The following is a 115,343-nucleotide window of genomic DNA, read 5'->3' on the forward strand; positions in this document are numbered from 1 at the left end:
CACCGTGACGAGCCGCGGCGATCGGCCGATTCAGGTGGGCAGCCACTATCCGTTCGCAAAGACCAACGCGGCACTGGATTTCGACCGCGTGGCCGCGGAGGGAAAGCACCTGGCCGTCCCCGCGGGCACGGCCGTGCGCTTCGAACCGGGTGAGACGCGCACCGTGACCTTGGTCGAGAATAGTGAGGGGTTAGGGGTTAGGGGTTAGGGAAGAAGACGAACGATGAAGGTCCGGGGATGAGAAAGAATTCTCTCTTCCCTAAACCCTAAACCCTATCCCCTAAACCCTATTCCGGCGCGATCCAAACTTCGACGCGGCGGTTGCGTTCGCGGCCCGTTTCGTCGGCGTTGGAGGCGACGGCCATCTCGGCGCCGAAGCCGTCGATCTGGGCGGCGTGCACGCCACGGGCGGCGAGCTCCTCGCCCACGGCCTTGGCGCGCTCGCGCGAGAGCTGGAGATTTTGCGCGGGGTTGCCGACGCCGTCGGAGAAGCCGAGAAGCAGGACGCGGGCACCGGGCTGGCCGTTCAAGAAGGCAACGACCCGGTCGAGATCGCGGGTGCCGCGGCTGTCGAGTTCTTTGGTGCCGCTGCGGAAGCGGAAGTCGAGGGAGAGGCGGCGGGCGCGCTTGATGGTGTACGCATAGCGCGCGGAGCATCGCTTCTCGCAGGCATCCGGCTCGTGCATGCGAACGCTGAGATCGACGAAGCCTGCCGCTCGGGCAGTGTTCTGGCCATCCGGGGAGAGCGCGAAGGTGACGAGCTCGCGGGTGAGCGGACTCGAAGGGCGGGCCGCCGTATAGAAATAGAGGCGGCGCGAAAGCATGTAGCCCTCGGTGGTGACCGTGAAGGGCGAAGGAAACATCGGCGGCGCGCCGCGATCGGAGACGGCCAGCGCGGTGGCCGAGCGGATGTACGCGAGCCCGATGAAGCCGATCCCACCGGGTTCGTTGGCGACGGCATCCGAGAGGGCATCGCTGTCGGCGAAGCGCTTGGCGGAGCCGACGAGCTTGTCCTTGCCGAGGATGAAATGTTTGAACGTGTCGTACGTGCCCGAAGCATCGTCGCGCGCGAACACGCTGATGGGGCCCGCGGCCGCACCGAGCTCGGACCAATCGTGCGCCGTGCCGGTGAAGATGCGACGGAGTTGGTCGGCATCGAGCGCCCGCACGGTGTTGTTCGGATGGACGACCACGGCGATGCCGTCGAGCGCGATGACGTGCTCGTTGGCGGGCGAGCGCATTTCGCCGAGGCCCTTTTGCGCGAGCAGCACGACCTCGTCATCGTGGATGGCCCGCGATGCCATGCCCACGTCGCACGTGCCGTTCGCCAGGCCGGTGAAGGCGGTCGCGCTTCCCTCCGCCTCGACGGAGATGACCTGCGGGTGCTCGTCGCCGCGCGCGGCGCGAATGTCGACGGATTGCGGCTTTTTGCCGGGCGCGCGGGACGTTTGTGCGAAGCCCTTCTTCTTGAAGTACGCCTCCACCAGCGCAGGCGCGAGCTCGGCGCCGATGGTGTTGGACCCGCACAAGCGCAGCACACGTTCTTCGTTGTCGGCAGCATCGCGCTGCGAGGCGATCTGCGCGGCAGCGGCTTTCTCGGGGTTCGGACGGAGACCGTGCGCGACCACCACACCGGTCGCGGCGGCGGCGAGCGCCAGGGTGATGCCACCCAGGACCAATCCGAGGCGGCGACGCTCGGCCGCCTCCCGATCGCGCTTCGCCTCGGCGCGCACGGTCGAATAAATGGGATGGCTCGTCGAGTGCGGAGTGACATTCGACGCCGAGGGACCGAGCACCAACGTAGGCACCGAGTCGATGTTGCGCGGCGCATCCCCATCTTGGACGCGCATGCACTCGGTGATGCGATCGCGAACGGCCGCGCGCTCCTTCTCGAAGAGCTGTGCCACCCACTCGCCCACGCGGTCGCGCGGGATGGGGTGCATGCCCGCATACTCGAAGTAGCTCTGCAGCGCCGCACGCATCTCGGCCGCCGTCTCGAAGCGGCTGTCGGGATCTTTCTGCAGCGCGCGCGCACACACGGCGTCGAGGATCGGGTGCACGTCCGGGTTGACGCTGGAGAGGAGCGGGATCTCCTCGAGCAGCAGCTTGTGCATCGCCTCCATGGGCGTGTCGGCCCGAAAGAGGCGCCGGTGAGCGAGCAGCTCCCAGAGCACGATGCCGGTGGCGAACACGTCGGCGCGGCGGTCGATGGGATCGCCACGCACCTGCTCGGGGGCCGTGTACGAGGGCTTGCCCTTGAAGGTGCCGGCCTGCGTCGCCGTGTTGCTCAAGTTGGTGCGCGCGATGCCGAAGTCGACCAGCTTGACCTCGCCATCGTAGGTGACGAACACGTTCTGCGGGCTGATGTCGCGATGGACGATGCCCAGCGGCGTGCCGTCGAAGTCGTGCAGCTCGTGGGCGTAGTGGAGCCCGCTGAGCACGTCCATGATGATCTGCACCGCCACCGGTGCGGAGACGGGTGCGCCGCTCTTGGTGGCCGCGGTGGCGAGACGCCCGAGCGGTTGCCCCTCGAGGTACTCCATCGCCATGAAGTGCTGCCCTTCGTGCACGCCCACTTCGAGCGTCTGCACGACGTTGGGGTGGCGAAGGCGCGCAGCCAGACGCGCTTCGTCGAGCAGCATCGCGCGGTACGTGTCCTCTTCGGCCACGTCCGCGCGAAGCTTCTTCACGACGACGAGTTTGCGGAATCCGACCGGACCGCTTTGCAGCGCCAGGTAGACGTCCGCCATACCCCCGCGACCAAGCGTGGCGATGAATCTGTATTTGCCAAAGCGCGCAGACGTCCCCACGTGGGCGGCTTATACCCAATCCGAGATGTCGGCCGTGTGACGCTTCCGTCACGACTCCCACTCCCCTCCGGGAGCCGTCTTCTTCTTATCTCTTCACGATGCGATCCAACGCCGGAGTCGCGAGCGGATCGTGCGCCGTGAGGTACGCCGTGAGCGCGTCGATGTCGACGATGGTGCCGTCGGGGCCGGCATTCGTCACCTCGGTGCCCTGCTTGAAGACCGTGAACCCGTCGCCCGTACCCGATGCGAGGAAGTTGTTCGTCACGACCCGGTACGATTGATCGAGCGCCATCGGCTGGCCGCCGATTTGGATCGAGGACACGTCCACCGTGGTGCCGGAGTACGTGTACTTCATGCCGGAAATCTGGAGGAAACGCGCCGGGGTCACGTTGAACTGCTGCTGCAAGAGATCGCGGATCTGCGCACCCGTCAGCGTCATGGTGACCAGGTAGTTTCCAAACGGTTGCGAGGTAAACGCTTGGGCGTACGTGACCGGACTCGGCTTGCTGGCCGAGCAGTCGTTGGACGCGCACGAGATATCCGACCGAATGCCACCCGGGTTCATGAAGGCGACCTTGGCCAGCAAGCCCGGCTTTTGCGCCGCCGCGAGCATGGCGTCGGCAATGACGTCGCCGAGGACGGACTCGCCACTCTGAACGCGCGTCAGCGGGGCGGTGATGTGCCCGATGACTTTGTTCGCGCGAGGTGCCGCGAGCTCCGTGTACTTTGCAACGATTCCCTGCACCGTCGGATCGGGCGCGATGTCGCGCGTGACCGCGTGGTTCTTCGCCGTCTTGGCGGTGACCTTGTGCTGCACCGGATCGACGGTGAGCTCGATCTGGGTGACCACCCGCCCGAAGGACGCCGCGCTGGTCACGAGCTTCCCTCCGATGCTGCAGTTGTACGGCTGGTGCGAGTGCGCGCTGAGCACGACGTCGATCGCCGGATCCAGCTTGGTGGCGATGTCCGCAATGACGCCGCTGTCGATGCCGCACCCGTCGTAGGTGGTGCCGTCGGTGGGGATGTTGCCCTGGTGGAGCAGCACCACGATGGCGCTGACGTTCTCCTTTTTGATCTCGGGCAGCAGGCCATTCACCGTCGCGACTTCGTCGTCGAAGGTGAGGCCGGCGACGGCGCTCGGGATGGTGACGGAAGGCGTATCCTTCAAGGTCATGCCGATGAAGGCCACCTTGACGCTGCCGAATGACTTGATGGCGTACGGAGAGAAGACCGTCTTGTCCTTCGCCACGTCGACGTTCGCCGCGAGGTACTGAAAGCGGGCGCCCGGGTAGTCGGCCGCGCCGTCGGCGCATTCGTCGGGGTGGCATCCGCCGTACTGGAGGCGGCGCAGTTCGGGCACGCCGTGGTCGAACTCGTGGTTGCCGACGCCGTTGAAATCGAGCCCGATGGCGTTCATCACGTGGATTGCCGGCTCGTCGTGGAACAGCGCCGAAACGAGGGGGCTCGCACCCGTGAGATCGCCCGAGGAGACGATGGCGGTGTTCGGGTTCGCCGCTTTGAGCTTGGCGATGTGCGCGGCCAGGTAGGCCGCACCGCCCGCGGGCACGTCGTTGATCGCGCCACCGTCGCGCGGCTTGGCCCCAGCATCGGGACCGATTTCCGGATCGTTCGGCGCAGCCGGGACGATGCCACCACTTCCCACCGGCGGATCGAGGTTGCCGTGGAAGTCATTGATGCCGAGGATCTGGATTTTGACGGGCGACGACGCGTCACCGTTCGCATGGTCGGTGGTCGCATCCGGACCCCCTGTGTTGTTCAACAGGGTGTCGTCGCCCGTGCAAGAAGAGATGGCGAAGGGAACGCTCGCGACGGCGAGGACAGGTAAGAGGATCAGGAGAGATCGTCGTAGACGCATGCTTGCCCCGTAACGAAAACCGGTGACGAACCCACGTCAGCCGAGCGTCCATCTCGTAGCATACTTTCGCCATCCGCCACGTTGTATGCTGGGGCCGTGCTACGAACTTTCCCGATCGCGCCCTCGCTGCTTTTGTCTGCTCTCGCTGCTCTTTCTTGGAGTTCAGGTTGCGCGGGTTTCGGCCCTGAACGCGAGAAAGTGCAAGCGCCGCCACCGGTGACGTCCACCGGTACGAGCCCGATCCAGGCCAACGCCGATCCAGATACGTCGACCGGTGAGGCGCTCGCTCGGGAGAAGGAGCTGGCCAAGAAGGCGGCGCCCATTCTGGACGCGTTCTCGAACCGCGAGCCGGTGCTGACACCCGACGGCAAGAAGGTGGTCTTCGTCTCCAACCGCGACGGCATTCCGCAGTTGTACCTGGGTGAGACCGCGCATCCCGAGACGCCCGCCACGCGCGTGCTGTCCTCGTCGGAGCGGGCGATGACGCCGCTGGTGACGCGGGATGGAAAGACGATCGTGTTCGGCTCCGACCGGGACGCCGACGAGCAGGTGACGTTCTTCCGGGCGGACCTCGATGGAAAGAACTTGGTGCAACTTACGCCGAACGATCGGCTGCAGCGCGATACCCCGCAGCTCCCGGCCAAGGCGCAAGACACGCTGTACTTCAGCGGCCGCACGGCGGTGAACTCGGCGCTGGCCGGCGTGTACACGACGTCGATGTCGCCGGCCAAGACGGGGCCCGCGCCCTCGAAGTGGGTGTACCAAGACGCCAACGGCGGGCAGCTCGTGGACGTGAGCCGCGACGGAAAGTGGGGGCTCTTCAATCGATTCCGCGAGTGGTCGGACAACCAGATCGCGCTGGTGGATCTGGAAAGGGGCACGGCCAGCACGCTGTATCCGTTGCTCGGGCAACGAAGCCGCGTGGGCGGGGCCGCGTTCTCACCGGATGGTGCGCGCGTGTTCGTGGCCACCGACGGCGGCGCGGAGCAGGCCATCGTGCTCGTGCTGGATACGAAGAGCGGCAAGGAGCTGCGCCGCTACGTCGAGACGGAGGCGCCGAAGGCCACCATCGAAGGCATCACCGTCGCGCCCGGTGGAAACGTGCTCGCGTTGACCTTGAATGCCGGCAACCATAGTGAACTGCGGCTCCTGGACACGCGCACGCTCGAGCCCAAAACCGCGATCAAGATGCCCCTCGGGCAAGGATACGCGAGCAATTTCTCCAACGACGGCTCAACCCTTTCCGCCGTGTGGTCGACACCGCAAGCGCCGCAGGATGTCTTCGCCATCGAGACGAAGACCGGCGCGTCGAAGCCACTGCGAAACGATGCGCGCGCCTCGCTGGATGGACTCCAGGCCATCGAGACGGCTTCGACCGAGGTGGAAAGCGATGGCGTGAAGGTACCCGTGCACACCTACCTTCCCGCGGGCGGCGCCAACCAGAAGCGGCCAGTCATCGTGTGGTTCCACGGCGGGCCCAGCGATTCGTCGATGGTCCGCTGGTCTCCCCTCGCCCGCTTTTTCGTGAGCCTCGGCTATGCGTGGGTGGAGCCGAACATCCGCGGCTCGGCCGGTTTCGGTCGCGCGTACGAGGCGGCGGACAATGGGCCCAAGCGACTCGACTCGTTCAGGGACGTGGAGGCCGTCGGGCGCTGGGTCCAATCGCAGCCCTGGGCCGACGGAAAGAAGATGGTCGCTTTCGGCGCGAGCTACGGCGGGTACGTGGTGTTGAGCACGCTCATCCGGCAGCCGTCGTTGTGGGCCGCCGGCGTGGACATGTTCGGCATTGCGAACTTCAACTCGTTCATGGCCTCGACCAGCGGGCCCGTGCGGGAAAACTATCGGACCGAGATTGGCGATCCAGACAAGGAGGCGGCGTTTCTGGATTCGATTTCACCGTTGCGTGATGCGGGCAAGATCTCCGCACCGCTGTTCGTCTACGCAGGCAAGAACGATCCGCGGGTGCCGAAGGCGGAATCGGATCAGATCGTCAAGGCACTGCGGCAGCACAAGTCCCCCGTCGAATACATGGTGAAAGACGACGAGGGACATGGGATTGTGCGCCGCGACAACCAAGTCGAATTCGCTTCGCGGGTCGCCCGCTTCCTCGAGACTCATTTGAATACGCGTACGAAATAGACCATGCCTCAATTGCGAATTGCCAACGTCCAGCGCCTCGGCGAAACGGACTTCGATGTTCTCGTGGTGGGTGGGGGAATCAATGGCGCCGTTTCGGCGGCGTGCCTCTCCGCGCGGGGCGCGAAGGTGGCGCTCATCGACAAAGGCGACTTTGCCGGGTTCACCAGCCAACAATCGTCGAACCTGGCGTGGGGCGGCATCAAGTACATGGAGACGATGGAGTTTGGCCTGGTGCGCAAACTCTGCATGTCGCGCAATCACTTGATTCGCAGTTATCCCTCCACGGTGCAGGAGATTCGCTTCTTCGCCGCACACCCGCGCGGGTTTCGCCACGGGTTGTGGAAGCTGTATTTGGGCGCGTGGATCTATTGGTTCATCGGAAGCCTGTTCACGAAGAAGCCGCGCCTTCTGCCCCAGGGAAAAATGGCGCGCGAGGAGCCGGTCATCAATTTGGACGTGGCCGATGGCGGGTTCGAATATTCGGACGCGTTTTTGCACGACAACGACGCACGCTTCGTCTTCAACTTCGTGCGCGGTGCGCTGAACTACGGCTGCGTGGCCGCGAATTACGTGGAGTCGCGCGGCTCCGAGTACGACAAGTCGTCGGGCATATGGCTCACGCGCGCGAAAGACGTGTCGGGCTCGCGGACGCATGGCCGCGACATCACGATTCGCTCGCGCGTGGTGATCAACGCGTGCGGACCGTACGTGGACTCGATGAACGAGCGCGCCGGCGAGGATACGTCGCACCATCACGTCTTCTCGAAGGGGATTCACCTGATCGTGGATCGCATCACGCCGCATCGCCGGGTGCTCACGATGTTCGCCGACGATGGGCGGCCGTTCTTCGTGATCCCCATGGGTCCGCGCTCGTGCATCGGCACCACGGACACGCGTGTGGATCGACCGGAAACGCACGTCACCGAGGAGGACCGGCGGTTCGTGCTGGACAACATCAACAAGCGGCTGAAGCTGAAGAAGCCGCTGACCGAGGCGGACATCATCGCGGAGCGGTGCGGTGTCCGGCCACTGGCCGTGACGTCCAAGGGCAATGGCGGCACGGATTGGACGCAGCTGTCGCGCAAGCACGCCATCGAGGTCGACCGCGAGCGGCGGCACATCAGCATTTTCGGCGGCAAGCTGACCGACTGCCTCAACGTGGGCGAGGAGATCGCCGAGGAGGTGCAGTCGCTGGGTGTCTCCTTCCCCTATCCGCAGGCACGCTGGTACGGCGAGCCGCCGGACGAGACGCATCGGGAGTTTTTGCACCAGGCGCGCCTGATGAACCTCGACGGGATGACGCCGCCGAGCTCCTCGGAGAAGCTGACATCGCGATTGTGGCGGCGTTATGGCGCGGAGGCGCTGGGGCTCTTGGAAGATATCCGCGCGGATCCGCGGATGGCCGAGCTGGTCGTGGAGGGCGCCGAGTACCTGCGATGTGAGATTGCGCAGGCTGCGCGGCGCGAGATGATCGTGAAGCTGGACGATTTTCTGCGGCGGCGTTCCAAGATCGCGCTGGTGATCCACAAGGACGTGCTGCGCGACGCCCCGGGGCTTCGCGAGGCGTGCGAGATTTTGTTCGGCGCGGATGCGGATCGGCGGTTCGAGGAGTACTTCGCCGAAGACGTCAAATATCCCGCAAGCGCGTAGCGATCGCCTCGGGCAGGACGTCCATCGTGTAGGCGTGCATGCCGGACTCGCTCGAGGCGAAGAACTTGAGCGTGTTCGGCGCGCGCTGCGGGCTGATGAGCTGCAGCGAGAGGTGGTGCAGATCGCGGCCCACGCGGACCGGTGCCTGGTGCCAGCACGACATGTACGGGATGGGCTTGTCGAAGAGCCGGAAAAAGCGCTCGAGCAGGTCCACCTGGAGGGCCATGAGCTCGTCGAGCTCGATTTCGGTGAGCGCCGGGAGATCCGGCACGTGGCGGCGCGGGTAGACGTGCACCTCGTAAGGAAAGCGCGGCGCGGCCGGGACGAAGGCGACGAAGTGCTCGGTCTCACGAACGACGCGAATGCGCTTCTGCGATTCCTCCGAGACGATGGCGCAGAAGAGGCAACCGCCGTGGGCCTTCTGCCAGCGTTCCGCCGAGGCGAGTGCGCGGGCGGTGCGCGAGGTGACGAAGGGGTACCCGTAGATCTGGCCGTGCGGATGATCCAAGGTGGCACCGATCTCGGCACCGCGGTTTTCGAAGACGAAGACCTGCTCCACGCCGGGGTACTTCGACATCTCCAAGGTGCGATCGACCCAGGCCGCGGCGAGCGTGCGCAGGCGCTCTTTGGGGAGCTTGACGAAGGAGGAGCCATGGTCGCTGGTGAAGCAGACGACCTCGCAACGGCCGACGCCGGGCTTCGTGTGAACGGTGCCCTCGATGACCTCGACGCCGCCGCTCGAACCGCCGAGCGAGGGGAAACGATTCTCGAAGGCGACGACGTGGTAGTCGTCGGCCGGGATCTCCGAGAGGTACTCGCTGCCCTGGAGCGTGGGGCACAGGGGACACTCGCTCGCCTTGGGGAGGTTCGTGCGCGTCTGGCGGTGGGCGGCGACGATGACCCAGTCCTCGAGAATCGGATCGTAACGGATCTCGGATTTGGGTTGGTGCAGTTCGAGGCCGCGGCGATCGGGTGCGGTGCGGTCGAGACCGGGGCGGTCGTCGTAGTAGACGAATTCGCGGCCGTCGGAGAGGAGGATGCGGGTCTTGTTCGTCGTCACTTCGGGTCTGCTCACGATGCAACTCGATGAACGCCGTCGGCGGCGACGGCGCGGAAGATCCAGGGGCGGGTGAAGCCGCGGGCGGAGAAGGCCGCCACCACGGCTTGTTCGAGGGCAGCTGCTTTTTCCGTGGGCACCAGGGCGATGGCCGAACCACCGAAGCCACCCCCGACCATGCGTGCACCGAGTGCGCCGGAGGCGAGCGCGGTGTCGACGGCGACGTCGAGCTCCTCGCACGAGATCTGGAAATCGTCGCGCAGCGAAACGTGCGATGCCGTGAGCAGCGGTCCGATTTCGGTCACGCGGCCGGCGTCGAGCAGCGCGGCGATGCGGTTCACGCGGTCGTTCTCGGTGACGATGTGGCGGGTGCGCTTGACCAAAATGGGATCGCCGAGGCGCTCGAGCGCGCCGGGCAGATCGTCGATGGCCACATCGCGCAGGGCGGGCACGCCCAGCTTGGCCGCGGAGCGCTCGCAGGCAGCGCGGCGATCGGCGTAGCCGCCGTCGACGAGCTCGTGGTGGGCGCGCGTGTCGATGACCAGCAGCTCGAGGTTGGCCGAGCGCACGTCGAAGGGGTACGGGACGATGTCGAGCTTGCGGCAGTCGATGAAGAGCGCATGCCCTGCCCGGCCGAACGTGGACGAGAGCTGGTCCATCAAGCCGCACGGCATGCCCACGAAGACGTTTTCCGCGCGCTGCGCGAGCTTGGCGATGTCCAGATCGGTGATGGCAACCCCGTGCAGCTCGGTGAGGGCGCGCGCGGTGCCGCATTCGAGGGCGGCGCTCGACGAAAGGCCTGCGCCCGCAGGCAAGGTGCTCCCCACGACGATGTCGGCACCGCCCACGGCGTAGCCCGCATCGCGAAGGGCCCAGGCGGTGCCGGCGACGTACGAGGCCCACGCGCCCTTCCACGTCGGGGACGGTGCAAGGGTGCGCACGTCCGGGACTTCCACGGCTTCGCCCTTCTCGACGGAGCGAACGCGCAGCACCCCGTCGGTGCGGGGCGACGCCGCGATGAGCACGTGCAGGTCGATGGCCAAGGGGAAGACGAACCCGTCGTTGTAGTCGGTGTGTTCGCCGATCAAATTGACCCGGCCGGGCGCGCGCCAGAGGCCTTCCGGCTCCCGCCCGGTCAGCGTGCGAAACTCGGCGCGCACGGTGGCAAGGAGTCCCTCACTCGAGACGAGGGCCACGGTCAGGCCCGCCCTTTCGTCATGAAGGCCCAGGCATCGGAGATGATGCTCGCCAAGTCGGAACGCTGCGGGTTCCACCCGAGCTCGCGCCGCACTTTGTCGCTGCTGGCCACGAGGCGCACCGGATCGCCCGCGCGGCGGGGGCGCTCGTTCGCGGGGATGGGCTTTTGCGTCACTTGGCGCGCGACCTCGAGCACTTGGCGCACGGAGAAGCCCTCGCCGTTGCCCAAGTTGTAGATGCGGTGCTGGCCAGGCTCTCCGCGCTCGGCCATGTCGAGCAGCGCGAGCAGGTGCGCATCGGCCAGATCGGCGACGTGGACGTAATCGCGGACGGCCGTTCCATCCGGCGTGGGATAGTCCGTGCCGTAGACGTCGAACGACTCGTCCTGCGAGGCCGCGGTGAGAATGCGCGGGATGACGTGCGTCTCGATGGTGTGGCGCTCGCCTTGATGGCCGAAGGCGCCGCCCACGTTGAAGTAGCGCAGGCTGACCGCCTTCAGTCCGTGGGCCGCCCCGGAGAAGCCGAGGAGCTGATCGATGGCCAGCTTGGAGGCCCCGTACGCATTGACCGGGCGCGGTGGCGCATCTTCGGGGATGGGCACCACGTCCGGCTCGCCGTAAACGGCGGCCGTCGAGGAGAAGACGATGCTCGGAACCTTGGCCTCGCGCATCGCATCGACGAGGTTCACCGCGCCGCCGACGTTCTCGCCGAAGTAGAGCGACGGCTTCTGGGCTGACTCGCCGACCAGCGATTTGGCCGCAAAGTGCAGCACGGCATCGAACCCCGAGCCCACGGCGGCCAGCACGGCGGCTCGATCGAGCAAGTCGCCCTGAATGAAGCGGGCCGCTTTGGGAACGAGCTCGCGATGGCCCGTGGAAAGGTTGTCGAACACGGTGACGTCGTGCCCAGCTTGAAGAAGCTTCGCGGCCACGACGCTGCCGATGTAACCGGCACCGCCCGTAACGAATAGTCGCATGTGGTTCTCTCTAACGAGGCAGGCCGACGGCGCGTTCGCCGCTGCGCTTTTGTTGGATGATGACAGCGATGGCGAGGAGCGCTCCCTTGGCGACGTTCTGCCAGAACGGGTTCACGCCGAGGACGGTCATGCCGTTGCTCAGAACACCGAGCAGCAAAATGGCAAGCAAGGTGCTCGGGATGGCTCCCTTCCCTCCGCGCAAGTCACAGCCACCGAGCGCCGCGGCGGTGATGGACTCGAGCTCGAGGCCCTCGCTACCGGAGACCGGCTGGCCCGATCCGGTGCGCGCGGTGAGGAGCACGCCGGCAATGGCGGCGATGGCCCCGGAGAGCGCGTAGGCGCCAATCACGTACTTGTTGATCGCGATACCGGCGAGGCGCGCGGCCACGTCGTTGCCGCCCACGGCGTAGATGTTGCGCCCGACGTCCGTGTACTTGAGGAGCACGTGAAGTCCGGCGCCGATGAGCACGAGCACCCAGATGAGCGTCGGAATGGCCGCGATGCTGCCGCGCGCGAGGAAGATGAAGAAGTCGTCCCCGCCGGTGTAGCCCTGGGCGCGGCCGCCCGAGACGAGCTGCGCGAGGCCCTTGAAGGTCGCCAATGTCGCCAAGGTGGCGATGACCGGGTTCACCCGGCCGTAGACGATGGTGGCGCCGTTGATCAAGCCGCAGAACAGGCCGATGCCCAGCGCCGCGACCACGCCGAGCGAGGCGCTGCCCGTGGCGGTGAACACCATCGCACAGATGACCGAGGCGAAGCCGGTCATGGACCCGACGGAAATGTCGAGCGCGCCCAAGATGACCACGACGGTCTGCACGGCGGCGAGCAACCCGGCGATGGCCACGGCGGTGCCGATGGCCAGCATGTTGCTCGGCGAGAAGAAGTTCGCGTCCTGCACGCCGATGATCGTCACCACGGCGGCGAGCGCCATGAGCAAACTCAGGTTCTGCGCGCCCACGGCGTCGAGCACGCGACGCGGCAGCGATCGTTCGTCTTGCACGTGGATGGCCTCGGCCGCGGATTGAGTCACTGTGCACCTTCCATGATCTGCTCGGTTTTCGACGCTTTGTCTGGGGCTTGCTGGAGGTAGCCCGCCATGGCGAGGGCCATGATTCGTTCCTCGGTGGCTTCGGCGCGTGTGAGTTGGCCGGTCACGTGACCGCAATGCATCACCACGATGCGATCCGAGAGGCCGATGACCTCGGGCAGGTCGGACGAGATGACCAGCACCGCAATGCCCTCGCGCGCGAGGTCCGCGATGATGGCGTAAATCTCGGCTTTGACGCCGACGTCCACGCCGCGGGTGGGCTCGTCTAAAATGAGTAGCTTGGGTCTGCGCGCAAGCCACCGGGCGAGCACCACCTTCTGCTGGTTGCCGCCGGACAAGGTGCGCACCTCCCTCTCCAGCGACGGCGTGCGCACGCGCAGCTGGCTCACGTACTTGCGCACCAGATCGCGCTCGGCATCTCCGCGGATGAAGCGGAACCGCCGCAGGTGCTCGAGCACGGCCAACGACGTATTGTCGCGCACGGAGCGGCGGAGCAAGAGCGCCTGTGTCTTTCGCTCCTCGGGCGCCAGGCCGATGCCCGCCCGGATGGCATCGCGCGGGCTGCGCAGGTGAAGCTCGCGCAGTTTGCCTTCTCCATCGCCATCCCAAAGGATGCGCCCCGATTGGATCGGCGTGTCGCCAAAGATGGCGTGCGCAAGCTCGGTGCGGCCTGCGCCCACGAGGCCCGCGAGCCCCACGATTTCACCCGCGCGCACCTCGAAGCTCACGCCGTGCACGTCTTCGTTGGTGACCTTGTCGAGTGATAGGACGACGTGCCCCGGCTCGTGCGTCTCGCGCACGTACATCGCCGAGAGATCGCGCCCGACCATCATGCGCACGACATCGTCTTCACTCAACGTGGCCGGTGCACCCGGCTTTTCGCGCACCTTGCGGTCCCCCACGTAGCGCCCATCGCGCAACACCGCGACGCGATCCGCGATGCGCATGATCTCTTGCATGCGGTGCGAGACGTAGATGATGGCCACACCGCTCTGGCGCAGCCGATCGATCAGGGCGAAGAGAACGTCCGTCTCCTCCCCCGATAACGAGGAGGTGGGCTCGTCGAAGGCGATGATGCGCACGTCGCCGACCAGCGCGCGCAGAATCTCCACGAGCTGCCGATGCGCGGCGGACAATTGATTGCCCAACATCTCCGCGTCGAGCATTCCGGTGAAGCCGAATCGATCCAGGTCCGCGCGAAAACGTTTGATGAGGCCTTTGCGATCGAACCAATGGAATCGATGCGGCAAGGCGCCCACGTAGACGTTTTCCGCGACCGATACGTGCGGAATGATCTCGGGCTCTTGGTAGATGACCCGCACACCGGCTTTGTGCGCTTCGGCCGGCGTGCGAAACACTCGAGGTGTTCCGCCGACGACGATGCGCCCGGTGTCGGGCTGGTGGTCACCACTGAGGACTTTGAGCAACGTGGATTTGCCGGCTCCGTTTTCCCCCATCAACGCGAGCACCTCGCCAGCTTGGCATTCGATGCTCACGTCCGAGAGGGCCTGTACCCCGGCAAATCCCTTGCTCACCCCCGATAGCTGCAACGCGGTGGTCATGGGCACCCACCGTCTTATCACATCGGATGTTTGACGGTCACATGCACTTTACTCCCGCTTGCTCCCAATTCGTCGAATCCACCATGTGCGTTTTGGCGATCGTCTTCGGGGGAAGCGGGGTCTTGTTTTGGATCGAGTCGGCAAGCACCTTCACGGCGGCGGCGCCAACGTCGTGGCCGTCGATGAAGAGGGCGGCCTTCATGCCCGTTGTTTTGCCGGCCTTCCAATCTTTGCATGCGAGATAGGCGCCGAGGCCCACGCCAATGATGTCCTTCTGGTCGACGTTTCCGTTCTGGAGAGCTGTGACGACGCCGCTGACGTTCTCGTCGTTGCAGCCCCAGACGACCCAGTGTTTGACGCCGCGGTTGGCCGTCATGACGCCGGCTGTCTTGTCTTGCGCATCCGTCGGCGTGTTCTGCGTGCCCAGGTCGATGACTTTGACGCCGGACTCGCCGGAGGCCTCGAGGAATGCCTTTTTCGCGCCATTGACGCGGTCTTGGCAAACGCTGAGATCTTGCTTCGATGCACTGATGATGCGCGTGTCGGATGCCTTCCAACCGGATGCCTTGTAAAGCTGACCGGCCTTGGTTCCAACTTCGGTTCCCATCGCGGTGCCGTCGAAGCCGACGAAGGGCGCGGGGTTCTTTTGCGCATCGGCGATGCCGTCGTCGGAGGCGACGAGTGGAATGCCTGCTTGCTTGGCGCGATCGATGACTTGCGGACCGATTAATTGGTCAGGAACGACGATGGCAATTCCATCCACCTTTTGGGCAATCATCGTCTCGAGGGTGCTGACAGCCAAATTGGAATCGAGCGCCACATTGGAGACTTTGAGCTCGACACCCAGCTTGGCGGCCTCCGCTTGGGCGCCCGCCGCCTGGTCGACGAAGTACTGTTGGTCTCCCTGTTTCTGAATATACGCAATGGTGCGCTTACCCGATTTGGCCGGCTGGGCCTGTGCGGCGGCCGCATTCTCCGTCGGGGTTTCCTTTCCAGACTTGCATGCAACGAGGGCAAAGCTCGCACAGCAGAGTGAGAGACACAGGGCGAAACTTCGTTTCATGAGCGACGCTCCTCCAGCTCCTCGACGTGAGAAGCAGAACATATACAAAGCAGCGCATCGTAAGAGACTTGCCCGGGTCGGGGGAGAAAAACGAATCAGGGGTATTTCTTTCTCCCCTCGTATGCGCGGTCGTGAAGCGATGCGTCATGCGCACGACGTGCTAGGCTGCGCGCTCGTGCAACACAGAACCGCGCAAACCCGATCGGCACGAAGGAGGCACCCCACACGCAAGTGGGCGGCGCTGCTCTTCTTCGCGCTCGCGCGGGTGCTCGTGTTCGCGGGGGCGCTGCCGATGTCGGGCGCGCTGCCGGTGCTAGCTGAGATCGTCTCCGGCGAAGCAAACGCCGATGCATGCGGCGATTGCGATGGGGACGAGCGCGGCGGCTGCGATTGTCCTGCCGGTTGTCCGGCGTGCCATTGCCCGCATGCGGGTGTCCCGCCTCTCCCGCGCACGGACGCGACGGCGCTGGACACCTTGCCTGACGTTAATGATGGCGTTGCGCCGCCACATGAAGCGACCGCGCCACCGGCTGCGCCAGAGCGCTCCATATACCGTCCGCCCCGGCTTTCGTGACCGTCCCGCAAAGCGGGACTGGGCCTGTCCGCGTCGTTTAGGGGCCGGCCCCGCTATTCGAATGTTGCTTGGGCGATGACTGCGCGGCAGAGCCGCGTCGACAGAGGTCACTTTAATGAAACATTGGAAACAATTCGCCGCCGCGGCGTGGGCTGCGGCGTCGCTGGTATTGGCGCGCGAGGCGCGTGCGGAGAATGTCGATTGTAGAGACGTAACGAGTGGCACGAGACTCACGAGACTGAGCCGCGATTACGTGATGCGGTGCGCGGTTGCGAGCAGCATGGCGGTGCGCGCGGAGGAGAAAGGTGCGCGCGCCGCGGATGGCCGGCGAACGGCGGCGGGCGTGGCCCTGCCCTCGAATCCCACGCTGGGGCTGACCTTGGGCATGCCGACGGATCCGGTCGCGAACGAAGCGAATACGCTTTACAGCGCCACGCTGTCGCAGGAGCTGGAGATCGCCGGCCAGCGCGGGGCGCGCATCGATGCGGCGGAGGCCGAGCAGAAGATGGCGCGAAGCCGCGTGTTGGTGGCACGGCGCGATGTGGTGGCCGCGGCGCTTGCAAATTATTTCGATGCATTGGCCGCCGCCGAAGGGCAGCGCATCGCCCGGCGGCTCACGGATCTTGCGCAGGCGCTCAAAGGCTACGCGACCGCCCGCGCCCAAATAGGTCTTTCGGCGCCGGTGGATGCGGTGCTCGCGGAATCGGAGGCGGTGCAGCTGACGACGCTCGCGCTCGAGGTCGATCAGCGGCTTGCGGAGACGCAGGCTGCGCTTGCCGTCGCGGTGGGGCTCGATCCGGTGGCGCAACGGCCGGATGCAGAGGGTACGCTCACGCCGATGGCCATCCCCGAGGCGGCTCTACGCATGCGTGGCGTGCGTGCGGATGGCGCGGTCGTGCGCACGCCGGAAATCGACGCGGCCATGGCCGAGCGCCGTGCCGAGGAGGCGCGCGCACGGGCGCTGCGACGCTCGCGCGTGCCGAATCCCACGGTGTCGATCTTCGCGCGGCGCGATTGGATCCAGGAGCGCGCGGTGGGCATCGGTTTGTCCTTTCCGATTCCGCTCGCCCGAAACAACGCCGGCGAAATAGAAGAGGCCAACGCGCTCGCTGAGCGCGCGGAGGCCGAGGCCGAGCGGCTGCGGCGTGAAACGAGGCTCCGCGTAGTGCAGGCGGCGGAAGCCTTCGCGCGACGCAAGGACGCCGTGGATCGCTTCGATCCCGAGGCGGTGCGCAAAGCCGAAGGTGCGCTGGAGGCCATCGCCGACGAGCTCGCGACGCGCAAACTCGCGCTGCGCGATGCCCTGGTGATGCAACGCTCGCTGATCGATTTGCTCTTCGGTTACGTGGAGGCTCGACGCAAGCTATGCCTCGCGTCGGTGGAGCTCGCGCGGGTCACGGGCACACTCGGCACACTCGAAGGAGGTGCGCGATGAAACGAGCCGCCATCGTTCTCGTCGCGTTGGCGCTCGCGGCCTGTTCCAAGTCGAAGCCGGGCCCCGCCCCCGAAGAAAAAGCCGCGGAAGAGCACTCCGACGAACCCGGACACCAGGAATTCCCCAAGCGGGTCAAGCTCACCGCGCGCGCCATCGCGGATGCGAAAATCGAAACCGAGCCGGCGGCGCGCAAGGTCCTCGCGAATGTTCTCGAGCTTCCCGGCGAGGTGAGCGCCGATCCCGATCGCGTCGCGAAGATTGCCTCGCCCGTGGCCGGCCGCCTCGAGCAGGTGAACTTCCGCGAGGGCAGCACCGTCAAGCGCGGCGATGTGCTGGCCGCCGTGCGCGTCCCCGACTTCGCGCGCGCGAAGGCCGATCTCGCAGCCAGCGTTGCGCGTGCCCAAGCCGCGAAGGTGAACGCGGATCGCTTGACCGAGCTCTCCTCGCGCGGGCTCGCGGCGGACCAAGAGGTGCGCTCGGCCAAGGCCGAAGCCGATGCCCTCGATGCACAGGCCAAGGCCGCCGGTGAGCTGGTGCGCGCCATGGGCTCGCCCGGCGACGCGGTCAGCTCGCGGCTCGTCCTGCGCGCGCCCATTGCGGGCATCGTCACCCGGCGCGACGCGTTCGTCGGCCAGCCCGTCAACACGGATCAAACCATCGCCACCATCGCCGATCTCTCCGAGGCGTGGTTCCTCGGCCGCGTCTTCGAAAAGGACCTCGGCCGCCTGCGCACGGGCGCGCCCACCGAGGTGCGCCTCAATGCGTTTCCCGAGCAGCCGCTGCCCGGCAAACTCGATTACATCGGCCGGGAAATCGACCCAGTAGCGCGCACGCTCACGGCGCGCGTTCGCATCGCCAACGAGGAGGACCGGCTTCGCATCGGCCTCTTTGGCATCGCGAAGGTCGAAATCATCACGTCCGCGCCGCGCAAGCCGGCCCTCGTGGTGCCCCGCTCCGCGGTCATCGACGCCTTCGAAAAGAAAATCGTCTTCGTGCGCGAAGCCGATGGCGACTTCGAGCTGCACGAGGTCGTTCTCGGCGACACCGTGCTCGGTGACGTGGAAATCATCTCCGGCCTGCGCGAGGGCGAGCCCGTGGTCGTCAAAGGCGCCTTCACCCTGAAGAGCGCCATTCTGCGCCGTACCTTGGACGAGGCCGAGTGATGCTCGCGTTCCTCTCCGCCGTCGTACGCTTTTCGCTCCGGAACCGCGCCATCGTCCTCATGGCCACGGTGCTTCTGGTCGCCGCCGGAATCCATTCCGCGTTCAACCTGCCCATCGACGCCGTGCCCGACGTCACCAATGTGCAGGTGCAAGTCATCACCTCCGCCCCTGCCCTCGCGCCCGTCGAGGTGGAGCAGTACATCAGCGTGCCCGTGGAACGCGCCATGGCCGGCATGCCGCGCACCACCGAAATTCGATCCATTTCGAAGTACGGCCTCTCCGTCGTGACCGTCGTTTTTCGCGACGGCACGGATATCTACTTTGCGCGGCAGCAAGTCGGCGAACGCCTGCGCGAGGCCCAAGATGCCGTCCCCGAGCGCTATGGAAAGCCCGAAATGGGGCCCATTACCTCGGGCCTGGGCGAGATTTACCAATTCACGGTGCGCAACGAGCGCCTCTCGCTCATGGAGCTCGAAGAGATCCTCGATTGGCAGATTGCCCCGCAGCTGCGCATCGTGCCCGGCGTCGTCGAGGTGAACAGCTTCGGCGGCGAGGATCGGCAATATCAAATCAAGCTCGACCCCAAGCGCCTCCAGGCCGCCGGCGTCTCCATTGCGCAGGTGGTGTCTGCGCTGGAGAAGTCCAACGCCAACGCGGGCGGCGGCTACATCGAACACGACCGCGAGCAATTCGTCATCGGCACCCGTGGCCTGGTGAAAAACCTCGACGACCTCGGACGCGTGGTCATCGGTTCGACGCCGCAAGGGGTGCCCATCACCATCGCCACCGTGGCCGATGTGCAATTCGGCGCGCGCTTGCGGCGGGGGGCGGCCACCATGAATGGCCAGGGCGAGGTGGTCATCGGCGTGGCCTTGATGCTCCTCGGCGAGAACTCGCGCACGGTGACCGAGGCGGTGAAGGAAAAGCTCGCCGCCATCCAGCCTTCGCTGCCCCCGGGCACGCGCATCGAGGCGTTTTACGATCGCTCCACCTTGGTCGAGCGCACCATCAAGACGGTGGGAAAGAACCTCGCCGAAGGTGCGGCGCTGGTCATCGTGGTGCTCTTCTTGATCCTCGGCGACGTGCGCTCGGGCCTGGTCGTCGCCGTCACCATCCCGCTGGCGCTGCTCTTTGCCATCATTGCGATGAATGCGCTGGGGCTCTCGGGCAATTTGATGAGCCTCGGGGCCATCGACTTTGGCCTCATCGTCGACGGCGCGGTCATCATCGTCGAAAATGCCGTGCGCCGGCTCACCGATCGCCAGCGCGACCTCGCACGCGCCCTCTCCCCGGACGAGCGGCGCGACATCGTCGAGGAGGCGACGCTCGAAGTGCGCTCGGCGAGCGTCTTCGGCGAGACCATCATCGCCATCGTCTATCTGCCGATTTTGACCCTCACCTCCATCGAGGGAAAACTCTTTCGGCCGATGGCCATCACCGTGCTGCTTGCACTGCTCGGGGCCTTCCTCTTTTCGCTCACATTGGTGCCGGTCCTGGCGAGCTTCTTCGTGCGGCCGCTGCCCCCCGAAAAGGGCGAGACCTGGATCGTGCGCAAGATCCACGAGCGCTACGTGCCCGCGCTGCAAGCGTGCATGCGGCATCGTTGGCGGACCATCGGCATCGCCGTCGTCGGGCTCGTGGCCGCCATTGGCCTGGGCACGCGCGTCGGCGCGGAGTTCGTGCCGCAGCTCGACGAGGGGGATCTGCTCGTCGAGGCACGAAGGCTCCCCGGCATCGCCCTGCGCGAGTCGAATGCAACGGCCATGCGCCTCGAACGGGTCGCCCGCGAGATCCCCGAGATCGATCACGTGGTCACGCGCACCGGTTCGCCGGAGGTGGCCACCGATCCGATGGGCATCGAGCAATCCGACGTGTACATCGGACTGAAACCGCGCGAAGCGTGGCGGCGCGGTGTCACCAAGGAGGACATCGCGCGCGAGCTCGAGGAGCGGATGACGGCCGATGTGCCCGAGATCGCCGGCGCCATCTCGCAGCCGATTCAAATGCGCACCAACGAGCTCGTCGCGGGCTTTCGCTCCGACGTGGCGCTGCTCGTGTATGGGCGCGATCTCGACGAGCTCCGCCGCCTCGCGGAACGGGCCGCGGCCGCCATTCGAAAGGTCGATGGCGCGGTGGATGTGCGCGTGGAGCAAACCGCCGGGCTCAAGTACCTGCGTATCGAGCCCGACCGCGCAAAACTCGCGCGTTACGGCCTCACGGTGGACGATATCAACCAGGCCGCCGAGACGATGGCGGTTGGGCATCACGTGGGCAACGTCCTCGAAGGCGAGCGCCGCTTTGGCATCGTGGTGAAGACGCAGCTCGCGCTCGCCGACGAAGCGAGCATCAACCTGGAAGCCTTCCGGGCGCTTCCCCTTCGATCGGTCAGTGGGCAGATCGTTCCGTTGGGCGACGTGGCCGATCTCGGCTTCGTCGACGGTCCCGCGGCCATCAACCGCGCGAATCAGTCTCGCCGCATCGGCGTGGAGTTCAATGTGCGCGGGCGCGATCTGCTCTCGGTCGTGCGCGATGCACAGCAGCGCGTCGCACGCGAGGTGACGCTTCCTACGGGCTACCGCACCGAGTGGGGCGGGCAATTCCTGCACTATCAGGAGGCAAAAGGCCGTCTCGCGGTGGTCGTGCCACTGGCCCTGGCGCTCATCCTCTTCCTTCTATGGCTCGCGTTCCGTTCGGTCAGGCTCGGCCTCGTGATCTTTCTCAACGTGCCATTTGCGGTGGTAGGCGGCGTCGTTTTGCTATGGGCACGGGACATCCCCTTCTCCATTTCCGCCGGCATCGGCTTCATCGCCCTGTTCGGGGTCGCCGTTTTGAACGGGCTGGTGCTCGTGTCCTTTGCGCAACACCTGGACACGCAAATGACCAGGGGCCCGAAACCGGCAATTCAGGAAGCGGCCGAAGAACGCCTAAGGCCGGTGCTCATGACGGCGCTGGTGGCTTCGCTGGGCTTTTTGCCCATGGCGCTGTCGACCCAACCCGGGGCCGAAGTCCAGCGCCCCTTGGCCACGGTGGTCATCGGGGGGCTCATGACGGCTACCCTCCTGACCCTGTTCGTTCTTCCGGTCATTTACACTTTTTTTGCCGCAAAGGGCCGAAAGGCACCGTACCCTGGGGAGTGATAGGCTCCCATTCGGATGGATCCCCTGGGCAACCCCATCGCCGAGCGCATCGCGGAGAAACTCTCCGCGTATCTCGGCCCGAACACTAGCCGCGTGGCCGTGAAGACGTTCACGATCAAGGCGCTAGGCCGGGGTCCGGAAACGCTCAAGCTCGAGGACGTCCCTCAGTTGCAAGCTGCGCTGCGCCCCATGCTTCGCACCTTCGTGGGGCGCGCGTACGCGGAAGTGCTCCTCGGTCAAATCGGCAAAGAACTGGGGCTATGAGCGCGCACGCCATGGGCACCTCGAAAGCCGTATCCGACGTGCGCCTTTGGCAGCTGGCAATCTTTCCGGTCGTTTGGAGCATCGTCCTGGTGCTCTTGGTGGTCGTCCTTCCGACCTCCGCGCAGCCTGCATTGTTTCGCGTGGGTCAAGAATGCGTGAAGGTGCTCGCACTGAGCGGTTGTCTCTTCGCCGCGGCGGGCTTCGAGAAGGGCGACTACCTGCGCGGCGCATGGCTGTTCAACGCCGCGTGCTTTTCATTCTTGCTGGTGCGCGACTGCACGTTCTTGCCGGGGCTCAACGAGCTGACCAACATCGATCTGGTGCGGCCGGCGTTCGCGGGGACGGCGAACTTCTTCGGTGTGCTCAGTGCATGGCGGTTCGGGCGTGCATGGAGCGTGGCCGAGCTGCCCGACACGGGGCGCAATCGCTTCCGTACCTATGTGACCATGGGAGTGCTCGCGCTGTTCATTGCGGCGGGCTCGCTCGTGGTTCACGTGCGCGATGCCATGGCGGGCAACCGCGCGGCGTTGGTGTTCATCGCCTCGGGCGTCGGCGACATCGTCTCGCTATGCATGATCGCGCCGGTGCTGCCGACGGCGATCGCGCTGCGCGGCGGGTCGCTCGCGTGGCCGTGGGCGTTGATGGCCGTGGGGTTTCTCGGATGGCTCGGCTACGACTGCGCCGACGCCATCATGAGCATGGTGACCGTGGATCCCGGGATAAAGAGGACCCTGCTCGAGGTGTGCCGCACCTACGGATGCCTTTACGTGCTCTCGTCCGGCATTGCCCAGCGGCGTGTGGCTTCGCTCTCGGGTTGACGGGTGTGAAGATAGGTTAAGCGGCCGAGCCGGCTCCTGGACAGTGTCAAGGGGCGCGCTTAAATCATGGACGTGCCGCTCTACAAGAATCTCGACGGGACGACGCCCGACAAGGGCCTGGGTGACGCTCTCAAATGGCATTTCAGCCGGCCTCGCGCGGAGCAGGGTTTCGTCCCGCCGCAGGTCGCCAACGATGGGACGCGCATTGCGAGCGCGGAGCCCACCTTGACGTGGGTCGGTCATGCGACGTGGTTGATGCGCCTCGGCGGCAAGCTGATTGCCACCGATCCAATTTGGTCACCGCGTGTGGGGCCCATCAAGCGCACGTGCCCGCCCGGTGTGGCGTTGGAAAGTGTGCCCACGCCGGACATCGTCACTGTGTCGCATTCGCACTACGACCATTTGGATATTCCGACGTTGCGAAGGATCGGGCCGTCCGCGCTCTACGTGGTGCCGAAGGACGTCGGCCCGGTGCTGCAGCGCGCAGGGCTCACGCGGATCGTGGAGCTCGATTGGTGGGAGACGCACATCGAGGGTGACGTGGCCATCACGTTGGTGCCTGCGCAACATTGGTCGATCCGCTTTCCGTGGGATCGCAACCGGCGCTTGTGGGGCGGCTTCATCTACCAAGCGCCCCAAGCCACCGCCTACCACGCGGGCGACACGGCATTCAGCGAGGAGGTCTTCTCGCGCATCGCCGCGCGCTTCCCCTCGATCGACTATGCCCTCTTGCCCATCGGCGCCTACGAGCCCGCGTGGTTCATGCAAGCGCAGCACATGGGCCCCGAAGAAGCGGGCCGCGCATGGGAAATCCTCCAAGCGCGCATCCTCGTGGCGATGCACTGGGGCACCTTCCGCCTCACCGACGAACCCATGACCGAGCCCCCCGAGCGCCTCCGCACCTATTGGAAAGACCGCGACCACGACCCAAACCGCCTCTGGATCTTCCCCATCGGCGAAACCCGCCCCCTCTAAGGACGATCACGGCTTCGAGGTACGCGCCGCCTGAGCGAGCGGATTGACCCATCGAAGCTGGGAGAATCGCCCGAAGTCTTGATCGTTCGAATGCATTTCGGCCTGATACTCGATGGCCATCGCTGCCAATTGAGTGTCCGTGGTGAGGTTACCTGAAGCCCCCGACCGCCGAAGCAGGTCGAACGCGATCTCCAGATGGCGCGGGCCAGGCAATAGGAATCGAACGTTGGGCCGAGCCAACCACCCCTCGACCGTCGTGAGCGCCAGCTCGACGGACATTGGGGGATCGAACAATTTTCGATTGGTCGCGAGACGCACGAAACCGAACAAGGTCGGTCCCGGAATTGCGACGTCCTCGTCGCCGTTGAGCAGCTCCTCCCACCAACTACGTGCGCGAACGTGATCCGGATACGCCGAGAAATTGGCATACAGCAGCAAGTTGATATCCGGAATGATCACGAGCGTCGCATCTTCGCGATGAGCGCTTCGTCCTCGAACTCGTCGGCCAATTTGTTGAGCCCCGCCGGGTCGATGCCGGGCATGAGCTTTCCCTCATGGGGAGTCACCCGATAGGGTTCGCGGCGCTTCGATCCCAACCGAGGTACCAGCCCACGACGGATGGCTTCATTGACCACGATCTTGAAGGGTTTTCTCTGGCGATGCATCTCCTCCTCGATCAGTCGGGCAACATCTGGCTCGAGCGTCAAGGTGGTGCGCATGCAAGCATCTTGATGCTTTGCGATCTGTACGTCAAGATGCTGAGCGGATTTGGGAAGCGGTGGCGACTTCGGCGACGGGCCTTGCGTTCATGGGTTGGACGAGGGTGCGTCGGCAGGCTGACGGAGCATGCCGACGGAGACCAGGAGCCATGACAAGGTCAGGAACAAGCCGGCGAAGCAGCCCGGACGCGTGCACTCCTTGAGTCCTTCGTAGAGGATCATGCGGAGCTCGTCGGCACCTTTGCCTTCCTCGATGAATCGAGCCAACGTGGCAAAGACGGCGGCGAGATCGCTCCACGTCGCATGGGCCGTGGTGGCGAGGACGGTGATGGACATCGTGATGATGAACGGCAGCGTCTTGCGGCCGGGTGAGTAGGCGAAGCGAAGCGCCGCGCCCAAAGTGACCATGCCAAATACGAGAATGGTCCACATGCCCCATCCTCCCTCGCGAAAGAAATCGATCATCGTGTTCTCCTCGAAGACGTAAACTCGGGAGACGGAGAGGCGTGACCGGCCGGGGCTGGAAAAAAAGTTGGTCACGCCCCGCCGGTGGAGGCGTTCTCGAAGAGAAACATGGCGCTCTTGCAGATGGTCCTGACCGAAACTCCGCCCGCGGATGCGGCCACGGACGTGGCGCTCGTGGCCGCGCTCCGGCGGCGCGAGGCGCATGCCTTCGATGAGCTCTACCGGCGCTACCACACGCGGCTGTGGCGCTTTCTGGTGCGGCTGGGGGGCGCGCACGTGGCCGAGGATCTCTTCCAGGACACGTGGCTCGCGGTGGCGAAGCATGCGGCGCACCTGCAAGAGGACACGGATTTTGCGGCGTGGATTTTCACCGTGGCGCGCAACCGGTACCTAAGCCACCGGCGGTGGGCCTTCGTCGATCGGATGCGGCGCGAGTGGTTCGGCAAGGAGCCGTCGACCCCCGTCGTGGGGCCCGAGCGGGCGGCGGTGACGCGTCAAGAGACAGAGCGGGTGGAACACGCGCTCGAAACGCTCGCCCCGATCCATCGCGAGGTGCTGCTTCTCGTGGTCGTCGAAGGCCTCTCCACGGAGCAGGTGGGCAAGATTCTCGATTTGCAGAGCGAAGCGGTCCGCAAGCGACTCTCCCGGGCACGCGCTGCCCTCGCGGAACGACTGGAGGAGCGAACATGAGCGAGCATGACGGTGGCGTAGACAAAGAGTTGAAGAAGCTGCCCGAGGTTCCTCTGCCGCCGATGATGTCGGCATCCGTGCGGCGGAAGGCCCGCATTGCCTTTCTCGAATCCGGCGCACCGTCGACGGAGATGCGCGACGGCGATGTGCTGGTGGCGGTGTGGACGCGCACGGTGTTGCCTCTCTTGCTGCTGCTCATGGGCGCGGCGTACGCGGCGAACTCGATTGCCAGCATGGGGCGGGTGTATCTCGGGAATTGACAATAGTTCACCACGTCGTTAACTATTTCTCATCCTGTTAACGATGAGGTGAACCATGTCCAGCGAAGTGCCTGCGGGGTGGCCCCGCATTTCGTCCGCTCTTTTCTATGACGATGCGCCCGCCGCCATCGATTGGCTCGGCCGCGCTTTTGGCTTCGTCACCCGCCTCAAGGTCGAGGGGGACGACGGCAGCATCGTGCACTCGGAGCTCGAGTACGAAGAGGGGCTCATCATGGTGGGCTCCACAGCGCGCGGGACCGACGGGCGCAAGAGCCCGCGCTCGATCGATGGCGCGAACACGCAATCGCTCTTCATCTACGTGGCCGACATCGAGGCGCATTACGCGCGCGCCAAGGCTGCGGGCGCGAAGATCGTGGCCGAACTGGAGACGAAGAACTACGGCGACGAGCACTGGGTGGATCGCGGCTATGCGGCGGTGGATTGCGAAGGCCATCACTGGTGGTTCGCGCAGCGCATGAGCACCTCGAAGAAGCAGACCGCCTGATGACCGCGGCGGCCGTCGATCTGGATCGCACGCTCGCTGCGCTGGCCGATCCCACGCGCCGCGGCGTCGTGGATCTGCTCCGCCAAAGGCCGCAGCGCGCGGGGGAGCTCGCCGCGGCGTTCGACATGAGTGCACCGGCGATGAGCCGCCACCTTCGCGTGCTCCGCAAAACGGGCCTGGTCGAAGAGGACGAGCTCCCGGACGACGCACGCGTGCGCGTCTACCGCCTTCGGCCCGAGCCGTTTGCGCGATTGCGCGATTGGCTCGACGAGGTGGAGACGTTCTGGACAGGCCAACTCGATGCCTTCAAAGCCCACGCCGAACGGAGAAAAAAGCGCTCATGAACCTTCCCGATCGCGCCCGGGTCACGACCTTCGTCGCCGTCGAGCCAACGGAGGCCTTCGCGATCTTCACCGAGGAGATCGACCAGTGGTGGAAACGCGGCCGACGATTCCGCTTCGGCGGCCAAGGCACGCTGCGCTTCGAGGGCGGCCGGCTGGTGGAAACATTGGCTTCGGGCGGCGAATTCGAGGTGGGCCGCGTCCTCGTCTGGGAGCCGGGCGCCCGCCTGGTCTTCGAGTGGCGCGGGACCAACTTCGCCGTGGATGAAATCACCGAGGTCGAGGTGCGCTTCGAGGGCATGAACGACGGCACGCAGGTGATGCTCGAGCACCGCGGCTTCAGCAAGCTGCGGCCGGATCATCCGGCGCGCCATGGCCTGCTGGATCAGGCCTTCACCGACATGATGGGCCGCTGGTGGGGTGAGCTGGCCATGGCTTATCGCAACCATGTTGCAAATAAAGCGCAGCCGCCTCTGGCCTAGGCACCGGGCCGTCTCTATCCTCTGGGCATGGCAGCCATCGATTTCGACGCGATCCGGCGTGAGTGGGACGAACATGCAGCGGGGGAAGAAGAATGGACCAAATCGCCTTCGGTGAACCGCTCGCTGCGGTGGCGTGAAATCGACCGGTGTACCGATCCCGCGCGCGGGGTGCGAACCATCCTCGACGTGGGAGGCGCCACCGGTGCGTTCTCGATTCCCCTCGCCCGCCGCGGCTTCGAGGTCACCCACGTGGACATCTCGCCGGCGATGCTGGACATCGCGCGCGGCAAGGTGGAGGCGTCGCCCATCCGGGGCAGCGGCAGCATCCGCTTCATCGAAGGAAACGCGGCAGACCTTTCCGCATTCGCGGATCGCTCGTTCGACGTGGTGCTCAACATGGATGGCCCTCTCTCGGGCTCCGGCCCCGAGGCCGACCGCGTCCTCCGTGAAAGCTGCCGCGTGACCCGCCGCACGTTGATCGTGTCGGCCGCACACAAGGCCTGGGTGGCGACATCCCGCCGGCGCGACGGGAAATCGCGCGACGGTATCCGGGCCTTCACGGCGAGCGAGCTACGACGCTTCATCGAGAACAACGGCCTCCACGTCGAGCGCGCCTCCGGCATGGGTTCCCTCGCGCACCTCTGCGGAAACGCATACGTCCAGGAGCTCGTAGCATCGGGCGACAGCGGCGCATTCGAGGCGTTCGTCGACGAGTGCGAGCACTTCGACCGGCACATCTCCCCCGACGGCCCCGGCTCCAACGACGACACAGGCCTCTTCGCCATCGCCCGCCGGATCTAAGAAAGAGAGTTCACAGGGAGGCGGGGAGTTTTTTGGGTTCCACTCGGGCCAATGGACCAAAAGGAAACCCAAAAAAGCGCCCCGCGCGCTCTGTGCCGTAAGTCCTTCCCGCCTTCCCGCCTTCATGTGAATTCTCTCTAGCGCTCAACGTTGGGAGCGGGTCTTCCAGCGGGAGGCTTGGATGACGAGGAGTCGGGTACGCCCCAGGTTTGAATGGGGGTGGGCATATCCACGGGCTCGCGTGGCTCGTGGGTCTTCATCTCGCGCTGGTTGCGCTGCCGCTCCAGGGCCGCCTTGTTGGCGGTCTCGCCGTAGGCCTTGCGGATTTCGCTCACGAGGCCGCGCGAGTGCGCGTAGTTTTTCGGCGGCTCCCACGCTTGGGCGCCGAACAGGGATGCATGGTCGATCATCGCCTGACGCTCTTCCATCTTTTTCTCGAAGATGCGAACGCGGTCCGCCTTGTCGCGCATGATGTGCGGCGTGAGCACGAGCACCAGGTTGCTCTTCTCGTTGCTTTCCACCGTGTTGCGAAAGAGGGCTCCGAGAACGGGGATGTCGCCCAGGATGGGTACCTTGTCCACCGACTTGGTCACGTTGTTCCTCATCAGCCCGGCGATGACCACCGTCTCCTCGTCCTTCACGGTGAGCGTCGTGGTGGCCGAACGCTCGACGAAAATGACGGAACCGTACGTCGTGGTCGGACGCTCGGTGATGTCGCTGATCTGCTCGTCGACATCGAGCCGTATTTCGTCCGAGTCGTTGAGGTGGGGCGTGATTTTGATGCGCGGTCCAATCTTCTGCAAATTCGCGTTCGTGCTCGTGCCTGGAAACGTCGTGCCGCCCGCGATGACCGAAGGCGGCGGCGCATTCGGATTCAACGGCGTGTTGATCTGCACCTTGAGCTCGGCCGCGGTGTTGTCGCTCGCCACGATGCTCGGCGTGGAAAGAATATCGGTTCCCTTCGTACTCGCCGCGGCCGTGATGAGCATTCCCAGGCCCGGAATGGAGTTGATGCTCGAGCCCGTACCCGTAGGAATGCTGAACGGCAGCGGAATCTCCGGGGTGCGAACGCCCAACGCAAAGGCCTGAAGCGACGACGCGTCGGGCGGCAGCGCCGATTTGCTGGCCTGAAATCCTCCGTAGAGCAAGCTGCCATTGTCGGTGATGTTGCCGCCGTGCCAGGCCACACCGAAATTGAAGCCGCTGCTGGCCGAAACCTCCATGACCACGGCCTCGATGTAGACTTGCCGCTTCGGTCGATCCAGCTTTTCGATAACCATTTTAATCGATGCGAAATCGCGCGGTGACGATGTCACGAGGATCGAATTGGTCGATTCGTCCGCACTGATTTTCACCGCCGACTCCAGCACGCTCAGCGCCGCCTTCGGCGCACCGCCCCCGCCACCACCTCCCCCCGGCGCAGGCGCACCACCGCCCGCCGGCGCCGCACCGTTCACCGCCTCGTTGAGCGACTGCACGATCTTCTTCGCATCCACGTGCTGCAGCGGCACCACATTGATCTGCCCCTCGTTGCTCAGGGGCTGATCCATGATGCGCACGATGCCCAAAAGCCGCTTGTACGACTCGGGGGTGGCCACGATGGCCAGGGCATTCGGCCGATCGATGGCAATCACCTTGGTGATGTGAAGGCCGTCGTTGGTGGGAACGTCCTTCTTCTTCAAATCGAAGATCTCGGTCAGCTTTTTCTCCACGTCGGCCGCCGATGCATAATGAATCGGCTCGAAATACAGCTTGTCCTCGGAGGCATTGGGCACGTCGATGTCCTCGAGGAGCCGCATCATGCGCCGCAGGTTCGAGCCAGTGTCGGTCATGATGAGCAGGTTGCCCGGCGCATACGGCACGATGGAACCATCGCGACTTTGGAACTTCGACAGCACTTGCTCGGCCACGTCCTCCGCGCGCACGCTCTTCAGCCGCAGCACCTGCGTCACGTACCGATCCTCGGCGGGCAGCGAATCGTTCGGCACCACCGCGGTGTTCTGCCGCTCGACATCCTTCGATTCGACGATTTGATAATAGGTCCCACGCTCCAGCACCGTGAGGCCATTGGCCTGAAGCACGGAGAGAAAGGCCTGGTAGGCCTCGGCCGCCGTAATGGGCTGGGCCGCCACAATGGTGGCTCGAATCGATTTCACCTTGTTGTTGGCAATGACGAAGCGCTTGCCGGTAAATCCCCCCACGACGCGGACGAGCTCGGAGATCTCCGCGTCCACCAGCTGAAAGTTGATCTTCTCGTTGGGACCGACCGGTTTGACCTGCAGCTCCGGTTTGAATGGTGGGTCGGCCGCGAACACCGAACGAGGAAAGGCCAACAGCGACGAGAGGCCAACACAAAGGGACGCGCCTGCGAGGAAGACCTCGCGACGTAACGTAACTTTCAATGGCTTGTCGCGGTCTAGCGAATGGGTCGCAGTCGAGCAGCGGCAGCGGGACAAGCCCGGCGGGGCCGGCGCCCTAGCCCGTGCTTCGTGCAAGGATCGCCAGGCGTAGTGGCGATCCTTTCTTCCTAAACCGCACATCGCGCCGGTCCCGCCGGTTTCGTCCCGCTGCCGCGGTTCTCGCACCACGAAGGTGCGAGACCGGTACGTGTTGTTGAAACGCGCCCTTCGTGAATCATTTTGGTCGAAGACCTCCTGGCGAGGCGCGCTATTCCAACTTGGCGGTCACTTGCCACGATGGCAGTAGACCGGGAACTACGGACTAATTTTTTGCCTTGATGGCGTGGTCCGCCTCGCGTGCGCGCTGTCCGTAGAACTGCGCTTTATCGCGGTCGCCCAATTGCTGATAAACCCGCGTCAGGCTTTCACAAACCTCTTTGACATCGGCATTTCTCTTCAACTTGTCGGCGATGCTGAGAGCTTCCTGATAATGCCGTGCGGCAGCGTCTTTGCGACTCTCGCGCTCGTCGACTTTGCCCAAGGATTTATGGGCCTCGAGGGTCACCGAATCGGAGTGCTGCTCGTGCGCCAGGTCCAGCGCGTCATTGAAATACGTGCGCGCCCGGCCGGGGTCGCCTTTTGCAAATTCGGCATCGCCCACTGCGATGTAGGCATAGGGCACGTTGAGGGTCAGCCCGGCCCGGATGCGCAGGAACAAGCAGCGGCGCTGGTGGCGCAGGGCCTCGTCCAGCTTGCCTTCCTCCGCATAGAGGAAGCCCAGGTGGCGCACCGGAAAGGACAAAGTGGCAGGATCGTCGGCGCGCTCGGCCGAGGCCGCGGAGCGCTGGTAGTAGGGGCGCGCCTCCTCCTTGCGACCTTCCTGCTCGTAGGTCAGGCCGATGTGAAAAAGGCTCATGGCCTCGCCGGAGAGATCGCCCAACGCCTGGTAGGCGGTGAGGGCTTGCTGGAACTCGTTGCGAACCTTGGCGTAGCTGCCGCCGTTGAAGAGGATGTCGCGGTAATCGTAAAACGCGGCCGCGTCGATGACGGTGGCTTGGGCGGCGCGATTTCCGCTTTCGCGTGTCACGCGCTTGGCGTCCTCGATGGTCTTGCGCGCCGCAACGGGATCGACCGCGCCATAGAAGGCGCGATCGGCCAGGAGCCAAACCTTCGCAGCGGCGATGTCGCCCAGCCCCACGCGATCGCCCGAGGCCTGCGCGGTGGCTTCGGCCGCGCTCAAGGTGCGTTCGGCGAGATCGAACTCACCGCGACCGCGTTGAGCGCGTGACAGGGCGGCGGCTACGCCCCCGCACCCCGGACCTGCTCCCGAAGGAGAAGGAACGGGGCGATCGTTGTGCGAGCACGCCGCAAGCGAGAGCGCGGACGCGAGGAGGGAGGAAAGGAGGAGCTTAGTTCTGTCCACATTGCGTCATTACAATATCGACGCGGTGGGTACCAGTGAGGTTGGCCGGGATGCGGCGATCGGCCTGTTCCACGCCGTCAACGGAGAATCTGGCCACGCGGGTGCCGTTGCCGGTCACGCTCGCGTGAAGGGTCATGCCTCGATACGGAATGTTGTCCAACGTCGACTGGTGAAAGGCCGGCGGAACCACGGGCGCGAAGCTGACCCCCGTCGGGTCGAAGGTCATGCCGAAGATGCCGTGGTAAACCATGGAGAGGTACCCGGAGGCGCTCCAGAGCTGCCGCGGCGAGCCATCGGGATTGCCGTTTTCGGGCGTGTAGAACTCTTGGAACGTCGCATTCTTCTCGGAGAGCGCGCGAATGCGGTCGAACTCGTATTGAAAGCGCGGCACGTTCTTGGACTGCGTCGCCGCCCAGCCCCAATAGCCTTGAACGAACGGCCACACCATGCCGTTGTGGTAATAATCCGCGTCACCCGCGTCGTAATTCATCCATTCCGGGTACTGCGGCCACAGGCTCGGGATGCCCCATTGCGTGACGTACGTCTTTCGCAGGATGCTCCGCGTCTTCGCCGCGTCGGCCACGCCCCAGAGGATGGCGAACGACTCACCCGTTCCCTCCATCTTTTCCTCTTTGACGCCATTCTCGTCTTCGAAATACGCGTAATAACCCTTTTCGGGCATCCAGAGGTGGTCGTTGATGGCCTTCTTCAAGGCCTCCGCTTTGGCCTCGAACTCGGCCACGTCGGCGGGCTTGTTCAGGAGCTTGGCCATTTTCGCGGCCACGACGTATCCGCGGTAGTAAAGCAGATTCGTACTGAGCGCTTTGGTCTGCGCCAAAAGCGTTTTCGTATTTTCGTATTTCTTCGGATACCCGCTGTTCGATTCCATGAAGCTCGAGCACCCGCCGAAGAGGCCCGAGTCGGGCTTGAACACGTCGCGTTCTGCGCGCCGGAGCGAATTGACCGTAATGCCATAACTCCACGCGAGAAGCGGCTGATCCCCCGTAGTGAGGTAGAGCGACCATGCGCCCTGCGCGCCCACGATGGCGTCGCTCAAGTTGGGCCATCCGCCGAAGTGGCCGGCCTTGTCCTGAATCCAGACTTTGCCCGCGGCATCGTCTTCGGTCATGCCCTCGAGCGTCTTTTTCGCCACGTCCGGGTAAAGCAGGCCGGCCCCCAGATCGATCGAGTAGGACGTGTCGCGCGTCCATACTTGATCCCAATTTTGGCCGGCGATGAAAACGCCATTCTTCACATCGGCGGTAATGACGCCGAGCGCCTTCGTGTACGCGGCATCGTAATTCGCGAGGCCCGACGAGAACGCCAATTTGCCCGACGCCACCGGCGGTCGCGGCCCGCGGCATGCTCCCGCCGCGGTATCTAGCTCGGTATCGCTCAGTTGCTGCTCCGTATCCTGCGTGGCGTCTTGCCCCGGATGGTCGGTGGAACATGCTGCCATCCAACCTGCGCCTGCGAACGAAAGCAGCGCGATCGTCGATAGATGAAGGCTTTTCATGGATCGGTTTATAAGCCCTGGTCGAACGATGATGGTCATCCTCATTGTGTACGCCGAGCTCACGTGGAATTCAACATTCAACACAAGCTGGAGCGCGCATGTTCTCGCACACCCGATTTCGAATGATAGACTCCGCGGGCAACGGAAAGGAGAGGACGACATGAAGGCTCTCATTTCGGAACTCGTAGCCAAAGCGGATCTCAGCCAGGAGCAGGCGGAGAAAGTCGCCAATGTCGTGCGCAACTTCATCGGGTCCAAGGTTCCCGACGCGGTGCGTGGGCACGTCGAATCGGCGCTCACGGGTGAAAAAGTCGAAGGCGTCATCGATGCCGCCAAGAACGCCGTCAGCAACTTTCTGAAGTAACGCCAAGGCCGTCACGTTTCCCGTTCCCACGCGGCTGGGAACGGGAGCGGCTCATCTTTCTCGGGTGCGGGAACGGGACGGTGTATCCTGCGGCGCGATGCGCTTCCGAACCCTTGTCGTGTCGCTGTCGCTTGGACTCATGACCTGCATGACCTGCATGTCGCACGTCGGATGCAATTCCACGGGCGACGGCATTCCCGAAGCACCGGGGCCTTTCGGTCACACACCGAAGATCGATCTGCGCAAACAGATCGAGCGCTTGGACGGCCCCGTCGACGTGATGCGTGACAAGAACGGCGTGGTGCACATCTACGCCACCACGGCGCCCGATGCGATGCGCGTGCAGGGATACCAACTCGCGCGCGACCGCACCGCACAGCTCGAGTTGATCCGGCGCTTGGCCGAAGGCCGCATGGCGGAGGTGCTCGGCGGTCTCAGTCCGGACTTGATCGACGCCGACATCAGCGCGCGCACCGTCGGGCTGCACCGTGTGGCCAAAAAGATGTACGACGCCCTGCCCGCCGAGAGCGAGGCGAAGAAGCTGCTCGACGCGTACGCCGACGGCATTTCGCAATTCAATGCGCGCCTGAATTCGGAGAATGCCGAGATGGCGGAGGCGCTGCCCGAATCGATGTCGCTTCTTCCTCTGGCCGCGTTCGAGCCCTGGACGGGTGCCGACGTTCTCGCGGTGGCGCGGTTCCAGTCGCAGCAGCTGTCGTTCGACGTGGAAAGCGAAATTGCGCAGTCGAGCTTCATTGCCAAATGGCGCGCCACCTTCAATGCGACCGCGACGGATGCTCGCCTAAAAGATCGCGCCAACCTTCTGGCGCAGTATGCAGCGTTCAAACCGATCGACACGGCGACGGTGTTGCCCGGCTTTCCCAACGACGGGGGACACGTGCAATCGCAGCCGATCGAGATCGTTCCGCGACCCATCGCGCAGATGCAGGTGGTGCCGCGTGCAGCGGCCCGAGCCCCAACGCCGCCGGCGGCATTCGATGCGGCCAAGGGGTTCGTATCGGGCCTGACGACGCTGAAGTCCTTCCTCGGGGAGCGCCCGTTCACCGGATCGAACAATTGGGTCGTCGCGCCCAGCCGCACCACGAGCGGGCACGCGCTGCTGGCCAGCGATCCGCACCTGACCTTGTCGGCACCCGCGGTGTTCTGGATGGTGCACCTCAATGTCATCAATGCCAGCGATCCCGCGCAGAACCTGGATGTCTCGGGGTTGGCCTTCCCGGGAATCGCGGGCGTCATTCTGGGGTACAACAAGAACGTCGGCTGGGGCGCGACCACCGCCAACTACGACGTGTCGGACGTCTACAGCGAAACGCTGAGCGGCGATGCCTCGGGCGTCATGTTCAACGGCCAGAGCGTGCCGTTCGAGAAGATTCACGAGACCATCAAAGTCCAAGGGCAAGATCCCATCGAGTACGACGTGCTGAACGTGCCCCACCACGGCCCGGTGGTTCCAACCATCGTGGAGCACAAGGTGGTGCCGCCGGATCCGGCGAAGGCGGTGCTCAGCATGCGCTGGACGGGAATGCAGCCCACCAACGAGCTCGCGGCCGTATTCGGATTCATGCGCGCCAAGAACGTCGAGGACGCGCGAACGGCCATTCGAAACTTCTCCGTGGGCGCCCAAAACTGGGTATTCGCCGATACCAATGGGGATATCTTCTACTCGTCCCAATCCCAAATACCGAAGCGCGACAAGCGCGCGTATACGTGGGACCCGAATACCTTCTCGGGGACGCTGCCGTGCTTCGTCCTTCCGGGCGACGGCACGGCGGAGTGGACGGGGGAATATCTCCCCGAAGCGTACGTGCCGCACGTGAAGAACCCTTCGTCGGGGTACATTGCCACGGCCAACAACGACCAGGTGGGCGTGACGCTCGACGGCGATCCGTCCAATGACAAATTGCCCAATGGCGAATCCTTCTACGTGGGCGGCTGCAACTACGATCCGGGCTTCCGCGAGGCGCGCATCAAGCAACGCATCGAGGCCGTGGGCAACAAGATGACCCCCGAGGAGATGGCCTCCATCCAAGCCGACGCGCGATCGCCGCTCGGTGCGGAGCTCACGCCGAAGTTGCTCGAGGCCCTCGGCCGCGCCGAGCAGGAACGCGCCACGCCGGGTTCCCATCCGGATCTCACCGCCGTGGTGAAGAACGCGGCATACGACCCCGCCCTCATCGCCGAGGTGCAAGACGTCCTGCGGCGCTGGGCGGTGGAAAAAGACTACGAGGCCGCGGCAGGACTCAACCTCGACGACAACAAGCTGTCGACGGATCCGGGCGAGGCCCTCGCCAGCAAAGCGACGCTCATCTTCAACGTGTGGCTCGTCCGGATGCTCGGGGCAACGTTCGACGATGAGCTTGGCAAACTCGACTTCAAGTCGTCGCCGTTCGATATCCGCGTGGCGCTGGTCAACATCGTGCGTTCGAACGATGCGGTGCTCTTCGACGATCTGGGCACCGATGCCGTGGAGACGCGGGACGAGCGCATGGTCACCTCGCTGCTCGACGCGCTCACCTTCTTGAAGGCCGACCCGAGGGCCGGGGCCGAACGGAACGCGTGGCGGTGGGGCGCCTTCCACACGCTGCGCTTCGAATCCTTGGTCCCGTTGTGGCCGTCACTGTCCATTCCGCAGGGCGGCGATGCGACATTCCCCAGGGGCTTCCCCCGCCATGGTGATGGGTACAACGTCGACGTTGCGACCTACAGCACCGGTACCCGAAACCTTTCTCAGGTAAATTTCAGTTACTCGCACGGCCCGACGCAGCGCTTCGTCATCGAAATGGATCCGGCGGGGCCGCGTGCCCGCAATGCCCTGCCGGGCGGCGCCGTCTGGGACGACAAGGACAAGCATTTCCGCGACGAGGCCGAGCTCTGGCGGCGCAATCAGAATCACGCGGTGCCGTTCACGCACGACGATGTGAAGGCAGAAGCGGAAACGCGAACTCTCTACTCGTCATCGCCGCCCTCCAAATGAGTCGCACACGCGCTTACCCGTTCTGCCGTTGCAGCGTTGCGTGACTGCGCAACGTGATGGCCCTTCCGCGCCGTGCGCGCTACTCTCGAATCACGCGGTCATGAAGGTACTGGCTTGCTCCTCGTTCGCGCTGGTGCTCGTTTGCGGTTGCGCATCCAGCATTCCCGAGATTGAGAGCCCCGTGGGCGAAGCGCACCACGAGACGCCCCACTTCGTGCCGAGCGAGACGGATATCTTCTCGGAGCAATACTCCGACGTCGATCCGAGCGCGCTCGATCAGTTCCGTGCGGAGCTCGAACCGCACGGCAGCTGGGAAGAAGACCGGAGGCTGGGCACCGTCTGGTATCCGTCGCGCGCGGAGGTGGGGGCGAACTTCACGCCCTACGCCACGCACGGGCGATGGACCTACGGCCAAGGCGAATACGTCTGGGTCTCCACCCTCCCGTGGGGCTGGGCCACCTTCCATTATGGCCGATGGATGTTCTCCGGCCCGCGCGGGTGGGCCTGGGTTCCCGGCCGCCGCTACGCCGGGGCATGGGTGGTCTGGCGCACCGGCTCGTCGGGCTACGTGGGTTGGGGCCCCGCACCGGCCAATTGGTACTGGCAGAACGACGTCCCCGTGCGCACGCCGAAGCCGACCACACTCGGCTTCGTCTATTGCAAGACGACGGATCTGTTCGCGCACTCCATCGCCACGAAACTGATTGGCATGCCCGACGTCGTCCGGATTGCAACCGAGACGAAACCTTATGCGTGGCAGGAAAAATCGGCTTCGCTGGCGCCCATGAGCAATGCGCCACATCCCACGGAGCTCGGGATTTCGCAGGCGAACATCGCGATCACACCCTCCGACGATCCCGCGCTGCAGCGCGCATGGCTGTTGGCCCGACCAGGTGGCGCACGCGCCGCCGGCGTCCGTCCCTTGTTGGGCAGCGATCCACCTCGGCTCAAAGAATGGGTCATCGGCCGCCCCAGGTACATTCAGTCGAGCTCCAACGAAGGCAAATAACTTCGCGGCCCGCGGTTTGGTTTCGAGTCGTCGGTAGAGATAGGCTATGGATCGGTGTACCTCATGTACATCGACCCGACCTTGAACAAAGAGGTCTTCGGCTGGCGTAGCCCGAACCTCGGCCTTGAAATGCCCATCGTGCGCTACGGGCACTATGGGCATGCGCTCCTTCTCTTCCCCACGGCCCAGAGCGATCTTTACGATGCCGAGCGCTTTTATCTGATCAAAGCGGTCGAGCACCATTTGCTCAATGGTCGCGTGAGCATTTTTGCGATCAATACGATCAACGATTTGTCGTGGATGAATCGCGATATCGGCCCGAAGGAAAAGGCACGCAGGCAGTCGCTCTATGCCAAGTACGTCGAAGAAGAGGTGGTGCCGCACATCCGCCGCTCCCTAGGTAATCCCGATGCGCGCATCGGCGTGACCGGGGCGAGCTTCGGCGCGTACCATGCGGCCAACTCGTTTTTCCGCCGCCCGGATTTGTTCGACACGCTGATTGCCATGAGCGGCTTTTACGAGCTCTGGCCCAGCTGGCTCCACGGGTACCAGGACGACAATGTCTATTTCAACAATCCCATGTGGTACGTGCGCAACATCCACGACGCGCGCACGCGGGATTTGATCCGGCATAGCCAGATTCACATTTTGACGGGCCAAGGGCAGTGGGAGCACCCGCAGCAGTCGAAGGACTTTTCGAACGTGCTCTGGGAATCGAAGATCTGGAACAACCTGGATCTGTGGGGCCATGACACGCCGCACGACTGGCCGACGTGGCGAAAGATGCTCAACTACTACTTGAGCGAGCGGCTCGGATGGTGACGAGGCGGGTCGGGCTGCTCGTCGGGAGGGAGCGCTCCTTTCCCGAGGCGCTGATGGCGGAGGTCGCCCGGCGCGACGTCGGCGTGGAGGTCGTGTATGCGAACTTCAACGCGCCCCGTGCGACCGACAAGCTCGAGTACGAGGTGATCGTCGACCGCATTTCGCACGAGGTGCCTTGCTACCAACCTTTCCTCAAGGTGGCGAAGCTCCGCGGGGCGCGCACGATCAACGACCCCTTCTTCCGCATTGCCGATGACAAGTTCTTCGACGTGGCGCTGGCGGATGCCCTGAGCGTCAGCGTCCCCAAGACGGTGCTTTTGCCATCGAAGGACTACGAGAGCAGCATCAGCGCCGAATCGCTCCAGCACAACATGGGGCTGGTCGACTGGGAGGCCATCGAGCGCGACCTCGGGTTTCCCATGTACATCAAGCCGCACTGGGGCGGTGGCTGGACGGGCGTCACGCGCGTCGCGTCGATGCAGGAACTGCACACGGCGTACGACAACAGCGGGCGCTACACGATGATCGTGCAGGAGGAGATCCGCTGGGTGCAGTACGTGCGCTGCATCGTCATCGGCCGCCGCGACGTGCTTCCTGCGCTCTGGGATCCGCGGCTGTCGCACTTCGACCGGTACCGGCATGCGCACGAATCGATGCCACCGCTCGGCGCGGAGCTGGAGGCCCGCGTGGTGCACGACGCGCTCAAGCTGACGCGCGCGCTGGGCTACGACATGAACACGGTGGAGTTCGCGATTGCCGACGGCATCCCGTACGCCATCGATTTCATGAACTCGGCGCCGGACTTCGACATCACGTCGCTCGGCGAATCCCACTTCCGATGGACCGTCGAAAAGATGGCCGACCTGGTGATCGATGCGGCAAAGACCCCGCGCGCGAGCCGCCCGCGCTGGAACGAGCTCACCTCCATTGTTTGACGTCGTTCGACCTGATTTGAGGAGTACCTGATGCCGAAGTCCCTTCTCGTCTTGGCCAGCTATTTCAAAGGGGAGCGCTTCATGCGCCAGGCCCATGCGCGCGGTGCACGCGTGTACCTTTTGACCTGGGAGAAGCTCCTCAAAGAAGCGTGGCCGCGCGAATCGCTGACGGAAGTGTTCGCGCAGCACGACAAGCCCAAGCTCGACGAGACGATTCGCACGGTGAGCTATCTTTCGCGGTCGATCAAATTCGACTCCATCGTGGCATTGGACGACTTCGACGTGGAAATCGCCGGTGCGCTGCGTGAGCACTTCCGCCATCCGGGCATGGGCGATTCGGGCGCACGCTATTTCCGCGACAAACTGGCCATGCGGCAGCGCGCCAAAGAATTCGGTGTGCCCGTGCCGGACTTCACCGGGGTGTTCAATTACGACGAGGTTCGCGCCTTCACGCAGCGCACGCCGGCGCCTTGGATGAACAAGCCGCGCTCGCAAGCCAGCGCCGCCGGCATCACCAAGGTGAAGTCGGAAGAGCAGCTCTGGCGGCTCATCGAGGAGCAGGGCGATGCGCAGTCGTTCCATCTGCTCGAGCAGTATTTGCCGGGTGACGTGTTTCACGTCGACTCGCTGGTCGTGAAGGGCAAGGTCATCTTCGAGCTGGCCCACCGCTGCGGCGATCCGCCCTTCGACGTGGCCCACGGCGGCGGGATTTTCTCCACGACGACGTTGGATCGAAATTCCGAGCAGGCGGCGCAGCTGCGGGAGATGAACGAGCGCGTCATTGCGGCGCTGGGGCTCGAGTACGGCTCGGCCCATACCGAGTTCATTCTGGGCCGGCACGACAACCGCTTTTACTTCCTCGAATCGGGCGCACGCGTCGGCGGCGCGCACATCGCCGAGTGCATCGAGGCGGCGAGCGGCATCAATCCTTGGGCGGAGTGGGCGAACATCGAGATCGATCGCGACGACTACAAGCTGCCGCCCGTGCGCAAGGACTACGCCGGCCTGCTGATGACCTTGTCCAAGGACGAGCGGCCGGATTGGTCGAGGTACACCGATCCGGAGATCGTTTACCGCGCGCCGGAGCCGAACCATGCGGGCCTGGTGGTGCAATCGAGCGATCGCAAACGGGTCGAGCACCTCCTGGACGATTACAAAGCGCGCTTCGCGCGTGATTTCACCGCCGTTCTTCCTGCCGCGAAAGAGCCGACGAACTGAGATGGATACCCCGCGCCGCACCGCCTTCAACCAGGCTTTCGACAAAGAGGATCTCTTTACGCGCTACCACCGCTGGCTGGAGAGCGCGGTGGGGCCCTTCCCATTTCGGTTGGCCGAGACGCCGCTGTTCGTCACGCCCGAGCTGAGGGAGCAATTGGTGCGGTCGGCGGAAGAAATCGTCGGCCAGCTGTCCAAGCCGGAGACGTTGGGGGAGCTGAAGAAAGCCATCCCGGCGAAGTACGACGCGCCGGGCATGGATCCCTTGCCCGATTGCGTGCAGGTCGACTTTGCGCTGGTGGAAGGCCCCGGCGGAAAGCTCGAGGGCAAGGTCGTGGAGCTGCAGGCGTTTCCCTCGCTGTACGCGCTGGAGACGGTGGAGGCCGACGCCTGGAACGAGGTTCTCGCCAAGGTGCCGGGGCTCGACGTGGAGTGGACGTGCTTCGTCGAAGGGAGCCGGAGCGAGAACATCGACTGGATCCGCCGCATGATCCTGGCCGACAACGATCCGGAGGAGGTGGTGCTGGTCGACCACGAGCCGGAAAAGCAGAAGACGGCCCCCGACTTCGTGGCGACGAAGCGGCTTTTCGACGTCAATGCGATTTGCGTCACCAAGTTGATCAAGGAGGGCCGCCGCCTTTACCGCGATTCGGGCGGGCGGCGCATTCCGGTAAAGCGCATTTACAATCGCCTCGTGTTCGACGAGCTCGCGGTGAAAGGCGTGGAGCCGCCCTTCGATTGGCGCGACGATCTGGACATCACCTGGTGCTCGCATCCCAATTGGTATTGGACCTGGTCGAAGTACGCTCTGCCCTTCGTGAAACACGCAGCGGTGCCGCCGACGCGCTTTCTGTCGGACATCGCGGACCTTCCCGAGGATCTCTCGCGTTACGTGCTGAAGCCGCTCTTTTCCTTCGCCGGCGCCGGCGTGGTGATCGACGTCACCCACGACGTGCTCGCGCGCCTGGGCGATGCCGAGCGGAAGAACTTCATTCTGCAGGAGAAGGTGGATTACGCGCCCGCCATTCGCATGCCTGACGGCAACGGCGTCAAAGCCGAGGTCCGCGTGATGCTGCTACGCCGCTCCCTCGAGGGCCCACGCCCCTTGGTGCCCCTTCTCTTCTTGGTGCGCACCTCCCGCGGCAAAATGCTGGGCGTCGACTTCAACAAGAACCTCACCTGGGTCGGCGGCACCGTCGCCATCTGGCCCCGCGAATAGCTCGGTCACGCCCCGAGAGAATTGAACAGGGAGGCGGGGAGGCGGGGAGTTTTTTTTGTTTCATTGCGCTCACTGGGCGGACTGAAAACCCAAAAATCTCCCCGCCTCCCCGCCTCCCTGTTCAATCTTCTGGGTCGTCTTCAGGGGGATTTGTAGCGGATGTTCCAGACGAGCATGTTGCCGTCGTCGACCATGAGGAGGGATCCGTCTTTGGCGACGGCGAGGCCGACGGGGCGGCCCCATACTTCGCAGCGGTCTTGACCCAGCATGAAGCCGATCGCGAAATCGTCGTAGCCGCCGATGGGGCGGCCGTGGTTCATGCGGATGCGCACCAGTTTGTAGCCGGTGCGCTTTTGGCGGTTCCAGGAGCCGTGGAGGGCCACGAAGGCGTCGTTCACGTATTCCTGCGGGAACATCGAGCCGGTGTAGAAGGCAATCGACATCGTGGCCGAGTGGGCCTGGATGAGGACATCGGGATCGAGGGTCTGACGCACCAGCGATGGGCGCATGTTCCGATGGGCCGGATCTTCGTGGCGCCCCATGTAGCCGAAGGGCCAGCCATAAAAGCCGCCGTCTTTCAGCTCGGTGGCATAGTCGGGCACGAGATCCTCGCCGCGGCCATCGCGCTCTTGAACCACCGCCCACAGCGCGTGCGTCTCCGGGTGAAACGCCAGCCCAATGGGATTGCGCGTGCCGTAGGCAAAGACCCTACGGCCGCTGCCGTCGGGGTTCATCTCCAGCACGGACGCGCGCGGCTCGGGCTCCTCGTCGGCGTTCGTCTCGGAGCCGACGGTCGCATAAAGCTTCGTGTGCTCGAGGTTGAACGCCACATTGCGCGTCCAATGCGCATTGTACCCGCCGCTGGGAAGCTCCGTAATGAGCTCGGGCTCGCCCTCCGCCGCCGTTTGCCCGGGGCGGTAACGAAAGCGCACGACGCGATCGGTATTGCCGACGTAAAGCCACGATTCGTGAAAGGCCAACCCAAAGGGCCGATTTTGCCCCGTGGCAAAGGTGAAATGCGCGTCCGAGCGACCATCACCGTCGATGTCGCGCAACACGATGATGCTGCCTGCGCCCGCATCCGCCACGAAGACATCGCCATCGGGCGCCACCGTCACCCAACGCGGGCCCTTGAATATGCCTTCCGCGAAGGGCGCGATGGTGAAGCCCTCGGGCATCACCAGGTTCGCCCCGGCGGGGCGCGCAATCACCGTCGGCCCATTCGTCGCGGTCTCACCACCGGGGTGCGGCAGATCGCCCACGCGGATCTCGTGGTGCCCGAGAACGCCGACCCCCACCACGCGAGCATCGGACGTCGCCCGCACGTCCGTCGCCTCCCCCGTGCGGCACGTCGATCCACCTTTGCATCCCGCGCACGCAACGAGCGCCGCCCCCAATGCCAAGGATGCTACCCGATGGCTCGACATGCCCGGAGAGAATTCACATGAAGGCGGGAAGGCGGGAAGTTTTTTAATGGTCGAGAGCGGCAGAAAAAAAACCTCTCTTCCTTCCCGCCTTCCTGTGAATTCTCTCTTTTTCGTTACACCTCGCGTGCAGCCTTCACCGCTGCAACGTAGCGTCGCGCGGCCTCGGTGACCGCGTTGGAGTCACCCGCGCGGAGCTTCTCGATATCGATCAGGTCGGCGCCCACACCGATGGCGCTGGCCCCTGCGCGGATGAAGTCGCCCGCGGTTTTCTCGGAGACGCCGCCCGTGGGCACCAAGTGCACGTTGGGCAATGGCGCTTTGATCGAGCGGATGTAGCTTGCCCCGCCCATGGCGCCGCACGGAAAGACTTTCACCATGTCCGCGCCGGCGCGCACGGCGCGCATGATCTCCGTCGGCGTGAGAGCGCCCGGAAGCACGGGAACGCCGTACGTGCGGCACGAGGCCACGATGGCCTCGTCCACGATGGGGCTCACCACGAACGCCGCACCCGCCAAGGTGCACGCACGCGCCGTCTCGGCGTCCAGGACCGTGCCGGCGCCGATGACCACCTTGTCGCCGTAACGGCTCACCAACGACTCGATGAGGGGAACGGCACCGGGGACCGTCATGGTCACCTCGATGACGTCGATCCCGCCGGCCCGCACCGCATCGATGGCAAGCGTCGCCAATTCCGCCGACGGCGCGCGAATGACGGGGACGATGCCTGTTTCGATGACTCTATCGACGATTCGCTTTTTCATGATTTACCTTTCGACGCGCGCGCCGAGCCCCTTCATGGCCTTTTCCACCTCGGCCAACGTCGCCATCGACGTATCGCCTGGTGTGGTCATGGCCAGTGCACCGTGCGCCGCACCGCACTCGACGGACCATTGGGGTCCTTTGTTTTGCAAAAACCCGTAGATCAAACCGGAGGCAAACGAATCGCCCCCGCCGATGCGATCGTAAATCTCCAAGTCCACCCGCTGCGGGGCCGCGTACAGCCGGCCCTCGTAGAAGCAGACCGCGCCCCAATCGTTCTTGCTCGCCGTTTTCGCCTGACGCAAGGTCGTCGCAATCATCGACATGTTGGGATACGTCGCGGAGACCTTTTGAATCATTCGCTCGAACGACTCGATCTCCAGCGAGGCGTACGTCTCGTCGGTGTGTTCGACCTCGAAGCCCAGGGCGGCGGTGAAGTCTTCCTCGTTGCCGATCATCACGTCGACGTAGCGAGCGAGCGAGCGATTGACCTTTTGCGCGCGCTCCTTGCCGCCGATGCCCTTCCACAACGATTCGCGGTAGTTCAAGTCGTACGAGACGACGACGCCGTGCTTTTTCGCCGCGACCATCGCCTCCTCGGCCAATGCGGCGCTCGTTTCGGACAGCGCCGCGAAGATGCCGCCGGTATGGAACCAGCGCGCGCCTTGCTGTCCGAAGATGCGCTCCCAATCGATCTGCCCGGGCGCAAGCTGACTTACCGCGGTGTGGCCGCGGTCCGAGCATCCAAGGCCACCGCGCAGGCCGAAGCCGCGCTCGGTGAAGTTCAAGCCATTGCGGACCGCGCGTCCCACGCCATCGTATGGCAACCAACGGACGTGGGATACGTCGACACCGCCCTGGAACATCAAGTCTTCGACCAGCCGCCCCACCGGGTTGTCCGCCAATGCGGTGACAATCGCCGTGTCCAGACGGAAACAGCGCTTGAGCCCTCGGGCGACATTGTATTCCCCTCCCCCTTCCCACGCCCGGAACGTGCGCGCCGTATGAACGCGCCCCTCGCCCGGGTCGAGGCGGAGCATGACCTCCCCCAGCGCTACGAGGTCAAAACGGCAATTCGTCTTCGGTCGAATGGTCAGACTCATGAGCTCCTCGTCAAAATAGGTAGTACATTCCGAACATGTAGCGTTGATTCTCGGCGCTGGCGCCATCGAGGAATCGCTGCCAGGTCCACTGGTACGATAGGGCGACACGTGCCGCGGGGGTGATATCGAAAAAGATGTTCGCGTCGAAGTACCGCTGCAATCGGAAGACGTTTCGCATTTGCGACGGATCGACGAGGCCGGTGATATTTCGCGACTCGCCGTGCGTGAAGTTCGACGAGATGAACACGCGCCCGGAAGGCGGCAGATAGTACTGCATCCCCACGACGAAGCTGCGCCAATCGATGGTGTGCAACGAACCACCGCGGTCGTAGATGACGAGTCCGTTATCGACGTCCGAGGTGTACGTTCCGCCGGGCGGGTTCGGAAGCGGCGGCTGCGTCGCCCCAGCCGTGATGCCCATCTGATCGGCCATCGCCGCGCCGACGACGAACGAGCCGGTGAGGGTCAACGCATTGGAGCGCTTCTCCGCATCAGGCACGGGGATGATCGGCAGCATCGCATCGACCGAAAGACCCCAACCGGCCTCCGTTTTCGTGGTGTTGGGATTGGCCGAGAATTCATTGACCCGAAAGCTTCGCACGAGCCCGGACACGGCCAGCGCCGCGCCATCCGCTGCGGTTCCGAGGGAACCCGGCGTGTGCAGTGCTTTCCAGTTGTTCGCGGTGATCTTCAGTGCGGCTTGCCCCTCGGGCAACGTCGAGTCGCGCTGCGTGGGACGGATGGCAGCGGCGCCGATGTCGACGTTGATGGGATCCGTTTTGAAAGTGTGCGAAAGACGAAGCTGCATGGAACGGTGCAGCACTTGATTGGGTATCGGGAGGTATTGCACCGACGCCGGAAAGAAGTACGGCTGCGCCCCGAAAAGGACGTAACTCTCACCACCGAGAACGTCGACGTAGTCGTTCAGCAATCGCACATATGCGTGGCGCACGCGGAACGTGGGGTTGTTGAAAAGCTGCGACTCGTTGACGTTGGGCGGCTGATTTCCCATGAAGTCACCCTCGAGCACCGCCGACGGTCGGATGCCGTGAAACTCGGGCGACTCCATGCGAAAGCCAATGCGGCTGTTACGCGCGGTGAAGGTGGTGCGACCCTTTTGCCCAGCGAGGGTGTCCTCGCGCTGGATGACGGTGGAACCGGCGGAGTCGTTGTAGCTCCGGGTCGAGTCGTGCATGATGTTGAACTCGACGAAGCCGTAGATGCTAATGCGCCACTCGTTGGCGTCGGAGCCGATTCTCACCGTATAAGGAGAACGCGCGAACTCGGAGACGGAGGCAAAGCCTCGCCTCCCCTTTCCCGTACCGAACGCGGGCCTGGTTGCAGGAGCCGGAGAAAGCGAAGGAGCAGGCGGCGGCTCGCCCGGCGGCGGAACGATCGGCGCGGGCTGTGTAGCCGGCGCGGGTTGCGCGGGCGGAGGTGCCGCCCCCGAGGGAGCCGGGGGCGGTGGCGTTGGTGTCTCCGCGGGTGGTGGGATCTGTGGCGGTGACACCGGTGTCATTTCTTGTGCAGAAGAAGAGGGTGCCGGCGGAGGCGCCGGCGCGGGTTCTTGAGCGGGCGGCGTTTGCGCAGCCGCGCTGGAAGAAACCAGCATGGCCAACACGAAGGTGGAAACGATACACGGTGTTTGGATCGAGCGATTGGTCATGTGCGTGCTCCCTTCACCACATGGCGCAACGCCGACGGTATGGATAGTACCCTCGACGCTACGAGACTGGAGGCGATACTAAACGATCTCGATCATTAATACCTATTGATTCACACCGCTCGCCAAAACACCTCCATCCACGACGAGGATTTCTCCATTGACGAAGCTGGCTGCATCTGACGCAAGGAAGACCGCGGCCCCAGCGAGCTCCTCTACCCTTCCGAATCGCTTCATGGGATTTCGTACGCCAAACTCGCGGCCTCTCTCGGTTCCATCGAGCAAGCCCGCGTTCAGATCCGTTCGAAAAACTCCGGGCGCAATGGCGTTCACCAGCACACCGCGCGAGCCCCACTCGATGGCCAGCGTCTTCGTGAGCGCCCCCACTGCCGCCTTGCTCGAGTTGTACGCTGCCGTCTCATACAGTGCGACGAATGTGGAGATTGACGCGATGTTGATGATTCGACCATAGCCGCGCTGCAGCATATGCCGTCCGAACACCTGGCAGGCGCGTAGGGTGCCCGTGAGGTTCGTGGCCAGAATATCGTTCCATTCTTCCTCGCTCACATCGAGCGTGGGGGTCCGTTTGGTCTTTCCGGCGCAGTTGATCAAAATATCCACTTTGCCAAACGCCTTCACGGCCCCCTCCAGCAGGCTCTCGAGCGATGCGCGGTTTCCCACGTCGGATGTCACGCGGAGCGTGCGGCGCCCTCGCCGCTCGATTTCTTTCGCGACCTCCTCCACGGGCTCTGGACGTCGAGCAGACGCCACGACGTCGGCCCCCGCATCCGCCAGACCCAAACTAAGGGCCCTTCCAATGCCGGTCGTTCCCCCCAGAACCACGGCCACGCGCCCGTTCAGGCGCAAACCATCGACATGACCCGACGCTGCTTGGTCCTGTGCACTCATGAACGCTCCCTCGTTGCCCGTCTCGCAATTGGTAAGGCCACTTGACAGCCTGACCATGTTTTCGTAGTATTACACCGGTTACCTTGCGGATTCTAGACAGTCAAGTCGCGCCTCACGTTCGAACGACTTCGAGAGGATTCACATGAAGGCGGGAAGGCGGGAAGGTTTTTTTGTTGGTTCAATCGGAGCCATCGGCCCAACTGAAACGACAAAAAAATCGCGACGCGACGGGCGCGTCGACACCCCTTCCCGCCTTCCCGCCTTCATGTGAATCCTCTCTAGAGTCACTGAGCTCCCATGCCGATACGAACCGTCGAAAATCAGCGTCTCTATCGGCAAATCGCAGATCAGGTCACTGCGCTGATCGAGGCTGGGGAATTCGCGCACGGTTCGCGTCTTCCCTCCGAGCGCGATCTGGCCGTGCAGCTCGGTGTGTCGCGGCCTTCGGTGCGGGAAGCGCTCATTGCCCTCGAAATCGAGGGAAAGGTCGAAGTGCGGGTGGGAGCCGGCATTTTCGTGGCCGCACCGCGGCCGGTAGCCGTTCCCGATCCTTCGACCGAAGCGGGCCCCTTCGAGCACCTGCGCGCGCGCTGGCTGATCGAAGGCGAGATTGCTGCCGAGGCAGCGAAAAATGCGCAAGCGGAGGATCTCGTTCCGATTCGCGCGAGCGTGCAGGACATGCAAAATCGCGTCCGCAAAGAGCTTCCCACGGAGGACTCCGACCGCGCCTTTCACTGTGGCATCGCCAAGGCGACGCACAACAGCGCGCTCGTTCCCGTGGTTCACGATTTATGGGGCCGCGGGCGCGGTGCCATTTGGCGGCGCATGGAGCACCACTTTCAGACGCACGATCTGCGAACGGCGACGCTCGAGGATCACCGCGCCATCTTGGACATGCTCGAGACCGCCGATGCACGTGGCGCACGCGCGGCCATGCGACACCACTTGGATCGGGTGGTGCGCGAGTTCAGCCGGCGATGGGACCTGCTGAAAGAAACCGAAACAGGCATAAATCCAGCCCTCCAAGCATTAGCCAAAAAAAGAGGGTCACAACGATGACGACCAACGGCCTCCTCTCGAACGATCGCCTCTTTCCTTCCGACCCCACGGAGCGCGCCATCGCGCGCCGCCTCTATGAGGAGGTGCGTGCGCTTCCCATCGTCAGCCCACACGGCCACACCGATCCCGCGTGGTTTGCCAACGACGAGCCCTTCCCGGATCCTGCGCAGCTGCTCATCATTCCGGATCATTATATTTTCCGCATGCTCTACAGCCAGGGCATCCCCCTCGAGTCCATTGGGGTGCCCAGCCGAAATGGGAATGCCGGAGAGAAGGACCCGCGCAAGATATGGCGACTCTTCGCGGAGAATTGGTACCTGTTCCGCGGCACCCCCTCGCGCATTTGGCTGACGCATGCCCTGAATCAGGTCTTTGGCATTACCGAGCGACTGACACCGGTGTCAGCTGATCGCATTTACGATCGCATCGCGGAGTGCCTGCGCCTTCCGGAATACCGGCCTCGCGCCCTGTTCGAGAAGTTCGGCATCGAGGTCCTGGCGACGACGGAGTCGCCGCTCGATCCCTTGACGCACCACAAGAAGATTCGCGCCTCGGGCTGGTCGGGAAAGGTCATCACGGCATACCGCCCCGATCCGGTGGTGGATCCGGAATACGATGGATTCCGCGACAACGTGGCGCAGCTCGGCCAGATCACTGGCGAGGATACGACGAACTGGAAAGGCTATTTGAATGCGCTGGCGAATCGCCGGCAGTATTTCGCCTCGTTCGGTGCCACGTCGACCGACCATGGGCACCCCACGGCCGCCACGTTCTCCCTTCCCCTTTCGGAATGCGAATCCTTGTTCGGCAAAGCCATCCAAGGGCAGCTCGCCGGCGCCGAAGCGGAACGGTTCCGTGGGCACATGCTGACGGAAATGGCGCGTATGAGCATCGAGGACGGGCTGGTGATGCAGATCCATCCCGGCTCGCACCGGGATCACAATCCGTCGCTGTACCGGGCCTTCGGGAAAGACAAGGGCGCGGACATTCCGACGCGCACCGATTATGTGCGTGCACTCAAGCCGCTGCTCGATCGATTCGGGAACGATAGGCGCTTGTCCCTCATCGTCTTCACGTTGGACGAAACGTCGTATTCGCGCGAGCTCGCGCCGCTGGCGGGACACTATCCGGCGATGAAGGTCGGCCCGGCATGGTGGTTCTTCGATAGCCCCGAGGGCATGCGGCGCTACCGCGAGAGCGTCACGGAGACGGCGGGGTTCTACAACACGGTCGGCTTCAATGACGATACGCGTGCCTTCCTCTCCATTCCGGCGCGCCACGACGTCGCACGGCGTGTCGACTGTGCCTTCCTGGCCAAGTGGGTCGCCGACCACCGACTCGATGAAGACGAAGCCGCTGAACTGGCCGTCGACCTCGCCTACAACCTGGCGAAACGCGCGTACAAGCTTTAGAATTTGCTGCGCGGGAGACCCACCGCAAATGAGTAGTTCTCCTCTATTGAAACTCCACCCGCGCGACGACGTGCTCATCGCCAAGGTTCGTCTGCCCGCCGGCACCATGGTGGAAACGGAAGAGGGTCCCGTTCCGCTGGCGCAGACCATTGGAGCCGGGCACAAGGTGGCGTACCGGGCGCGTGCAATCGGTGAGCCGGTTCATCGCTACGGCCAGGTCATCGGTCAATGCACGGCGCCCATCCATCCCGCCGAGCACGTACACGTGCACAACCTTCGTGCGGTGGCCTTTCCCCGCGGCGAGCGACCGGCCGAGCCGTCGCGAAACACAACGACGCACGCTGCGCTCGAGCCGACGCGGTTCTTCGAGGGATACCTGCGGCCCGATGGGCGCGTGGGGACGCGGAACTACGTGGCCGTCCTGTCGACGGTGAACTGTTCGGCAACGGTGAGCCATCTCGTGCGGGATCACTTTCGCGAGGTGCAACGCGACTTCCCCAACGTGGACGGCGTGATTGCGCTGACGCACAAGAGCGGGTGCGGGCTCGTCTCCGGCGGGGACGACCACGCGACACTCGAGCGGGTGCTGGCCGGCTATGCGCACCATCCCAACATTGCGGCCTACGTGGTCATCGGCCTTGGCTGCGAGGTCGCGCAGGCGAGTCCCATGGCCCAGCGACATCGCCTCTCGCTGCTCGATTCCGGGCGTGCGCCACCCATCATTGGCATTCAACAACACGGGGGAGCGCGCAAGGCCGTGGCCGCAGCCATCGAGGCCATTGCGCAATTGCTGCCCCTGGCCAACTTTGCACGCCGCACCACGCGCCCTGCCAGCGATTTGATCCTGGCCACGAATTGCGGCGGCTCCGATGGATACTCGGGTATCACGGCCAACCCAGCCCTGGGTGCCGCCGTGGACGAATTGGTGCGCCTCGGCGGGACCGGTGTTCTTTCCGAAACGACGGAGATCTTCGGCGCCGAACACCTGCTCATGGCCCGTGCCGAAAGCGAAGCCATCGCGCGCAAACTGCAAGAGCGCGTCGATTGGTGGAAAACCTATTTGGCCATGCACAACGCCGATGTGGGCAGCAATCCATCGCCGGGGAACATGGCCGGAGGTATTACCACCATCGCGGAAAAGTCATTGGGCGGAATCGCCAAAGGCGGAACGACTCCCTTGGTCGATGTCCTCGAATATGCGGAGCGAATCACCAAAAAGGGATTCGTCTACATGGACACACCCGGCTACGATCCCGTGTCCGTCACCGGCTTGGTGGCCGGCGGGGCCAACATGGTGTGCTTCACCACGGGGCGCGGATCCGTCTTTGGAAGCAAGCCGGTTCCTTCGTTGAAGCTCGCGAGCAACTCGGCATTGTACCGCCACATGGAGGACGACATGGACATCGACTGCGGCGTGGTGCTCGACGGCACACCCGTGGAGGAAGTGGGCCGGCGCATCCTCGACGAGGTCCTCGCCGTCGCCTCGGGTAAGAAGACGAAAAGCGAATTGGCCGGCATGGGAGAAGCGGAATTCGCCCCGTGGATGCGTGGCCCCACCCTCTAACCGCGGAGACACGATGGACCCTCGCACACTGTTCGCAGTCGTACGACGCCGCCCCGGCCTGTACATGCTCGATTCGTCGTTCGACGAGGCCGTCGCCTTCGTCCAAGGCGTCGATGCCGGCAATGCCGGATGCCTCCTCCACGGATTCAAGGAGTGGCTCCTGGTGACGTTCGACGGCAGCGCGAGCCTCTCCTGGGTCGCCCTGGTATTGCGCGCAGCGTTTCCGGAGACGCCGGCCGCGTGGGAAAGGTCGAAGTTGACGGCGGAGCAGCAGAAAATCGGGTTCGACTTTTTGTTTCTGCTCTTGGACGACTTCTTCGTGCTGCGGAGCCAATCGGACGGCCTTCGAGCCATCTTCGAGCGATACACGGCTTGGGTCCGCCAGCAGGCATGACGAGCCTACTTCGATTGTCGCGCAAGGGGACGGTGCCCCAAGATTCCGCACATCGTTTTCCGTTCGGCGTCCCTGCGATTCGCACGCTCACCACATTGGATCTCAGTGCGGCGGTCACCTTCTTCGTCGGCGAGAACGGGTCGGGGAAATCGACCCTCCTCGAGGCCATGGCCTGCGTGACCGAGCTACCATCCTTGGGCAGCGACGATCTCGGCTCCGACGACACACTGGCACCGCAGCGCGAGCTCGCGCGCGATCTGCGCCTCGCCTGGAACCGGCGCTCACGTCGTGGCTTTTTTCTTCGGGCCGAGGACTTTTTCGGGTACCTGCGACGACAGGCCCGCAACGATGCGCGCATCCGTCGCGAAGAGCTCGAGCGCGAGGGACTGTTCACGGATGACGATGTCGATGCCTCGATCACGCGGCACGTCGATGAGCGCTTCGCGGCACGCCACGTCAGCCGCTACGACGCGCGCTCGCACGGGGAGAGCTTCATCGAGCTCTTCGAAGAGAAGGTGCAATCGGGCGGTCTGTACTTGCTCGACGAGCCCGAGGCACCGCTGTCGCCAAAGCGTCAGCTCGAGCTCCTGAGGATCATCCGCCGCGCGACCAAGGCCGATGCCCAATTCATCATCGCGACGCACTCGCCCATTCTTCTGGCATGCCCCGGCGCGCGCATCTTCAGCTTCGACGACCCCCCTATCCGAGCCATCGCCTACGATGCATTGGAGCACGTGAGAGTCACCCGCGATTTCCTCCACGATCCGGCGAAGTACCTCGACGATCCGTAAGATTCCCGAGGCAACGTCGAAGGGGTATACTCCAAACCATGGTGGCTGTGGCGGCACTGCAATTGGAGGACGAAGACGGCGAGATGCCGGTCGAAGACCATTTCGTCCACCTGGACGGGGTCACCTGGGCCGATTACTTGCGCCTGCTAAGGATTCGCGGTGATCATTCGGCTCCTCGCATGACGTTTTGCGAGGGGTTGCTCGAGATCATGAGTCCGTCGCGCCATCACGAGTCCATCAAGTCGCTCATCGGCCGCCTGGTAGAGGCTTTCTGCCTGGAGAACGACATCGAGTTCAGCACCTACGGGTCGTGGACGATCAAAGAGAAGAAGCACGAGCGCGGCGCCGAGCCGGATGAATGCTACGTCATCGGCCGCGGGCCGGAAGGCCGGATGCCAAAGAATCCTCGGCGGCCCGATCTCGCGATCGAGGTGGTGTGGACCGCGGGCGGGATCAACAAACTCGAGGTCTATCGCAAACTCCAGGTTGCGGAAGTCTGGTATTGGCGGCGCAATCGCCTTCAGGTTTACCGACTTCGCCGCGAAAAGTATGCACTCGTCGAACGGAGCGTCGTCCTTGCCAACATCGATCTTGCGCTGCTGGTAAAGTTTCTCGACAAGCCGACCACGAGCCAGGCAATTCGCGATTACCGCAAGGCGCTTTCAAAGGCGAAATAGGCGTGGCCAGGCTCGCCGTTCTGGCCCTGGCCGGGCTGCTCTGCGTGCAATGCGCGGCGGCGCCAAGGCCCGCAGAATCACCGTCGAAATCGCAGCCTGCACCAGTGTGGGCTCCGCTATCCCACGATTCGTTCGTACCCTCGTACGACGTGCAAGTGCGACGCGGAAACACGAAAGGCCTCGACGAGGCCAAGGTTCCTTTCGCACGATACCTCGTTAGAATGCACAATCGCATTCATCCGATATTCGCCGACACCTTTCTCGCTTCGCTCGACGGACTTCCTCCGCAGGACCCGCGCAACAAACGCTCATTGGTCGTGCGGCTCGAAATCGTACTTTCCCGTGAGGGAAATGTGACGCGGGTGGGCATCGTGCGGTCGAGCGGCAATCGGGACTTCGATATGGGGGCACTCGATTCCGTCCTTCGAGCGGCGCCCTTCGGGGTGGCTCCAGATATCATTCTCTCTTACGATGGGCGTGTTTACCTCCATTGGGAATTCCATCGCGACGACTACGCGTGCATAACGATCAATGCGCGCCCGTTTCTCCTCGTGGCGGCGCCAGCACCCTAAATTGGCTTTGCGTGCCATTGGCGCTTCGTGTACGGCGCCGGGTGTGCACGCCGTGTGCAAGAGAGGGTGGCTGTGCAAGCACTGGCGGCTGTGATTGGGCGGCGTGGGCTACTTCCCATTGCGACCGGGGTACTCGTTTTTCTTGGCGTGCCGCTGTTCGTGGCGCTCGATCGGCACTTGCCGCCTCCGTGGAGGGAGCGCCCGCTCCCGTTCGAATTGGTAGCGGTGCTCGGCGCCGCCATCGCCATCGTGTATGCGCGACGCGCGCCGCGGCAGCAACAGACCATCGCGTTCGGGTGCGCCATTGCATGCAGCGTCAATGCAGGCATCGTCATTGGCTATCTCCGATTCGGTTATCACCAGCTTCCGCGTCCGCCGGCAGCATTTCCCATCGGAACGCACATGCAGCAGCCCCTCACGTTGATGGACCAAAATGGAGCGAACGTCGATGTGTCGGGGGCCAAAAGCCCCGTGCTGCTCATGGTCTTTCGTGGCGCCTGGTGCCCTTCGTGTCGCTCCGAGTTGGATCGGCTAGCGCAGCAGGTGCCACGTTTCGCCTCTACGGGCATTCGCGTTTATGGAATCAGCAGCGATCCACCGGATGCGCTCTTGCACCTGCAGCAATCCCAAAAGCTGCCATTTTCGTTGCTCTCGGATCCCGAGCAAAAGGCAACTTCCCTGTGTGGGACATCGATGCACTGTTTGCTTTTGTTCGATCGACGGGACGTACTGCGATGGGGCGGCTACAGCGAAACCTGGCGCGATCCGCCACGGTACGAGGAAGTACTCCAAGCTGCATATCACTTCCTCTAATTCGCAAATAAGGCCGGTGCGGTACTTGCTCTTATTCGATTTCGCCGAGTGGGTCGAGACTCGGCATGGAAAGGACGTGCGCATGCACCTTCACGCGCTCGCAAGGTTGACGTTGTTGGCAGGTGGAATCGGTATTGGCCTCGCATCGGGTTGCTCCAGCGCGGAAGAAGCGCAGCAGCCGCCCGAGGACGTTCAACCGAATGAGAATCCGGGGGCCGACGGGGCCAATGGGAATGGTGGGAATCAATTCATCCAGCCGGTGGCGGATCGTGCCTTCTCCACCCGGCTCGTTCTACCGCCGACCCTGACGCCAACGGACGGCGCGGATGCTTATCAGCTGACCATCAAGGCGGGTACCGCGCAAATGAAACCCGGTCGGGCGACACCCATCGTCGGATTCAATGGCATCTTCCCGGGCCCCACGATCATTGCCACCCGCGGACGTCCGATCTCCGTCACGCAAACGAATGCGTGGAACGAGAACGTGACGATTCACAATCACGGACACAAGGTCGCCGCCGACAGTGACGGACACCCCATCGATTACATCGCGCCGGGGACGTCCAAGGTCTATTCGTATCCCAACGATCAACCCGGCGGAACCTTCTGGTACCACGACCATACGATGGACGTGACCGGCCGACACGTTTACAGCGGCCTCGCGGGCTTTTACATCATTCACGATCCGGCGGAGGACGCGCTCCATCTCCCCTCGGGCGCATACGACGTACCGCTCCTGCTGCAGGACAAGCGATTTGCCGCCAACAACGACGCGATTTTCGACGAAAGGGAGATCGGTGCGGGATTCCACGGTGACACGGCCGTCGTCAACGGAGTCGTCAATCCGTTCCACGAGGTGGCCACCCGGAAATACCGTTTTCGTCTACTGAACGGCGCCAATGCGCGTATTTGGAATTTGCGCCTCAACGTCGGCGGTTCGGGAACACCACTCCCGTTCCAAGTCATCGCGTCGGACGGCGGCTTGCTCGCGGCGCCCGTGAACACGACCTCCTTGGCCATGGGCCCGGGCGAGCGATACGACATCGTGGTCGACTTCGCGAATCTCCCCCTCAATACGCGAGTCACCATGGCGAATACGGCCCGATCGCCGGGAGGCCCGGACATTCCCGCGTTGATGCAATTCGTGGTAGCGCGACAGGAGAGCGACCCGAGCACGGTGCCGGCCACGCTGGCGAACATCACGCGCTACAAGGAGGCGGATGCCAAAGCCCGAGCCAATGTTTCCCTGTCCTTCAACAATGGCGATTGGCGCATGAATGGTCGCGCTTACGATCCGGCGCGCATCGATATGGTGTCCAAGCTCGGCGCCGTGACGATTTGGACATTGACCAACGACTCGGGGCTGATGCACCCCTTCCACAAGCACCTGATCGAATTCAATGTTCTCGACATCAACGGCCAGCCGCCCCCGCCCGAGATGCGTGGCCTCAAGGACACCCTGTCCGTCCCCGGGCGGAGTACCGCGCGCATCATTTTCAAGAACGAGGGATTCTCGGGCACGTACGTGTTCCACTGCCACAAGCTGGAACACGAGGATCACCGGATGATGCTCCAGGAAGGCATCATTCCATAACCGCGCGGCGTGCGAAGGCTGCGAGGTCCCCGTTGAAGGCGTCGGCGCGCTCGTAGAACGGTGCGTGGCCCACGCCTTCGTACACCGCAAGGTGGGAGCCGGGGACCAGGGCGGCCGAGCGCTTGGCCATGCCCATCTTGACCAGTTTGTCCTCGGAGCCTTGCAGAACCAGCACGGGAACTTTGACGCGTGCGAAAGCCGCGTCCGTGCCGTCGAGCGACACGTGCGGGACGGCGGCGAACACCTCGCGCGGAACCTGTGCATTGTACGCGAGCATCGTTTCGAATTCCTCGCCGGTGGGCGGAACGGCGAAGCAATCGCGCAAGAACTGGCGATTCGCACCAATGCGCGTGGCCAGATCGGGCGATGCAAGCGGCGGCATGACACCGAGCAGCGCACGATCGAACGTGGTGACCGCCGCCACCAGCACGATACCGCCCAGACGTGCATCGCCGTGTGCGGCGAGGTAATTGGCAATCACCACGCCGCCGAGCGACCATCCCACCACGACGGGCCGCTCCGGCCCCAGCGTGTCGAGCACCGCCGCAAGCTCCTCGCCCCAACGGCGGCCTTCTTCGTAATACCGCGCATCGAGCGGCTTGTCCGAATCGCCATGCCCGCGGAGATCGTAGGTGACGAGCCGAAACTCGTCGCCGAGGGAGCTTGCAACCTGGCGCGTCCACGAAAGATGACTCTGGGCGAGGCCGTGCACGAAGACGATGGGGCGCCCCTTTGGGTTGCCCCAGGTTTGTACGGCGGTCCGAACGCCGTCGGGGGTTCGAACGAAGGAGACCTCGTGGTGTGGAGGCGTGCGTGCCTCCTGATGGCGGCACGCGACGAGCGCAAGGACGATGAGAAAGATGAATGCGAAACGAGAGAGCATGGCCTTGGGATAAGGCCGGGCCCATAATGAAACCAATCGATACTCATCATGTCCATCATCGATCATAATCATCTTGGTGGTCTCGACCTGAATCTGCTGGTCGCCTTCGATGCGCTCATCACCGAGCGACACGTCACGCGCGCGGCCAAGCGTCTCGGCATCGGGCAGTCGGCCATGAGCCACAACCTCGCCCGATTGCGCGACGTTTTCCGCGACGAGCTCTTCGTCCGTACCGAACGCGGCATGGAGGCGACGCCCCGCGCGCGCGCTCTCGCTGTCCACGTGAATGCCGCGCTCGCGGAGGTGCAAGCCTCGCTCAAGCCGGGCGGTGCGTTCGACCCGGCGACGGCGGAGCGCCAGTTTCGGATCGGCATCCGCGACGATCTCGAGGTTGCCCTCATTCCGCCGCTGCTCGCGCACATGCAACGTGCGGCACCGCGCGTGCGCGTCGAGGTGCATCAGCTCGATCCCGACCGGCTTCTCGAGATGATCGACGGCGATCGGCTCGATATGGCCATCGGCGTCTTCGCCCAAGGGCGCACCATCCACAAGCGGCGGCTGCTCTGCCGCAGCGACGGCTATCTGTGCCTCTTCTCGCGCGAGGTGCACGATCCGAGCAAACCGCTCTCCGTTGCGCGTTACGCCGCTCTTCCCCACGTGCGCGTCTCGTCGCGGGCGGAATGCGAGAATGCCATCGACGCGGCGCTGGCCAAGAAGCGCTACGAGCGCCGTGTCGTGCTCGATACGCCGCACGCGCTCGGCGTGCCGTTCGCGCTGCGGCAGCTTCACGCGATTGCCACGTTGCCGCGGCGTGCGGCATTGGTCAGCGCCGAAGCGCTCGGGCTCGGCACGGCGGAGGTGCCGCTCACGTTGAGCGGCTACGCGATCGCGATGCTGTGGCATGCCTCCTACGACCGGGACCCTGCACACCGCTGGTTGCACGACACGACGGCGCGCATCGCGGGCGAGCTCGCAGAGTGAGTGCTATGGTTCCGCTGAAAGCGATGAGTTCGACGGGGAACGAGAAGGGCATCGAAGCATTGGCCGAAGCATTGCGCGGGCGCCGCGTCGCCGTGTTGACGGGCGCCGGCGTGAGCACCGAATCGGGGATTCCCGATTACCGAAGTCCGGATTCGCTGGCGCGGGCGCGCCGCCCCATTCAAGGGCCCGAATTCGTCCGCTCCGCACCGCTGCGACGGCGCTATTGGGCGCGCGCGATGGTCGGCTGGGAGCATTTTCGATTGGCCCGGCCCGGCCGCGCGCACGTGGCGCTGGCACGGCTCGAGTCACACGGCGTCGTGAGCCGCGTCATCACGCAGAACGTGGACCGGCTGCACCGCGCCGCGGGAAGCCAGGGTGTCATCGAGCTGCACGGCGCCCTGGCCGAGGTCATTTGCCTCGACTGCGGAGGTCTCGAAGAACGCGACGCCCTGCAGGCGCGCATGCGGGCGCTCAACACCGGATGGCTCGACGGGCCCACCCCCATCGCCCCGGACGGCGATGCCGAGCTGCCGGACGAGATGGTCGCGCGCTTTCAAGTGCCCGACTGCCTCGCATGCGGCGGGGTGCTCAAGCCTCGGGTGGTGTTCTTCGGCCACAACGTGGAGCGACCCATCGTGGAACAGGCCTACGCCACCGTGGACGAGGCCGACGCCCTGCTCATCGCGGGAACCTCGCTCGCCGTGTTTTCCGGCTACCGCTTTCTCGTGCGCGCCGCAAACCGCGGCATCCCCATCGCCATCGTGAACCGCGGCCCCGTGCGCGGTGAAGAGCGCGCCATGCTGAAAATCGAGGCCAGCACGGGGGAAACTCTGGCCGCGCTCGAATCGGTGCTGGGCACCGCCGCGTAATCGATGCAAGCCGTCATCTTCGTCGGCATCCAGGCCTCGGGAAAGTCGACGTTCTTCCGCGAGCGCTTCGCCGACTCCCACGTCCGTATCAATCTGGACATGCTCCGCACGCGGCACCGCGAAGAGTTGCTCCTGCGGGCATGCATCGATGGGCAGCAGCGCTTCGTCGCCGACAACACGAACCCCACCATCGAGGAACGCAGCCGCTACATCACACCGGCCAAGCGGGCCGGCTTCCGCATCACCGGCTATTTTTTCTCCGCCCCCATCGCCGAAGCCCTTCGCCGCAACGCCACCCGCAACGCCGCCCAACGCATCCCCGATGTCGCCATCCGCGGCACCCGCAACCGCCTCGTCCTCCCCTCCTTCGCCGAAGGCTTCGACGAGTTGTTCTACGTCCTCCCTTCCCCCACCGGCGGCTTCCTCTTGGATGAAGTTCGCTAATCCCAAGAACCCCTACCATTCCAAATCTCGCCCTCGAAATTCCTGCTTCTCGTGTTCGTGACCGTTCCTCGTGTTCGTGTTCGTGTTCGTGTTCGTGACCGTTCCTCGTGTTCGTGTTCGTGTTCGTGTTCGTATTCGTGCACGCGCACGCGCTCGTGCACGAAGAGCAACCGGCCGAGTCCGCGGCGCCGATGGAGTAGCCATGAACGAGGAGACCCTCCCGCGACTCGACCGCGAGAACCTAGATGTTTACCGCCTCTGGTCGTTGGTATCGTAGCGATGTTGACGAAGATGTGCCGATGACCAGTCGCGTCTTCGTGCACGAGCGCGTGCGCGTGCACGAACACGATCACGTGCACGATCACGAGGAACGATCACGAGGAGCGGGACTTTCGAGGGCGGGATTTAGGATTTGGCCGGGTTGCAGCCGAGCAATAAGTTCAGCTTGCAATGTCTCCAGAAAGGGTTATGTAGGCGCCCCCCTTTCATTTGGAGACAGAGTAGTGAAGCTTCGTTCCATCTTGGTTGCACTCGTTCCCATGGCACTCGGTAGCGCGGCGTGTTCGGCGCCGGATGGCGCGGGGGGCGAAGAAGCACGCGTGGCGGCGGCGGCCCTTACGGAGGGATCTGCGAAGGAGTACGTGGATATCGCGCAGCATTTGACCGAGGCGGCGGATGTCGACGCGTGGTATGCGCTGGTTTCGAACCTGAAACGCAACTTCGATGATCTTTGCGGCGATACATTCTGTGAGGGCGAATTCAGCAACATTGAGTCGCTTCGCTACCGATGCTCGGTCGAAAAAGCTTCGGGAACGATGGGAACGTGCGTCTGGGTCTTTGGGGCCAGCAAGGAAGACGTCACGACATCGACAGGCAACGTGACGGTCGACACGCAGACGTGGCGCTGCAAGACACCGCTCGCCCCCAATACATCGGTGCACGATTTCCTGAGTGCGCTTTCCGGTACCCATCCGATCGATGCAAAACTGCCCGGTTCCACCCAATCGATTTACGACGGCCTGACGAATTGCCTGTAAGATCCCGCGTATGGATCTCAAGGGCACGCAGTTGGTCGGCCGGGGCTCGGCGAGTGCGATTCTCGAACCGGCGCACGTCGAAGGCATTCTCCACGAGGCGCTGACACCGCTTTCCCTCGACGGAAAACGAGTGCTCGTGGTCATCCCCGACGGCACCCGCACCGCGCCCATGCCCTTGCTGTTTCGGCTGTTGTGCGATGCCCTCACCCCGCGCACCCAGGCACTCGATTTCCTCATTGCGCTGGGCACGCACCCGCCCATGACCGAGCCGGCCATCGAGCGGCTCGTCGGTCTGTCGGCAGCCGAGCGTGCAAAGCGCTATCCGAACGTACGAATCTTCAATCATCGCTACGACGATCCCGAATCCCTACGCACGTTCGGGACCATCTCCGAGAAGGAGACGGAGGTTCTCACCGGCGGCCTTTTGAGTCGCGAGGTGCCCGTGCGCCTGAATCGGCTCATTGGCGACTACGACGACGTGATCCTCTGCGGCCCGGTGTTCCCGCACGAGGTGGCAGGCTTCTCTGGCGGGGCGAAATACCTCTTTCCCGGCGTCGCCGGGCCCGAAATCATCGACTTTTCGCATTGGCTCGGTGCCCTTTGCACCAGCATGGCCACCATCGGTGTTCGCGATACGCCGGTGCGGCGCGTGATCCATCGAGCGGCCGAGTTCATGCCGTGCGAGGTGCTCTGCCTGGCCATGGTGCTCGACGGCGATCGCTTGCACGGCGTTTGGTTCGGAGCGCACCAAGACGCATTCGTGGCGGCGTCGGAACTATCGCGCGAGCTCAATGTTCTGCGCGTGCCCAAGCCTTTCCGGCGCGTTCTCTCCATGCCCGCGGAGCGCTACGACGATTTGTGGACGGCGGCAAAAGCCGTTTACAAAACGGAGCCCGTGATCGCCGACGACGGTGAGGTCATCGTGTATGCACCGCACCTGACCGAAGTGTCCTTCACCCACGGCGAATGGATCGACCGCGTCGGATACCACGTGCGCGATTACTTCCTCGCGCAGTGGGATCGCTTTCGCGACATGCCCTGGGCCATCTTGGCGCACAGCACGCACGTGCGCGGCAGCGGCACCTACGATGCCGCGCGCAGCCTCGAGCTACCACGCATCCGTGTGACCTTGGCCACCGGCATTCCCGAAGAACGGTGCCGCCGCATCGGGCTCGGCTACCGCGATCCCAAGAGCGTCGACGTCGCCGAGTTCGCAGGTGATCCCGACGCGCTCGTCGTACGACACGCCGGCGAAAAGCTTTACCGCCTCGCGTAAAAATCCGGCGAGCGGTCGTCTCCGCGCAGCGAACGGTCACCGCTGCAGCAAGCGGCGAGCGACCTCGGCCGGTGGCGCGATCGATCCGTCGAATCGGCATCAGCCACTGCGCAAATCGCGTTATGGAGAAGTCCATGCAGAAACTGGGCATCTCGCTATTCGGTATTTCTCTCGCCATCGTCGGTTGCCAGGCGCACGACGCCACCACGCCCCCCGCGGCGACCAGCCCCACCGCCGCGCAGCCTCCGGTGCCGCAAGCCAAGCCCGCGCCGAAGGCACCGACGTTGCGCCTCGCCGAGACGATTCGCCCGACGTCCTACGACGTTGCGCTCGCGGTGGTGCCCACATCGCAACGCTTCGATGGGCACATCACCATCGCCATCGATCTGAGTGCGCCCTCCGACGTGGTCTGGCTCAATGCTGCAGGCCTCGAGGTGCGTTCGGCCACCGTCGATGGAGCGCCGGCGAACGTGCTGCCGGGCGGCGACGACTTCGTGGGCATCCAGCCGCAAAAGCCCCTCGCGGCGGGCAAAGCCACGTTGGTCCTCGACTATGCCGGCGAGATCTCGCGCAAGAGTTCCAACGGCCTTTTCTCGCAGAAGGAAGGCGAGAATTGGTACGTCTTCACGCACTTCGAGCCGCTCGATGCTCGCCGCGTTTTCCCCTGTTTCGACGAGCCCTCGTTCAAGGTGCCGTGGAAAATCCGCCTCAAGGTCAAACGCGATCACATGGCGCTGGCCAATACGCCCGCCGTGTCGGAAAAGGTCGAAGGCGATTACAAAGTCGTTCAATTCGCCGAAACCAAGCCGCTGCCCAGCTACTTGATTGCCTTGGGCGTCGGTCCTTTCGACGCGGTCGACGCCGGGCCGGCGGGAAAGAATCGCACGCCGGTGCGGGTCATCGTTCCGCACGGGCGGGGCGCCGAGGCGCGCTTCGCCAAAGAGGTATCGCCGCAGGTGCTCAACGAGCTCGAGGCCTACTTCGGTATCCCCTACCCTTACGAGAAGCTCGACGTCATCGACGTGCCGATGATCGGCGGCGCCATGGAGAACCCCGGGCTCATCACCTTCAGCCAGCGGCTCATTCTTTCGCCACCGAATCAGGAGACCACCCGCTTTCGCCGCGCATACACCGGCGTGGCGACGCACGAGTTCGCGCACCAATGGTTCGGCGACCTGGTGACCACCGCGTGGTGGGACGACATTTGGCTCAACGAGGCTTTTGCCACGTGGATGACCAGCTACATCCTCGAGAAGTGGAAGCCCGAGTGGAACGAGAAGTCCGATCGCGTACGCACCACGGCCCACGCCATGCGCGCCGACAGCTTGATCAGCGCGCGCAAGATTCGCCAGCCCATCGTCACCAAGGACGACGCGGCGAATGCCTTCGACGACATCACGTACCGCAAAGGCGCCGCGGTCATTCGCATGTTCGAAAGCTGGGTCGGGCCCGAAGTCTTCCGCACGGGCGTGAAGCGCTACCTCGCTCAGTACTCGCACAACGTGGCCACGGCCGATCAGTTCCTGGGCGCGGTGTTCCAGGGCGAGCAAGCACCGGTGGCCAAGGCGTTCGGCACCTTCCTCAATCAGCCGGGCGTGCCGCTGGTGAGCGCATCGCTGAAGTGCGACGCCGGTAGCCCGCCCAAGCTGGCCCTCTCGCAGGAGCGCTATCTGCCGCTCGGCTCCGAGGGAAGCGCGGATCAAAAGTGGCAAGTGCCGGTGTGCGCGAAGTACCCGGCTACGAAGAAGGGCGGCGGTGACGCGGTCGCGTGCACCTTGCTCACCGAATCGCGCGGGGAGCTCGCCCTTTCCGAGGCTACTTCGTGCCCGGCCTGGGCCAACGTCAATGCCGATGCGCGCGGCTATTACCAAGTGCGCTACGAGGGCGATCTGCTGCAAAAATTGCTCGCGGACGGCGCCAAGAAGAGCCTCACGGCACCGGAAAAGGTGTCGCTGCTCTACGATTTGGGCGCCCTCGTGCAGAACGGCAAGGTCTCCTACGCCGACGTGTTGGCGGCCGTTCCCAAGCTGGCCAACGATCCCTCGCGTTCCGTTGCTTTGGCAACCGTCGAGCTGGTCGCCGGCCTGCGAGACTCCGAGATGTTCCCCGCCGAGTTGCGCCCGGCGTATGCGCGCTTCATTCGCGAGACGTACGGCGTGCGCGCGGCCAAGTTGGGATTCGCCGCGCGACCTGGAGAGGACGACGAGACGCGTCTTTTGCGCCAGTCGCTGGTGAGCCTCGTGGCCGACCAAGGCGAGGATGCGACCCTGCGGGCGCAGGCGAAGAAGCTCACCGTGCGTTGGCTGGACGAGCGCAAGGGCATCGATGCGGACATGGTGGAGACGGTGCTCGGCATCGCCGCGAAGGCAGGCGATCGTGCGCTGTTCGACCGGGCATTGGCCGCCGCACGCAAGACGACCGATCGCCGCGAGCGCAATCAGATCCTCGCGGCCATCGGTCAATTCCGTGATCCGGACGTGGTGCGTGCGGCGCTGCCGCTCACTTTGTCGGAGGACTTCGATGCGCGCGAATCGTCGGCGTTGCTCTGGGGCGCGGTCGGTTCACCGGCCACGCGACAGCTCGCCTACGACTTCGTGAAGCAGAATTTCGATTCCCTGACGGCGCGGCTTCCGCGCGATGCGGGCGCGCACCTGGCGCGCATCGGCGGCGCATTCTGCGACGATGCGCACCGCGCCGACGTGGAGACCTTCTTCCGCGAGCGCTCGACACGCTACACGGGCGGGCCGCGCATTCTGGCGCAGACGGTGGAGTCGGTGAAGCTTTGCACCGCCTACCGCACCGTGCAGGCGCCGAACGTGACGAACTTCCTGCAGAAGCGAAAGCTCTGATCCATGCGGCCGTGGGGGGTTTTCACGCTGGGCACTGCCCTGCTGGGTGTGGCGGCGTGCACGACGCCGCCGCCGAGGGCCCCCTCCCGCGAGGGTGCGCTTTCGACGGAGCAATTCCGCAACTTGATGCAAACGGTGGCCGATGGATGGAACGAGGGCAACTCGCGCAAGTCGGCCAATTGTTTCTCCGAGGGCGCCATTTACATGGAGCCACCGGATGCGCAGTTCTACGAAGGGCGTGAATCGCTGTACGAGTTTTTCGGAGGCAAACAGCAACCACCTTCACCGGGACGCATGACCTGGCACCATGTGCTTTTCGACGAGGCCGCTCAAGTAGGCGCCGGCGAATATACGTACCAAGGGAATAGGCGCTACCACGGCATCGTGATGGTGCGCGTGCGCGCGGGAAAGATTGACCGCTGGCGCGAATACCAGCAACCTTCGACGTTGAACTGGACTGAATTTACCGGCAAGAGCCACTTTTAGACTCCCATGCAGCTCGTCGACCCCCCTCAATCGCCGATTCATTCCTGGAAGACCTTCGGCACCCAGTACCTCATGATCGTGGTCAGCATCCTCACGGCGCTGGGCTTCGAACAGGTGGTGATGAGCGTCCGCCGCAGCAACGGCGCCGAGGCCGCGCAGCGGGAGATCGAGGAAGAGTTACGGACGAACCTCAAGGACGTTCGGGCGAGCTTCCAGCACAATGCCGCAAGGATCAAAGCCTTGGAGGTTTGGGACGCGGAGGCACTGCGGGAGCTCACGTCCAGCGCCCCCAACCCGGCGAACCAACAGCGATTGATCGCGTCCGCCAAGGAAATCTGGTACCGCGAAGGCATTTGGACGCCCAACTTGCAGCGCGCCGCATGGGACGTCGCCATCGCCAATCAATCTGCAGGAAACATCCCCACGGCGACTCTGCGCAAATACGCGACCGCCTATACCTTTCAGCATGATGCGGCCCAGTACCTGGCGCTGAACTTCATGACGACCCTCGACGAGAGCCATGCCATCGACGTCCTCGCCGACATCGATGTGGGCAAGGCCGCGATGCAAGACGTCCTGCACATCACTCGACAGCTGAGCCACATCCTCAAGCAGACGCAGAATCAACTGCATCACATGGAGGAGGGGCTCGCAGCAGCTCTGCCGGGTGAATCCGCCTCCACCATAGCTCCGCCTCCCCCCAGCCCGGCGGCGGCTCGCTAGCAGACCTCTCCCCTAGTCGCGCACACACGCGCACGGGTCAGCACCGAACATCGCGGCCGCCTATGCAACAACTCGTTGCGTGCGCTACATTTAAGCAGAACCATATTCTAAAATGGCGCTTTTACATCCATCCCGCCCGATGGACGCCGAAGCTCAGTGAGGGGGTTCATGTCCGAATCAGTACGCCGTCGATCGCCAAGCGCCCATGCACCTGGCCGCGGCGAAACGGTGCTCACGGTCGACGTGGCGCGTTGGCCGATCGTCGTTTTGACCTATGCGGGCAAGCCATCGCTCGCGCAGCTTGCCGATCATCTTCGCGAGCTCGAGGAAAAGGTCCTCTCCCGCAAAGAGCGCTTCGTTCAAATCATCGACCAGACGCACGGTGAGGTGCCGGACGCCATGCAGCGCGCCCTCATCGCCGAGCACCAGGCCAAAATGGAGGACCTCTACGAGCAACACTGCGTCGGCGAGGTGTACGTCTGCACGCCCCGCATGCGCAGCGCCATGATCGCGGTCTTCTGGCGCGCCAAACCCCACTACTCCTACACCTTCGTGAACACCTTCGCCGAAGCCGCCCGCTGGGCACGCCAACGCTGGTACGAGGCGACCCGTCCGGCATCCGGTTGATCGCCTGAATTGGCTCGCTGTAGGGTGTCGCCATCATGGCACATGGCGTCCCGAAGACGTTCACGCTGGAAATCATCCCTGAGCGAGCCACGGACGTGCGCCGCGTGGTCGAGGTGCTCCAACACTCCACGTTGGAGGAGCTTCACATGCTCATTCAGCGCGAATTCAGGCTCGACAACGATCACCATTACAGCTTCTTCATGACCAACCGGGCATGGGACCACAAAGGTGAGTTTGGCTCCAACGCCGGAGATCCAACGCGCACTCAGTTGGCTTCGCTCAATTTGAAACCCGGGCGTCAGTTTCTCTATCTCTTCGACTTCGGTGACGAGCTTCGACACGCGATTACGGTGAAGGACACGGGCACGGTGGCATCCGATGTGGAGTATCCGCGGGTCGTCGAGTCGGCGGGCTGGCCGCCCCCTCAATACGAATCCGACGACGCTCCCGAGCTCGACGAAGATCTCGTGCCATTGGCCGAGGAGGTTGCGGAAGCAGCCAGCGAATTCGAAGGGGACGACGACGAAAACCCCGAAGACTTGGAGACCGCCGACGTTGGTCCACGAGATCTCGCCATCGTGCAGCGCGATGCCGCACTCGCGCGCCGCCTGATTGCGGCGCTCCAGGGCCGCGAGGATCAAATCATGGCCATCGCGCGCGAGTGCGAGGTCTTCGCTGACGAGTGGCTCGAGTCCGTGCCCTTCCAGCTGGCAGAACACGGCCTCATGGACGAGGCGGTGGAGCTCTCCACGATGCTCGCAGGTGTATTTCCCCAACGCGAGTATCTCCTGGGTGACCGTGCGCTCGTTCTCGCACGTGCCGGTCGGCGCGACGAAGCACGCCAACTGATGGCGGCCCTCCGCGCATCGCATCCGGACGACCTCGATGTCATGGACCAGGCCGCGGACGTGCTCGTCGCTCTCGGAGAAGATGCGGAGGCCGAAGCGCTGAGCCGGGAGGTTCGCGCGCGCGCCGAGGACACCTCCGATGGAGAGTCGATCGTCACCTCCACGGAACGGATCATCGACTTGCTCCGAAAGCGCGGCGAAGAGGGCGAAGCCCAAGAGCTCGAAGAGGAACTCGTAGAGCTCGTGGAGCACGGCATCCCGATCCGCGATGACGAAGATGACGAATTCGAAGAATCGCTCGATGCCGACGGGGGGATATTCGCCGAGCCGCCACCCCGCGAACCACTGCCGACGGGCCCCGATGGCGTCCTCCGCACGGGCCCCAAAGTCGGACGAAACGATCCGTGCCCGTGCGGAAGCGGAAAAAAGTACAAAAAGTGCTGCCTAGCTTAGTAGCGAGCTGGCGAGCTAAATCCCGTTCATCGTCTCGGCCATGAGCCAGTCGACGACGTGCTTTGCGTCCTTCGTCTTGTCGAACACTTCGATCTGGCGTTGGGCGCTGGAGCCGTTTTTGGCGATCTCCAGGATGCGCTCCATATGATCGTGCGTCTTGAAGATGTCCGTGGCCTCCGAGATCAGCTCCACCATCTCGGGGATAAGCTCGGAGAACGGACGCTCGGCCTGCTGGCCGAAGTCGATGAGCCGAGCACCGGTGCCGAAGCGCACCGCGCGCCATTTGTTCTCTTCGATCAAGCTGCGCGGGTAGCTACGCCAGGACGTGTTGCGCCGGTACATCAGGTAAAGCTTGGCCATCAGCGCCTGCACCAAGGCCGTGACGGCGATGGTGTCGCGCATGTTCGTCGGCATGTCGCAAATGCGAATCTCGACGGTGTCGTAAAGGTAGTGCGGACGAACGTCCCACCAGATCTTCTTGCCGTTGTCGATGCAACCGGTCTTGATCAAAAGATCGGTGAAGTTCTGCAGCTGCTGCGGGCTCTCGAACTCGTCCGGGATGCCCGTGCGCGGAAAGCGCCGGAAAATCTGCGACCGCGTGCTCAAAAGCCCCGTCTTGCGCCCGAGCCACAACGGCGACGAACACGTGAGGGCCAAAATGTGCGGCAGGAAATACCGCACCTGGTTGGCCAGCGCGATGGCCACCGATTTGTCCTTGATGCCGACGTGGATGTGCAGCCCGAAGATGAGGTTCTCGCGCGCCACGTCCTGCATGTCGTGCACGAGCGTGTGGTACCGATCGTTGTCGGTGATGTCTTGCACGCGCCAATCGCTGAACGGGTGCGTCGACGCCGCCACGATGCGCAGCCCGCCCTTTCGGGCCAATCGATCGAGCTCGCCGCGCATTTCGACGAGCTCGGACCGGACGGTGTTCACGTCGGGACAGACCGACGTGCCCACCTCCACCATCGATTGATGCATCTCCGTGCGTACCCGTTCGCGGAGCACGCTTTTGCCGTCTTCCAAGATGCGAGAGATGTAACTCCGGAGTTCACGCGTTTCCGGGTGAACGATTTGATATTCTTCTTCGACACCCAACGTAAACTGACCATCAATCATATGGTGCTACCCCCCGCCAATCAGGCTCGTGGGATCGGGTTTTCCAGGTACCTCTGATACGCGTGCACGGTCGGGTTCTTCCTGCCTTCGCGGGCGCATTCGATGGTGAAGCGCGCCATTTCGTCGACGACCTGGTGGAAGTACCGCGGGAGAATCGACCGAACGCACATATCGGGGGCGGGATTGGTAAAGTCGATGGCGTAAGGGACGCCATCCTTGCAGGCGAATTCCACGGAATTCATGTCGTAACCAAGCGCATTGTTGAGCGCCCAGCAGCCATCCAGGATTTTCTGCTCGAGGGCCTTGGGGAGGAAGTTCTCCGCCTCGATGTAGCAGCGGCGCCTCGGGTCGTACTTGATCGGCAAAATGAACTTTTTGCCAATGCACACACAGCGCACGTATTCGTCGAAATCGATGAACTCCTGCAGGGTCATCACGAGCTGGCCGCTCGCGTTGTAGTCGCGCAGCAATTCATCCATGTTGTTGACGCGCGACACGTTCTTCCAACCACCGCCGTCGGCCGGCTTCAAGATGGCGGGGAACTTCACGTAATCGGCGATGCTGTCCCAATCGAGGGGATATTCCAAATTGCGCAGCGACCGACTCGGGTCGATGTCGGGGATGTAGCTCTGCGAGGGCAGCATCACCGTGCGCGGGACGGTGACCCCGAGCTTGGCGGCCAACGAGTAGCCGAAGAATTTGTCATCCGCGCTCCACCAAAGTGGGTCGTTGATGACGTATGTACCTGCAAGCATCGCGGCCTTGAGGTGAAACCGATAATACGGCACCTGATGGCTCAGGCGGTCGACCAACACGGCGTACGGTGATTTGTATCGCTCGGAGGTTCCGCCGAACTTCGCATATTCCGCGCGAAATCCGGGTGTTTCGTTGACCTTTGCGATGAAGGCCGGAGGGAAAGTGTCCTCGTATCCGACGATGAGTCCAATGCGTTCTGTCACAGCTTTGCGACTTTACACCGACAGAAGCGGTGTGTGCCAGCGCGTCCATGGCGGGGAAACATCGGAAACCGATGCACATTGCTCGGCGTACCGATCCCGTGCGCACGGAAAAAAGCGGCGTGCACACATGGATCACCAAGAGACCCCTTTGCTCCCTTCTGATGAGGCACTCGCCGCCCTATCGTCTCGCGCCATGGGACTCGTACCGACCCGATTGGGGCTTTGCGTCATTCTTCCGTGGGTTGCGCTTGCGTGGACGGCGCTGGGGTGTGGCCCGTCGACATCGACCGCCGCACCTTCTTCGCCGCCCCCGAAGCCCGCCCCGGCGGAGGAGACGGCGGCGAAACCGCCCGAGGCACGCGTGGAGCGGCGTGCCGTTGTCATCTTCTCGCGCAAATCTGGCTCGAGCGTGACGACCTTCGCACCGGATGGCTCCATCGAGATGGCGTTCGAGTACCTCGACAACGGGCGTGGGCCGAAAGTGACCGGCCGGGCGCGCGTCGCGGCGGACGGAACCTTGGCGTCGCTCGATGCCAAGGGAACGCGCACTTTCGGGACGGCCATCGACGAGACGTTCGGCGTATCGGGAAAGCGTGCTCGCTGGAAGAGCACCGAGGAGCAGGGCGATACCGAGCTCGCCTCCCCCGCCTTCTACGTGCCCAACGCCGGGCTGCCGCAGATGACCGCGCTCCTCTATGCAGCGCTCCAGAAGAACGGCGGCAAGATCGCGCTTTTGCCCGACGGCGAAGCACGGCTTGCCCGCAGCGGGACATTCACGGCGCGCGCGCAGGGCAAGGAAAAGCGACTCGTGGCCTGGGAGATCACGGGACTGTATTACGCGCCCACCCGCCTTTGGACGGAGGAGGATGGCACGTACTTCGGCGAGGTCGACCCTGCGGTTTCCATCGTACCGGAGGGCTGGGAGGAGGCCATCGACCCTCTCGTCAAGGCGCAGAAGGAGTTCGAGAAGGCGCACGATCGCGATCTGGTCGCACGGCTCTCGCACAAGGGTCCGGCCGAAGGGGTCGTCTTCACGCATGCCCGGGTGCTGGACGTGGAACGAAAGCGATGGCTCGACGACCACGCGGTGACCGTGGTGGGCGGCAAGATCGTCGCCGTCGGACCGACCAAGAACACCAAGGTGCCGGAGGGCGCCGAGGTCATCGACGCCAAGGGCAAAGCGCTTCTTCCCGGGCTATGGGAAATGCACGCGCACCTCAGCGTCCATGACGGCGTGATGGGCATCGCGTCGGGGGTCACGACCGCGCGCGATCTCGGAAACGATCCGGACACGCTGGACGACTTCAAAAAGCGCTTCGACGAGGGGACCGCCATCGGGCCCCATATTCTCCGCTCCGGGTTCATCGAAGGGCGCGGCGAGAAGGCAGCGTCGTCGAAGATCACCGCGGAGACCCCGGATGAAGCGAAACGAGCCGTCGAGTTCTACGCGCAGCGCCACTACGAAGGAATCAAGATCTACAATTCGGTGAAGCCGGAGTTGGTGCCTCTTCTGGCGAAACTGGCGCACGAGAAGAAGATGCGCGTGAGCGGCCACGTGCCCGTGCACATGCGCGCGGAGGAGGTCGTGCGCGCTGGCTACGACGAGATTCAGCACATCAACATGCTGTTTCTGAACTTCTTCGTCGACAAGGATACCGACACGCGCACCCCGCTCCGTTTCATCTTGGTCGCGGAGAAGGCACCGGGACTCGACCTGCAATCGAAGCCCGTCAAAGACTTTCTAAAGCTTCTCGTCGAGAAGAAAACGGTCGTCGACCCCACGGTTTTTGCGTTCTGGGATCTGTTTACCGGCCGCCCCGGACGTGTGACCGAGGGGCTCGAGCCCATGGTGGCGCGTTTGCCGGTGCAGGTCCGGCGCGAGTTCCTCACCGGCGGCCTCGCCGTGACCGGGGAAAAGGATGCACTCTACAAGGAAGCGTACGGCAAGCTGCTTCAGATGGTGAAAGCGCTCTACGACGCGAAGATCCCCATCGTCGCGGGCACCGACAGCGATCATTTCGGGTTGGCCCTGCACCAGGAGCTCGCGCTCTACGTGCGCGCGGGCATTCCCGCAGCCGACGTGCTGCAGCTCGCGACCTTGGGCGCGGCGAAGGTCATGCACCTCGAGAAAACGAGCGGCTCCGTGGCACCGGGAAAGGACGCCGACTTTTTCCTGGTCGAGGGCGATCCTTTGGCCCGCATCGAGGACCTTCGCCATGTGAGCACCACGGTGCGAAGCGGCGTCGTTTATGCGTCGGCACCGCTCTACGAGACGGTGGGCGTCAAGCCTTGACGTCCCCCGATGCGTAGCGCCAGGCGCCGTTCTCTTTGACGAATTGGGACCGCTCGGTGAAGGAGCGGTCCTGCCCTCGCTCGAAGATGCGCGCATGGAAGAGGACCTCGCCCCGCTCGTCCGATGCCGACGTTTCGCGGATTTCGAGTCCCATGAAGCGTTGCTTCTCGCGAGCCCGCGAGAGCTCGCGGGCCAATGCTTCATGCGGCACCGCGCGATCCGGATGGTCGGCCGCCAAGGTCTCCACCAAATACGCGCCCAGGCCGAGCGCAAAGGCGGCATAGCGTGACCGCATGAGCGCCTCGGGCGTCGGCGCCTGCGACGCCCCCGTGTGAAAAGGCTCGCAGCACGCGCTGTATCGGGCACCCGAGTGGCACGGGCAATCACGGGGTCGCATCTTCGACTTCATCGGCTCATGCGGATTCATACCAGGTTGCGACGAGTGGGTTGCAAAGTCCTATATCGAACACCGTAGGCACCAACGTCGCATGAAGTGCCATTTCCCACACTGAACAGTATTTTTGGCAAATAACACAAAGACTGGTAGAGCTTGTAGCAACGGCGCCGCGGCCTCGGATACGATGATGTGATTCGGAGACGCTTCATGCTCAACGTCCGACCCCCACGAAGTAAAAAGGGGCCGCTCGTCCTTCTCGTGATGCTTCTCGCCTCGGGCTGCGCCGCCTTGGCGGGGCTCGGTGACTTTTCGGAGGGAAACGAGGACCCGGAGGATAGTGGCAGTCCGGGGTTCGTCGTGGCCGTCGAGCCTTCGACCATCGTCCTGGCGCCCAAAGAAGATATGAGCGCGACGGTCACGATTGCGGCCAATCCGCCGCTTCGGCAGGACGCGTTCGTGCGGGTCGATGGGCTCCCTCCCGGCGTGACTGCGGCGCCCGTGGCGATTGCACGACCCTCCGGCAGCACCGCCAAGGGCACCCTCGTCTTCCACGCCGATGCCGATGCGGGGCGCGCGGCCGGCGAATCGCAGGTGGTGGCATCGGCGGAGCCTTTGCACGACGAGGCCCCCATCCAGGTGCGCGTGCTCGGACCGCCCATCGTCTTCGATACGCCCAAAGCCGCACCTTTTATCGTGCCCGAGGGCATCACGGCCATCTACGTGAAAATATGGGGCGCCGGCGGCGGGGCCGGAATGAACGGTGCGACCGGGGGCGCTGGCGGCTTCGTGTTCGGGCGCATCGATGTCACCCCGGGCGAGGTGCTCACCTTGCGCATCGGCGCCGGCGGCGGCGCGGGCACTGGCAGCGAGGACGCCGGTGCGGCGAGCGGCGGCGGCGGCGCCGGGCTCACGGGCGTTTTCCGCAGCACCACCGCGTTGATGATCGCGGGCTCGGGCGGAGGCGGTGGCGCGGTCGGTTACTCCGGCGGTATCATCACCAACGGGGCCGGCGCGGGTGGCGGCGGCGGTGCGGACGGCGGCGCAGGAGGCGGTCCGACCGGGGCCGCGGGTGGCACCGGCGCCAACGGCGGCGCGGCCGGTTCGAATGGAAGCTGCGGCGACGCGGGAGCCACCGCGGGGCGTGCCCTCTTCGGCGGAACGGGCGCCGGCGGAACACCCGGCGGTCCGGGCGGCGATGCCGGCGGCGGCGACGGACGGCGTGCGGAACTCGGCGGTGGCGGCGGAGGGGGCGCGGGTGCCTTCGGCGGTGGCGGCGGAGGGTGCGGCACGAGCGTCATCGCCGTGAAATATGGCGGCGGCGGAGGGGGCGGCGGATCGAGCCTCGCCCCGGGAAAGGAAGCGCGCGTTCTCGATGGCAACGGCGTCACCCCGGGCGGCAACCGGGACGTCGATTACGACGGACGCGCCGGCAAAGGCGGCGCCGTGGGCGCGAATGGTCCCGAACCCGGTGCACCGGGCCGCATCGTGATTCGATATTAGAGAAGACTACGGTTTGAAAATCGGCAGCGGCGCCGCGGCCGTCGTGCCCTCGTTCACCACGGGCTGCACCGGCTCGGCCGGCCGCGCGATCTGCAGCTTGACGCTCTCGAGCGCCGCGCCGGGGATATTCTTCGGCACCATGTCGTGGGCGCGCAATTCATCCACGAGTCGCAATCGCAACTTGGTTGCCATATCGAGATCTTTGCCCGGCGGCACACGAGCCAGCACGCGCAGCGTGACGGTCTGCTGCCCAAGCTCGTGCACCTTCACCTCGACGACGCCGCGGTGGTTCAATTCGGCCTCGAGCACCTCCGCACTCACGCTTTGCAGCAACTCGCGCACGCGCGTGAGGTCTTCGTCGTAGGGCACGTGCACCTCGACGACCGCGTTCACGTACACCTTGGAGTGGTTCGCGACCTTGCGCACCTCGCCGTTGGGAATGGCGTGCAGAACGCCGGACTCGTCGCGGATCTTGGTGATGCGCACGCCGATTTCCTCGACCATTCCGCGCACGCCGCTCACCTCCACGTTGTCGCCGACCAGGAGCACGTTCTCGAACAGAATGAAGAAGCCCGCCACGATATCGCCCACGAAGGCTTGCGCGCCAAAGCCGACGGCCACACCGAGCACCCCGGCGCCGGCGAGCAGCGGAGTGGGGTCGATGTCCGCCTCCCGAAGGACCATCACCAGCGCGGAGAAGTAAATGCCATAACGCAACAGCCCCACGGCCACCGGAACGAGAGTCCTGCGCTGTTGAATCTCCCCGCTGGTGCGGCCCGCCGTCTTGTTGAGAAATATCTCGTTGATGAACAAGAGGCATACTTCGATGAGAACGCGGCTCGCATAAAAGATAGCGACGATTCGAATGCCCACGCGCCCCGCACGCGAAAACCATGTATCGGGGGTGAATTGGTCGGCCACCCACGTTGCGGCGGCCACATAGACGAAATAGTCGATGCACCGCTTCGTAATCCCTTTGAGGTGCGTCAAGCTGCCCAGGTACTTGAGGGGGCTTTCCAGCTTGGTGAGCTTCCCCGACATGACGAAGAGCAGATCGACGGCGAGGTGTGCCAGCACCACCAAAAAGCGGCAGCCGTAGAACGCCACGAGCACGTCCGTAGCCAGGACGACGACGCGGCGAATGGACGGCGGAAGGCCGAGGGCGAAGGTGACCCAACTGGCCGCGCCCCAAAGGATGGCCAAGCGCAGCACCGTGCGCAGGCGGGAAAGGACCTCGACGGAGAGCTCGCGGCTCGAGGAGAGAAGCGCAGACCGCTCGGCAAGCCTCGTCAGGGCGTCCACGCCATTGCGTGCGAGGCTTGCGGCAAGGGAGGCGGCCACCACGATGCCGACCGCGTAGGCCACGTGCAGGCCCACCGCTTCCATATCTTCTTGCCGCAGATTCCCGAACCACACCTTGACCAGATCGAGCGCGCGCCGGTGCAGGAAGGTCAGGACCATCGCGCCGATGAAGAGCAGCAAGCCGCCCACCGCCACCGCGATCAACGTGGCGCGCTTCATGCGCTTGCGGAAGGGCTCCGCATTGTGCGCACCGAACAGCGGCGTGTGCAAAAGGTAGCCCGCGAGGTGCAGCACCCCCGAAAGGAGAAGCTGGCCCACCACCATCAGCAGAACCAGCGCAATCCCAAACGCCACCAGGTTGTGCAAGATCAAGTCGAGCGCGGGCACCCTCATTTGGATGCTGGCGTCACATCGGACTCTATCTAAAGCGATCGCAAAAAGGTCAGGAGCGCGGTGCGCTCGTCCTCGCGCAAGCGCGTGTAGCGCTCGCGGCTTCGTTTCGCCTCCGCATCATGCCGAATGATGGCCTGCTCCAGCGTTTCGGAGAGGCCATCGTGAAAGTACGGCGCCGTTGCGCCGACGCCCCAGAGTGGGGGCGTGCGGAAGGCACGACCGGCACTCGCTTGCGGCAGCACCGCCTCGGTTGGGGCGGCCACCTCGTGCAGGAGTAGATCGCTGTAGAGGCGCACCGCGGTTCCGTTTCGCGTGCGCGACTCGGGCGTATGGCACGCCGTGCACCCGGTCTCGGTGAAGACAGCGAGGCCGCGCGCACCTTCACTCGAAGCAAGGGCGCGGGGCGGGGCGAGGTTCGCAAGGAAGAAGACGACATCGTCGAAGACGCCGCCCGCGAGTTCGCTTTTGGCCAGGCCCAGTTCGTTGGTGAAGGCATCCTCGACGAAGTCCTCCAGGCTGGCCATTTGGCCCTTCCATCCGAATCGACCTATTTTTCCGCCGGGCAGCGAGCTCACGATTCCGCGCACGCCGTCGCCGTCGCGATCGTCCGGATCGGCGCGCCCGCGGATGGCTTCTTCGGGGATGGCATCGATGAGCCCCGCTCCGAACAAGGTGGGAGTCTGCCGCCGTTCGAAGAGGTTGGCCCGGCCATCGACGAAAGGCATCTCGCGGGCGAGGCCGAAGCGATGGGCCATGGTGTCGCCGTGCGACGGCGGTTCGAACACGCCGTCGGCGCCGAGAAATCCGTGGCGCATGACATCGACGTCGGCCGGACCGGCGCCGCCGAGCACGGGCTCGAAGTGGCAGCTGCGGCAGGCATCGCCATTGAAGAAAGGGCCCAGGCCTTCGGAAGCGCGAAAATCGTGGTCGAAAAAGTCGCGTCCGCGCACGAAGCGCTCCCGCTCGGCGAGCGAAAGCTCTGCGAGGGGACCTCCGAGCGCGGACGGCGATGCCGCCGGGGCATCCTTCGGCAAGAGGCCATCGGCTCGGTAATGGCTGCCGCCCAAGGAGCCGAGAAACGCGAGCAGTGCGCGGCGCTGTCCTTCGTCGAGCAGCGTGTAATGATGCTTCGCGCGCGCCGCCTCTCCACCGTGTGCGCGAATGGCCTCGTCCACCGTATCGGCGCGTCCGTCGTGCAAATACGGGCCCGCGGCCGCCAGGCCCCACAGGGGCGCCGTGCGAAAGTCGCGACCGCTCGCCTCGCCCACGATGACGTCATCGGCGAGCTCCTCGCCCATGTCGTGGAGCAACAAATCGGTGTAGGCGGGAATCGCCCCGCGCGGTCCGCGCAGCGACGGCGCATGGCACGAGGTGCATCCACACACGTGAAATGCCTTTTCGCCGGCACGCGTTTCGCGGGTCGGCGCATCGGGGGCGGGCGGCGCGAGCAACGCCACGAAGGCCAAAAGATCGGCCAGATCGCTCTGCAAAAGCTCGGGATCGGCGGCCCCGTCGGCATCGCGCGTACGCAGCTCGACGGGCGCATCGCGCTCGGCCAATCCCACGAGACGCGCGGGCTCCACGGGCACGGTGGTCACCCCCATTTGATCGAAGAGCGCACCGCGCACGAAGCCCTGCAACGTGGCCATCTGGGCCTTGCGGCCGAAGCGACCGAGAAACCCGCGCTCGAAATTGACCTTGCCCCGAATGCCATCATGGTTCTTGTCGCTCGGATCGGCGCGCGACATGATCTCTTTCGCGGGGATTTCCGCGAGAAGCCCCACGCCGAAGAACGGCAAGGGCAGATGCGTCGCATGCGGCCGCGCGTGCGACGGGTCCATCGAGGTCGCGGTGAAATGATGCTCGAACGCCGCCGCGAACGTCTTCTTCGAGTGCGGCTCCAGAGGTACACCGCGGTAGCGCGAAGCACCGCCACCGGTGACCGGCTTCTCATGGCACGCGCGGCAGGACGCCGCATTGTACGACGGGCCAAGCCCCTCCGACGGGGCGAAGCGTCGCATGGCCACGAGCCGCCCCCGCTCGAAGCGCGCGCGCTGCTGCGCATCGATGCCGGGGATCGGCTCACCGAACGACGCGAAAAACGCACCGGCGGCGGACGACGAGGAACGAACCCCCGCCGCCGCCGCCATGGCCAGCACCAAGACGAACCCCACGATCATCCAGAGTGCAGGCGTGCGCTTCATCATGGGATCATTGCGCCCAGCTGCCGCTCGCGTTGCACTCGCGCGTTTCGGGCGCGTAGTTGGCTGCTTGCTGGCACCAAACGAGGATGGGCGCCGTCAGATTGACGCATCCGTGCCCGACCGCGAGCAGCCAGGCCTGTGCGCGCAGATCCCACTCGGCGACGTAGCAGCTCGGTTTGCCCGGGGTCATGGCGTCTTTCGCCGCGGCCTCGATAAGGCTCTCCAAGGTGGCGTGGCTATTGAACAACTCGCGCGGGAAGTCGATGTTGAACCCGACGCTCTTGTAGACCTTGCTCGCAAGCTGGGCGAAGTACGGCTCCCAATCCTGCACCGAGCAGCTCTTGGGCAGACTCAACTGCCCTTCGATGTCCACACTGCCACCCAACTCGCCACTCAGGGAAAGATCGCGTGCGCATTGCACTTGGTGCTTCCCGGTGGTGAGGCACGCCCATTGGAGCTTGTCGAATGCGGCCGCCTTGATGTCCGTATCGATCACGGCGCCAATGCTGCCGGAGCCCTTCACCGATGCTTCGTCCGGGCAACGGGCGCTCTTCTCCCCTGCCGCGCACGCGTACTGATCCAGCGTGTTGGCCGTATTTCCACCGAGGGTCTGCGCACTGGTGCACACCACGCGCGAACCGCCCTTGGCCTCGCACCCCCAGGCCCCTTCCGTCGCGTCCTTCGTCCCTCCGTTCTCGTCCCCGCTGCTGCCACAAGCCGACAGAACCACCCCAGCGATCAGCGCGCCCGACCAAGCCCACTTGCTATGCATGATTGCACCGCCCTTTCCATTGTCCGTATTGGTGTCATTCGAATCGCGCGTCCCCTCCCCATACGGCCCGCGTGCCCATTCCCCGTGCTTCGTAATTAGCAATCACAATGCCATTTACTACCCACCCTAAAACCCGCGTCGATTCACGCAATGGCATCGCCTTTTCGTCGCCGAACGAGCGAACTATTTCTTCCTCGACGAAATCTGCTTTCCTGCTTCGCGAGCTAAATCTTGGTGCGCAACATTTGAAAGTAGCGCCGGCCCACACCACTCGCCTCGGCAGCACGTCCGAGGTCTCCATCGTGGATCTCCAGCATGTGCCGGACGTACCGCCGTTCGAGCTCCGACGTGATGATCGCGCGGGCTTGCCGCAGTGGCAGTGACTGCGCCACCAGATTGTCGATCCAGTCGGCCGTGCCGCGGGCCTCGGGCGATTTCCGATCGGGCAACACCACGCTGCCCAATGCGAGTTGTCGCGCGATGGCGTTGCGCAATTCGCGAATGTTTCCTGGCCAGTCGTACTTCTCGAATCGTTGGAGCAATGGCGCGGGAAGCTGCGCCACGTCACCGCCCATTTGTTGCCAAAAGGTGCGCGTGAGAAGTTCGATGTCGCCGTGCCGGTGGCGCAGCGGGGGAAGTTCCACGCGGGCCACGGCGAGGCGGAAAAAAAGGTCGTCTCGAAAGCGGCGCTCCTGCACTTCTTCGTCGAGGTTGCGCCGCGTGGCGCAGATGACCCGAACGTCGACTTTGAGCAGACCGTTGCCGCCGATGCGGCGGACTTGCCGTCGCTCGAGCACACGAAGCAATTTGGCCTGCGAAGGCAAATCGAGATCGCCAATTTCGTCGATGAAGAGTGTGCCGCCGTTGGCCTCCTCGAAGATACCGACGCGGGTGCGATCCGCACCGGTGAATGCACCGCGCTCGTGGCCGAACAATTCCGACTCGAAGAGCGAATGTGCGACCGTGGTGCAATCGAAAACCACGAAGGGACCGCCTCGGTCACCCGCCTCGTGGATGGCCTCGGCCAATACTTCTTTTCCCGTCCCCGTCTCCCCTTCGATGAGCACGGGCACGGACGACGAAGCGAGTTTTTCGAATACGGGATAAAGCTGCCGCATGACGGGACTCGCACCGAGCACCGGACCGAATCCCGTTTCCACGGCGCCCACATGCAGTGGCGACGGCGGCGGCCGAATGCTGGTGCGCTCCTCGTCACACATCATCGACATGAGCGCCTGACTCCTTGTTGCTTGCTCCTGTCCCATAATGGTCGCATCGCGGCAAATCTCGTTAACAAAAAGTCAACTGAAGCAGATCGCTCACACTGTACTGGCCCAATACGTGGAGATCTGTGCCTACTCGCCTTGTCGCCGAACCCTCACATTGGAGGTATGAGCCTTCCATTCAAACAGGTCGACGTTTTCACCGGCCGGCCTTTCACTGGAAATCCGCTGGCAGTCATTTTCGATGCCGACGACCTCACCGATTCGCAAATGCAGCGCATTGCCAATTGGACCAACCTGTCCGAGACGACGTTTTTACTTCGGCCGCAAAATACCGCTGCGGACTATCGGCTCCGGATCTTCACGCCGCGGTCGGAACTTGTCTTTGCCGGCCACCCGACCGTTGGTAGTGCGCACGCCGCGCTGGAGGCAGGCATCATCACACCGAGGAACGGGAAGTTGGTGCAGGAGTGCAAGGTCGGACTGGTCGCGCTCACCGTGCAAGGCGACGGGCCGCAGCGATCCATTGCTTTCGAACTTCCGCAGGCACGCACCCAGCTTCTGGACGACGCCGAGGTGACCGAGCTCGAGGCCGTGCTCGGGGCCAAGGTCGAACGCGAGCAAACGCCGCGGGTCGTCGATGTGGGTCCCAAATGGACCATCGCGCGCCTCCGCGATGCGGCGCAGGTGCGAGAGTTGAATCCCGATTTGGCGCGCCTGGAGCAATTCGACAAGCGGCGCGGGACGACGGGTGTCACCATTTTCGGGGCGCATGCGGCTTCGAAGAGCGAGGGGCCGCACATCGAAGTGCGCTCGTTCGCCCCGGCGTTCGGTGCGCCGGAAGATCCGGTTTGCGGCAGCGGCAACGGGTCCGTCGCGGTCTTCTTGCGCGACACGGGCCTCGTCGAGAGCATCGGCCGGCGTTACGTGGCCTCGCAGGGCGCGCGGCTCGGTCGCGATGGGCGCGTGCGCGTCTCCATCGACGAAGATGGCACGATCCGCCTCGGTGGACAGAGTGTCACCTGCGTCGAGGGCACGATTCGGGAGGACTAAACGAAGCGCTCGACGAGGAGCTGCAGCCGCCGGCGCAAGACGCTGATCGTCGGGATATCGGAATACAGCCCCTCGACGGCCAGCATGAACACCTGCGAAAGCTCTTTCGATTCGAGAATGCTTTGGGTCGCCTTCAGCAGCAGGCGTGACTGCTTGGCCTGCACCTCGGGAAACTGGCGCTCGCACGTCTCGTAGAACTCGAGCGCCATGGGCGCTCGGCGCATGTCCGACCAGGGCTCCAAGAGCAGAATCTCGTAAAGTCGAAAGAGCTTTTCCCGCGGGCTGACGGTTCCGGCCAGCACCTTCTCCGCCTCGGGGTAGCGCGACATGAAATCGTGCTCGAGCAACGCGGAGAAGACGTCCTCCTTGTTCTTGAACTTGCGATAGATGAGCGGCCGGGAAATGTTGGCCCGCTTCGCGATATCATCCAGCGACGTTTTCGCGTAGCCGAACTGGAGGAAGCATTCGCGCGCGGCCTTCAGGATGGCGGCCCGCCGGGCAGCATCGCGCTCTTCCGATTTCGCGTCCGACATGCCGCGATGGTTACAATTGCAACGATATTTGTCAATGTTGCTACTGTGACGGATGCTACCGGCGGCTCGCCGCCAGCTTCACCGCGAGCCCCGCCAGAACGGCGCCCATGAACCATTTTTGGATGCGCACCCAGAACGGGCGCGTGGAGAACCACACGCTGACGGCGCCGGCGGTCATGATGATGGTGAAGTTCACCGCGAAGCTGATGGCGATCTGCGTTCCACCCAGTACGACGCTCTGCATGAGGACCGAGCCTCGCTCTGGGTGGAGGAACTGAGTGAAGATCGAGAGATAGAAGACCGCGATTTTGGGATTCAGGATGTTGGTGAAGAGGCCCATCAAAAAGAGCTTCGTCTTGGAATCCGGGGGCAGCTTTCGCGTTTCGAACACGGAGGGCGCGCCAGGCTTTACGGCCTGCCAGGCCAGCCAGAGCAGGTAGGCGGCACCGGCCAGCTTCAACGCGTCGTACGCAATCGGGATGGTGACGAAGACCACGGACAACCCAAAAGCGGCCAGGAGCATGTGGAAGAGGAACCCGAGCGCCACGCCGAAGAGGGAGAAAAGCGCAGCGTTCCTTCCTTGGCAGAGCGAGCGCGACACCAGGTACACCATGTTGGGACCCGGGGTGAGCACCATCATCAACGCGGCGAAGGCAAAAAGGGCGAGATCTCGCAGTTCCACCATGCTGACGCAGGAGGTAGAGCTCTGGTAAGGAAGCGTCAAGACGGCGAGCGCAGCGGGCATTACGATAGAAAGCGCATGGACAGCCTCGTGCTTTATGCGGTGGTGCTCGCCGTCCTCGCTGCGTTCCTCTGGCACGTCGCACGGCAGGACGAGTTCTTTCGCGTATCGATCCGCAAGGGGCGCGTGCTGGTCATCCGCGGGAGGATCCCCGCGGGCTACCTTGCGGATCTGCGCGACGTCGGTCGCCACGTCGAGCGCGGAACGGTGCGCGCGGTGAAAGACTCCGGGGGCGCGCTCCTGGTCCTTTCGGCGTCGATCGACGGGGTCACGGCCCAGCGCATGCGCAATAGTTTCTCGCTCTATCCCGTGGTGAAGTTGCGCGCGGCCCCGCCGCTCGCACACCCGAACATCGGGCAGGTGCTGGGCATCGAGTGGCTCGCATGGCGCCTCGCGCCGCCCATCGAGTAGACTCCGCGCCCGTGTCGCACATCGAATACGTGTTCTTCGGCTTGGCCCTCCTCGTGCCCCTGGTAGGCGGCGCGCTCCTGATTTACTTCATCGCGCGCTCGACCAAGAAGCCGCCGGGCGACGAATAGAGGGGGGCTGCTGCGGAAGGTCATCGTGGGGTGCTCTCCTCGATCATCTTGCTCCATGCTCGCGCCGGCTTACCGTGGAAGGAATTCCATGAGAACTCGATATTCCTATGGTTGCGTGTCATCGTTGATGGTGTCGGCCTGCCTCGCAGCTGGCTGTTCGTCCGGAGCGCCCGAGACTTCTACGCCATCGCAAGATGCGCTGCAGGCGGCGCCCGTCGAGGAGGACATCGTGGAGCAGTTGCGGCGCGTGCCGGGCATCGTGGAGATCCAAGAAATGGCCATCACCGTGCCCGGGCGCCGCTATTTGATGATTCGATTCGAGCAGCCCGTGGATCATCGCCACCCCGACGGGCCGAAGTTCACCGAGCGGTTCTCCATGCTCTATCGCTCGCGCGATCTGCCCATGGTGATCGAGTCGACGGGGTACGCCATCTCGCCCACGTACATACGGCAGGACGAGCCCACGCGCATGCTCGCCTCGAACGAGATCCTCTTGGAGCATCGCTTTTTCGGCGAATCCGTTCCCAATCCCGCCGACTACAGCAAGATTACCTCGTTTCAGAGTGCATCGGACGAGCACCGCATCATCACGGCCCTGCGGCCGCTGTTTCCCAAGAAGTGGCTTTCCACGGGTCTCAGCAAGGGTGGGATGACCGCCATGTCCCATCGCTATTTCTACCCCGACGATGTCTACGCGACGGTCGCTTACGTGGCACCCCTCAATTTCGATACGAGCGATCCGCGTTACGTGGCATTCCTGGAGCAGGTCGGCGATGCGACCTGCCGCAAAAAGCTGAAGGACTTTCAAGTCGAGCTTCTACGTCGCCGCACGGAGATCGAGCCCCTCATGCTGGCGGAGGCCGCTGCGGCCGGGGACGGATACGAGACCTTGGGCATTCACCGTGCACTCGATGTCACGGTGACGGAGGCGACCTTCTTCTTTTGGCAATACAAGGACGCGACCTGTGAGGATGTACCGCCGGCGAACGCGACGACGCAGCAGCTTTTCGAGTTCCTGCAGAGGATTTACTTCGGAAATATCGCGGACGGTGGATTTGGCGACCGAACCAATTGGTATCACGCCCCTGGCCTGTACCAAGCCGCCACGGAACATGGATATGCGGGTTTCCAATATGCGCACACGCGCCCATACTTGACGCCGGGGTTCATCGACGAACCCGCCATTTTTCCGCCGTTCGACGTGGAGAAGCATTACAGCCCTCTCTTGAGCGTCAAAATCGGTGCGTGGTCGTATGGGCGCGCGGAGCGCGTGATTCTCGTCTACGGGGAAAACGATCCATGGTCCGCCGGAGCGTTCCCCGTGAGCCGCGCGAATGACAGCTATCGCTATACGGCACCGCAAGCCGATCACAACGCGGACATCCATTCGCTGGTCGAGTCGGACAAGGCGGAGGTCGTCGCCACCCTAGGACGATGGATGGAGGTGCCCATTCGCGCGCCGCTCACGCGTTCTGCGAAAGCGGCCGACCTCCCGGCCCGCTTCTGAGCGCTAAATACGAAGTACGGCCGCACCCATCGTGCGGCCACTTTCCAAATCGCGCTGCGCCTGCACGACGTCGTCGAAGGCGTAGACGCGATTTGGCCGGGCATCGACGTGGCCGTTGCCCACGGCGGCGAACAGATCGCTCGCAGCGGTGAGCAGCTGGCTGCGGCTGGCCGTGTACACAGGCAAAATCGGCCATGTGACGAAGAGGGAGCGCGGTGCCAATTCGAAGGGGACGATGGGCTCCGGCTCGCCCGAGGCTTTGCCGAACACCACCAACGTGCCGCGCGGCCCAAGGGAGGCCAGCGATGCGCGGACCGTGTCGCGACCGATGGAGTCGAACGCAGCCTTGACGCCGCGTCCCTCCGTCAAGGCGTGCACGCGATCGCCGAGGCTTTCCCGGCTCCGATCGATGACCGCCACGCAGCCGGCTTCGCGCGCGAACGCCGCCTTTTCCTCGGTGGAAACGGTCCCGATGACGCGAATGCCCAGCGCGCGTGCCCAGCGCACGAAGATCGTCCCCACCCCGCCGGCGGCCGCTTGGAACAGCACCGTGTCGCCCGGCGATAGCGGCACGACCTCTTTCAGCAGGTAGCGCGCCGTCAATCCCTTGAGCACCACGCTGGCCGCTTGCTCGTCGGAGACGTTGTCCGGAATGGGCACCAGCCGATCGGCCGGATACAGACGCTCCGTCGCATAGGCGCCGTGAGGACCGTCCGCGTACGCCACGCGATCGCCAACCTTTACTTCGGTCACGTTCGCCCCGATCTCGTCCACAATCCCGGCCGCTTCGTTGCCGATCGGCCACGGAAAACCTGGCACCGGAAAGGTGCCGCGCCGGAAGTACACCTCGACGAAGTTCAACCCTATGACCGTCTGCCGGAGGCGCACCTCCCCCGGGCCAGGGCGGCCGACGGGCACTTCTTCGATGCGCAAAACCTCGGGTTTCCCATATTCATGAATGCGAACCACACGCGCCATGCTCGAACTCCTTTCACACGGACCGTAGGCGCGCACCGTGCCGGAATTCAGGCAGCAATATGTCCAGCGAGCCGTCACTTTGACGGATGTCCAGCAAGACCAGCATGAGCAAGCCAAGCAGGATGAACGAGGACGTCGACGCAACGGACCGCAACCTCATCGAGCTGCTGCGCAAAGATGGCCGCCAGCCCATTCTCGCGCTCGCCCGCGCGCTGCGCGTCTCGCGAAGTACCGTGCAAGATCGGCTCGCGCGGCTGGTGCGCGAGGGCATCATCAAGCGCTTCACCATCGAGCTCGCGAAGCCCGTCGAGCCAACCAGTGTGAGAGCGTTTCTCATGATCCGCATCGAAGGGCGCCCCTGCGCGCGCATGATTCCGTCGCTCATGGGCTTTCCGGAAGTCGAATCCTGCCATCACGTTTCCGGCCCGATGGATGTGCTGCTTTCCGTACGGGTTGCCAACCTCGCCGCCCTGAACGAGCTGCGCGAACGCATCGGTGCCTCCACCGGAATTCTCAGTGTCACGGCCGTTCCGGTGTTGCGAACCCACCTGGATGGCCCTATGTGACCCCGCTCCAGCCGTGCCCAGCCTTCCTCCCATCGAGCTCCTCTTCGTCGACGATCATGTCGTGGTGGCCAACAAACCGTCGGGCCTTCTCGTGCACCGCGGATGGGACAATGACGACGATGTTGCGCTTTTTCGGGTGCGCGATGCGATTGGCCAGCGGGTGCACCCGGTGCATCGGCTCGATCGGGGAACCAGCGGGGCGCTCATCTTTGCGCGCACGGCGGAGGCGGCCGCCGTGCTCGCACGCGCCTTCGAGGAGGGACGGGTTCGCAAGTCATACCTGGCACTGGTCCGCGGCATCACCCCCGAATCGGGCCGAATCGACTATGCCATTCCCCGCGCCGTCGATGGGCCGCGCGTCCCCGCGGTGACGAGCTTTCGACGGGTCGCCCCCTCCCCCATCGACCGCTGTTCGCTCGTGGAGGCCATGCCGGAGACGGGACGGCTGCATCAGATTCGACGCCACCTGCGGCATATCCATCATCCGCTGGTCGGGGACGTGAAATACGGTTCGGGGGAAATCAATCGCCACTACCGCGCCGTGTATGGGCTGCATCGCTTGGCGCTGCACGCGCGGCTTCTTTCCTTTCAACACCCCGCAACGGGCGAGCCCGTGACCGTCACGGCGCCGGTGCCCGATGATTTCGGCGCGGCGCTGACCGCGCTCGGACTCCCGCGCGACACCGACTTCGAAACCCATGTGGATTGACGTTCGTCCCCTTCGCCGTCGCGATTTTCGTCTGCTGTTCGCCGGACAATTCGTCTCGTTTTTCGGCACCATGCTCACGTACGTCGCGCTGCCGTATCAGGTTTTCCAACTGACCCGCTCCTCGCTGGCCGTCGGAGCCATCGGCATCGTCGAGCTCGTGGCATTGCTCTCCACCGCCTTCGCCGGCGGCGCATTCGCCGATTCGATGGACCGCCGCAAGCTCCTCTTGTGGGCCGAAAGCCTCCTCGGCTTGACCGCGTTGGTGCTGGCGGGCAATTCGCTTTTGCCGCACCCCAATGTGTGGGCGATCTACGTGCTCGCAGGGCTCATGTCGGCGCTCAATGGCTTCCACCGCCCGGCCCTCGAGGCGCTCACCCCGAGGCTCGTCCCGGCGGAGGAAATCGGAGGAACCGTCGCGCTCTCGCAGCTTCGCCACACCATCAGCATGATCGCCGGGCCCGCGCTGGCCGGATTCCTCATTGCCACCTTGGGGCTCGCATGGACCTTCGCCATCGACGTCGGGACCTATGCCATCGCCGTCACTTGCCTCGCGATCATGCGCGGCGTGCCCGCCCCGGCGGAGGCTGCGCCGCCCAGCATCGCGCGTGTCATCGAGGGCCTGCGCTACGCGGCCAGCCGGCAAGAGCTTCTGGGCACGTACATCGTGGACATCATCGCGATGACCTTCGGCATGCCCACCGCGCTCTTTCCCGCGCTCGCCGAGGCGCACGGATGGGGAGCCTCCATCGGCTGGCTCTACGCCGCACCCTCCGCAGGCGCCTTCCTGGCCACGCTCACCAGCGGGTGGACACGCAAGGTGCGCCGGCACGGCCTGGCCATCGCCATCGCGGCCTCGGTCTGGGGCGTGGCCATCGCCGCCGCGGGCATGACCGACCGCCTTCCGTTGGTCCTCTTGCTCCTGGCCCTCGCGGGCGCCGGCGACATGGTGAGCGGGCTGTTTCGCGGCCGCATTTGGAATGAAACCATTCCCGATCATCTGCGCGGACGTCTCGCCTCCATCGAGATGGTGAGCTATTCGACCGGGCCTCTTTTGGGCAATGCCGAAGCGGGATTCGCCGCAGCGCTCGTCGGCTTGCGCGGGTCGATCGTGTCCGGCGGCCTCTTGTGCGTCGGCGGGGTGGTGCTGAGCCTGTATTTCCTCCCCGGATTTTTGCGCTACAAAGCAGACAAGTAAACCGGATGGCACGCCCGCGCGAATTCGATATCGAGGTTGCGCTGCACGACGCAATCGACGTCTTCTGGACGCTCGGTTACGGCGGAGCATCCATGGAAGAGCTCATCAAGGGCATGGGGCTCACCAAGGGCAGCCTTTACAAGGCATTCGGCGACAAGCGCTCACTCTTTCTCATGGCGCTCCAGCGCTACATCGACGAGCGACTCACGCGCTACGAGGTCGGCCTCACCCGCCCCGGCTCGCCCAAGGCGGCCATCCGGGAGATCTTGCTCGACTACGTCAAACGCGCGACCGATCCTTTCGACACGCGCGGCTGCCTGGTGACCAACACCACCACGGAAATGGCCACACGCGATCCCGAGATTGCGCGCGTTCTCGCGGGCATGTTCGCGCGGCTGGAAGACCTTTTCGCGGGCGCGATCGCCCGCGCGAAGGCATCCGGCGAGGTGGACGCATCGAAGGACGAGCGCGCGCTTGCACGCTTTTTCGTGCTCACCATCCAGGGCGTGCGCGTGATGAGCCACATGCGCCCCGATCCGCGCCACCTCGCGTCCAGTGTGGAGGTGGCGCTTTCCGCGCTGTCGTCCGGGCCTATTTCGCGGACCCCAGATAATCCAGCGCCAGCCCACTGAGGGTGCGCACGCCCACGGGCATCGCGTCCTCGTCGAAGTCGAACGTGGGCGAGTGGTTTCGCGACGCCGTCTGCGGGGTTTTGCCTTTGGGCGGGGCGCCGAGCAGGAGGAACACACCGGGCGCCGCCTTTTGGTACTCGGAAAAGTCTTCCGCGACGCTCACCTTGTCCGTCAGCACCGCCTTGCCACCCGTGGCCCAGCGCAAGGTCGGGATCATGCGCTCGGTGAGCGCAGGATCGTTGTTGGTCACGCTGTAGCCGGGCTGCACGAACTCCACGACGCCCTTGGCTCCATGCGCGGTGGCGATGGACTCGGTCATCGTCTGGATGCGACGTTTGGCATCGTTCCGCATGCCGTCGTCGAAGGTGCGCAGGGTGCCGAGCATCTTCACGCTCTCGGGAATGATGTTTTCGCGATTTCCGCCATGGATCGAGCCCACGGAAATCACAGCCGGCTCTTTGCTGATGTCGAGCTGGCGGCTCACGATGGTTTGCAGGTCGACCACGACCTGTGCCGACGTCACGATGGGATCGACGCCGTTCCAGGGCAACGCACCGTGCGTGCCCTTGCCCTGGATGCGGATCTCGAAGGAATCGGAGCTGGCCAACAAGGGACCGCCGCGGTACCCGACGCTTCCCGTGGGCAGCAGCGGCATGATGTGCAGGCCGAAGACGGCATCGACCTTGGGGCGATCCATCACGCCCTGCGCGACCATCGCGCGCGCACCGGCGATCTTGCCGTCGGGAACGCCTTCCTCGGCCGGCTGGAAAATGAACTTCACCGTGCCGGGGATGCGCGCCTTCATGTGCGACAGCACCTCGGCCACGGCCATCAACATGGCCGTGTGCCCATCGTGCCCGCAGGCGTGCATCACGGCGGTGGTTTCGCCGCGGTACGATGCCGTTGCCGTCGAGGCGAAGGGCAGCCCGGTGGCTTCCTTCACCGGCAAGCCATCCATGTCCGCGCGCAACGCGACGACTTTGCCCGGGCGCCCGCCCCGCAAAAGGCCCACGACCCCATGGCCGCCCACGTCGGTCGCCACCTCCAAGCCAAGGCTGCGCAGATGCTCGGCGACCAGCTTGGAGGTGCGCACCTCCTGGCCCGACAATTCGGGATGGCTATGAATGTCGCGCCGCCAGCCGACCATTTTGGGCCGCACCGCTTCGATCTCGCGCTCCAGCGCTTGCTGCGGCGCAGCCGATTGCACCGCCATGTTTTGCGCCATGCACTGCGTGGAGGCCATCGAGACCGCGAGCACGATCGCGGACGTCATCGTTTCGCATTTCATGGTTTCATCACGTTACGCTTTCTCCGGCACTTTGCGCAGGGCTGTGAGGAGTTGCGCGATGCCGGGGTGTTCGGGCATTTCGGCGCGCCGCACCATGAAGACCGTGTTGCGCAAGGGAGGCCTGCCCCAACGCACCACCTTCACGCGCCCCGGCGCTGCACGTGTGCAGAAGCCCGGAAGGATGGCCACGCCACGACCGGCCGCGACCGTGGCGACGACCTCCTCCACCTCCTCGAAGTGGCTCACGCTCGACCAGCGCGGGGCACGGCGGCCGAAATGATGTCCGAACCACCGGCCCACGACGTAGTCGCCATCGTCGTAGGTGACGAGCGGCACGTCTTGAAAGGCCTCCATGGTGCGCAGCTTTCGCGCCCACGCGGCACCGGCAATGAGGTCCAGCGTCTCCTCGTACACCGGCTCGACGCTGAGACGCGCATCGACGGGTGCGCGGTAGACGAAACCGGCATCGACCTGCCCATCGCGCACGCGGCGCAGCACTTCGTCGAGCTCGGGGTAGCGCAAGGTGATGGGCCGCTGCGCGAACTCCTCGCCGAGCAACACGGGAAAAAGGATGTAGCGCCCGAACGCGGAAACTGACGCGAGCAAAAGGCCGGTGTCCTTTTCCCCCTCGCCCTTGCGAAGAAGCTCGACATCGCGTGTGAAGCCGCGCACCAATCGATAAAGTTGGTCGGCCAAGGGCGTGGCCACCACGCGCGCCGCGCGGCGGATGAACAGCGGCTGCCCAAGGACCTCCTCGAGGCGGCGCAGTTGGTAGCTGACCGTGGGCTGGGTGCGATGAAGCGCCGCGGCCGCACGCGTGACATTGCCGGTCTCGTAAATGCTGGTGAACGTGGCGAGAAACGGCAGATCGGTATCCATCGAGCAAATTTATCGATGATGCACCGATCAATCAATTGATTCGCTAGTGAGCCAGGCGCACGTTGCCAAGCAACGTTTTGGTGACAAAGTGGGCGAAATTTAACTCGCTGTAACCCATCCGATGTCTAATTGACCCCGAAGCCGTCGCATCATAAGGCAATCGGACTATCCCTTCGAATGAAGTGGGGATTCGAAAAAGGATGATGGGATGAAGCGCACATTGCTCCTCGGTGTCGCCGTGGTGTTGACGTCGTTCGTCGTGGTGGTTGCGGCACGCAGCAGCATCGGGAAACAAGACGACGGCCCTCGATGCGAAAGTGACGATGGAACCAAAGGGACGTGGAGCCATTCGCAAAGCGATAACCAAGGCGGGCCCAATGAATGGGGAGAACTCGCCGATGGCACGGGCAAAGTCCTTTATCCCGATTGTGCAGCCACCACGCAACAATCGCCCATTGCCATTCCCGCGAGGACGGAAGTTGCCAAAGATGCCTTTGCCCTCGACAACCAGCATCTGAAGTGGCTCCCCGCCGCCCCCGTCAAAGACGTCATCAACAACGGCCACACCTGGCAAGCGAACTTCGCGCCCGGAAGCAAGATGCTCGTCGATTCGAAGGAGTACGAGCTCGTTCAAGTGCATTTTCACTCGCCGAGCGAGCACACACTCGAGGGTCGCTCCTATCCGCTGGAGATCCATTTCGTTCATGTCGGCCCGCAGGGCGCGCGGCCTTTTGCATCGGTCGTCGCCGTGATGGCGGAAGAGGACGCGGTCGACAATCCCGAGTTCGCGAAGATCTGGAGCAGCTTCAATGCCTGTCCCCAAAAGACTCCAACCGCGGTGTCGAACGTGACCCTCGACCTGACGAAGCTCCTGCCGGAAGACCGTGGATATCACCGATACGACGGCTCGCTCACCGCGCCGCCCTGTACCGCAAGCGTGCGCTTCCACATGCTCTCGCATCCCATCAAAGTGTCGGCAGCGCAGGTCAAGGCCTTCACGCGCGCGCTGGGCCCGACGAACCGGCCGATTCAGCCCATCGTATTGGGTACCGAGATCGAATACGCCACTCAGAACTGAGTCTTCGCCGCCAAGGCCTCGTTCGCGAGTTCCTCGTAGGACATCTTGGCCGCGCGGCGGGCTTCTTCTTCCGTGTAAAAGCGGTCCATCAGCACCGCCGGTATGCCCATGATGCGGGCGGCGACGGGTCCCAAGGTTTTACGAAAGAGCGGCGAGTCGTTGTAGAGATCCTGCAGGCCCGCCATCATCTGCGTGAACCAACTCTTTCGCTCGCCCTCTTTTTGGCCGAGGAGCTGCATCCGTTTGAAGGCTTCGCGCAGGCGCTTGCCATCGGGATCGACCATTTGCATCGGCTCGAAGAACACGCCGCGGAAAAATGGTGCTGCGAAATAGAGCACGCGCAGCAGCGCCCACGAGGATCGAAGACGCGCCGCCATCGGCGGAGACGGCAGCTCCGCGGCCACCGCGGCATACTCCGCGGAGCCGTAATATTCGGCCATATGGTAATCGATGGCCAGATGGCGTGATTCGTCACGATTGATGCGATCCATCGCCGCTTGACTCATAGGGTCGGCCACGTAGTCGTTGATGGATCGCAGGAGCGCGATATCGAGGGCTATCTCACCGCCGGTGATGTAGTAATTCGCAATATCGGGAGACACGTTTTTGACCAGGTGCACGAACGGCGGTGCGAACTTCCGCAAAGCCGGGGTCACCTCGTATTTCTCGTAATGATGAACATCGTAATAAGCGGCCAGTCGCTCGGCCGCCACGGCGTGCCGCTCTTCGTCGGCGACGAAGGTGTGGAAGATCTTGCGAAGCGTGTCGTTGCAGGCGTAGGCCGCTTGCTGCACGAAGAGGGCCTTGGCCAGCCGCTCGATGGCGGCCATGTCGGTGAAGTACTGGACGATGGCGATCTCGTCCTCACGGGTCATCGGTCGCGGGGTTCCCGTCCAATCCAGGTCGGAAATCTTCCACTGATCGCGCTTGCAGCGTTCGAGCATCGCTTCCAGATTCATGACCGCCTCGCAATCTGACTACGTACGTCATCAGATTGTGAACGACCTCGCGGAGTGCGTCAAGACGCCGCTAGGATGTGGCTCGCCATGGCAGAAGGTGGACGCGTCTACGGGGGGCTACCCCAGCTCGCGCGGAGCGAGCAACGCCGGCAGCGGCTGCTCGAGGCTGCGCTCGATGCCATCGGCGAAGCCGGCATCAAAGGGATCAGCTTGCGCTCGGTGTGCGCGCGCGCCAGCCTCACGAGCCGCTACTTCTACGAGAGCTTCCCCGATCTGGATGCGCTGCTGCTGGCGCTGTTCGACAGCGTCGTCGACGAGATCACGGCGGCGTCCGTGCAGGCGGTGGCCGCTGCGCCATGGGATGCGTTGACCCGCACACGCGCCGGCCTGGAGGCCGGCATCCACGTGGTCTCGAACGACCACCGCAAGGCCAAGGTTCTGTTGGTCTCCTCTTCGGGGCACGGCCCGCTGCAGCAACGCCGACGCGAGAAGCTCGTCGAGGTGGCGGGCGTGATGAGCAAAGTCACCCGCGAGTTCTACGGCGCGGACAAGATCACGCCCACGGACGCCCGCCTCACGACGATCACCTTCGCCGCCGGCTTCATCGAACTCCTCGACGAATGGCTCTCCGGCACCCTTTCTATCCCGCTGCCTCGCTTGGTCGATCACATGGCCAAAATGTTCGTCGCCTCGGCCACTGTGCACTCCAAGTGAGCCGTCGGTTGAAGGCGAGGAAGAGCGCTTCGAGCACGAGGGGACTGCGCCCCCGGGTCGCGCAGCTCGACTTACATCCCGGTCCCGTTGTTGTAGGCGTCGTTGAAGTGGGTGTAGAAGGCGTCGTACAAATCTTTGCTCTCGAGGCGGACGAAGATCTCGTCGTTGCGGTAATTCGCCGAGTAGGTCCAATTGTGGGAACCGGTGAAGATCAGGTACCGGTTCGTCGTTGACGCGGCGAATTTCGAGTTCACCAGGATGAACTTGTCGTGCACGACGTGGTGCCGCACCGGAATTCCGGCGCCCTTCAACTTGGCCAGCGCATCGTTCTCGATACCGTCGGCGACGACCCATACTTGGCAACCCGCACGCTTGCGCGCCACCAAGAGGTCGATGAGCTTCATGCGTGAGTCGTTGATGCCTGCTTGGGCCACCCGGATGCGGCACGTGGAATCCGCGACGATGTCGTTCAATCGATTGTAAACGAGATCGCTATCCTGCTCCGGTGAGGTGTAGACGCGGGCCGTATTGCCCTCGAAGTAACCCCGCCGTGCATCGGCATCGTAATAGTCGTTCCCCGAATAGTGCTTTTGCGCAAAGAGATGACCAAAATACCCCACGAAGTAGTCGTAAAGCGCCGTATCGCCGTACACGGTGATGGCGTTGTTGAACATCTTCGACCCCGATGCATACGTCATGTTCGCAGAGGCAAACCAGCTCACGTTGGAGCGCAACACCCCCGACGGATCTTTCGTTTTGCTGAAGGTAAAGAGCTTCGTATGCATGATCCCGCTGGGATCCGTGGTGATGCAGCCGTAATTCTTGTTCACCACGCGGTTGCCGCAAAACACGTGGTTTGCGCCCAACGCCGCGTGCAGCTCCCGCGGCGACGTATCCTCGTCGAACTCGTCGGAGCCATCCTCGACGATCTTCAAAATGACCCCGCGGTTCTTCGCGGCAATGAGCGCATCGTAAATGCCATTGGCCGTAAGGCTATGAATGGCCGCGCGGACGGTCTCCCCTGCCGGCGTCTCGTTCAAAAGCCGTGTAACCTCGTTGAGAATCGTCCGATCGTCCCCCGCGAAAGCCGGCGGATTGGTGAAATGGACGTGCACCGGAAAGCCGCCAATCGTCGTTTGGGCCACGTTGATGGCATCCTGCGTCATCCCCGTAACTTCGGGTTCGGCCTCCGCCTCCGTGCTACAGCGGCACAATGCCAGAAGACAAACGAGGGACATCGCCGCGCCAACGTTGCGTAAGCTCGTCATGCTACACCTCCAAGCGCCCATCCATGATTCGTCTCACGGAATGTGCAACTGGGAAATTGGTATTCCTACGATCCAGTCGATCGTGCGTCTATTTCGCGCCGGTATGAACAATTCGATATACGGCGTTTCCCTCGTCGTCGCTGACCAGGAGGGCGCCGTCGGGCATGACCAGGACGTCGACCGGGCGTCCCCACGCTTTGCCGTTTCGGAGCCAACCCTCGGCGAAAACGCGATAGTCGCTGGCCGATGTGCCATCGACGCGGGCCGTGGTGATGCGGTAGCCAATGGGCTCGTCGCGATTCCACGAGCCGTGTTCCGCGATGAAGACGCGGTTTTGGTACTCGGTTGGAAACATCGTGCCCGTATAAAAGCGCATTCCCAATGCCGCGACGTGCGGGGCCAATTCGAGGGTCGCGGGAACGAAGTCGCTGCACGGCCGCTTCGACCCGTACTCCGTGTCCGCAACCCCTTTGCCGTGGCAGTACGGATAGCCAAAGTTCATTCCCGCACGCGGCGCGTGATCCAGTTCGTCGGGCGGCGTATCGTTTCCCATGTTGTCGCGCCCATTTTCGGTGAACCATAGTTCGCCATTGCGCGGATCCCAATCGAATCCCACGGTGTTGCGCACCCCGGAGGCATACGTCTCGAGCGCGCTGCCGTCCGACGACATGCGTTGAATCGAGGCATACGGAAGCGGGCGCTCGCACAGATTGCACGGGGCGCCCACCGGCACGTAAAGCTTGCCGTCGGGGCCGAAGGCAATCCACTTCCAGCCGTGATGCTCGTCCTTGGGCAACTTGTCGGTCACCACCACGGGCGCCGGCGGATTGGCGAGGCGCCCCTCGATGCCGTCATAACGCAGCACGCGATGCACTTCGGCGACGTACAGCGCACCATCCTTGAAGGCGACACCATTGGGTGTATCGAGATCTTTCGCGATGACGTGCGTCTCGTCCGCGCGCCCGTCCTTGTCACGATCGACGAGCGCATACACGCGCTTTCCGCGCGTTCCCACGAACACCGTTCCGGAAGGGCTCAGCGCCAGCGAACGCGCCCCCGCCACATCGCGCGCATAAAACGCGATGGAGAAGCCCGCCGGCACCTTGATGTTTCGCAGATCCGCTGGCTCGGCCGTTTTGCAGCCGGCCAACGCCAAGCCAATCCCGAGCAGCGCATGCCATCGCATCCGCCGAACTTCGGGCCACAGCGCCCATTCGGCAAGGCGTGTTTAAACCTGAGCCTAAACCGCGATATCGAATTCTTGCATATCGAATTCGGGCGGCGAGAGCGGCTTGAGCCCGCGCGCTGCGGCAATCTCGTTGAATCGGTAGGTGAGCCAGCCCGGAATGAACAACGCGAACGTGCGCGCCAAGCGATCCGGATTTGCCAGGCTCTTGACCATCTTTTCGTAGAGGATGCGGCCGTAGGCGGCCTCCACCTGCTCGGTGTGCTCGGGCTTTTGCAGCCACGTCATGACGCCGGGTTTGTCGGCCTCGGGGTGGAATTGTGTGCCCTGGATGCCCGGCGCGAAGTCGAACCCGAGAATGGCGTCCCCGGAGTTCACCTTGCTGCCCGCGTGCGATTCCACCGCGGTGACGCACCCACCGAGCTCCGCGAGCTTGCGCGCATCGAGATCAATCGCTTCCCAATTGCGGTGCTCCCACGTGAACAGACGGTAGCCAAACGGCCCGTAGTAATCGAGCGCCTGCCCTTCGTCGGTGACGTAGGCGGGCATGACGCCGAACTTCAACGTGGGGCGCAGCGACATCTTCGCCACCGCGAAGTGCAAGACCGCGACCTCGAACGAGTAGCAAACGGCCAGCACCTTCGGCGCCCGGCTCGCGTCGCGAATGTTCGCCTCGACCACTCGATCGAGCATCTTGCGGTAGCCGACGCACCACGGATCGTCGTACCCGTCGAACGGGGACCCGGGGCCACCCGACGAGAGCACGAAATCGACGTCGTCATCGGGGAGCTCGCCAAGATTTCGCGGCTGGACGTGCCGGAAATGCAGCTCCAAGCCGGGGTTTTGCTGCTTGACGCGCTTCGAAAACCCGTCGAACAACCTGCGAAAGCAGCGTGTCGCCTGATTCGCGACACCGTTGTTCATGTCCACCAGGCAAACGCGGATCGGAGTCGGAGAGCTAAGCATCTAGCTCTCATATTGTAGTAAGAAGCTCCGGTTGCGGTATGAAAAACGATCCAAGTGTTGACAAATCTTCTGGCACCGCAGCTGGTCCCGGTGCTTCCGGCGGTGATGCAGGATCCACCGGTTCCGTTGCGAAGGATGCAACAAAGCCAACACCCATTTCCGTGCAGATTCCCGCGGCGCCACTCCGCGGTGAGGCCGAGTCGCACGATCCACGCGCAAGGGCGCCACTGCCGATTGGCGAGCGCATCGGTGCTGACACGCGCTTTAGCGGGCGCGGAATCGTCGCGGCATTTCTCGACAGCGGATTTTACGCGCACCCCGATCTGGTGACGCCGCATTCGCGCATCCACGCGTACCACGATCTCATTCATGAAAAGGACGGCGTGGAGCTTTTGTCCACGGGCGATGCGTCGTCGTGGCACGGCATGATGTCCACGGTGGTGGCCGCCGGAAACGGCAGCCTCTCCAATGGAAGATTCCGTTCGGTCGCTCCGGATCTGGGCCTCGTGCTGGTCAAGGTTGGAACGTTGTCGCGCGTCCACCACGACGACATCGCGCGCGGGATCGAATGGGCGCTCGTCAATCGGGCGCGATACGACATTCGTATTCTCAATATTTCCGCTGGCGGTGATTACGAAGCGTCCCACTTGGACGACGTGATGTCGCGATTCGCCGAAGCCGCCATCCGCGCGGGCATCGTGGTGGTTGCCGCGGTGGGCAACCAAGGGCATCGCCCTGGATACGTGGTGCCTCCGGCCAGTGTTCCGGCGGTCATTTCGGTGGGCGGTATCGATGATCGCGGCAATCCCAACTTGGGCCAGGTAACCGGTTATCGATCGTCGTATGGACCGACCATCGATGGATTGCAAAAGCCCGAGGTGGTCACCGTCGCCGATTGGATTCCGGCTCCGATTCTCCCGGGAACGATGACCGCCACGCAGATCGCGTTGCTGGCCAAATTGCACAAAACGCCGGACGGGCAATTGAAGCAGACCATCGAGCGCTACCCCGGTGTGTTGCCTTCGCTCGACGAGGTGAAGGACAGTCCGGCGTATTTGATCCGGCAGATCGTCGACGCCGGCTTGCGCGACGAACTGGTGATCAACGAGCACTACAAGATGGCCGACGGAACGAGCTTCGCCGCGCCCATCGTCACGAGTGTGATTGCGCAGATGCTCGAGGCCAATCCGCGCCTGAAGCCGCTCGAGGTGAAACGCATTCTCCTGCGCACCGCGAAGCGTCTTCCCAACCTCGAGGTGGATCGCCAAGGGTGGGGCGTCGTCGACCCGCGCGCCGCGGTGGATCAGGCACTGCGCGCGAAATGAGCTCCGTTTCGTTGCCCGAGGTGCCGGACGGCGTCCTCGATGCATCGGGCGCCGTTCGCTTCGGAACGTACCGCGGCGAGCTGCGCCAGGTCACCTTGCCGCGCGGATCCTTTTTTCGCCATAAGCGCTGGATTTACACCTTCGTCGCGACCAAGGAGATCATCGCGCTGCACGCGATCGTCGATCTGGGCTATGCGGCGAACGCGTTCGTGCTCGTCGCCGATCGCGCGGCGAGATCGGTCCTTTACGACAAGGGATTCACGGGGCTGCCGCGCCCCTTCGTGCACGTGGGACCTCGCGCCGGCGATGCGCGCTTTCGGTTGCCCGGCGTGGACCTTCGCGCGGGGTTTTCCAGCGCCGATGGCAGCTACCGGCAACATGTGCGAGCCAGCGGCCTTCTCTGGCTGGGCGAGCTCGCAACGACGCAGGGCCCGCCCGCGCTGACGGTGATTGCACCCATCGCGAAGGGCGGCACCAATGTGACGCAAAAGAGCGCGGCACTCGCGGCGAGCGGCATGCTCGAGGTGGCCGGGCGCTCCTTCGATCTGCGCGGCGGCGTGGGCGGATTCGACTACACCAACGGGCTTTTGGCCCGGCACACGGCGTGGCGTTGGGCCTTCGCGTGCGGCACGCTCGGCGACGTCCGCATCGGCTTCAACCTGGTCGAGGGCTTCAACGAGGCGAACGGCGTCAGCGAAAATGCGCTCTTTTTCGGCGAAGAGCTGGTGCCCCTCGGCCGCGCGCGCTTTTCGTGGAACCGCAACGACGTGCTCGCGACTTGGCGTTGCACGACGGAGCCCGCCAACGGAGCCGCGCTGGATTTGACCTTCGAGCCCATCGGTGCACACCGCGAGGACCGCAACCTGGGCATCGTGCGCAGCCATTTTGCCCAGCCCGTCGGGCACTTCAGCGGAACCATCACCCTCCACGGGCGTAGCTACCCGGTAGAGCACCTCCCCGGCGTCACCGAGGACCAAGACGTCGTGTGGTAGATTGCGGAATTGTTGGAGCTAACAACCATGGCAAAAATCGAGAAGTCGGAAGCCGAGTGGTCCAAGCAGCTCACACCGGAACAGTTCGCCATCACCCGGCAAAAAGGCACCGAACGCGCCTTCACGGGCGAGTACTACGACTGCCACGATCCGGGCACGTACCGCTGCGTCTGCTGCGGCGAGGCCCTCTTTTCCTCGGAGACGAAGTACGACTCGGGCTCGGGCTGGCCGAGTTTCACCTCGCCCATCAACGAGGGCAACGTCGATGAACACGAGGACAAGTCGCACTTCATGACCCGCACCGAGGTCACCTGCCACGCCTGCGGGGCGCACCTGGGCCACGTCTTTCCCGACGGCCCCGCCCCCACGGGCATGCGCTACTGCATCAATTCCGCCTCGCTGAAGCTCGAGAAAAAGTAGGCCCGCGCGCGCTTCGCGAAGTATTTTGGCGGCTTGAAGCTGCGGTTCGTTCTCATCTCGTTGGTCATCCTCGGGTGCCGGAAGGAGGAGCCCCCTCCGCCTCCGGCCCCCGAATCCTCTTCTCTCCCCCCTCCCGCTGCCGCTCCCGCTCCCGATCCCTTTCAGGCAGCGGATGCTGGCACGCAGGCGGAGCCCCCGCGCCTTACCCCCAAGGACGTGCACGCCGTGTTGCACCTGGGGGACTCGATGGTCGGCTTTCGCCGTGGCCTCACCTTGGCGCTGGAGCAGCGTTTCAAAAAGGAAAGCTCCGCCAAGTTCTTTTCCAACTCGTGGACGAGCGCACAAATCAAGTCGTTCGACGAGGACGAGCGCCTCGGCAAGCTCATTCAAAAAGCCAAGCCCGACATCATCATCCTCAACCTGGGGAGCAACAACGTGCTCAATCCCAATCCCGAGGTGCTCGCGGGCAACATCCGCTCGATCGTCAAGAAAATGCAGCCCGCCGCGTGCTATTGGCTAGGCCCTCCCCTGCCCATCAAAGCCGTTCAGCGAGACAAAGGCATTCGGCGCGTGATCGCGGAAAACATCGAGCCCTGCAAATTCTTCGACACGAGCCGCCTGGTGCTGGAACGGCAGACGGACCACATTCACCCCACCGATCGCGGTGGAGAAGTCTGGGCCGACGCGGTATGGCACTTCATCTTCGACGACGAGGCCTCGCATCACGTGGACAGCACCGAAAAAGGCCCGTACGTCGACACCAAGGCAACCCATGCAAAGCGATGACATCTCCGATGAGCGCCTCGATCCGCAGGAGGACACGCGCCTAGGCCGCCGCCTTCCGCACCCGGACGACATCATCGACCGGCAAAAGCTCCTCGACTCCTTCATCGACTACACGACGGAGATTGGGCTTTCGCTCTACCCGGCGCAGGAAGAGGCGCTGCTGGAGATCTTCTCCGGCAAAAACGTCATTCTGAATACGCCCACGGGCTCGGGGAAATCGCTCGTCGCCACGGCGATGCACTTTCTCGCCACCGCCGAGGGCCGGCGCTCGTTTTACACGTGCCCCATCAAGGCCTTGGTCAGCGAGAAGTTCTTCGCTTTGTGCCGGGAATTCGGCCCCGATCGCGTGGGGATGATGACCGGTGATGCCGCCGTCAACCGCGACGCGCCCATCATCTGCTGCACCCAGGAAATTCTTGCCAACTTGGCGCTTCGCGACGGCGATCAGGCCGACGTCGATTACGTCATCATGGACGAATTTCATTATTACTCCGACAAGGATCGCGGAGTCTCTTGGCAGATCCCGCTGCTCACGTTGCCGCAGGCCACGTTTCTCCTCATGTCCGCCACCTTCGGCGACACGGCACCGTTCGAGCGCTATTTGAACGATCTGACCGGCATCGAAACCGCGGTGGTGCGCGGCACCGATCGCCCCGTGCCGCTCGACTTCGAATACCGAGAGACACCGCTGCACGAGACCGTGGCCGACATGGCCAAGGCCGGCAAAATACCTCTCTATCTGGTGCACTTCACCCAGCGGGCCTGCGCAGAGGAAGCGCAGAACCTGATGAGCGTCGACCTTTGCACGAAGGAAGAGAAGAAGGCCATTGCCGCCGCCATGGCGGGCGCCCGCTTCGACTCGCCTTACGGCAAAGACATTCAAAAGTTCCTCCGCCACGGCATTGGCGTGCACCACGCCGGGCTATTGCCCAAATACCGTCTTTTGGTGGAAACACTGGCCCAGAAAGGCCATCTCAAGGTCATCTGCGGAACGGACACGTTGGGCGTCGGGGTGAACATTCCCATTCGCACCGTGGTGTTCACCAAACTGTGCAAGTTCGATGGCGAGAGGACCGCCATTTTGAGCGTGCGCGATTTTCAGCAAGTCAGCGGGCGCGCCGGGCGGAAAGGATTCGACGATCGCGGAAGCGTGGTCGTGCAGGCGCCCGAACACGTCGTCGAGAACCTGCGCCTGGAAGCCAAAGCAGGCAACGATCCGGCCAAGCGGCGCAAGATCGTCAAGAAGAAGCCCCCGGAAAAGGGCTACGTGCACTGGGACAAGAACACGTTCACGAAGCTCATCGAATCACCGCCCGAGCCGCTCGTTTCGCGCTTCTCCGTGTCGCATGGCATGCTCATGCAAGTGCTCGAACGCGAGCACGGCGGCTGCCGCGCCATGGCGCGCCTCATTTGGCATTCGCACGAACGGCGCGCGCAAAAACGCATTCATGGCAAGACCACGGCGATGCTCTTTCGCTCGCTCGTCGACGCCGGCGTCATCGAAGTACAGGGGCGCACCGTGGTGGTGAATGCCGATTTGCAGGAAGATTTTTCCCTGCATCACGCGCTCTCGCTTTACCTACTGGACACCTTGGACCGCATCGATCCGGAAGCGGATGCGGAGACGTACGCGCTGGACGTATTGACCTTGGTGGAGTCCATCCTCGAGAATCCCGAGGTCGTGTTGATGCGGCAGCTCGATGCCATCAAGACGAAGAAGATGGCCGAAATGAAGGCCGCGGGAATGGAATACGACGACAGGATGGAGGAGCTGGCCAAGCTCGATTATCCCAAGCCCAATCGCGATTTCATTTACAACACGTTCAATGCTTTTGCCGCAAAGCACCCGTGGGTGGGGCAGGACAACATTCGTCCCAAGTCGGTGGCGCGCGATATGTACGAGACGTACATGTCATTTCGTGAATACGTGAACGAATACGGATTGGAGCGCTCCGAGGGATTGCTTCTTCGGTATCTGTCCGACGTGTACAAGGTATTGGTCGAAACCGTACCGCGTTATGCCAAAACCGACGAACTCGACGACATCGCCGTGTACTTCGGTGCCATCGTGCGGCAGGTCGACTCCAGCTTGCTCGACGAGTGGGAAAAGATGCGCGATCCCTCGCGGGTGGAGGCGCTCGCCGCGGGCAAGCCTCGCGAGGAGAGCCAGGAGCCGGAGGGGCCCAAGGACATCACGCGCGACGAGCGCGCATTCACCGTCCTTTTGCGCAACGAGATGTACCGTTTTCTGCGGGCGCTCGCCAAACGGGATTATGAGACCGCCGCGGAAATCGTGGCGCCGGTTTCGGTGCTGGAGCTCAAAGAGAAGCTGGCGCCCTATTTCGAGGAGCACGCGATCATTCGGGTCGACCCCGAGGCGCGCCGGCCGGCGCTCTACCGCATCGACCAGGGCGAGACGCGCTGGCGCATCGAGCAGACGGTGCTCGACCCCGAAGGGAACAACGATTGGCTCGTGGTGTGCACTGTCGACCTGGAGCGCGCGCGCCAGGAAGGGCGCGTGGTGCTGACCTTGGAGCACCTGGGAACGTAGCGCGATGCCCGAGATTTTCGGTCGGTACACCGTTCCGGGCCTGGAAGGGGAACGGCTCGTGCGGGTGCACTCCCCCTCCCGGAAAATCCGCGGACCGAGGCCGCTCCTGCTGCTGTTCGACGGGCAGAACGTCTTCGACGACGAACCGTCATTCTCGGGCGGGTGGCACGTGCACACGAGCGTGGACAAGCTTTCACCGGAGCGACACCACGTGCCCATCGTCGTGGCCATCGATCATGGCGGCGAGCAGCGCATCGACGAGCTCGGGCCCTTCGAGGCGCCGGCGCCCAAGGGGCTGCCTGGGGGCGGCACAACCCGCGGAGGCAAGGCCGACATCCTGCTCGACTGGATCGGCGCCACGCTTTTGCCCGACGTCCGCGGGCGCTTCCCCATCGTGGAAGGTCCCGTGGGCGTCTGCATCGGGGGCTCGTCCATGGGCGGCCTCGCGGCCATGTATGCGCACTTCCGCCGGCCGGATCTCTTCGGCGGCGTCATTTCCATGTCGCCCTCGTTCTGGTTCGGGCAGCGCGCGCTCTTCGCCTTCGTCTCGAAGCAGCCCACGCCCCACTTTTCGCGCGTCTACCTCGACGGAGGCCTGCGCGAGGGCGGCGGCAACATGGCCGCACTCGTGGCCCGCATGGCCGAGCTTTTGACCCTGCGCGGCTACGGTCCGGACAAGCTGAAACTCGTTCTCGATCCCCGCGGCGCACACGGCGAGCGCCACTGGCGTCGGCGTTTCCCTGCCGCTTTGCGGTTCATGTACCGCAAGCCGTAACCACCGCGATAGACTCCTTACGCCATGCACGATCGCGTCGGAGCTTTCCTTGCGGAGCGGACACCCCGGCGGGCGCTGACACTCTTGGCCTTTCTGCTCTTGCTCGCCGCCTTCCGGCAGCTCTTGCCGTTGCTCGTCTTCTTCGTCGCCTTCGAGCGCGGCCTCGGTGCGGCGGCCGATTTTCTCGTCGAGAAGACGCGCATGCCCCGCAAGGGTGCGGTCCTCGGTGTGGTGGCGGTGGTGGTCGCGCTGGTGGGAACGGGGCTCGCCGTAGGGGCGGGGCGCATCGTGCGGGCGGTGCGCGAAGCGCGCGATCTGCCCGAGCGCATCGGCGAGATCCGGGAGCACCCGCTGGTGAAACGCCTTCACGAGCAGGTCACCGACACCGATGCATTGGTGGAGCAAGGCAAGCATTACGCGGGCAGCGCCCTGCACTATGTCTCGCAGGTCGGGCACATCGTGGCGTACACGCTCATCGGCTTCATCTTCGCCGTCGTGTTCCACCTCGAACGCGAGAGGCTCGCGGAATTCCGCGGCTCGGTCGATCCAAAGAGCTTTCTCGGCACTTTGCTGCGCTGGTGCGCGCACGCGGCCGACGCCGTCAGCCTGACCATCCAGCTTCAACTCGTGGTGGCGGCGTGCAATACGCTTCTCACCCTGCCCTTGTTGCTCTTGTTGGGCATTCCACACGTGGCCATGCTCATGGTGCTCATCTTCGTGAGCGGCCTGGTGCCGGTCATTGGCAACTTGGTCTCGGGCGCGGTGCTCGTCTTCTTCGCGTACCAGGCGAAGCATTGGCTCGGGGTGGGGCTCATGGTGTCGCTCACCTTTTTGCTCCACAAGATCGAGTCCTATTACCTCAATCCGCACCTCACCGCCCGGCACGTGCCGCTGCCCGGCTTCGTGCTCGTGGTGAGCTTGGTCATCTTCGAGCACCTGTTTGGCTTCGCCGGGCTATTCCTCTCCTTCCCTTCGCTGTTCGTCGCGGGGAAGATTCGAGCCGAGTTCCGCGACGAGGACGAAGACGAGTTGGCCGCGGTGAGCCACCGCAGCCTCGATCCGGCACTCACCAGTCGACGAGCGCGGATCCCCAGGTAAATCCGGACCCGAACGCCACCATCGCCACCTTCATCCCGCGCTTCAAGCGGCCGCTCTGCTCGGCCTCCGCGAGCAAGATGGGAATGGTCGCCGCCGTGGTGTTTCCATAGCGCTGGATGTTGCTCACCAGCTTCTCTTTCGGAATGCCCACGTGATCGGCGATGTACTCGTTGATGCGCAGGTTGGCCTGGTGGAACACGAATAGGTCGATGTCGGTGCCCGTCACGTTGTTGGCCATGCAAAGCTCCATCAACGCACCAATCATGCGCTCGACGGCATTCTTGAAGACGACCTTGCCGTCCATCTGGGCCCACATGAGCTCGGGCTGGACCTGGCCCACGCCCTTGTCGTCGACCGGAATGAACGGGCGCTTGGAGACGTCCCAAACCTTTTGCGCAAGCACCTCGGTGTAGCGCCCGTCGGCGCCGAGGTGCCAGCTGCGCACGCCGCGGTCTTCCTCGGTCGCGCTCACCACCACGGCACCAGCGCCGTCGCCGAAGAGCGAGGCCACCGCGCGGCCGCGCGTGGACAGATCGAGCGCGGCGGAATGCGTTTCGGCGCCGACGACGAGCACGTGCTTGCATGCCCCGGACTTGACCATCGAGGTGGCGGCGCCGAGCGAATACAGAAATCCGCTGCACTGGTTGCGCACGTCCAGGGCGGGAACGAAGCGGGCCTTCGGCCCATCGCACAGCCCGAGCTTTCGCTGCAGGTAGATACCGCTGCCCGGAAAGCAGCAATCGGGCGAAAGCGTGGCGAGGATGATCATGTCCAGATCGCGTGGCTCGAGACCGGCGGCCTGGATGGCGGCACGGGAAGCGGGAAGTGCAAGATCCGACGTGCCCACCCCGTCCTCGGCAAAGCGTCGCTCCTGGATGCCGGTCCGCTGCACGATCCACTCATGGCTCGTGTCAATCCCGTATTGCGTTTTGAGGTCGTCGTTGGTCACGACCCGCGGCGGGACGTAGAAGCCGGTACCGGAGATGAATGCATTGGGCATGAAAAACAGCGTACTTTAGCCCACCCAGCTCCGGAAAGAATATTACGAGCGACGCACGCCTTACTTGCGCGGTGTAGTGGCCGCAGGTCGGGGAGGCAGCGTTGCGGCCGGTGCGCTGCTTTGCGGCAACACCGACGAGACCGACGAGGTGGACGAGGCAGACGAGAAAGGCGCCGTGACGACCTGCGCGGAAAAGGAACTTGGGTGTCGGTCCAAATGCTTCTTCCGCCGCAACCCGATGATGAAGACCACCGCCGAGATCGTGACGATCACCAGGAAGAATATCCACTTGGAGAAATACGGGTCGAACGCCGATGGCCTTATGCGCCGCGCGGTGATGCTCGATCGCGACGTCTCGGAGTTGCTTTGCATCGGCGGCCGCATCAAGCCATCCATGTCGGGCGCGGCGAACACGGGCACCGCGGAGCGCGCCATCGATGGCACGGGCAACTCGGCAATCGGCGGGGCTGCATACGGTGCCATGTACGGCGCGTTCGTCGCCGTCGAGACCGATGGAATGAGCTCCTGCGAGCTCACGAAGATGACGCTCTCGTCCAGCCGCACCTCTCTCACTTCTTGCGCATCCGGCGCGGACCCACGGTAAACCGCGGTCGTGTCGTCGTGCGACGAAGCGCCGGGCGGCCCATCGAACGACCCCACCGCTGCACGAAGCGCCGTACGCATCGCGGTGGCATCCATCCATCGCCGGTCGGGCTCGAGCATGAGCGCGCGATCAATGACCGCGATCAGGCCGCTCGGCAGATCGGGCGCAATCGACCCGAGCGACCGCGCGCGGGCCGTGGCCGTGAGCAAGAGATGCTGATGCAAGGTGACCGCGCCCGGATGCACGCGTTGCCCGGTGATGAGGCAAAATGCCGTCGCTGCGGCCGACCAGAGATCCGAACGACCATCGACGGCCTTGTTGCGGCCCCCGGCTTGCTCCGGCGACATGAAGTCCGGCGTGCCCAGGATGAAGCCCGTTTTGGTCAAGGAGGTCGCGCCTTCGCTGGACGCGCCGCGCTCCACTTCCTCCTTCATGCGCGCAAAGCCGAAGTCGAGCACCTTGATGCGCCCATCGCGGGTGAGAAACAGGTTGTCCGGCTTGATGTCGCGGTGAACGATGTTGCGCTTGTGCGCGGCGCTCAAGACGTCGAGCAAGGTGTCGAGCATCCACACCACCTCGGCCACGGGAAGCCTGCCGCCCATGCGCTCGGCGCGCCGCTCGAAGGACTCGCCCTCGAGCAGCTCCATCACGAGAAAGACCGCTCCATCCTCGGTCACGTCATCATCGACGACGCGCACCACACCCGGGTGCGAGATGGCATTGCCGACGTAGGCCTCCCGCATGAACCGCGTGCGAATCTGCGCATCGCGGAGAAATTGCGGGTGCAGCACCTTCAGGGCGACCCGATGGCCATTGCGATGGGTCGCCGCATACACCGTGGCCGTCGCCCCCTCACCAAGGCGTGCGTCGACGCGCCACTTCCCCTTGATGATTTTGCCGATGCGTCCTGCCCGGCCATATCCGCGGTTGTCTTCTGCCACCTGCTCGCCCAGGCTGGGAAGATTAGAGCAAGCCGGAGGCCGGGGCACCCCCTTCCTTTCTCTCCCCCCTCCCGATCCCGATCCCGCTCCCGAGTTTTTGCACGAAAAGACGGGAACGGGAGCGGTCCGAGGGCGGGCCCCTGGATCACTGAAGCTGGATGGACTGGATCCCCCAGTATCCGCTTGCCAAGAAAAGCCGGTCGTTCTGCCGCGAGATGTTTCCCGGCCAACCCTGTGCCCGCACGAAGCGGTCGTAGGTGGGGGCTGCGTCGGCCTGCAACCGGTAAATGTCCATACCACTCCCCCACCCCGACGTGACGATGGCGCGGTCGCCCTCGACGCCAAGGAGCCAGCCCCACCCGCGCTGGGACGGTGCACGGCGGTCGATGGGGCGGCGCGGATTCGTCAAGTCGAATTCGTGCAACGTGACCCGCGAGTCCGTTCCGGTCTGGTAATCGTACCGCTGCACCGAAGCGTACGCCTTGTTGCCGCGCACGAAAACGTTGCCCACGTAACCATCGAGCACCGTGCTGCTCTGGAGATAAGCCTTGCGTCCGACGATGCGGGCCACGGACAGATCGTCGCGGGCCTTTCCGCTCCACCATCGGTAATCGGTGAAGTAGAGGAGCGACGGATCGGTCTCCGATGCGCCCACGAGCAGCCCGGGCACGTTGATGCGCGAGCCCACCCTCGGGTGCGCGCGGTCGCTCAGATCGATCTGATCGAGGTAGTAGCGCACGGTGCCCTGGCTGGTCCGGCCCGATTGCGGATCGTACACCGGCCAGTTGATCCACTCGTAATGGGTCACGTAAAGCTTGTCGCCAACGGCCCGCATGTTCCCCCACCAGGAGCGGTAATCCGAGGAGATGGGGGTCGTCGTCAGGTTCGGGGCATCCGGGTTCGTGATGTCGACCACGTACAAAGTCTGGTTCGCATCCCAGGTGCCATCGGACTTGTACTTCGGGTAGAAGCGCCGGAAGGCCAGCGCATTGCCCTCGACCTGCACCACGTCCGAGCCACCGAACCAGTCGTACCAGTAGCAGCCGCCCCAACCCCAGTAGTAGTAATTGTTCCCGGCCTCCACGGGCAGGGCCACCTTGCCGCGCAGCGTGGCCGTGTCATTCGCGAATTCGACGACCTGCACCTGCGGCACGTACGAGTAGCACGTCGGAGCAGGCTTGCCGGGATCGGCGGCCCCGGGGCTCTGTCCATTGCCGCAGATGACCTCCTTGCGCACGTTCGTCACGACGTAACTCAAATTGCCATTGCGGAAGACGCGCGCGTTGTTCCCGTCGATCTTCACCGTCACGGCACCCGAGGCATCGGTGTGCTCGTCCACATTGTCGAGGGGCAGCATGCGGATCTCCGACTGCCGGTCGTCGTACCCCCACCAATCCGTGGAGACCTCGGCCACGGTGTTGCCGTCGGGCCGCGCATCCACGACGTTGCGCGCGAGGGTGACCTCCTTGACGACGTGCGGGCTCGCCTTGTTCGTGTAATCGACCACGCTCAGCGCCTGATCGCTCAGCGACACGAGACGGCCTTTGACGAAGATGCCGCGCTCCACCCAGCCATGCGATCGCGCCGCGCCCGCGGTGCGGATCGAATCGGGCGTGTACTCGATGAGTTGAAGCCCGTTCTGGTACTCGTACGTCTGCGAGCTCCACCCGCTGAAGGGCAGCACCACCAGGCCCTTTTCGGCATCCTTCACGAATGCCTTGAAGGTGCCCGCCGCCGGCGTCCACGCCCAGCCTTCACCAAAGGTCGAGCGCCCGATGAGCGAAGGTGCCGCGGGGTTGCTCACATTGAAGTATTGGAGCGTCACTTTGTTGGCCGACGTGCGGTAATCGCTCCCCAACGCGAAGAGCCGATCGCCCGATGGAATGAAGTTCCAAATCGTGCCCCCGACGACGGTCTGCCCGGCCAATTTGGGCGCGGAGGCGTTCGAGAGATCGTAAATTTGAACCGGCGTGTCGCTGCCTTGTGGATTGTAGTAATTGGAGCCCGGCGAAAGGTACATGCGCGTGCCGTCGAAGCGCGCGGCGACCGTCCATCCTGTCGAAGGAATGGAAAGCTCCGAAGCGCGAACCGGTACATCGGGATTCTGGAAGTCGACGGTGGAGAGGACGTATTGGCCCTGCTGCATTCCGCAGTACGTGCTGCCGCACCCGAGCAAGTGCGCATATCGCTTGTCGGCAAAGTCGAGGTTCCAGCGACCGTTGTCCGTGCCCCATCCCTGCACGGAGCCGTTCACCTCGATGCGTCCGCGCACGCCGATGGTGCCGAGCGGATCGGAAATATCGAGGTAAACGAGCTCGCTCCGCCCACTGGGCTGGCTCCACGGCTGCGAGGGATTCGCCGGGATGTCGTGCGCCAGCATGATGCTGCTGTCGGTGACGTTGAAAATCGAGCTGTAGCCGTCGAACTCGTACGAGCCCTTTTGCGCGATGGCGCCGCCGCCGAAGCCCACGCTGCTGACCACGACCTTCGGCCCCCGGCTCGTGCCGCTGCTTCCGCCGGCGGCGTCCCAACCGTAGTACCAGCCGTAGTCCTCGCTGACCGCGTAGAGCACGTCGCCGACGATGCGGGTGTCGCGCACCCAGCCGCCGAGCTTTGCCTCCCCGAGGAGCTTGATCTCCGCGGGGTTGCTCGCGTCGAGGCCGCGAACGACGGATCCGTGGAAGGGCGAGCCGTCCTCCATCGTGCCGTACCAGTCGGCCACCACGATGGTCGCGATGCCGTTGCGGATGAACATCTCGACCGGGCTTCCGTGGATGCTGCTGCGCCCGAGGAGCTTCGGCTGGTCGACGTTGCTGACGTCGAAGACCATGAGCCCGCGGTAGGCGTTGAGGTAGTAAAGGCGGTCGCCCTCGACCCGATAGAGATCGGTCTCCTCGACCTTGCGCGGGTTGGAGCTGTCACCGCCCTTTCCGCCGTTCTGCTCACTGGTGGGTGCGCCGCCATCGGCACCTTGGCCCGCCGACGCTCCCCCGAACGGGTCGCCGCCGAGGGGCGGGGCCGAGATGAAGTCGGATTGTCCCGGGTTGCGCTCCTCCTCCGGTCCCGAATCGGTGGACGAAGAGCAGGCCGGCACGGCGACGACGGCGCCCGCAAGGGCGAGCAAGGAAGCCAAAGGAAGCGAAGGACGCAAACGGGAATGGCGCATACCGATCGGAAGAGCACGGGGTGTGCCGGCTGCATCGGATCGCTATTTGCCGCTTCTTTTCGCGGCCGCGTTGTTCGTGCGGGCCAGGCAGGCGAACCCGATGTGTGCCACTTGGCACATGAGCGACGGCTCGCCCGGGCGGGGGCTGTGCGCTACAAAATCAGGCCATGAGCATGAGGATCCGGCAGTGGGCCACGGTCGTCGCATGCGTCGGGTTGGCGACGTGCTCGAACCTCGACAACATCGACGTCGACGCCCAAGGCGAAGGGACCATTCCGGCGGCCACACCGCTGGAGACGCTCCTCTCGAACTTCGACCTTGGGGCGTTCAACCGCATCGACTTCTCCCAGAGCTTCAAGAACCAAGGCGCCTCCAAGGACGACGTCGACTCGGTGCGGGTGAAGTCTTTTCAGTTGAGCATTCCGGCACCGCCCGGGCAGACGTTCGACTTTCTTCAATCGGTCGCGTTCTACGCGGAGAGCAGCGGGCAGCCGCGTGTGCGCATCGCGCACCTCGACGCGGTGCCGAGGGGCGCTTCGTCCTTGCAAGTGTCCATCGACCCGGGTGTCGAGTTGAAGCCCTACGTCGTAGCGCCCCAAATGAGCATCACCACGGAGGCCACCGGATCGCGTCCGCAGCAGGAAAGTACGGTGAAGGCCGAGGTGACCCTCGACGTCGATATCCACACGGGGTGTGAGTAGCGCTCACGGGGACGGGAGCAGCTCGCACGACTGAAGACGCGCCGCGACATGACCGCCGGCGGGGGCAATGAACCCGGTGACGGTCGCCGACTTGCCCACGATGAGATTGCCCGCCTGCTCCGGCGGAAGCGTGCACGAGACCGCGCCCGATCGGTCGTGCAGCACCACGCGAGCGCCCGCAAGCTCCCGGACGACGCCTACCACTTTGAAAAGCTGGCCGGTGTACTTGGCATTCGCTTTTCCCGGGTCGTCCGTGAAGTCCTTAATGAACTCCATGACATCGAGCTGCGGTGCCGCCGCCCGATCGATGGCCTTCCCCGCCGAGTTTGCGGCGGACGCGGCCGCCAGCGCCTGGGTCGCTCCCAAGCCCGCTTTCTTGTCTGCACGCCCGTCGCAAGCCGTCATCCAAACGAGCGACACGACGAGCATCAGCCGGGCATACCGTGGGCGCACATTCCGCGTAGCGCATAACCCCTTTGCGGGTCGCAAATCCGAGGGGTGATGGCCGGGGGTCATGGCGAATCTCACCTTGTGGCCCCCAGATCGCGCTGGGCTCCTGCTCGAAGCTGACACACCCATTCGACCCTTGGCTCGCGCGCGAGCTTATTCGAATTGGAAGCACTTGCGGTGGAGGAGTCTTCGCTCAATGTAAATTTCGACATGCTCGAGAGGACCTTTGCTGCCGTCCGTGGTCGCTCGAAGCCGCTGCCCTCCCGGTTACCACCACGCCCGACGGCCGGGCAGGTGGGGGGCCAGGTTGGCCGCAGCACGCCCGTTGGCCACGTCAGCCGCGTCTTTCGCGACGTCTACGAGGCGGAACGTTTGAGCGCCGGGGCCATTCCCCTGGCCCGCAAACAGGAGCCCCTTCGTGCGCTGGCCGACGCGGCCTTCGCGCGGCTCGGCAAAGAGGCCCGCCGCCGCGGCCTGGAGCTCCAAAACGACGTGGACGAGGCCCTCGCCGTTCCCTGCGATCCGGAGCGGATTCTCAAGGTGCTCCTTCATTTGATCGAGAACGCCATCGGCGCCTGCAAGGACCACGGGCACGTCGTGGTCGATGCCCGCCCCATCGAAAACGGGGTGCTCGTCTCGGTACACGACGAGGGCGCCGGGCTCGATCCACGAGCCTGGCCCTACCTGTTTCGCGAAGGATGGAAGGATCCGAGCCGCAAGGGAGAAGGGCTAGGTCTCACCGTCTCGAAGGCCATCGTGCACGCCCACGGCGGCAAAATCTGGTGCGAAAGCGCACTCGGTCGCGGCACGACGTTTCGGTTCACCATTCCGAACGCGCCACCGAGCCGCAAGCCGGAGGAGGCCGACGAGGCCGAGCAGCGCGAGGAGCGGGAGAAAGCCGAGCAGCCCGAGGCCGACCACGAGCCCTCACCTCAGAGCGCTTCTCCTGAATGAACGGCGGAAGAATCAACTCTCCTTCTCGTTCATCGAGATGATACCGTGATCGAGCTTTGCCCAAAGACTCGATCGCCGATCGCGTAGAACGGCTGCAAATTCCGTTTAGTGCTTACGGGACGGATCCTTACGGTGTGTCGAAGCGGCACCTGATACGCATTTTCACGGCGGCGCGCTTCTTCTACCGGCACTACTTCTCCGTCGAGACCCACGGCCTGGTGAATGTGCCGCCGCGCGGGCGGGCGATGCTCGTGGGCAATCACTCGGGCGGCATCGCCATCGATGCGGCGATGGTCTACGCCTCGATGTTCTTCGAGATGGACCCGCCGCGCCTGGCGCAGGGCATGGCCGAGAAGTTCATCAACAAGTTTCCCTTCGCCTCCCTCTGGTCGAGCAAAGTCGGCCACTTCACGGGCTTGCCCGAGCACGCCGAACGGCTCCTCGAAGAGGACCGGCTGCTCATGGTCTTTCCCGAGGGCGCGCGCGGCACGGCCAAGCTTTTTCGCGAGCGCCACTCGCTCGTCGACTTCGGCACGGGCTTTCTCCGGCTCGCGCTCAAGACGAAGACGCCCATCATTCCCTTCGGCTTCCTCGGCGGCGGCGATGCGCTCCCCACGGTGAGCAACGCGTACAAGCTCGGCAAGCGCCTCGGCGTTCCGTACATTCCCATCGTGCCGTATTGGCCACCGGTTCCCCTTCCCGTGAAGCTCGAGATCCACTACGGCGCGCCCATGGTTTTCGAGGGCACGGGAAGCGAAGACGACGAGGTCATTCAAGGCTACGTCGACGAGGTGAAGGCGAGCATCAAGCGCCTCATTCATCACGGCTTGTGTCTGCGGCGCGGAGAGCCCACCGCCTCCGTGCACTTCGGCGACGAGGATCGCGATATCCGATGAAGATCGTCATACCCGGCATTTCGGGAGGCGTGGGGCAGAAGCTCGCCCTGCACCTTCTCGGCAACGGCCACGACGTGGTCGGCATCGACGTGCGGCCGTGGGCCGATGCGCCGAAGGAAATCAGCGTGCATCGCGTGGACATCCGCAAGCGCGCCGCGGAAGACGTCTTTCGTCGTGTGCGCCCGGAGGCCGTTGTGCACATGGCCACCGTCACGTCGTTGATGATGCGCGGCGAAGAGCGCCACCGCATCAACCTCGGCGGCACGCGCGCCGTGTTCGAACACTGCCGAACGTACGGCGCCAAGCATTGCATCTTCGTAGGTCGTCACACGTTCTACGGGGCCGCCGCCGACTCACCTCTTTTTCATACAGAGGACGAGCCGCCCATGGCGCTCTCCACATTCCCCGAGCTCGCCGATCTCGTTGCGGCCGATCTTTTTGCCGCAACTGCACTCTGGCGGTTCCCCGAACTCGTCACCACGGTACTACGTGCATGTTACACACTCGGGCCGACGGGGCATGGCACGTTGGCAACGTATTTGCGCGGACGAACCGTTCCGAGTTTGCTTGGCTTCGATCCTCTATTTCAATTCATGCACGAGGATGACGTTGTGACGTCCATTGCGCTCGCGCTCGAACGTCGCATACGCGGTATTTTCAATGTTGCGGGTCCACCGCCCGTTCCCTTCTCGGTGATCGTGCGCGAGACGGGGCGCAAACGCCTTCCGCTGCCGCAATTTCTCATCGATCGCACGCTCGGACGATGGGGCTTGCCGCGTCTGCCACGCGGCGCACTTAGTCATGTCAAATATCCCGTGGTGGTGGACGCGAGTGCGTTCCGGAAGGCGACGGGATTTCGTCATCTGTATGATGAAGTAAAGACACTCGCGGCGTTTCGTTCCGCTTTCCCTCCGCCGATATCCCACGACGCGTGATACTCTAGGCCGCCTTGAGCGCCAAGAAACCCGAGAGTCTCAACGAGACCCCCGACGGCGGCCGAACCCCGGAAAAACACGGGGCAAAAGGTACTCTTGTCGTCGGTGAGATCATCGCCGGCAAGTTCCGGGTCGATCGCATCCTCGGTCAGGGAGGCATGGGCGTCGTGGTGCTCGCGACGCACTTGGTGCTGGAAGAGCAATTCGCACTGAAGCTGCTGCGCCCCGAGCTCGCCGCCGATCCCGAAATCGTCGAACGCTTCTCGCGCGAAGCGAAGGCGTGTGTGCGCATCAAAAGCGAATACGTGGCGCGCGTGCACGACGTCGGCATGCGCGGAGACGGCACGCCCTTCATGGTCATGGAGTACCTCGAGGGCATCGACCTCGGCACGGCGCTGCACGAGTCGGGGCCATTGCCCATCGCCGAGGCCGTCGAGTACGTGGTGCAGGCGTGCGAGGCACTTGCGCAAGCGCATGCCATCGGCATCGTGCATCGCGACATCAAGCCGGAAAACCTCTTCATGGTGAATCAGATGGAGGGGTGGAGCTCCATCAAGCTGCTCGACTTCGGCATTTCCAAGGCCATCCCCGCACCGCGCTCGCAGGACTTCGCCGCACGAAACAGGCCCGGAAACGTGCGCGAAACACGGATGATGGGGACGCCGCATTACATGTCGC

The 115,343-nt window shown here is 64.0% G+C and carries 105 protein-coding genes (2 of these 105 cut by a window edge); 65 read left to right on the top strand and 40 right to left on the bottom strand.

Translation table 11 applies throughout. The features are described 5' to 3' along the window. Positions 1-208: the end of an urease subunit gamma gene (ureA, locus tag LZC95_23965; GenBank protein ID WXA99859.1), read on the top strand. 461 nt of this gene lie to the left of the window's left edge; 208 of the gene's 669 nt are visible here — the last part of the coding sequence; its start codon lies off the left edge, out of view; its stop codon occupies positions 206-208. Between the two features lie 79 nt (positions 209-287). Here the strand turns inward: ureA and LZC95_23970 are convergent, their stop codons facing one another. Together LZC95_23970 and LZC95_23975 are read right to left on the bottom strand one after the other, a co-directional pair. Beyond that, the gene (locus LZC95_23970) at positions 288-2,810 is read right to left on the bottom strand and encodes a protein kinase (protein WXA99860.1); all 2,523 of its coding nucleotides are present in this window, start codon (positions 2,808-2,810) and stop codon (positions 288-290) included. Between the two features lie 85 nt (positions 2,811-2,895). Beyond that, a complete protein-coding gene (locus tag LZC95_23975) occupies positions 2,896-4,686 on the bottom strand; it encodes a bifunctional metallophosphatase/5'-nucleotidase (GenBank protein WXA99861.1) in 1,791 nt (596 codons plus the stop codon). Between the two features lie 216 nt (positions 4,687-4,902). On the opposite strand from LZC95_23975, the gene LZC95_23980 reads away from it, so the two are divergent. Next, a complete protein-coding gene (locus tag LZC95_23980; protein WXA99862.1) occupies positions 4,903-6,825 on the top strand; it encodes a prolyl oligopeptidase family serine peptidase in 1,923 nt (640 codons plus the stop codon). A 3-nt stretch (positions 6,826-6,828) separates the two neighbouring features. Beyond that, positions 6,829-8,475, top strand: coding sequence for an FAD-dependent oxidoreductase (locus LZC95_23985; protein WXA99863.1), 1,647 nt, complete (start codon positions 6,829-6,831; stop codon positions 8,473-8,475). Here LZC95_23985 and galT read toward each other — a convergent pair. From galT to LZC95_24015, 6 genes are read right to left on the bottom strand one after another with little or no spacing between them, the layout of a single operon-like run. After that, positions 8,453-9,550 (bottom strand): galactose-1-phosphate uridylyltransferase, encoded by a 1,098-nt coding sequence (gene galT, locus LZC95_23990; GenBank protein ID WXA99864.1) that lies wholly within the window; start codon positions 9,548-9,550, stop codon positions 8,453-8,455. The genes LZC95_23985 and galT overlap by 23 nt on opposite strands. Beyond that, entirely contained in the window at positions 9,547-10,728 is a 1,182-nt protein-coding gene (gene galK, locus LZC95_23995; protein WXA99865.1) for a galactokinase, read from the bottom strand. Before galK ends, galT begins: the two co-directional genes overlap by 4 nt. 2 nt (positions 10,729-10,730) lie before the next feature. Continuing rightward, positions 10,731-11,705: a UDP-glucose 4-epimerase GalE gene (gene galE, locus LZC95_24000; GenBank protein ID WXA99866.1), complete on the bottom strand. Its 975-nt coding sequence runs from the start codon at positions 11,703-11,705 to the stop codon at positions 10,731-10,733. Positions 11,706-11,715: 10 nt separating this feature from the next. Continuing rightward, positions 11,716-12,735: an ABC transporter permease gene (locus LZC95_24005; GenBank protein ID WXA99867.1), complete on the bottom strand. Its 1,020-nt coding sequence runs from the start codon at positions 12,733-12,735 to the stop codon at positions 11,716-11,718. After that, positions 12,732-14,315, bottom strand: a complete 1,584-nt coding sequence (locus LZC95_24010) for a sugar ABC transporter ATP-binding protein (GenBank protein ID WXA99868.1) — start codon at positions 14,313-14,315, stop codon at positions 12,732-12,734. The genes LZC95_24005 and LZC95_24010 overlap by 4 nt, the downstream gene beginning before the upstream one ends. Positions 14,316-14,352: 37 nt before the next feature. Continuing rightward, a complete protein-coding gene (locus LZC95_24015; protein WXA99869.1) occupies positions 14,353-15,378 on the bottom strand; it encodes a substrate-binding domain-containing protein in 1,026 nt (341 codons plus the stop codon). 175 nt (positions 15,379-15,553) lie between these two features. On the opposite strand from LZC95_24015, the gene LZC95_24020 reads away from it, so the two are divergent. The 7 genes from LZC95_24020 (at position 15,554) to LZC95_24050 (ending at position 23,744) form a co-directional block, all read left to right on the top strand. Next, a complete protein-coding gene (locus tag LZC95_24020; GenBank protein ID WXA99870.1) occupies positions 15,554-15,952 on the top strand; it encodes a hypothetical protein in 399 nt (132 codons plus the stop codon). Positions 15,953-16,067: 115 nt separating this feature from the next. Beyond that, positions 16,068-17,387 (top strand): TolC family protein, encoded by a 1,320-nt coding sequence (locus LZC95_24025; protein WXA99871.1) that lies wholly within the window; start codon positions 16,068-16,070, stop codon positions 17,385-17,387. Then, positions 17,384-18,550, top strand: coding sequence for an efflux RND transporter periplasmic adaptor subunit (locus LZC95_24030; GenBank protein ID WXA99872.1), 1,167 nt, complete (start codon positions 17,384-17,386; stop codon positions 18,548-18,550). Before LZC95_24025 ends, LZC95_24030 begins: the two co-directional genes overlap by 4 nt. After that, positions 18,550-21,687 carry a CusA/CzcA family heavy metal efflux RND transporter gene (locus tag LZC95_24035; GenBank protein WXB00217.1) on the top strand — a complete coding sequence of 1,046 codons (3,138 nt, stop codon included), beginning with the start codon at positions 18,550-18,552 and terminating at the stop codon, positions 21,685-21,687. Before LZC95_24030 ends, LZC95_24035 begins: the two co-directional genes overlap by 1 nt. A 15-nt stretch (positions 21,688-21,702) precedes the next feature. Beyond that, positions 21,703-21,951 carry a hypothetical protein gene (locus LZC95_24040; protein WXA99873.1) on the top strand — a complete coding sequence of 83 codons (249 nt, stop codon included), beginning with the start codon at positions 21,703-21,705 and terminating at the stop codon, positions 21,949-21,951. An 11-nt stretch (positions 21,952-21,962) separates the two neighbouring features. After that, a complete protein-coding gene (locus LZC95_24045) occupies positions 21,963-22,769 on the top strand; it encodes a hypothetical protein (GenBank protein ID WXA99874.1) in 807 nt (268 codons plus the stop codon). 66 nt (positions 22,770-22,835) lie between these two features. Beyond that, positions 22,836-23,744: an MBL fold metallo-hydrolase gene (locus LZC95_24050; protein ID WXA99875.1), complete on the top strand. Its 909-nt coding sequence runs from the start codon at positions 22,836-22,838 to the stop codon at positions 23,742-23,744. A 6-nt stretch (positions 23,745-23,750) separates the two neighbouring features. On the opposite strand, the gene LZC95_24055 is transcribed toward LZC95_24050, so the two are convergent. From LZC95_24055 to LZC95_24065, 3 genes are all read right to left on the bottom strand, one after another. Further along, positions 23,751-24,203 carry a type II toxin-antitoxin system VapC family toxin gene (locus LZC95_24055; GenBank protein WXA99876.1) on the bottom strand — a complete coding sequence of 151 codons (453 nt, stop codon included), beginning with the start codon at positions 24,201-24,203 and terminating at the stop codon, positions 23,751-23,753. Beyond that, the gene (locus LZC95_24060) at positions 24,200-24,463 is read right to left on the bottom strand and encodes a hypothetical protein (protein WXA99877.1); all 264 of its coding nucleotides are present in this window, start codon (positions 24,461-24,463) and stop codon (positions 24,200-24,202) included. Before LZC95_24060 ends, LZC95_24055 begins: the two co-directional genes overlap by 4 nt. An 87-nt stretch (positions 24,464-24,550) precedes the next feature. Next, positions 24,551-24,928 (bottom strand): hypothetical protein, encoded by a 378-nt coding sequence (locus tag LZC95_24065; protein WXA99878.1) that lies wholly within the window; start codon positions 24,926-24,928, stop codon positions 24,551-24,553. A 108-nt stretch (positions 24,929-25,036) separates the two neighbouring features. On the opposite strand from LZC95_24065, the gene LZC95_24070 reads away from it, so the two are divergent. Genes LZC95_24070 through LZC95_24095 form a run of 6 tightly spaced genes read left to right on the top strand, consistent with a single transcriptional unit; the run spans position 25,037 to position 28,007 of the window. Continuing rightward, complete coding sequence (locus LZC95_24070) at positions 25,037-25,618, top strand: RNA polymerase sigma factor (GenBank protein ID WXA99879.1); 582 nt, start codon at positions 25,037-25,039, stop codon at positions 25,616-25,618. Next, a complete protein-coding gene (locus tag LZC95_24075) occupies positions 25,615-25,878 on the top strand; it encodes a hypothetical protein (protein WXA99880.1) in 264 nt (87 codons plus the stop codon). Before LZC95_24070 ends, LZC95_24075 begins: the two co-directional genes overlap by 4 nt. A 55-nt stretch (positions 25,879-25,933) precedes the next feature. Further along, positions 25,934-26,383, top strand: a complete 450-nt coding sequence (locus LZC95_24080; GenBank protein WXA99881.1) for an aminotransferase — start codon at positions 25,934-25,936, stop codon at positions 26,381-26,383. Beyond that, positions 26,383-26,727 carry a metalloregulator ArsR/SmtB family transcription factor gene (locus tag LZC95_24085; protein WXA99882.1) on the top strand — a complete coding sequence of 115 codons (345 nt, stop codon included), beginning with the start codon at positions 26,383-26,385 and terminating at the stop codon, positions 26,725-26,727. The genes LZC95_24080 and LZC95_24085 overlap by 1 nt, the downstream gene beginning before the upstream one ends. Further along, entirely contained in the window at positions 26,724-27,206 is a 483-nt protein-coding gene (locus LZC95_24090) for an SRPBCC domain-containing protein (GenBank protein WXA99883.1), read from the top strand. Before LZC95_24085 ends, LZC95_24090 begins: the two co-directional genes overlap by 4 nt. 27 nt (positions 27,207-27,233) lie before the next feature. Continuing rightward, positions 27,234-28,007, top strand: coding sequence for a class I SAM-dependent methyltransferase (locus LZC95_24095; protein ID WXA99884.1), 774 nt, complete (start codon positions 27,234-27,236; stop codon positions 28,005-28,007). Positions 28,008-28,144: 137 nt separating this feature from the next. Here LZC95_24095 and gspD read toward each other — a convergent pair whose 3' ends face one another. From gspD to LZC95_24110, 3 genes are all read right to left on the bottom strand, one after another. Next, complete coding sequence (gene gspD / locus LZC95_24100) at positions 28,145-30,409, bottom strand: type II secretion system secretin GspD (GenBank protein ID WXA99885.1); 2,265 nt, start codon at positions 30,407-30,409, stop codon at positions 28,145-28,147. A gap of 319 nt (positions 30,410-30,728) precedes the next feature. Continuing rightward, on the bottom strand, positions 30,729-31,829 hold the full coding sequence (locus LZC95_24105; GenBank protein WXA99886.1) for a tetratricopeptide repeat protein: 1,101 nt from the start codon (positions 31,827-31,829) through the stop codon (positions 30,729-30,731). After that, positions 31,816-33,345 carry a hypothetical protein gene (locus tag LZC95_24110; protein ID WXA99887.1) on the bottom strand — a complete coding sequence of 510 codons (1,530 nt, stop codon included), beginning with the start codon at positions 33,343-33,345 and terminating at the stop codon, positions 31,816-31,818. Before LZC95_24110 ends, LZC95_24105 begins: the two co-directional genes overlap by 14 nt. A 160-nt stretch (positions 33,346-33,505) precedes the next feature. Between LZC95_24110 and LZC95_24115 the strand changes: the two genes are divergently transcribed. The 7 genes from LZC95_24115 (at position 33,506) to LZC95_24145 (ending at position 41,904) form a co-directional block, all read left to right on the top strand. After that, on the top strand, positions 33,506-33,709 hold the full coding sequence (locus LZC95_24115; protein ID WXA99888.1) for a hypothetical protein: 204 nt from the start codon (positions 33,506-33,508) through the stop codon (positions 33,707-33,709). A 97-nt stretch (positions 33,710-33,806) separates the two neighbouring features. Next, positions 33,807-36,704 carry a penicillin acylase family protein gene (locus tag LZC95_24120; protein ID WXA99889.1) on the top strand — a complete coding sequence of 966 codons (2,898 nt, stop codon included), beginning with the start codon at positions 33,807-33,809 and terminating at the stop codon, positions 36,702-36,704. 100 nt (positions 36,705-36,804) lie between these two features. Next, a complete protein-coding gene (locus LZC95_24125) occupies positions 36,805-37,713 on the top strand; it encodes a hypothetical protein (GenBank protein WXA99890.1) in 909 nt (302 codons plus the stop codon). A gap of 63 nt (positions 37,714-37,776) precedes the next feature. Continuing rightward, a complete protein-coding gene (locus tag LZC95_24130; protein WXA99891.1) occupies positions 37,777-38,535 on the top strand; it encodes a hypothetical protein in 759 nt (252 codons plus the stop codon). Continuing rightward, positions 38,529-39,470: a hypothetical protein gene (locus LZC95_24135; GenBank protein WXA99892.1), complete on the top strand. Its 942-nt coding sequence runs from the start codon at positions 38,529-38,531 to the stop codon at positions 39,468-39,470. The genes LZC95_24130 and LZC95_24135 overlap by 7 nt, the downstream gene beginning before the upstream one ends. A gap of 30 nt (positions 39,471-39,500) precedes the next feature. Further along, a complete protein-coding gene (locus tag LZC95_24140) occupies positions 39,501-40,688 on the top strand; it encodes a hypothetical protein (GenBank protein ID WXA99893.1) in 1,188 nt (395 codons plus the stop codon). Position 40,689: 1 nt separating this feature from the next. Beyond that, on the top strand, positions 40,690-41,904 hold the full coding sequence (locus LZC95_24145; GenBank protein WXA99894.1) for a hypothetical protein: 1,215 nt from the start codon (positions 40,690-40,692) through the stop codon (positions 41,902-41,904). Positions 41,905-42,044: 140 nt separating this feature from the next. Here LZC95_24145 and LZC95_24150 read toward each other — a convergent pair whose 3' ends face one another. The 5 genes from LZC95_24150 to LZC95_24170 form a co-directional block, all read right to left on the bottom strand. Then, positions 42,045-43,331 (bottom strand): PQQ-dependent sugar dehydrogenase, encoded by a 1,287-nt coding sequence (locus tag LZC95_24150; protein WXA99895.1) that lies wholly within the window; start codon positions 43,329-43,331, stop codon positions 42,045-42,047. A gap of 113 nt (positions 43,332-43,444) precedes the next feature. Next, a complete protein-coding gene (gene eda, locus LZC95_24155) occupies positions 43,445-44,092 on the bottom strand; it encodes a bifunctional 4-hydroxy-2-oxoglutarate aldolase/2-dehydro-3-deoxy-phosphogluconate aldolase (protein ID WXA99896.1) in 648 nt (215 codons plus the stop codon). Between the two features lie 3 nt (positions 44,093-44,095). Next, positions 44,096-45,193, bottom strand: a complete 1,098-nt coding sequence (locus tag LZC95_24160) for a sugar kinase (protein ID WXA99897.1) — start codon at positions 45,191-45,193, stop codon at positions 44,096-44,098. A 10-nt stretch (positions 45,194-45,203) separates the two neighbouring features. Continuing rightward, on the bottom strand, positions 45,204-46,859 hold the full coding sequence (locus LZC95_24165) for a hypothetical protein (GenBank protein ID WXB00377.1): 1,656 nt from the start codon (positions 46,857-46,859) through the stop codon (positions 45,204-45,206). A 102-nt stretch (positions 46,860-46,961) separates the two neighbouring features. Continuing rightward, on the bottom strand, positions 46,962-47,765 hold the full coding sequence (locus LZC95_24170) for a glucose 1-dehydrogenase (GenBank protein ID WXA99898.1): 804 nt from the start codon (positions 47,763-47,765) through the stop codon (positions 46,962-46,964). 297 nt (positions 47,766-48,062) lie between these two features. Here LZC95_24170 and LZC95_24175 point away from each other — a divergent pair, with 297 nt between their 5' ends. The 9 genes from LZC95_24175 (at position 48,063) to LZC95_24215 (ending at position 56,641) form a co-directional block, all read left to right on the top strand. Continuing rightward, on the top strand, positions 48,063-48,824 hold the full coding sequence (locus tag LZC95_24175) for a GntR family transcriptional regulator (GenBank protein ID WXA99899.1): 762 nt from the start codon (positions 48,063-48,065) through the stop codon (positions 48,822-48,824). Further along, positions 48,821-50,236, top strand: coding sequence for a glucuronate isomerase (uxaC, locus tag LZC95_24180; protein WXA99900.1), 1,416 nt, complete (start codon positions 48,821-48,823; stop codon positions 50,234-50,236). Before LZC95_24175 ends, uxaC begins: the two co-directional genes overlap by 4 nt. 28 nt (positions 50,237-50,264) lie before the next feature. Continuing rightward, positions 50,265-51,800, top strand: coding sequence for an altronate dehydratase family protein (locus LZC95_24185; protein ID WXA99901.1), 1,536 nt, complete (start codon positions 50,265-50,267; stop codon positions 51,798-51,800). A gap of 13 nt (positions 51,801-51,813) precedes the next feature. Beyond that, positions 51,814-52,194 (top strand): hypothetical protein, encoded by a 381-nt coding sequence (locus tag LZC95_24190; GenBank protein WXA99902.1) that lies wholly within the window; start codon positions 51,814-51,816, stop codon positions 52,192-52,194. Then, on the top strand, positions 52,191-52,985 hold the full coding sequence (locus LZC95_24195) for an AAA family ATPase (GenBank protein WXA99903.1): 795 nt from the start codon (positions 52,191-52,193) through the stop codon (positions 52,983-52,985). The genes LZC95_24190 and LZC95_24195 overlap by 4 nt, the downstream gene beginning before the upstream one ends. Positions 52,986-53,023: 38 nt before the next feature. After that, positions 53,024-53,662 (top strand): Uma2 family endonuclease, encoded by a 639-nt coding sequence (locus LZC95_24200; protein WXA99904.1) that lies wholly within the window; start codon positions 53,024-53,026, stop codon positions 53,660-53,662. A 221-nt stretch (positions 53,663-53,883) separates the two neighbouring features. Next, the gene (locus tag LZC95_24205; GenBank protein WXA99905.1) at positions 53,884-54,234 is read left to right on the top strand and encodes an energy transducer TonB; all 351 of its coding nucleotides are present in this window, start codon (positions 53,884-53,886) and stop codon (positions 54,232-54,234) included. A 72-nt stretch (positions 54,235-54,306) separates the two neighbouring features. Next, positions 54,307-55,047 (top strand): redoxin domain-containing protein, encoded by a 741-nt coding sequence (locus LZC95_24210; protein ID WXA99906.1) that lies wholly within the window; start codon positions 54,307-54,309, stop codon positions 55,045-55,047. Positions 55,048-55,129: 82 nt separating this feature from the next. Beyond that, positions 55,130-56,641: a multicopper oxidase domain-containing protein gene (locus LZC95_24215; protein WXA99907.1), complete on the top strand. Its 1,512-nt coding sequence runs from the start codon at positions 55,130-55,132 to the stop codon at positions 56,639-56,641. Here the strand turns inward: LZC95_24215 and LZC95_24220 are convergent. Then, positions 56,631-57,524, bottom strand: coding sequence for an alpha/beta hydrolase (locus tag LZC95_24220; GenBank protein WXA99908.1), 894 nt, complete (start codon positions 57,522-57,524; stop codon positions 56,631-56,633). The two genes, LZC95_24215 and LZC95_24220, sit on opposite strands and share 11 nt — an antisense overlap. A gap of 48 nt (positions 57,525-57,572) precedes the next feature. Between LZC95_24220 and LZC95_24225 the strand changes: the two genes are divergently transcribed. From LZC95_24225 to LZC95_24270, 10 genes are all read left to right on the top strand, one after another. After that, positions 57,573-58,505, top strand: coding sequence for a LysR family transcriptional regulator (locus LZC95_24225; protein ID WXA99909.1), 933 nt, complete (start codon positions 57,573-57,575; stop codon positions 58,503-58,505). Between the two features lie 23 nt (positions 58,506-58,528). Beyond that, positions 58,529-59,374: an NAD-dependent protein deacetylase gene (locus LZC95_24230; protein ID WXA99910.1), complete on the top strand. Its 846-nt coding sequence runs from the start codon at positions 58,529-58,531 to the stop codon at positions 59,372-59,374. A 3-nt stretch (positions 59,375-59,377) separates the two neighbouring features. Then, positions 59,378-59,818, top strand: a complete 441-nt coding sequence (locus tag LZC95_24235; GenBank protein ID WXA99911.1) for an AAA family ATPase — start codon at positions 59,378-59,380, stop codon at positions 59,816-59,818. A 503-nt stretch (positions 59,819-60,321) separates the two neighbouring features. After that, a complete protein-coding gene (locus LZC95_24240) occupies positions 60,322-60,855 on the top strand; it encodes a hypothetical protein (protein ID WXA99912.1) in 534 nt (177 codons plus the stop codon). Positions 60,856-60,865: 10 nt separating this feature from the next. After that, entirely contained in the window at positions 60,866-62,131 is a 1,266-nt protein-coding gene (locus LZC95_24245) for a lactate racemase domain-containing protein (GenBank protein WXA99913.1), read from the top strand. 134 nt (positions 62,132-62,265) lie between these two features. Further along, positions 62,266-64,980, top strand: a complete 2,715-nt coding sequence (locus LZC95_24250) for a M1 family metallopeptidase (GenBank protein WXA99914.1) — start codon at positions 62,266-62,268, stop codon at positions 64,978-64,980. Between the two features lie 3 nt (positions 64,981-64,983). Beyond that, complete coding sequence (locus tag LZC95_24255; protein ID WXA99915.1) at positions 64,984-65,466, top strand: nuclear transport factor 2 family protein; 483 nt, start codon at positions 64,984-64,986, stop codon at positions 65,464-65,466. 6 nt (positions 65,467-65,472) lie between these two features. After that, positions 65,473-66,189: a hypothetical protein gene (locus tag LZC95_24260; GenBank protein ID WXA99916.1), complete on the top strand. Its 717-nt coding sequence runs from the start codon at positions 65,473-65,475 to the stop codon at positions 66,187-66,189. 168 nt (positions 66,190-66,357) lie between these two features. Next, complete coding sequence (locus LZC95_24265) at positions 66,358-66,816, top strand: hypothetical protein (GenBank protein WXA99917.1); 459 nt, start codon at positions 66,358-66,360, stop codon at positions 66,814-66,816. Between the two features lie 35 nt (positions 66,817-66,851). Then, a complete protein-coding gene (locus tag LZC95_24270) occupies positions 66,852-68,117 on the top strand; it encodes an SEC-C domain-containing protein (GenBank protein ID WXA99918.1) in 1,266 nt (421 codons plus the stop codon). 15 nt (positions 68,118-68,132) lie between these two features. Here the strand turns inward: LZC95_24270 and LZC95_24275 are convergent, their stop codons facing one another. Both LZC95_24275 and LZC95_24280 read right to left on the bottom strand, forming a co-directional pair. Then, a complete protein-coding gene (locus LZC95_24275) occupies positions 68,133-69,236 on the bottom strand; it encodes a carboxylate-amine ligase (protein ID WXA99919.1) in 1,104 nt (367 codons plus the stop codon). 20 nt (positions 69,237-69,256) lie between these two features. After that, positions 69,257-70,195 (bottom strand): hypothetical protein, encoded by a 939-nt coding sequence (locus LZC95_24280; GenBank protein ID WXA99920.1) that lies wholly within the window; start codon positions 70,193-70,195, stop codon positions 69,257-69,259. Positions 70,196-70,388: 193 nt separating this feature from the next. Here LZC95_24280 and LZC95_24285 point away from each other — a divergent pair, with 193 nt between their 5' ends. Next, positions 70,389-72,488 (top strand): amidohydrolase family protein, encoded by a 2,100-nt coding sequence (locus tag LZC95_24285; GenBank protein ID WXA99921.1) that lies wholly within the window; start codon positions 70,389-70,391, stop codon positions 72,486-72,488. Here the strand turns inward: LZC95_24285 and LZC95_24290 are convergent. After that, entirely contained in the window at positions 72,478-72,897 is a 420-nt protein-coding gene (locus tag LZC95_24290; protein ID WXA99922.1) for a hypothetical protein, read from the bottom strand. The genes LZC95_24285 and LZC95_24290 overlap by 11 nt on opposite strands. Positions 72,898-73,092: 195 nt before the next feature. On the opposite strand from LZC95_24290, the gene LZC95_24295 reads away from it, so the two are divergent. Beyond that, positions 73,093-74,385 carry a hypothetical protein gene (locus LZC95_24295; protein WXA99923.1) on the top strand — a complete coding sequence of 431 codons (1,293 nt, stop codon included), beginning with the start codon at positions 73,093-73,095 and terminating at the stop codon, positions 74,383-74,385. A gap of 6 nt (positions 74,386-74,391) precedes the next feature. On the opposite strand, the gene LZC95_24300 is transcribed toward LZC95_24295, so the two are convergent. The 4 genes from LZC95_24300 to LZC95_24315 all read right to left on the bottom strand — a co-directional run bounded on the left by LZC95_24300 (position 74,392) and on the right by LZC95_24315 (position 80,285). Further along, on the bottom strand, positions 74,392-76,080 hold the full coding sequence (locus LZC95_24300) for a mechanosensitive ion channel family protein (protein WXA99924.1): 1,689 nt from the start codon (positions 76,078-76,080) through the stop codon (positions 74,392-74,394). 29 nt (positions 76,081-76,109) lie between these two features. Further along, a complete protein-coding gene (locus LZC95_24305; GenBank protein WXA99925.1) occupies positions 76,110-78,287 on the bottom strand; it encodes a c-type cytochrome in 2,178 nt (725 codons plus the stop codon). Positions 78,288-78,291: 4 nt separating this feature from the next. Next, complete coding sequence (locus tag LZC95_24310) at positions 78,292-79,056, bottom strand: hypothetical protein (GenBank protein WXA99926.1); 765 nt, start codon at positions 79,054-79,056, stop codon at positions 78,292-78,294. A 224-nt stretch (positions 79,057-79,280) separates the two neighbouring features. Beyond that, complete coding sequence (locus LZC95_24315; GenBank protein WXA99927.1) at positions 79,281-80,285, bottom strand: sigma-54 dependent transcriptional regulator; 1,005 nt, start codon at positions 80,283-80,285, stop codon at positions 79,281-79,283. 162 nt (positions 80,286-80,447) lie between these two features. Between LZC95_24315 and LZC95_24320 the strand changes: the two genes are divergently transcribed. Further along, positions 80,448-81,332 (top strand): PhzF family phenazine biosynthesis protein, encoded by an 885-nt coding sequence (locus LZC95_24320; protein WXA99928.1) that lies wholly within the window; start codon positions 80,448-80,450, stop codon positions 81,330-81,332. Here the strand turns inward: LZC95_24320 and LZC95_24325 are convergent. Both LZC95_24325 and LZC95_24330 read right to left on the bottom strand, forming a co-directional pair. After that, the gene (locus LZC95_24325) at positions 81,329-81,865 is read right to left on the bottom strand and encodes a TetR/AcrR family transcriptional regulator (GenBank protein ID WXA99929.1); all 537 of its coding nucleotides are present in this window, start codon (positions 81,863-81,865) and stop codon (positions 81,329-81,331) included. The two genes, LZC95_24320 and LZC95_24325, sit on opposite strands and share 4 nt — an antisense overlap. A gap of 55 nt (positions 81,866-81,920) precedes the next feature. Continuing rightward, positions 81,921-82,550, bottom strand: coding sequence for a LysE family translocator (locus LZC95_24330; protein WXA99930.1), 630 nt, complete (start codon positions 82,548-82,550; stop codon positions 81,921-81,923). 75 nt (positions 82,551-82,625) lie between these two features. On the opposite strand from LZC95_24330, the gene LZC95_24335 reads away from it, so the two are divergent. Then, positions 82,626-83,018, top strand: coding sequence for a DUF3634 family protein (locus LZC95_24335; GenBank protein WXA99931.1), 393 nt, complete (start codon positions 82,626-82,628; stop codon positions 83,016-83,018). Between the two features lie 216 nt (positions 83,019-83,234). Beyond that, complete coding sequence (locus tag LZC95_24340) at positions 83,235-84,653, top strand: hypothetical protein (protein WXA99932.1); 1,419 nt, start codon at positions 83,235-83,237, stop codon at positions 84,651-84,653. Between the two features lie 3 nt (positions 84,654-84,656). Here LZC95_24340 and LZC95_24345 read toward each other — a convergent pair whose 3' ends face one another. Then, the gene (locus LZC95_24345) at positions 84,657-85,631 is read right to left on the bottom strand and encodes a quinone oxidoreductase (GenBank protein ID WXA99933.1); all 975 of its coding nucleotides are present in this window, start codon (positions 85,629-85,631) and stop codon (positions 84,657-84,659) included. 86 nt (positions 85,632-85,717) lie between these two features. Here LZC95_24345 and LZC95_24350 point away from each other — a divergent pair, with 86 nt between their 5' ends. The 4 genes from LZC95_24350 to LZC95_24365 are packed head-to-tail and all read left to right on the top strand — an operon-like array spanning position 85,718 to position 88,733. Then, positions 85,718-86,197, top strand: a complete 480-nt coding sequence (locus LZC95_24350) for an Lrp/AsnC family transcriptional regulator (protein WXA99934.1) — start codon at positions 85,718-85,720, stop codon at positions 86,195-86,197. 13 nt (positions 86,198-86,210) lie between these two features. After that, a complete protein-coding gene (locus LZC95_24355) occupies positions 86,211-86,906 on the top strand; it encodes a pseudouridine synthase (protein ID WXA99935.1) in 696 nt (231 codons plus the stop codon). Further along, positions 86,896-88,101 (top strand): MFS transporter, encoded by a 1,206-nt coding sequence (locus LZC95_24360; protein WXA99936.1) that lies wholly within the window; start codon positions 86,896-86,898, stop codon positions 88,099-88,101. Before LZC95_24355 ends, LZC95_24360 begins: the two co-directional genes overlap by 11 nt. Before the next feature lie 5 nt (positions 88,102-88,106). Further along, positions 88,107-88,733, top strand: coding sequence for a TetR/AcrR family transcriptional regulator (locus LZC95_24365; protein ID WXA99937.1), 627 nt, complete (start codon positions 88,107-88,109; stop codon positions 88,731-88,733). Here LZC95_24365 and LZC95_24370 read toward each other — a convergent pair. Together LZC95_24370 and LZC95_24375 are read right to left on the bottom strand one after the other, a co-directional pair. After that, on the bottom strand, positions 88,693-90,021 hold the full coding sequence (locus tag LZC95_24370) for an amidohydrolase (GenBank protein ID WXA99938.1): 1,329 nt from the start codon (positions 90,019-90,021) through the stop codon (positions 88,693-88,695). The two genes, LZC95_24365 and LZC95_24370, sit on opposite strands and share 41 nt — an antisense overlap. Before the next feature lie 12 nt (positions 90,022-90,033). Continuing rightward, entirely contained in the window at positions 90,034-90,900 is an 867-nt protein-coding gene (locus tag LZC95_24375; GenBank protein ID WXA99939.1) for a LysR family transcriptional regulator, read from the bottom strand. A gap of 208 nt (positions 90,901-91,108) precedes the next feature. On the opposite strand from LZC95_24375, the gene LZC95_24380 reads away from it, so the two are divergent. Further along, positions 91,109-91,978, top strand: a complete 870-nt coding sequence (locus LZC95_24380) for a carbonic anhydrase family protein (protein WXA99940.1) — start codon at positions 91,109-91,111, stop codon at positions 91,976-91,978. Here the strand turns inward: LZC95_24380 and LZC95_24385 are convergent. Next, on the bottom strand, positions 91,969-92,937 hold the full coding sequence (locus LZC95_24385) for a hypothetical protein (protein ID WXA99941.1): 969 nt from the start codon (positions 92,935-92,937) through the stop codon (positions 91,969-91,971). The two genes, LZC95_24380 and LZC95_24385, sit on opposite strands and share 10 nt — an antisense overlap. 87 nt (positions 92,938-93,024) lie before the next feature. Here LZC95_24385 and LZC95_24390 point away from each other — a divergent pair, with 87 nt between their 5' ends. Next, the gene (locus LZC95_24390) at positions 93,025-93,651 is read left to right on the top strand and encodes a TetR family transcriptional regulator (protein WXA99942.1); all 627 of its coding nucleotides are present in this window, start codon (positions 93,025-93,027) and stop codon (positions 93,649-93,651) included. Positions 93,652-93,722: 71 nt separating this feature from the next. On the opposite strand, the gene LZC95_24395 is transcribed toward LZC95_24390, so the two are convergent. The 3 genes from LZC95_24395 to LZC95_24405 form a co-directional block, all read right to left on the bottom strand. Then, positions 93,723-94,919: a phospholipase D-like domain-containing protein gene (locus tag LZC95_24395; protein ID WXA99943.1), complete on the bottom strand. Its 1,197-nt coding sequence runs from the start codon at positions 94,917-94,919 to the stop codon at positions 93,723-93,725. 88 nt (positions 94,920-95,007) lie between these two features. Then, entirely contained in the window at positions 95,008-96,105 is a 1,098-nt protein-coding gene (locus tag LZC95_24400) for a PQQ-dependent sugar dehydrogenase (protein ID WXA99944.1), read from the bottom strand. Positions 96,106-96,159: 54 nt separating this feature from the next. Continuing rightward, a complete protein-coding gene (locus LZC95_24405; protein ID WXA99945.1) occupies positions 96,160-97,071 on the bottom strand; it encodes a hypothetical protein in 912 nt (303 codons plus the stop codon). A 161-nt stretch (positions 97,072-97,232) separates the two neighbouring features. Between LZC95_24405 and LZC95_24410 the strand changes: the two genes are divergently transcribed. The 7 genes from LZC95_24410 to LZC95_24440 are packed head-to-tail and all read left to right on the top strand — an operon-like array spanning position 97,233 to position 105,018. After that, on the top strand, positions 97,233-98,396 hold the full coding sequence (locus LZC95_24410; protein ID WXA99946.1) for a S8 family serine peptidase: 1,164 nt from the start codon (positions 97,233-97,235) through the stop codon (positions 98,394-98,396). Continuing rightward, positions 98,393-99,388 (top strand): DUF2804 domain-containing protein, encoded by a 996-nt coding sequence (locus tag LZC95_24415; GenBank protein WXA99947.1) that lies wholly within the window; start codon positions 98,393-98,395, stop codon positions 99,386-99,388. Before LZC95_24410 ends, LZC95_24415 begins: the two co-directional genes overlap by 4 nt. Before the next feature lie 27 nt (positions 99,389-99,415). Further along, entirely contained in the window at positions 99,416-99,808 is a 393-nt protein-coding gene (gene msrB / locus LZC95_24420; protein ID WXA99948.1) for a peptide-methionine (R)-S-oxide reductase MsrB, read from the top strand. A 33-nt stretch (positions 99,809-99,841) separates the two neighbouring features. Continuing rightward, complete coding sequence (locus LZC95_24425) at positions 99,842-100,594, top strand: SGNH/GDSL hydrolase family protein (protein ID WXA99949.1); 753 nt, start codon at positions 99,842-99,844, stop codon at positions 100,592-100,594. Beyond that, positions 100,581-103,145, top strand: coding sequence for a DUF3516 domain-containing protein (locus LZC95_24430; protein WXA99950.1), 2,565 nt, complete (start codon positions 100,581-100,583; stop codon positions 103,143-103,145). The genes LZC95_24425 and LZC95_24430 overlap by 14 nt, the downstream gene beginning before the upstream one ends. A gap of 4 nt (positions 103,146-103,149) precedes the next feature. Beyond that, a complete protein-coding gene (locus LZC95_24435) occupies positions 103,150-103,920 on the top strand; it encodes an alpha/beta hydrolase (protein ID WXA99951.1) in 771 nt (256 codons plus the stop codon). 24 nt (positions 103,921-103,944) lie between these two features. After that, positions 103,945-105,018, top strand: a complete 1,074-nt coding sequence (locus LZC95_24440; protein ID WXA99952.1) for an AI-2E family transporter — start codon at positions 103,945-103,947, stop codon at positions 105,016-105,018. Here the strand turns inward: LZC95_24440 and LZC95_24445 are convergent. The 3 genes from LZC95_24445 to LZC95_24455 form a co-directional block, all read right to left on the bottom strand. Further along, positions 104,987-106,018, bottom strand: coding sequence for a ketoacyl-ACP synthase III (locus LZC95_24445; protein ID WXA99953.1), 1,032 nt, complete (start codon positions 106,016-106,018; stop codon positions 104,987-104,989). The two genes, LZC95_24440 and LZC95_24445, sit on opposite strands and share 32 nt — an antisense overlap. Before the next feature lie 60 nt (positions 106,019-106,078). Then, positions 106,079-107,563, bottom strand: coding sequence for a serine/threonine protein kinase (locus tag LZC95_24450; GenBank protein ID WXA99954.1), 1,485 nt, complete (start codon positions 107,561-107,563; stop codon positions 106,079-106,081). A 145-nt stretch (positions 107,564-107,708) separates the two neighbouring features. After that, positions 107,709-110,729: a beta-propeller domain-containing protein gene (locus LZC95_24455; protein WXA99955.1), complete on the bottom strand. Its 3,021-nt coding sequence runs from the start codon at positions 110,727-110,729 to the stop codon at positions 107,709-107,711. Between the two features lie 167 nt (positions 110,730-110,896). Between LZC95_24455 and LZC95_24460 the strand changes: the two genes are divergently transcribed. After that, positions 110,897-111,430 carry a hypothetical protein gene (locus LZC95_24460; protein WXA99956.1) on the top strand — a complete coding sequence of 178 codons (534 nt, stop codon included), beginning with the start codon at positions 110,897-110,899 and terminating at the stop codon, positions 111,428-111,430. A 3-nt stretch (positions 111,431-111,433) separates the two neighbouring features. Here the strand turns inward: LZC95_24460 and LZC95_24465 are convergent, their stop codons facing one another. After that, a complete protein-coding gene (locus tag LZC95_24465; protein ID WXA99957.1) occupies positions 111,434-111,859 on the bottom strand; it encodes an OB-fold putative lipoprotein in 426 nt (141 codons plus the stop codon). Positions 111,860-112,090: 231 nt separating this feature from the next. Between LZC95_24465 and LZC95_24470 the strand changes: the two genes are divergently transcribed. From LZC95_24470 to LZC95_24485, 4 genes are all read left to right on the top strand, one after another. Next, positions 112,091-112,834 (top strand): HAMP domain-containing histidine kinase, encoded by a 744-nt coding sequence (locus LZC95_24470; protein ID WXA99958.1) that lies wholly within the window; start codon positions 112,091-112,093, stop codon positions 112,832-112,834. 71 nt (positions 112,835-112,905) lie between these two features. After that, complete coding sequence (locus LZC95_24475; GenBank protein ID WXB00218.1) at positions 112,906-113,730, top strand: acyltransferase family protein; 825 nt, start codon at positions 112,906-112,908, stop codon at positions 113,728-113,730. Next, on the top strand, positions 113,727-114,665 hold the full coding sequence (locus LZC95_24480) for an SDR family oxidoreductase (GenBank protein ID WXA99959.1): 939 nt from the start codon (positions 113,727-113,729) through the stop codon (positions 114,663-114,665). The genes LZC95_24475 and LZC95_24480 overlap by 4 nt, the downstream gene beginning before the upstream one ends. A gap of 14 nt (positions 114,666-114,679) precedes the next feature. Next, positions 114,680-115,343: the beginning of a protein kinase gene (locus LZC95_24485; protein WXA99960.1), read on the top strand. The gene runs 884 nt beyond the window's last position; only the first 664 of its 1,548 coding nucleotides appear in the window; it begins with the start codon at positions 114,680-114,682; its stop codon lies off the right edge, out of view.

The sequence above is a fragment of the Sorangiineae bacterium MSr12523 genome (assembly GCA_037157775.1).
In the GTDB taxonomy this organism is placed as follows: domain Bacteria; phylum Myxococcota_A; class Polyangia; order Polyangiales; family Polyangiaceae; genus Pendulispora; species Pendulispora brunnea.

Excerpts from the sequence above, each read along its gene's own strand:
- LZC95_23975 (WXA99861.1), bottom strand. The coding sequence starts at position 4,686 with ATGCGTCTACGACGATCTCTCCTGATCCTCTTACCTGTCCTCGCCGTC.
- LZC95_23985 (WXA99863.1), top strand. The coding sequence starts at position 6,829 with ATGCCTCAATTGCGAATTGCCAACGTCCAGCGCCTCGGCGAAACGGAC.
- galE (WXA99866.1), bottom strand. The coding sequence starts at position 11,705 with ATGCGACTATTCGTTACGGGCGGTGCCGGTTACATCGGCAGCGTCGTG.
- LZC95_24010 (WXA99868.1), bottom strand. The coding sequence starts at position 14,315 with ATGACCACCGCGTTGCAGCTATCGGGGGTGAGCAAGGGATTTGCCGGG.
- LZC95_24015 (WXA99869.1), bottom strand. The coding sequence starts at position 15,378 with ATGAAACGAAGTTTCGCCCTGTGTCTCTCACTCTGCTGTGCGAGCTTT.
- LZC95_24025 (WXA99871.1), top strand. The coding sequence starts at position 16,068 with ATGAAACATTGGAAACAATTCGCCGCCGCGGCGTGGGCTGCGGCGTCG.
- LZC95_24030 (WXA99872.1), top strand. The coding sequence starts at position 17,384 with ATGAAACGAGCCGCCATCGTTCTCGTCGCGTTGGCGCTCGCGGCCTGT.
- LZC95_24035 (WXB00217.1), top strand. The coding sequence starts at position 18,550 with ATGCTCGCGTTCCTCTCCGCCGTCGTACGCTTTTCGCTCCGGAACCGC.
- LZC95_24040 (WXA99873.1), top strand. The coding sequence starts at position 21,703 with ATGGATCCCCTGGGCAACCCCATCGCCGAGCGCATCGCGGAGAAACTC.
- LZC95_24045 (WXA99874.1), top strand. The coding sequence starts at position 21,963 with ATGGGCACCTCGAAAGCCGTATCCGACGTGCGCCTTTGGCAGCTGGCA.
- LZC95_24050 (WXA99875.1), top strand. The coding sequence starts at position 22,836 with ATGGACGTGCCGCTCTACAAGAATCTCGACGGGACGACGCCCGACAAG.
- LZC95_24060 (WXA99877.1), bottom strand. The coding sequence starts at position 24,463 with ATGCGCACCACCTTGACGCTCGAGCCAGATGTTGCCCGACTGATCGAG.
- LZC95_24065 (WXA99878.1), bottom strand. The coding sequence starts at position 24,928 with ATGATCGATTTCTTTCGCGAGGGAGGATGGGGCATGTGGACCATTCTC.
- LZC95_24070 (WXA99879.1), top strand. The coding sequence starts at position 25,037 with ATGGCGCTCTTGCAGATGGTCCTGACCGAAACTCCGCCCGCGGATGCG.
- LZC95_24075 (WXA99880.1), top strand. The coding sequence starts at position 25,615 with ATGAGCGAGCATGACGGTGGCGTAGACAAAGAGTTGAAGAAGCTGCCC.
- LZC95_24080 (WXA99881.1), top strand. The coding sequence starts at position 25,934 with ATGTCCAGCGAAGTGCCTGCGGGGTGGCCCCGCATTTCGTCCGCTCTT.
- LZC95_24085 (WXA99882.1), top strand. The coding sequence starts at position 26,383 with ATGACCGCGGCGGCCGTCGATCTGGATCGCACGCTCGCTGCGCTGGCC.
- LZC95_24090 (WXA99883.1), top strand. The coding sequence starts at position 26,724 with ATGAACCTTCCCGATCGCGCCCGGGTCACGACCTTCGTCGCCGTCGAG.
- LZC95_24095 (WXA99884.1), top strand. The coding sequence starts at position 27,234 with ATGGCAGCCATCGATTTCGACGCGATCCGGCGTGAGTGGGACGAACAT.
- LZC95_24110 (WXA99887.1), bottom strand. The coding sequence starts at position 33,345 with ATGAAAAGCCTTCATCTATCGACGATCGCGCTGCTTTCGTTCGCAGGC.
- LZC95_24115 (WXA99888.1), top strand. The coding sequence starts at position 33,506 with ATGAAGGCTCTCATTTCGGAACTCGTAGCCAAAGCGGATCTCAGCCAG.
- LZC95_24120 (WXA99889.1), top strand. The coding sequence starts at position 33,807 with ATGCGCTTCCGAACCCTTGTCGTGTCGCTGTCGCTTGGACTCATGACC.
- LZC95_24125 (WXA99890.1), top strand. The coding sequence starts at position 36,805 with ATGAAGGTACTGGCTTGCTCCTCGTTCGCGCTGGTGCTCGTTTGCGGT.
- LZC95_24130 (WXA99891.1), top strand. The coding sequence starts at position 37,777 with ATGTACATCGACCCGACCTTGAACAAAGAGGTCTTCGGCTGGCGTAGC.
- LZC95_24135 (WXA99892.1), top strand. The coding sequence starts at position 38,529 with ATGGTGACGAGGCGGGTCGGGCTGCTCGTCGGGAGGGAGCGCTCCTTT.
- LZC95_24140 (WXA99893.1), top strand. The coding sequence starts at position 39,501 with ATGCCGAAGTCCCTTCTCGTCTTGGCCAGCTATTTCAAAGGGGAGCGC.
- LZC95_24145 (WXA99894.1), top strand. The coding sequence starts at position 40,690 with ATGGATACCCCGCGCCGCACCGCCTTCAACCAGGCTTTCGACAAAGAG.
- LZC95_24150 (WXA99895.1), bottom strand. The coding sequence starts at position 43,331 with ATGTCGAGCCATCGGGTAGCATCCTTGGCATTGGGGGCGGCGCTCGTT.
- eda (WXA99896.1), bottom strand. The coding sequence starts at position 44,092 with ATGAAAAAGCGAATCGTCGATAGAGTCATCGAAACAGGCATCGTCCCC.
- LZC95_24160 (WXA99897.1), bottom strand. The coding sequence starts at position 45,193 with ATGAGTCTGACCATTCGACCGAAGACGAATTGCCGTTTTGACCTCGTA.
- LZC95_24165 (WXB00377.1), bottom strand. The coding sequence starts at position 46,859 with ATGACCAATCGCTCGATCCAAACACCGTGTATCGTTTCCACCTTCGTG.
- LZC95_24170 (WXA99898.1), bottom strand. The coding sequence starts at position 47,765 with ATGAGTGCACAGGACCAAGCAGCGTCGGGTCATGTCGATGGTTTGCGC.
- LZC95_24175 (WXA99899.1), top strand. The coding sequence starts at position 48,063 with ATGCCGATACGAACCGTCGAAAATCAGCGTCTCTATCGGCAAATCGCA.
- uxaC (WXA99900.1), top strand. The coding sequence starts at position 48,821 with ATGACGACCAACGGCCTCCTCTCGAACGATCGCCTCTTTCCTTCCGAC.
- LZC95_24185 (WXA99901.1), top strand. The coding sequence starts at position 50,265 with ATGAGTAGTTCTCCTCTATTGAAACTCCACCCGCGCGACGACGTGCTC.
- LZC95_24190 (WXA99902.1), top strand. The coding sequence starts at position 51,814 with ATGGACCCTCGCACACTGTTCGCAGTCGTACGACGCCGCCCCGGCCTG.
- LZC95_24195 (WXA99903.1), top strand. The coding sequence starts at position 52,191 with ATGACGAGCCTACTTCGATTGTCGCGCAAGGGGACGGTGCCCCAAGAT.
- LZC95_24200 (WXA99904.1), top strand. The coding sequence starts at position 53,024 with ATGGTGGCTGTGGCGGCACTGCAATTGGAGGACGAAGACGGCGAGATG.
- LZC95_24205 (WXA99905.1), top strand. The coding sequence starts at position 53,884 with ATGCACAATCGCATTCATCCGATATTCGCCGACACCTTTCTCGCTTCG.
- LZC95_24215 (WXA99907.1), top strand. The coding sequence starts at position 55,130 with ATGCACCTTCACGCGCTCGCAAGGTTGACGTTGTTGGCAGGTGGAATC.
- LZC95_24220 (WXA99908.1), bottom strand. The coding sequence starts at position 57,524 with ATGCTCTCTCGTTTCGCATTCATCTTTCTCATCGTCCTTGCGCTCGTC.
- LZC95_24225 (WXA99909.1), top strand. The coding sequence starts at position 57,573 with ATGTCCATCATCGATCATAATCATCTTGGTGGTCTCGACCTGAATCTG.
- LZC95_24230 (WXA99910.1), top strand. The coding sequence starts at position 58,529 with ATGAGTTCGACGGGGAACGAGAAGGGCATCGAAGCATTGGCCGAAGCA.
- LZC95_24235 (WXA99911.1), top strand. The coding sequence starts at position 59,378 with ATGCAAGCCGTCATCTTCGTCGGCATCCAGGCCTCGGGAAAGTCGACG.
- LZC95_24245 (WXA99913.1), top strand. The coding sequence starts at position 60,866 with ATGGATCTCAAGGGCACGCAGTTGGTCGGCCGGGGCTCGGCGAGTGCG.
- LZC95_24250 (WXA99914.1), top strand. The coding sequence starts at position 62,266 with ATGCAGAAACTGGGCATCTCGCTATTCGGTATTTCTCTCGCCATCGTC.
- LZC95_24255 (WXA99915.1), top strand. The coding sequence starts at position 64,984 with ATGCGGCCGTGGGGGGTTTTCACGCTGGGCACTGCCCTGCTGGGTGTG.
- LZC95_24260 (WXA99916.1), top strand. The coding sequence starts at position 65,473 with ATGCAGCTCGTCGACCCCCCTCAATCGCCGATTCATTCCTGGAAGACC.
- LZC95_24265 (WXA99917.1), top strand. The coding sequence starts at position 66,358 with ATGTCCGAATCAGTACGCCGTCGATCGCCAAGCGCCCATGCACCTGGC.
- LZC95_24270 (WXA99918.1), top strand. The coding sequence starts at position 66,852 with ATGGCACATGGCGTCCCGAAGACGTTCACGCTGGAAATCATCCCTGAG.
- LZC95_24275 (WXA99919.1), bottom strand. The coding sequence starts at position 69,236 with ATGATTGATGGTCAGTTTACGTTGGGTGTCGAAGAAGAATATCAAATC.
- LZC95_24285 (WXA99921.1), top strand. The coding sequence starts at position 70,389 with ATGGGACTCGTACCGACCCGATTGGGGCTTTGCGTCATTCTTCCGTGG.
- LZC95_24290 (WXA99922.1), bottom strand. The coding sequence starts at position 72,897 with ATGAAGTCGAAGATGCGACCCCGTGATTGCCCGTGCCACTCGGGTGCC.
- LZC95_24295 (WXA99923.1), top strand. The coding sequence starts at position 73,093 with ATGCTCAACGTCCGACCCCCACGAAGTAAAAAGGGGCCGCTCGTCCTT.
- LZC95_24300 (WXA99924.1), bottom strand. The coding sequence starts at position 76,080 with ATGAGGGTGCCCGCGCTCGACTTGATCTTGCACAACCTGGTGGCGTTT.
- LZC95_24305 (WXA99925.1), bottom strand. The coding sequence starts at position 78,287 with ATGATGAAGCGCACGCCTGCACTCTGGATGATCGTGGGGTTCGTCTTG.
- LZC95_24310 (WXA99926.1), bottom strand. The coding sequence starts at position 79,056 with ATGCATAGCAAGTGGGCTTGGTCGGGCGCGCTGATCGCTGGGGTGGTT.
- LZC95_24315 (WXA99927.1), bottom strand. The coding sequence starts at position 80,285 with ATGTCGATGATGTGTGACGAGGAGCGCACCAGCATTCGGCCGCCGCCG.
- LZC95_24320 (WXA99928.1), top strand. The coding sequence starts at position 80,448 with ATGAGCCTTCCATTCAAACAGGTCGACGTTTTCACCGGCCGGCCTTTC.
- LZC95_24325 (WXA99929.1), bottom strand. The coding sequence starts at position 81,865 with ATGTCGGACGCGAAATCGGAAGAGCGCGATGCTGCCCGGCGGGCCGCC.
- LZC95_24330 (WXA99930.1), bottom strand. The coding sequence starts at position 82,550 with ATGGTGGAACTGCGAGATCTCGCCCTTTTTGCCTTCGCCGCGTTGATG.
- LZC95_24335 (WXA99931.1), top strand. The coding sequence starts at position 82,626 with ATGGACAGCCTCGTGCTTTATGCGGTGGTGCTCGCCGTCCTCGCTGCG.
- LZC95_24340 (WXA99932.1), top strand. The coding sequence starts at position 83,235 with ATGAGAACTCGATATTCCTATGGTTGCGTGTCATCGTTGATGGTGTCG.
- LZC95_24345 (WXA99933.1), bottom strand. The coding sequence starts at position 85,631 with ATGGCGCGTGTGGTTCGCATTCATGAATATGGGAAACCCGAGGTTTTG.
- LZC95_24350 (WXA99934.1), top strand. The coding sequence starts at position 85,718 with ATGTCCAGCAAGACCAGCATGAGCAAGCCAAGCAGGATGAACGAGGAC.
- LZC95_24360 (WXA99936.1), top strand. The coding sequence starts at position 86,896 with ATGTGGATTGACGTTCGTCCCCTTCGCCGTCGCGATTTTCGTCTGCTG.
- LZC95_24365 (WXA99937.1), top strand. The coding sequence starts at position 88,107 with ATGGCACGCCCGCGCGAATTCGATATCGAGGTTGCGCTGCACGACGCA.
- LZC95_24370 (WXA99938.1), bottom strand. The coding sequence starts at position 90,021 with ATGAAATGCGAAACGATGACGTCCGCGATCGTGCTCGCGGTCTCGATG.
- LZC95_24375 (WXA99939.1), bottom strand. The coding sequence starts at position 90,900 with ATGGATACCGATCTGCCGTTTCTCGCCACGTTCACCAGCATTTACGAG.
- LZC95_24380 (WXA99940.1), top strand. The coding sequence starts at position 91,109 with ATGAAGCGCACATTGCTCCTCGGTGTCGCCGTGGTGTTGACGTCGTTC.
- LZC95_24385 (WXA99941.1), bottom strand. The coding sequence starts at position 92,937 with ATGAATCTGGAAGCGATGCTCGAACGCTGCAAGCGCGATCAGTGGAAG.
- LZC95_24390 (WXA99942.1), top strand. The coding sequence starts at position 93,025 with ATGGCAGAAGGTGGACGCGTCTACGGGGGGCTACCCCAGCTCGCGCGG.
- LZC95_24395 (WXA99943.1), bottom strand. The coding sequence starts at position 94,919 with ATGACGAGCTTACGCAACGTTGGCGCGGCGATGTCCCTCGTTTGTCTT.
- LZC95_24400 (WXA99944.1), bottom strand. The coding sequence starts at position 96,105 with ATGCGATGGCATGCGCTGCTCGGGATTGGCTTGGCGTTGGCCGGCTGC.
- LZC95_24405 (WXA99945.1), bottom strand. The coding sequence starts at position 97,071 with ATGCTTAGCTCTCCGACTCCGATCCGCGTTTGCCTGGTGGACATGAAC.
- LZC95_24415 (WXA99947.1), top strand. The coding sequence starts at position 98,393 with ATGAGCTCCGTTTCGTTGCCCGAGGTGCCGGACGGCGTCCTCGATGCA.
- msrB (WXA99948.1), top strand. The coding sequence starts at position 99,416 with ATGGCAAAAATCGAGAAGTCGGAAGCCGAGTGGTCCAAGCAGCTCACA.
- LZC95_24430 (WXA99950.1), top strand. The coding sequence starts at position 100,581 with ATGCAAAGCGATGACATCTCCGATGAGCGCCTCGATCCGCAGGAGGAC.
- LZC95_24435 (WXA99951.1), top strand. The coding sequence starts at position 103,150 with ATGCCCGAGATTTTCGGTCGGTACACCGTTCCGGGCCTGGAAGGGGAA.
- LZC95_24440 (WXA99952.1), top strand. The coding sequence starts at position 103,945 with ATGCACGATCGCGTCGGAGCTTTCCTTGCGGAGCGGACACCCCGGCGG.
- LZC95_24445 (WXA99953.1), bottom strand. The coding sequence starts at position 106,018 with ATGCCCAATGCATTCATCTCCGGTACCGGCTTCTACGTCCCGCCGCGG.
- LZC95_24455 (WXA99955.1), bottom strand. The coding sequence starts at position 110,729 with ATGCGCCATTCCCGTTTGCGTCCTTCGCTTCCTTTGGCTTCCTTGCTC.
- LZC95_24460 (WXA99956.1), top strand. The coding sequence starts at position 110,897 with ATGAGCATGAGGATCCGGCAGTGGGCCACGGTCGTCGCATGCGTCGGG.
- LZC95_24465 (WXA99957.1), bottom strand. The coding sequence starts at position 111,859 with ATGCTCGTCGTGTCGCTCGTTTGGATGACGGCTTGCGACGGGCGTGCA.
- LZC95_24470 (WXA99958.1), top strand. The coding sequence starts at position 112,091 with ATGCTCGAGAGGACCTTTGCTGCCGTCCGTGGTCGCTCGAAGCCGCTG.
- LZC95_24480 (WXA99959.1), top strand. The coding sequence starts at position 113,727 with ATGAAGATCGTCATACCCGGCATTTCGGGAGGCGTGGGGCAGAAGCTC.